This is a genomic window from Nocardioides sp., from assembly GCA_037045645.1.
GTDB lineage: Bacteria > Actinomycetota > Actinomycetes > Propionibacteriales > Nocardioidaceae > Nocardioides.
Window position 1 is genome coordinate 1,993,791 of sequence record JBAOIH010000001.1, and the last position, 115,343, is coordinate 2,109,133.

The window sequence follows — 115,343 nt, forward strand, 5'->3', positions numbered from 1 at the left end:
GTCGCCTCCCCGATGCCGTTGACCTCCAGCAACTCGTCGACGGAGGTGAAGCCGCCATTGCTGTCACGCCAGTCGAGGATGGCCTGGGCCGTCACCGGTCCTACGCCCGGTAGCGTGTCGAGCGTCGCCAGATCTGCCGAGTTGAGACTGACCAGGGCACCCGGCGCACCAGTCGCCGTCCCCGCCGCGGATGCCGCAACGCCCGGGGCGGGAGATATCCCGACCAGGATCTGTTCGCCATCGACGAGCGGCCGGGCCAGGTTGAGTCCGGCCAGGTTGACCCCACGCCGCGCGCCACCGGCCGCCTTCAGCGCGTCGACCACACGTGCTCCCCCGGGCAGCACCGCGATGCCTGGACGCCGTACCTTCCCCGCGACATCGACGATCAACTCTGTTGTCGTGGTCGGGCTCGCGCTCGGAGCCGAACCCGCCGCCTCGGCAGGCGTTGCCAGCACCGGCGCTGCGACGGGCTCGGCCGGCGCAATGGTCTCGGGCGAGGAGCGCACGATCAGCCAGCAGGCGATCGCCAGAGCTGCCGCGACGGTGAGCGCCAGCACGGTCACGTGGGCGGGTGCCAGGCTGACATCGCGCAGCGCCGGAGGCAGCCGCACTGCCACCAAACCTCCCCGTCGACGGACATGCCGGCCGGGGATCGGCACCTCGACCGCTCCCTGGGCAGCCTCCGCGTCCGCCGTCGGCCTGATCCGCGTCGGCTGATGCTCCCACGGCGCCAGTTCGGCCGGGCTCGAACGCACCGAGGCGAGTCGACGGGCCACGATCTCGGCCGGGTCAGAGGTTGGCGTACGCATGCCTCGACGCTAGGCGCGTGCGCCGACGGCCACCGTCGTACGCGACGGGCCTGTGGATAACCGGTCCGCGGCAGGGACCTGTGGAGAAGAAGTGGCTTCGTTAGCGCCGTGGTGCCACGCAGACCGCGACCATTCCCGGCCCGGCATGCGCGCCGAGCACGGCACCGAGCTCACCGAGGATCACCTCGTCACCGCGCAGGTTGTCGGCCAACCGCGCACTGAGATCCGCAGCCAACGTCGCGGCACGCTCGGGATTCGCCAGGTGGTGGACGGCCACCTGCACGGGTCGCTCACCTGCTGCCTCGACCGCCAGGTCGGCCAACTTCGCCAGCGCGCGCGACGCGGTGCGTACCTTGTCCAGGGTCGCCACCCGACCCTCGCTGATCTGGAGCAACGGTTTGACCGCGAGCGCACCCCCGAAAAGTGCGGCGGCGGCCCCGACGCGTCCGCCGCGGCGAAGGTATTCCAAGGTGTCGACATACACCAACGAGGCGCAGTCCTGTGCCACCGCCAGAGCTGACGCCACGGCGTCGTCCATGGGCCCGCCCTCGCCCACGACCCGAGACGCCGCGATCGCGGCGAACCCGGTGGCGATGCCCACCTGGCGGCTGTCCACACAGCGCACGGGGATCGAGGCGTCCGCCGCCCCCAGTTGCGCTGACTCGAAGGTCCCGCTCATCTCCGCCGACAGGTGGATCGAAAGCACCTCGTCATAGCCTTCGGCGGCCAGGGATTCGTACGTCTCCCGCATCACCGCAGGCGCTGGTCGCGACGTCGAGACAGGTAGGAACTCGCGCAGTGCCTCGGCGATCTTGTCGGGCGCGACCTCCGGGGTGCCGTCGTCGTACGACGCGCTGCCCACGATCACCTGCAACGGCACCACCGTAATGTCGTGCGCAGCGGCGAGTTCCGGGGTGAGCGACGCCGTCGAGTCGGTGACGATCGCGATCCGGCCGGGCATGAGCGAAGGCTACCGGGCTGCCGGGGCGTGGTTTCGAGACGGCCGCCATGCGGCCTCCTCAACCACCGATCACACGACGAGATTCACCAGCTTGGGCGCCCGCACGATCACCTTGCGCACGGTCGCGCCGTCGAGGGCGCGTACGACGGCCGGGTCGGCCAGCGCCGCCGCCTCCAGGTCGGTCTCGCTGATGTCGGGCGCGACCTCCAGCCGCGCGCGCACCTTGCCCTTGATCTGCACGACGCAGGTCACAGACTCGTCGACCAGCAGAGACTCGTCCACGCCCGGCCAGCCGGCACGCGACACTGTCGGCTCGTGACCCAGCCGCTCCCACATCTCCTCGGCGGTGTAGGGCGCGACCAGCGACAGCATGATCGCGATGGTCTCGGTGGCCTCTCGTACGGCCGGGTCGGCAGGTCCGCAGCCGGAGTCGATGGCCTTGCGGGTGGCGTTCACCAACTCCATGACGCGCGCGACCATGACGTTGAAACGATAGGACTCGATCAGACGCGCGCCGTCGTGCAGCGTGCGGTGGGTGATCCGACGCAGGGCGACGTCGCCGCCGGCGAAGTCCACCCCGGGCGACGAGGTGACGTCGCCACTGAGCCGCCAGGCACGCTGCAGGAAGCGCAACGAACCGCCCGGCGACACGTCGGCCCAGTCGATGTTGTCCTCCGGCGGGCTGGCGAAGACCAGCGTCAACCGGATCGCGTCGACACCGAACTCCTCCAACTGCGCACCCAGGTTGACGCCGTTGCCCAGCGACTTGCTCATCTTGCGGCCCTGGTTGATCACCTTGCCCTGGGACAGGTACGCCGAGAACGGCTCGTCCCAGGTGATCAGGCCCATGTCGCGCAGTGCCTTGGTGAAGAAACGCGAATACAGCAGGTGCAACACCGCGTGCTCGTCGCCGCCGATATACAGATCGACCGGACCCCACGCGTTGGCCAGGGTCGAGTCGAACGCCTGGGTGTTGTCGTGTGGGGACAGATAGCGCAAGAAGTACCACGACGAGTCGACGAACGTGTCCATCGTGTCGGTGTCGCGAGTCGCGGGCCCACCACAGGTCGGGCAGGAGACGTTCACCCACTCCGCGGCGCCGCCCAGCGGCGAGGTGCCCTTGGGCTTCAGATCCGCGCCCCGCAACTCGGGCAGCAGCACCGGCAGTTGGTCGTCTGGGACCGCGACCTCGCCGTCGACAGGACAGTGGATGATCGGGATCGGAGCGCCCCAATAACGCTGTCGCGACAGCAGCCAGTCGCGCAGCCGGTAGTTGACCGCGCCCTTGCCTGAGCCGGCGGCCTCCAGGAAGTCGATGGTGGCGCGCTTGGCGTCGGCCACCGACAGGCCGTTGATGTCCAGGTCGCTCGTGACCCCAGGAGCCGGCGAGTTGATCGCCGCGCCCTCGCCCGCGTACGCCTCACCGTCGAAGTCCTCGGGGACCTCGGTCGTACGAATGATCGGCAGGCCCATCTGCGTCGCGAACTCCCAGTCGCGCTGATCCCCGCCAGGAACGCCCATCACCGCGCCGGTGCCGTAGTCGGCCAGCACGTAGTCGGTCGCCCAGACCGGCATCGGTTGCCCCGTCACCGGATTGATCGCCTGCACACCCAGGTCCACGCCCGTCTTGGGGCGTTCGGTGGACAACCGGTCGATGTCGGAGGCCTTGCGGGTCTCTTCGCGGTACGCCTCGAACGCCTCGCGTCGGGCGTCGCTGACCAGCGACTCGGCCAGTGGCGAGTCCACGGCGATCACCATGAACGTCGTGCCGAAGATCGTGTCCGGGCGCGTGGTGTAGACCCGCACCGGGTCCTGACCCTCGATCGCGAAGTCGACGTGTGCACCCTCGGAGCGACCGATCCAATTGCGCTGGGCGTTGACGACCTTGCCGATCCAGGTGTCTTGCAGTTCGTCCAGATAGCGCAGGTACTCCTCGGCGTACTTAGTGGTCTTGAAGTACCACTGCGTCAGGTCGCGCTTGGTGACCATCGCGCCGCAGCGTTCGCAGGTGCCGTCGGCCAGCACCTGCTCGTTGGCCAGCACGGTCTGGTCGCTGGGGCACCAGTTCACCGGCGAGTTCTTGCGGTACGCCAGTCCCTGCTCGCGCAGTTTCAAGAACAGCCACTGGGTCCAGCGGTAGTACTCCGGGTCGGAGGTGTTGAAACGACGCGACCAGTCGAAGGAGCATGCGTAGCGGCGGAAGGATTCGTACTGCGTCTCGATGTTGCCGTAGGTGTACGTCGCCGGGTGCTCGTCGTTCTTGATCGCGGCGTTCTCCGCGGGCAGACCGAAGGAGTCCCAGCCCATCGGGTTCAGCACCTCGAAGCCCTGCTGCCACCAATACCTGGCGATCACGTCGTGCAGCGCGGTGACCTCGGCGTGGCCCATGTGCAGGTCGCCTGAGGGGTAGGGGAACATCGTCAGGGCGTACTTCTTCTCCTTGCGCCCCGACAGCACGGCCTCGTCGTCGGCACGGAACTGGTCGAGCCGCTCCCAGACGGGCAGCCACTTCTCCTCGACGGCATGGATGTCGTACGTCGCCTGCTCCGGCGTTGCCTCGGTCATCAGTCTTCTCCTGGTCGGTCCTGCAGTTCGGGCACAAAAAAACCCCTCAGAACGAGGGGCAGCCGCATCGATGTTGGTGCGTTATCGACGCGGCAGGATAAGAAGCAGGACCTGGCTCATGTCGCCCATGGTAACCCAGCCCACGCAGTGGTTCGGGGGCCGGGCTACCAGCAGACGCGGTCGGTTCAGCTGACGAACCGGATCGTCATCGGCGGGTCCCACCAATCGCCGTTGTTGGCCTTCATCAGACCGATGATGTGCAGCACGGCCGCGAACAGCGGCGCAGCCATCAGCAGCGGGATCAGCACGATCAAGGCGATGCCCAAGGTGAGGATGCCGATCACCACGGCAGCAATGGTGAGCCCGATCAACCACAGGAACATGGTGATCTGGATATTGAGCGAGTTGGCCGAGTGTGCGCGTACGAACGGGCCACGATCGCGATAGAGCAGATAGACGACCAGCGAGCCGAGGAAACCCAGGAAGCCGGCGCTGAAGAACATCGCCGCGAGGGCGGCACCGTGCGCCACCACCGACCAGGTCTTCTCGTCACCGGGTGTCATGGCTTGCGGCGGCGTCGCGTAGGTGGGCGGCTGGCCGTAGTCGGGCTGCTGGGTCATCTCTCCCCCAAGGGTGTCGGGACCGCTGCTGCGGGCTCGATATCCACATTAACCAGCGGAACCAACGGATTTGTTCCGCCCAAGGGTGGACTCAGGGGCATCTCGGGGTCCATTCGGGGCTCACCCTCCAAGAACCATTTGACAGTGCTGTTCTCGCGCGGTCATCATCAACCGTCCAACGATCCTTGGAGGGTGACCGATGGCCGCCGAACTCACCGACAACGCAGCGATCTCCGCGCTGCGCTCAGTCGCGCATCCCGTACGCCTGCGCATCCTCTCCTTGCTGACCGCCGAAGCCATGAGCGCGGCGGAGGTCGCACGCACCCTCGACCTCACCCACGCCAACGCCAGCTATCACCTGCGCGTGCTCCACGACGCCGGTGAACTCATCATCGAGGGCGAGGAGAAGATCCGCGGCGGCACGGCCAAGCGTTATCGCTATGTGGTCGGCGGCGATCCGGAGCGTCCCTCCTCTCCCCCCAGCCCCGAGGACGAGATCGCCTGGCAGCATGCGACCGGCCACGAGGTCGTCCGCCGACTGGGCCAACGCGTGACCGGCCCGGGCAGTTCGTCGGACATCGAGACCTGGGTGGAGCCGGAGACGTGGCTCGAGGCCGTTCGGCTGATCCGGTCCGCGATGAACCTGCTCCACGAGCACGCTCGCCCTTCGCACACGGGAGGAACTGTGCACGTCAGCGCCTCGTCGCAGGCATTCCTGATGGCTCCGAGCGAGTGGCCACCGGGGGTGGCGCAGTGACCTGGCGCGCGTCGCTCGCTCCGCTGCGCGATCGCAACTTCGCCTGGTATTTCGGGTCGCGGTTCGTCAACACGCTGGGCAACATGATGGCCAACATCGCGTTGGCCTTCGCGGTCCTCGATGTCACCGACTCTGCATCGGCTCTTGGACAGGTGCTCGCCGCGCACACGATCCCGATGATCGTGCTGCTGCTGTGGGGCGGCGTGATCTCCGACCGCTTCCCACGCACGCTGGTCTTGCAGTTCTCCAACATCACCTCGGCCCTCGCCCAGGGCCTGATCGCGTTGCTCGTACTCACCGGCACTGCCGAGTTGTGGTCACTGATCGTGCTGTCGGTGATCCACGGCGCGGTCTCGGCGATCGCCCTGCCTGCGATGGCGAGCATGGTGCCGCAGTTGGTCCCTCGCGATCAGTTGCAGTCGGCCAACACTCTGCTGTCGATCACCCGCAACGGCATGACGATCATCGGTCCGACCATCGGCGGCCTCCTCGTCGTGACCGTCGGCAGCGGGTGGGCGCTGGCAATCGATGCCGCAACCTGGGCGCTGTCAGCTGCGCTGTTGTTGGGCGTACGCATCCCCGCCCGCGAGCCCAGCGAGGCGACGCCGGACACGTGGCGCGAGTTGCGCGAGGGGTGGACGTACTTTCGCTCCACCACCTGGCTCTGGGTCGTCGTGCTGGGTTTCGGGGCGCTCAACCTGATCCACAACGGCGCTTGGTTCGTGCTGGGACCGGTGGTCGCGCAGGAGACGATCGGTCGCCAGGGCTGGGGCTATGTGTTGTCGGCCGAAGCCGCCGGCCTGTTCCTGATGGGCTTGATCCTGCTGCGTGTGCGACTCGAACGACCGCTGCGCTACGGGATGCTCGGCATCTCATTCATGGGCGTGCCCATGGTCATCCTCGGCGTCGAGCCCCATCTGGGAGCGCTGCTGGTCGGTGCGTTCATCGGTGGGCTGGGCATCGAAGTCTTCGCGCTTGGTTGGAACCTCGCGATGCACGAGAACGTGCCCGAGGAGATGCAGTCACGTGCGTGGTCTTATGACGCGCTCGGCTCGTTCATCGCGATGCCGATCGGACAGATGGCGTACGGCCCACTCGGCCACCTTTTCGGCTATCGCGACGTCCTCCTCGTCAGCGGGGTGGCGTACGTCTTGTTATGCGGGCTGGTGCTGTGTTCGAGGTCGGTGCGCGACCTCCCGAGGGCGGTCGAGCACGCGGCGGGCTAGGGTCCGACCATGAGCGTTCTCGACATGTTCCGCCTCGACGGCAAGGTCGCGATCGTCACGGGTGCCTCCTCGGGCCTCGGCGTCGCGTTCGCCCACGCGCTAGCCCAGGCCGGTGCCGATGTGGCGCTCGGCGCGCGCCGTGCGGACAAACTGGAGAGCGTGGCGGATGCCGTACGCACCAATGGGCGCAGCGTGCACACGGTCGTCACCGACGTCGCCAAGCCCGAAGACTGCGACCGGCTTGTCGCCGAGACGATGGAGCGTTTCGGCAGGGTCGACATCTTGGTCAACAACGCGGGAGTGGGCACCGCTGTCCCGGCCACGCGCGAGACACCCGAGCAGTTCCGCGACGTGATCGACGTCAACCTCAACGGTTCCTATTGGATGGCGCAGGCCTGTGGTCGGGTGATGCAGCCCGGTTCGTCGATCGTCAACATCTCCAGCGTGCTCGGCCTCACGACGGCTGGGCTCCCCCAGGCCGCGTACGCCGCCTCCAAGGCGGGCATCATCGGCCTCACCCGCGACCTGGCCCAGCAGTGGACCGGGCGCAAGGGCATCCGGGTCAACGCGATCGCGCCGGGCTTCTTCGCCTCGGAGATGACCGAGCAGTACCCCGACGGCTACCTGGACATGATGGGCATCCGGATCCCCGCCGGCCGCAAGGGCGACGGTCGCGAACTCGCCGCCACCTTGGTCTGGTTGGCCTCCGACGCGGGCGGCTATGTCACGGGCCAGACCGTCGCCGTCGACGGCGGCATGACGATCACGTGAGCGGTCGTACGACCCTCGCCGCCGCCCGGATGGGAGAGGTGACCTGGCCGGGCAGCGTTGGAGCCGACGCGCTTGCCCCGGCACTCGAACTGGAGGCGTTCTTCGTCCCTACCACCTCTCAGCATCGCTCGCGTTGCGTGGATGGGCGGCACAACCCGGACGTGCAGGAAGGCACCCTCGGTCCGCAGGCGGCGGGCGGCGCCCCGGGAGCGGCGATCGCCTGGCGTCTCGCCGTCGACCAGGACGCCCTGGCCGACAGTACGTTCGTCGCCGACGCGCAGCGGATGGTGCTCGCGTGCACCGATGTCGGCCTGAGTCCCGGCGGGCATCGTGACGATTCGGCATCGGGCAGCCTCGTCGGCTGCGGCGCGATCGACGGGCTGAGCAGCGTCCTCGACGCGCTCACCGACCGCACGCTGGTCGCCGATCTCAAACGACTGACCCGCCTGCTGCTCGGCGACGACTTCGACCGTGACCACTTCCTACGCGTCCTCGGCGCCGCAGTGGTGTTGCAGGGTCGTTCGGACAGCTACTTCGAGGGTCGCGGTGAGGTATTGACCTGGCTGGAGGAGCGCGATCCGGGCAGCGTGCCGGTCTTGGAGGGCAGCCATCAGGAGACATGTGTCGTGGTCAACCTGGTGCCCGACACCACGTTGGCGTCCAACCGATACGCGCAGGCGCAGGGGACGCAGGCGTTCGGCTTCGACCTCTGGAGCACTCGCAGTCTCGCCACCGCGCTGCTGCCCGGTGCCGCGCAACAGGTCGAGCAGGCCCGTTTCCTGCACGCACGCGTGATGCTGACTGTGGCGACTTTCATGGCGCTGACCGATGGTTCACTGCCCTTGCTGATCCGCGATCAGGGCTCGATCAGCCCGGCCCGGATCGCATAACGGGTCAGCTCGGTGCGATCGCGCATCCCGAGCTTGTTCAGGATGTTCTCGCGGTGCCGGTCTACGGTCTTGACCGAGATGCTGAGCAGCGTGGCGATCTCACGTGAGGTTCTCCCCTCCGCGATCTGCTTGACGACCTGGTCCTCACGTGGCGTCAGGACCGCAGTCGGCAGCCGCTCCCCGCGCCGAGCGCGCGCGAGATAGTCGCGTACGAGCGCACTCTCGACACCCGGATAAAGAAACGACCGGCCCTGCAACGCCGCCCGGCAGGCATCGACGAGGTCACGGTCGGCCACCGATTTCAGGACGTACCCCGACGCTCCCACGCGCAGCGCCTCATAGAAATACTGCTCGTTGTCGTGCATCGACAAGATCAAGATCTTGGGTGCGTCACGGCGTCTGGAGATCTCGGCTGCGGCTTGGAGGCCGGTCATGGTCGGCATGGACACATCGAGGATCGCCAGGTCGATCGCCTGGTCTCGGACCATCGCGACGGCCTCGGCGCCGTCCGCTGCCTCGGCGACGACGGTGAGATCGGGTTGCTGGTCCAAGATCAGGCGTACGCCCTGCCGTACGAGCGCGTGATCGTCGGCCAGGAGGACCCGGGCCGCCGTCACCGCACGACTCCCGGCACCAGCAGGCGTACGCGCGTGCCCCCGCCCTCCGCGCCGGACACGGTCAACTCTCCGCCGACCAACGCAGCCCGGTCACGCATCCCCGCGACACCGGTGCCCTCGACGGCCCCGGTCGACCCGATGCCGTCGTCGGTGATCACCAGTTCGACCTCTGACCCCAGGGGAGCCAACGTGACCTCGACCTTGCCCGCCCGAGCATGACGAGCCACGTTGGTCAGCGCCTCCTGCGCAACCCGGAAGAGGACCAACTCGGTCGCTTCGTCGAGATGCGGGAGCGCAGGACTGAAGCCGCGACTGATCGCCACGTCGCCGGCACCGAACAGGTCCTCGATGACTGACGCCAGGGCACTGCGTAAGCCAAGCTCGTCGAGCACGTGTGGGCGCAGACGCCGCGCCACCGCCTTCACCTGGTCGAGGCTGTCACGCGTGGCGTCGCGGGCCCGCGTCAACGCGGCCGAGCGTTCGTCATCCGACGCCTGCTCGGCCAGACCCAGCGCCAATAGCGCCACCGTCAGCGACTGGCCCACTCCGTCGTGGAGCTCCTGCGCGATCCGAGAACGCTCAGCCTCCTGAGCCGTGAGCGCCTGCAAGGCAGCCGAGCGCTGCTCCTCGGCGATCCGGTCGAGCAGGCCATTGACCGCGCGCCCGATCCGTTGCGCCGGCTCGGCGCGCGGCACCGGCACGTCGGCGAGCCCGTCGGCAAACTCGACCGATCCGGCCAGTTGATGCAACGGGCGGAAGGTGAGTCGCAGGAGCAGTGCGTTGGCCACCAGCATCACCCCGAGCCCGCCGGTCAAGATGACAGCCTCCGCGAGCACCGGGCGCGACGAGACGGTTGCCGGCGAGGCGACCAGGGCCGCTGTGCCGAGCAGGAAGACGGCTCCGTTGAGGAGCAGGACTCGCCAAAACAGCGGTAGCGCTCGCTCGGTCTGCATGGCTCAAGGGTGCCGCATCGACGCGAATGGGGGCTGGACCCCATGTTGCGAGCCGGGCCTGACCGGCAGACTCGAGGTCAGCGGGCCCCCTGGCTTCTGCCGCCGATCCAGCGCTGGGCGTCGGGGGGACCCGACCAGACACTTAAGGAAACATTGTGAGCGGCCCGCCCTGATGAGTCTCGAACTCTTCATCCTTGGCGCTGCCCTGGTCATTCTGGCCGGGGTGGCGGCCGTACGTGTGTCCGCGCGCGCGGGCCTGCCGAGCCTGCTGCTCTATCTCGCGATCGGGTTGGCAGTCGGCGAGTCCGGCCTCGGGCTTCCGTTCGAGGATGTCAACCTCACGATGATCCTCGCGACGTTGGCCCTGGCCGTGATCTTGGGTGAAGGCGGGTTCAGCACCCGGTGGGAAGACGTACGCCCAGTCGCCGGCCTGGCGGGTCTACTCGCCACCTTGGGTGTGGTGGTCAGCGTGCTGGTCACCGCCGCGATCGCCTACCTCGCGCTCGACGTCGACGTGCGGACGGCGCTCCTGCTCGGCGCGGTCGTCGGCTCTACCGACGCCGCCGCGACCTTCTCGGTGATGCGTCGACTCCCGATCCGGCCGCGGTTGCGCGCCACCTTGGAAGCCGAATCGGGATTCAACGACCCTCCCGTGATCATCTTGGTGACGGTTGTGGCCAGTGACGCCTGGCATTCGGCCAACGGCTTCGCGATCGCGGGCCTGATCGGCTATCAACTGATTGCCGGTGCCGTGCTCGGCCTGGCGATCGCACGGATCGGTCAGGAACTACTGCAGCGCAGCGCGCTGCCCAATGCGGGCCTTTACCCGTTGGCCACCGTCACGATCCTGTTCCTGGCGTTCGCAGTGGCGGGCCTGGCCGGCGCGAGTGGCTTGATGGCGATCTATGTCGCAGGTCTGTGGCTGGGCAACGCCCGACTCCCGCACCGGCAGTCGACGGCCGGTTTCGCCGAGGGTCTCGGCTGGCTGTCTCAGATCGGTCTCTTCGTGATGCTCGGGCTGCTCGCCAGCCCGTCGCGACTGCCAGACGCCCTGCTGCCCGCCGCGATCGTAGGGCTCGGCCTGACCCTGATCGCCCGCCCGCTGTCCGTGGTCCTCTGCGCCTCGTGGTGGCGGATCCCGTTGCGCCATCAGGCGTTCTTGTCGTGGGCGGGGCTACGCGGAGCTGTCCCGATCGTGCTCGCCACCATCCCGATTACTCAAGACCTGCCGTCGGCCTACCGGATCTTCGACGTGGTCTTCGTGCTGGTCGTGGTCTTCACGCTGATCCAGGCGCCGACGCTCCCGTGGGTGGCCCGGCGTACGGGCGTGACCGTGCAGGGTGTCACCCAGTCACTCGATCTCGAAGTCGCTCCTCTGGAGGCACTCGACGCCAACCTGGTCCAGTTCACGGTCCCGGACCGCTCGCGGATGGTCGGCGTCTACGCCACCGATCTGAGGCTGCCTGCCTCTGTTGCGCTGGCGCTGATTCACCGCGAGGGTCGCGTGTTCGTACCCGACGAGCACACCTCATTGCGCGCGGGCGATCATCTGCTGCTCGCAGTGCCTGAAGCCGACCGCGAGGCCACCGAGCAGCGGCTGCGTACGGTCAGCGAAGGCGGTCGCCTCGGTGCCTGGCTGGAGGAAGTCTCGTATCTCACCGCGGTCGTCAGGCGATAACCAGCACAGTCCTGGGCGAGCCAGGTCCAGGATTCACCCTCGATGCAAAGTTGCGCCGTAGCCTCCGCACCATGGAAGAGGAATGGACACCCGAGCAGCGCGTGCTGCTGATGGCGCTCGACGCGTTCAAGACGACCGGCCACGACTACAAGGTCATGATGGGCGGCGGCGAATACGGCATCAGTGTGGAGTCGATCGGGCTGGAACTCTGGCTGACGAACATGATCGCTCGCGCTGTAGCCCAGCCGGAGTCGGAATGGCAACGCCACGTCGACCGCTGGCTCACCGCGGCCAACGACATGATCGCTCAGGGGCCTGTCAGCCACCACTCCGAAGCGGAGATCTTGGGAGGCATCCGGACGCGCCTATACCCGGCTGATCTGGACCCCGAGGGTCTCTCCTACGCTCGGCCTTTCGCCGACGGGCTGGTGATCGGTCTAGCGATCGACTCGCCAACGACAGTATCGACGGTGACGACGAAGTCGTTGCCAGGGCTCGGACTGGACGTGGAAACGCTGTTTCGACTCGGGCAGGCCAACACGGATCGGGAGTCGATCGACGAGGCCTTCGAGATCGAGGAGTACGGCTGTCGCGGGTTGGGTGGCGAGTCCTACTTCGTCGCATCACGCGCAGCGAACCTGGCCACTCTCGGCGAGTACGTCGGCCCCGCGCCGTACGGCGTCGCGTTCGGGGTGCCGAACCGTCACGCGCTTGTGTTCAAGACGCTCGATCCGGACAACTGGGTCGACATCATCGCGATCGCGCAACTCGTCGACAGCATCACGATCGACGAAGACCCCGAGACCAACCCTGGCGGGGTTCTCAGTCCGCATCTCTACTACTGGGCACCGGACGGAACCGTCGAGTTGCTCGGCGGCCGCCTGACCGAGATGGACGGTGAGATGACCCTGACCGCCCGCCCGGGTCCGGCATTCGGCAGGTTCGTGCTCGGGGACCGGTGAGGTTACTGTCCGGAGTTGGCCTGGCCTCACCCCCACCCACGCGAAAACGGCGGCCAAACTGCGTTTGCAGGTAGACCGCCGTTTTCACTCGGTGGACCTAACAGGACAACTATCGAACCCCTGCGTCGCCCTGCAGCGGATGCTCGACGGCAAGAAGTCGCAGGTCAGGCGGACATCTGCTGGCAGCGTGCTGTCGCCCAGCAAGCAGCGGCAAGTCCGCCTCTCGGACACTCAGCAGGCTGAGCTGGTGCAGCGGCACCGCGAGGGAGCCTTCAAGAAGGAGCTGGCGCGGGCCTACGGGATCCACGTGGAGACGGTGCGGGCGATCCTGCGGCGGGCGACGCCTCACGAGTGAGTGCTCCGCTCCTCGTCTATGCCATCGGAGCCAGGCGCTGCTGACAAGGATCAGAGCACTGGCCGAGAACACTACGAGGAGCTTGGAGCTGGCGCGCGTGGTCACCTCGCGTTTTCGAGCGCGCCAATCCGCATCTCGTGATCATCGAGGCGGGCAGAGTGCCGATGCTCAAGGCTGTCGATGTGGCGGACGATCGTTTCAGTCTGCTGATTCATGCCGTCGATGAGTTCTGTACGGAGCGAGTCGATCTTGGCGTCCAACTTGTCGAACCGCGCGTCGATCTGATCGAACTTCGCGTCAATTTGGCCGAACTTGGCATCAATCTGCTCGAACCTAGTGCCGCGTGTCGTAAGTTCCTAGATAGTTGGGATCTGAAATCATGAGGCATGGCGAATCGTCCTGCTCCTGCATTGGTTCTGCGTCCAGGCGATCGCGAGGAGCTTGAGCGGTGGGCCCGGGCTTCGACGGTGCCGGCGTCGGCGGCGAAGCGGGCGCGGATCGTGTTGCTCGCGGCCGACGGGGTGGCGAATACGCGGATCGCGGAGTTGGTCGGTGCGACGGTGACCACGGTGCTGGGCTGGCGGGATCGCTACCAGTCCAAGGGACTGGCGGGGCTGGCAGATGCTCCGCGTTCGGGACGTCCGCGGGAGCTCGATCACCGGGCGATCGTGGCCGAGACGTTGAAGCCGCCACCGAAGAAACTCGGTGTCACGCACTGGTCCACCCGGCTGCTGGCCAACCGGCTGAAGATCTCCCACAAGTCGGTCGCCCGAGCCTGGTCGGCCTACGGCGTCAAGCCGTGGAAGGCGGAGTCGTTCCGGTTCTCCACCGACCCCGAGCTGGTCGGGAAGGTGACCGACATCTGCGGGCTGTACCTGGCGCCGCCGGAGAACGCGATCGTGCTGTGCGTGGACGAGAAGTCCCAGATCCAGGCGCTGGACAGGACGGTCCCGATCTTGCCGATGCAACCGGGCAAGGTCGAGCGCAGGTCGCACGACTACTACCGGCATGGCACCACCACGCTGTTCGCAGCGCTCGACATCGCGACCGGGCAGGTCACCGCGGCGCTCAAGCCGCGCCATCGTCATCAAGAGTTCTTGGCGTTCCTCAAGCAGATCGAGCGGGCCTACCGCGACGTCCGCGACGCCGACGGGCAGCCGGTCGAGCTGCACTTGGTGATGGACAACTACGCCGCGCACAAGCACCTGAACGTGAAGACCTGGCTGGCCGACAACCCGCGCTTCGTCGTGCACTTCACCCCGACCCATGCCTCCTGGATGAACCTGGTCGAGGTCTGGTTCGGCATCGTCGAGCGGCAGGCGATCCGCCGCGGGGTGTTCAAGTCGGTCAAGGACCTCAACGCCAAGATCCGCGCCTTCATCGACGGCTGGCACGAAAGAGCGCATCCGTTCGTGTGGACCAAGACCGCCGATCAGATCCTGGCGAAGGCCAACCGTCCAACAACTTCAAATCCGCGGCACTAGCGTCGATCTTCTCGAACCGATCTTCAACCTGGTTGAACCGGCCATCTATGTACTGCTTTAGGTCTTCGAATAGTTCTTGGTTTGTCATATATCTCTATTTTACTATGAATTGCGTATTTCGCCATGCAGAAAGCACCTGCACCGAGGTGCGCCAGGCAATTCGGAGTCCTCGTTCGTTACCACCCCGACCGCCAGACCTTGTCGATCCCGGAATTGACGTCCGCGATGCGCTCCGGCGTGAGCTCGTCGGCCAGGTCGAGCCCCTGGGACCAGTTGGCCAGGTAGAACCAGCTGACGGAGAGGCTGTCGTAGGTAACGGCGCCGACCATCGCGGTCATGGCGAAGGCGACGGTCTCGGCCATGATCTCCTGCATCGAGTCGCAATCCCGGCGGCTGGCACGCTTGAATGAGTGGCCAAGCACGAAGTGACCCAGCTCGTGGAAGAACACGACCAGCGGGAAGGGCGCGTTCGGGCGGAGGGAGACCTCCCGACCTGAGATGAGTCCGTGGCAGGTGTCGTTGCGTCCAGCAGGCCAAGCAGCCTGTACGAGGCCGAGCCGCTCCATAGCAAGCGCTGGACTCCAGCGATTCGGCTTGGCTACGGGCGAGGGCGGCATGAGGTCGGTCCAGTCGTCGCACTCGCTGAGAGGCTTGGTGAGAGTCGCCTGGGGCGCCAGGATGCGCAGCGACTTGCCGTAGTCCTGGCGCCGCTGCGGTACGGGTTCGATGGCCTGGGCAATGAGGCGCTGAAAGGTCATGCCGACGAGCGTCGGCCACGGCGCTCGCGATGTCTTGACAGGAAAGTGGCACGTGCGGCTGGAGGCTTCACGAGCCATTCAGCCTGGGGGATCCGCCGACTCCGCGCCTCGATCGAGACGAACCAAGGCGTTGCAGACACCACTCGCCATCACGAAAGCCGGTCTTGCTACGCGCTCAGTGGAACCAAGTGCCGCACGTACTCGCGCACCTCGCCGACATCAATGTCCAGCGCCGCTGCCGCGTCGCGCACGCTAACCCGCGCCTCGGCCCCGTACATCACCTTGCGCGGCAATTGCGACGTCTCCGGCACTATCCCGCCCGGCTCCGCCTTGCGGTAGCCACGGTCTGACAACGAGATGCACGTCGAGCGGTATTGCCAATCGCTGAGCAGGTGAAGCTCATGAAGTCGGTGAGTCATCGCCATCGCCGAGACCTTCCAGAAGGAGCGTGCGGTCAGAACCCGCTCCACACTCGCGCCAACCATGAGCTGCCCCAGCACGGCGCTGCGCGGCATGAGAAAGCTCGAGGCGAACGCGTTCGCCTCGGCCTCCCGAAACTTGGAGGTGCTCGGGTCCATCTCCAACTCGCTGTGCAGCACCAGGTGTGCCAACTCGTGGGCTGCGTCGAAGCGCTGACGCTCGGCCGACTTGCTGGTGTTAAGGAAGACGTACGGGACGGCGTCTCTGTAGAAGCAGAAGGCGTCGATGTCGTCGTAGTCATGGTTCAGGGATGCCAGTCGCACCCCCTTCGCCTCCAGCAGGTGCACCATGTTTGAGATCGGGCGATCCCCGAGGTTCCACTGACGACGCACGAGTTCTGCTGCCTGTTCCGGCACTAGCTTGTCGAACGTGGGGATGCTCGGATCAGGCAACCGGAAGCGCTGCTCGATCTCGGCGTAGAACTCCAAGGTGAGCGCAGCAGTCGCCAGGACAGCATCCCGGCGCGTGGCGGTTGCCTTGCTAAGCTCGCGGAAGCTCGCAGCCTCCGTCGGAATCGGCTCGATCGGGTCACGCTCGAAGAACGAACGCGGGACTGATAGCGCGGAAGCCAGCTTAAGCAGGGTTTCCTCGCTCGGCGGGCGCTTGTCGTTCTCGTAATCCGTGAGTGACCGCGGCGATACGCCACTTTCCTTCGCCAGACGCGTCAGCGTGTAGCCAAGTCGGAGACGGGCCAGCTTCAGTCGGCTCGGATTAAACATGGTGAGGAAGCAACTAGATCACCGACCCGCGTCAGCGAGGCTCGACTGGGACGTCGAACTCGTCGCCGTCATCCGGGTTGTCGAAGACCGATAGGTCTCCCTCCAGATCCAAGAACCCGACCGGGATCCGGTCCGCCCAGTTGTTCACGCTGCCGCCATCCGTCATCTCGGACGGCCGCGAGAACTCAAGGTGGAGGCCGTTGCCCTGAACCGTTCGCTCGACGAGGAGAAAGTACAGCGGTGCATTCTGGGCAGCTGCCACCAACTCCTCCATGGACTCATACTCAAGGTCGTCGAGCAGGCTCGGGTGGGGCTCCTGCGGGGCGAGCGCCAGCCGCGTCGCCTTGCCCTTCCGGCGCGTGCGCGGCATGCGCATATTCCACTGTCCAACATTGATGCCCGACGAGATCGTGAAGGCGACGACGCGATCCGGATGCAGAAGGCGCGGCTGTCCATCGACCATGACGAGGCGCCACCCAGCGGGGTACAGCAACTGTGCGAGCTGCTCCATGCCGTCGTGGTAGATGTCCGTCCCTGGCGTCGAGTCGAGCGCCAGGGCAGTGCGGTTCGCGGCCCGCGACGCGCCAGGTCGCAGTCCGTTGTGAAAGATCTCCGTCGATAGCCCGAAGGCGTCCAGACCTCCCTCCGGGTTCGGTTCGAACGGTGACTCAGTCGTCGAGCTCATCTAAATCCCCCTCAGCAGTTGCGTGAAACGCTACCACAATTGTGGTCCGGTCTGACGCAATCGTCCGCCGACACGCTGTGCATCAGAACGGGGGCTCGTCAGAGGTGGACCACGGTGACGGCGCCGGCGCAGGCAAGGCACCCTCCGGTAGCGGCAGGTTGGTGACCACGTAGAGGTTGAGGATGTCGTCGCGGTCCATGAACAGGATCTGGCTGCGCTTGGCGGCGTCGAGCGCGTTGCCGAGCCAGTTGCGCGCCTGCTTGGTGATCTCACCACCCGCCACGATGAACGCGTGATCAACGAGCACGCGGCGGTTCGTCTCGGGGTCGAAGATCTCGTGGGCGGCATCATGAGGGCCTGGTGGTGGATCTCGGCCATGTTGGCGTTGCCGGACTTGGTCACGCCAGCGGCGTCGAGCTTCCCCTTCTTCGCCTGGATGCCGAAGTACAGGATGTGCTGGGTGGGCAGGGTGTAGCGCATCCAGATGTCTTTGCCGTACTCCAGCGCCTTGTCCTTATGCCCCGCCGCGGTGATGCGGTGGAAGCCGAGTTGGCGAAAGAGCGGGAGCAGCACTTCCTCGATGAGGTCGTCCTCGCTGCAGCTGTCGAGGTAAGTCGACAGTTGCTCGCGTCGTTCCATCTCGACTTTGCTGAACGGGCGGTGCGGGTTCGCCGACAGCACCGTGACCGCCTGGGTGCCGACGTGGCGCAGGTAGCAGTGGTTGTCCTCGCCGTAGAACGCCTCGAAACCTTCGCGGCCGAGGACCTCGTTGAGCTGGGCCAGTGCGCGCGGTCGATCCGGACCTTCGTTGAGCCGATCGGCTGGGCTCATGAGCTGGTCGATGAGGCGACAGAAGATCTCCGGCGGATGCGTCGGACCGTCGTGAGACTCGGCCAGCAGCTCTTCCACGACGTCGGCAACCCAGCGGTGACGAGTCGATCCGTCGTGCTGGTACTCCGTATCCAGCTCTTGGAAGAACTCCGTGATGTACATGCTGGAGCGGTACGGAAAGTACTTAGCCTCGTCTTCGTTCTCCGCGTCGTCGCGGCCAACGTTGCCCACTATGAGGGAGCCGAGGGCTTCGACGTTGCGGCGCTTGAACTTCACGGGTGCCATTGTCGCAAGGTGTACCGACAAAGCTGGACTTCCGCTGACACCCTCGTCAGTCGCCCGGTCGGATGCGCTCCTGTGTAAGGCGGTCGACCACCTGAGTCGGAAGGCAGCCGTTCTCCGTCAACGTCTCCTGCACATGACGCTTTAGAACGTGAACCGCCTCGTGCTTGGCTGCGACTGCAAGCAGGTCCACCCAGACTGCCATTACGTCGCCCGCAATCTGTCTGACCACGTCAGTCGACGCCAGGTAGACGTTGGGATTTGCCACTGGAGCGTGTTCCGGCGAGACGGTCAAGCGATCCGAGACGATGATCGTCGGACTTCCCGCTGGCGCGTGGTCAACGCTTCGGTCCGTCGCCAGCTGGTCGAGCTGTGTGTTGGCCTGCCGGATGTCCTTGAGCGGCAGCAGGCCATCTGAGCGTTCCTCCGACTTCGCCTCAATCGTCAGCCACAACGCCGAGTCCCAGCGCCACGCCGAGTCACACCTTCCCTGCCCGCTCGGCTTGGCAGCCTCAGCCCCGAGGAAGTTCCCGAGATTGGTCAGTCCGACCTCGTACGCCACTGCCTCGTCCCGGCCGAGCGCCGCGCACATCTCGGCGAGGTTCTCCTTGATCTTGTTTGCCTTGAAGTTTCCCGTAAGCCTGGCGACAAGGTTGTTGACCGCCACGGCGTCGGCGGCTGCCAGCGGCACCTCCTCGGCGCCGGGCAGCTCCTTCATCTCCTTCAGCCACGTCCCCCGGACCGACGCCTTCGCGGCGTTGCGAATGAGTTCCCGCGAATGGGCACGGTGCGCCTCACTCTCGGCACCAAGGTGGAGCCAAGCACCGGCCAGGTAGAGCAGCAGTCCCCGGTAGCCCCGGGTTGCGTCGCCGCCCTTGCCGACCGCCCGCGCCGCGTCCTCAAGCTTCTGGCTGGCCGCGATCCAGTCATCGTTGAATGCCAGTTCCCACGCCTCGACTTCGAGCGTCGCAGACTCACCGAGTGCCGCAGTACCGGGCGCCTCGATCTTCTCGGCCTCCTCCCGGAACTCGCCGACCAGCGGCTCACCGCCCTCCATCCAGTCGGTGTCGTGGGTGAGGAAGGTCCGGACGTTGTCCAAGATGTCTGTGGGGTCTTCGCCCCTGCTGTTCTTCCAACCAAACTGGACCTCGGCTTGCAGCTCGGGGTCGAGGGCGGTCTGGTTCTCCCGGCGCGAGAAGTACCGCATGATGTCCGTGCCGACGACGAGCACCACGGCGTAGTCGTTCGGGCCACGGGTGGCGCGTCCGGCACCCTGGACGATCCGGGTGCGCAGCCGCTCCGCCAACGCAGCACTGGCCTCTGCGCGCTCGCTGAGGAACTTCTCTTGGAGACTGACGGCGTCTGGCTTGCCGCCCAGCACCACAATGCGGCAGTCGTCGCCTGGCAGGTCCATACCGTCGTACCGGTTGGCCAGACCCAGTACGCCCATCGGTGCCTTCGCGAACGTCGCGAGGCCATGCTCGACAACTTCCTTACCGAACACCGGTACGCCCTCTCCGGCGAGCGACCGCGCAACCTGCTCGGCAACCGCAGTCGTCGTCTGGCTTAGCACCAGCGCCTTGTTCGTGACGCCCACGATGCTCTTCGTGACGCCGACCGAGTCGCCGCCCTTCACCAGATCGGGGAAGACGAACAAGCGACGGCCGGAGCGTGGCGGGGTCTTGGAGGGTAGCGGCATCCGAGTGATCTCCGAGCGGCCAAACGCCCGTTCGAGCTCACCGCCAGAGCCGAGGGTCGCCGAAAGATACACGCGCTGGCCAGCACGGGAAAACACCTTGTTCTCAAACGTCGGCGGGATCATCGGGCGGATCTGGATGCCACCGTAGGAGAGGTAGACGCAGCAGGACGCGAGCCCCCCGCGAATCATCGCGAGCTGGAACTTGAAGTCACCCCCGAGACTCGACAGCGCCTCGTCCAGCTGTGCCATCGCAGTTGGGACCACTGGCGGCAGGATGAGCCGCACCTGATGATGTGCCCCGGGGTCCGGAGCGCCCTGAAGCCGCTGGATCTGGAGGCCCGAAAGGAACGGCCGTAGAGCGTCCAGGACTGCCAGGTACGCCGCTTCCGCTTCGTGACGGCGAATCGTGATGCCGTACTGCTCGCCCACGAACTGTTCGCCGGCATGGGCGTCGTCGAGCACGATGAGGCGCGGCTCGGGCAGTTTCGGGTGGCTGTTGAAGATTGAGCTGTACGTCGTGATCGCGATGGCCTCACCGCCTTCGACGTCGGCTTCGTCTGTCGGGCTCCAGGAATGGTGACTGCCAACCAATAGGCGAGCAGGTACTCCCTCGGTCTTGGCCGTCGTGAGCACCTGGTCGGCCAGTTGCCGCGTTGGTGCGGCGTACAGAATTGGCCCGTCGGCCTTGCGGCGCACCCACTCCGCGATGAGCAGCCCAGGCATCGTCTTGCCAGTGCCAGTCGGCAGCTCAAGCGCCAGGTCAGGAGTCTTCTGATGCACTTCGGCGTAGGCCCGGAGCACGTCGCCCTGGTGAATCCACAAGCCGCTCACGGCACCTGCCGTCCTCGGCAGCGATCCGCGCAGGTACATCTCCTCGGGAGTGTCGAACTGCTGCTGGACCTTCTTGGTCTTGCCCTGGAAAGCCATCGATCATCGCCCTGTCTGTCGGTCAGTCGAATGTCTGCTTTGACGCTCCAACTCGCGCCAGTTGGGGACGAGGGCGGACATCATGGCCTGGAACCGCTTGCCATGCGTCTTGTACCGGAGATGCAGTAGCTCGTGGACGATGACGTAGTCCTGGAAGGCCTCGTCAGTCTCTGCTAACTCGTCGGCAAAGGTCACTACGCCCTCGCTGGTGCACGAGCCCCACTTCTTCGGCATGTCAGCGATGTCGACCCGCTCGGGGTTGACCTTGATGCGCAGCGCCCAGGCCATGGCGCGACGCCTTAGCTGCTGATCCGGGTAGAGCGAGGACATCAGTCTCCTGCCGTCTGTTCAAGCACCTGCATGATCTGTTCCACGGCTGCCTTGCGCTGCTCGTCGGGCAACTTGATGACCGGCTTGTAGAGGTTCAGTCGGAGTCGGCGCTGCTCGTCCGTGTTCTCGATCCAGTTTGGGAACTTGCCGAGCAGGGTCTCGACTTCGCGGGCCACTGCCAGCGTGTCGAGGCCGGCGCTCGTGAGCCGCTCGTCGCGGCTGAGCTCCCAGTGGACAGCGAAGCCGACGTCGCTGAGACCACTCGCCTCAGCGGCCTTGCGTGCCGCCTCCTTCTCGACGACCAACGCCGCGATCTCGTCCATCGCGGCCATGCCCGTGATCTTGCGCTCCTCTAGGTTCTTGATCACCTGATCCGCTCGCTCCTTCAAGGCACGCAGCACCACTGCCTTCGCCGGGTCATCGTCCATCTCCTTCCGGAGCCCGCGAAGGAGGTTGTAGACCTTGCCTTCCTCGGGGCCGTCCTCGCCCTTGAGCTGCTCGAGGGTCTCGACATCGAAGGTGACAACCTTCGCGATGCGGCCAAGCCCCTCCTGCTCAGCGCTGCTCTCGATGAGGCGGCGCGTCTTGTACTCAAGGTCGCCGAGGAAGCCGCCAGTCTCGGAGAAGGCGTTGCGCACCGCGGCGTAGAGCTGGCTGAGGCGCTTGTACGTCTGGATGTGGTCGCGCAGTTCCGCCGAGGGAGAGAGAATCTCCCACAACGCCTCGACGTCCTTGTAGTCATCGAAGAATTGCTTGCGCGCATCCGGGTCGATGAAGCGGCCATAGACGACCTTCTCCAACTGCTGGTCCGGGCTGTCAGCTCGAATTCACCTGAAGGTAATTGTCTGCAGCCTCGCCGATGCGCCGGTGAAGGTCTTCCATCATGGTCTCGAGGTCTTCGATCGCCCCACCGATGTCGGCCGAGTCGAAGCGTAGTGCCTTCTGGAGCTCCCGCAGGACGCCGACGAAGTCGACCACCAGACCCACACGCTTCTGGACACCCTCAGCGTCGACGTACGGCCGGTTCACCCGAGCGATGGCCTGAAGCAGAACGTGGTCACGCATCGGCTTGTCGAGGTACATGGCGTAGAGCACAGGCGCGTCGTAGCCAGTAAGCAGCTTGTCCGTGACGATCAGGATCTTTGGCTGCTCCGCAGGCTTCTTGAAGGACTTGCGCACCTCCTGCTCGCGAGTCTCGCTGAGTTGGAGTGCCGCGACGTCGGGGCGGTCAACCACGTCCGATGGGTTGCTGCTGTAAACGACCTCGGACCACTCCGGCGGCAGGTGCTGATCGAGCGCCTTCTTGTACTTGGCACACGTGGCGCGATCAACCGCGACCAGGAACGCTTTGTAGTGCAGCGGGTCGACGTTTTCCTTGAAGTGGTTCGCCACGAACTCAGCGACCCGCTCGACGCGGTCGTCGGCGCTCAGAAACGCCCGAATGCCAACGGCGCGGTCAAGGACCTTGTTGAGCTCTTCGACATCGGTAACATCCTCGCCTTCCGCGAGCGCAAAGAACTCCTCGTCGAGCTGCTCCGTCGGGATGGTCATGTTCGACGGAGCCATCATGTAGCGGATGGGCAGCGTCGTGCCGTCGTCGATGGACTCCTTGATCGAGTACCTGTCGAGGTACCCGTCCTCGTCCTGCATACCGAAGATCTGGAAGGACCCGGACCCGCCCTTGGCACTGCCGACCGGAGTTCCGGTAAAGCCGATTATGGTGGCCTGGGGCAGTGCCGCCATGAGGTAGGTGCCCAGCTCCTTGGCGACCGACCGGTGCGCCTCATCGATGAAGACGTAGATGTTGTCGCGGGGCGAGCTGTGCTTCTTGATCTCCTCGAACTTGTGGATCATCGAGATGATCAGGCCTCGGAAGTCGGCGTCCAACAAGTCCTGAAGCTCAACCTTCGAGTTGGCGCGGCGGACCGCAATGTCGTTGGCCTGCATCTCGCCAAGGAGCCGGTCAACCCACTCGCGCAGCTGCCCTTCCAGTTCCGTCCGGTCGACGATGAGGATGACAGTGCCATTGTTGAAGCGCGCCTTGTCTTCGAGGACCAGGCGAGCTGCAGTGAGCAACGTGAAGGTCTTGCCGGATCCCTGGGTGTGCCAGATCAGACCACGATTCTTGTCGGGGTCGGCACAGCGGCCGACGATCTTGTCGATTGCCCGCCGCTGGTGTTCGCGTAGCACGGACTTCCTGGTCTCGCCGTCCTCGACATAGAAGAGGATCCAGTGCTGCAGAGTGCGCAGGAAGTCCGTTGGCTCGAAGAAGGCCTGAACTGCGAAGCGGTAGCTCCTCGTCCGGCGTCTGCTTCCACTTTGAGATGAACGCGGCGGTTGGCGTTCCACGTCACGCCGTACCAGTAGTCGAGCAGGTGGGTGACGTTGAAGAGCTGGGCGAGCCGCCAGCAGCTCCGGGGTCTCCTTCTCGTAGCGCCGGAGCTGCTTCACAGCCCGGTCGAGCGCGTCCGCCGTCCTTCGGGTTCTTGTGCTCGACGATCGCCACCGGCAGCGCCGTTGACGACAAACATGACGTCGGCACGGTTGCCCTTACGAGCGAGCGGCTCGATCTTCCACTCCCACGTGACGACGAAGTCGTTGTTACTGGGCGCGTCGAAGTCGATGACCTGGATCGGGCGGTGACGCTTCTCAGCCTCGTCGTACCACTGGCGCTCGCCCCGGATCCAGGCCAACACCTCGCGGTTGCCCTCGATCGTGGTCGGCAGCGCGTCGATGGTGTCGACGATGGCGCGCGCCTGGTCCTCGCTCAGCCAGGCGTTGAACACCAGCAACTTGGCCTCCAGGTCGTCGCGGAAGATCATGTTGGCGCGCCCCTGGCGCTTGGCCTCCGCCTCGGCCGGGTTAAGCGGCGACCAGCCGATCTCGACGGCGTGCTTCACCATCGGGAACTGCACGGTGTCGCCCTCGTTGATCTTGAGCGTGGTCACTCTGCACCCTCCTGAGCGTCGGTCGGAGCCAGTGGCAGTGCCGAGAGATCGAGCTCGTCCACCGTGGTCGTCCCGGAGAACAGGCCGTGCAGAAGCGCGTCCAGAAGTTCCTGGAACGCCTCACCCTTCCGCAGGTGGTGCCTACGCTTGAGCTCGATCGTCTCGAGGATGGCGACGATCTGCTCCGCCTCGTCGGGATCCGTCGGACACGCGACCTCGAAGGTCTCGATGTCGTGGAGGTTGAGTGTCATGGTGCCGTGGGCCGACCGTGCGATCTGGCGCAACAAGCGCTCCTTGCCGGCGTAGATCGCCGCCCGAAGGAAGCGTCCGGAGAAGGTGCTGCGTGAGACCAAGGCCTTGACGTCTTGGTTGAACGCCATGGGACGGGTGATCTGCGCGACCGGCAGATCCTTGGCCAGGCCCATTCCACGGACGAGGAGCAGGACCGCGTCGGCCGGTGCGAGACGACTCCCGGCAGCGACGCCAGCGGCCGAAGCGTGGTCAGCGGCGTCATCGAGCGACGCCGACTTCAAGTCCTTCCCAGACACCCACGGGATGTCACCCGTCCAGTACGCCTTCTCGGCCTTACGAGGCGTCCCCCCGCTCCAGATGTCACAGAGGTCCGCGATGGGCCGGGGACGCCAGCTTGCCGGCATGAGGCCGATCTCGGTCTCCTGCTGCGGTTCGCGCCGAAGACCGAGGGAGAACAGCTCGGCCAGGGCGCCGTCACCGAGTGTGGTGGCCTGAACCGCACAAGCCGACTCCGAGCGCACCGCGGCCTGGAGAAGGTCCAGAACCTGCACAATGCGAGCCTGCTCCTCGACCGGCGGAATCACGACCGGCATGGACTCCAGGACGGCGATGTTCACGCCGCCCTTGAGCCGGTCACCCTTGTGCAGATCGATGTGCGCCCAGTACTCATCGGTCTGCATGTAGAAGTACAGGTACCTCGGCAGGAGTTTGCGCCGCTTGGCTCTCAGCCGGATCAGGTACGAGGCAAAGACCGCATCGTCGGGCGTCGTGCCGATGTAGAACGACTTACCGGTCGTCGCCCCGATACGAGCGACCACCACGTCTCCGGGGAGCAGGCGCTTGCTGCGGAGCACGTCCGGCGGGCACTTGCAGTACGGCACCGTCACCCAGTCGACCTGGCCGCCCTGGATGTCGGTAATGCGGAGGAACTTGGTACCGCTCGCGTCGTCCGACGCGCTATCCGTGTAGCCGTACTCCGGGCGCTCGATGTAGTCGCCGAGAACCCCAGCGGTCCACCCAGCAGGCAAGGAGTCGAGCTCGGCCAACCCGTCATCAGCCAGCGCGGTCATCCCTCCACCCCTTCCGGATCGGCTTCTACGGCAGCGAGGGGCGCCAGCAGGGCGAACAGTCGCTCATCGATCGCTCGGCCCTCGGTGGCGAGCGCACGCGCCTGCTCGATCAGGGTCGCGATGGGGGCCGCATCCCGCAAGCTTCGCCTGGGTCACCCAGCGGCTTGGGCTCAGGTTGTAGTCAGCCGCCACCGCGTCCTCGGTGCCGATGACACGCACGACGCCTTCGACGTCGGTCCAGGCGTGGTACTGCTGCGCAAGAGAGGCGACGTCAGCCCGAGTCAGGTGGTTCTTGGGCTTCCCCTTCGTGAAGTGACGCGAGGCGTTCAGAAGGAGGATTTTGTCCTTACGGGCCGCCGGCTTGCGCTTGTTGAGGATGACAATCACGCCCTGCGGCGGGGGTGTTGTAGAAGAGGTTCTCGGGCAGCAGGATTACGCCCTCGATCAGGTCGTGGTCGACGAACCACTTCCGGATGTTGCGCTCCTTGTCCTCGTTCTTCGAGCCCGAACCACGGGTCACGGCACCGGTATCGAGGACGACAGCCGCCCGGCCGCTCGTCGTTCATTGTCGAGATGCGTGTGCTGCAGCCAGGCCCAGTCGCCCTTGCCGGAGGTCGCGCCGCCCGCCTTGAGGAACCGGTCGAAGGGATCGTCGGCGAAGAGGTCCGAGTCGAAGGGTTGGTTCCACATCGGGTTGGCGACTACAAGGTCGAAGCGCATCAGCGAGCCAGCGACATCGCGGAACTTGGGGTTGATCATGGTGTCGCCGCGCGCGCAGGTCGACGTCCATGTCGTGGATGATCGTGTTCATCCGAGCCACTGCGTAGCTCTCGGCCTGGAGCTCCTGCCCGTACAACTTGAGCGGTACCTTGCTAGTGGGATCAAGCTCGCGGGCCACGAGCTGCAGCTTGATGAGGAGCCCACCCGAGCCGCACGCGTAGTCGTGGCAGGTCTCCCCTGGCTTCGGCCGCAGGATGTTCGCCATCAGGAAGCCGACTTCGGTCGGAGTGAAGAATTCGCCGGCGCTCTGGCCCGAGCCTTCGGCGAACTTCCGAAGCAGATACTCGTACGCCCGGCCGAGGAAGTCCGGCTGCACGTCGGCGAGACCGAGCCGGTAGCGAGGGTCGGAGAAGGTTTCGACGACGCCGCGCAGCTTGGCTGGGTTGATGTCGCGCTCGCCGTTGCGCTCGGCGGCGAAGTCGACAACGTCGATCACACCAGACAGATCGGGGTTGTGGCGCACAACGGCCCGGACTGCCTTGGTCAGGTGCTCCCCGATGTCTCGCGGTGCCGTCGACCGGCCGCGATCATCTACTGGCCACTCGAAGCGCAGTCGCGGCCGCTGATGACCGCCCAACGCGCCTCGGGCGGGAGGTAGAAGCGCAGCAGGCTGTGGTCGGACTCGGCGATCTCCAATGCCACCTCCGCGGTCACCGAACTCTTCGGCAAGGCGAGCGATCTCGTCGTCGAAGACGTCAGAGAGGCGCTTCAGGAAGAGCAGCGGGAGCAGGTAGTCCTTGAACTTCGGCGCATCCTTCTCGCCTCGGATGGAGCTGGCCGCATCCCAGAGCATCTGTTCCATGGACCTGGTGCTGGTCGTCGCTGCGGCGCGTCCCCGCCGACGGGTGGGCGCAGGCGTGGCAGTCGCTTCGATGTCCCCGACGTCAATGCCAGCCTCGGCCGCCACATCCAGGATGCGCGCCATCGGGGCGCGCTGGGGCTTGTTGCCGCCGCCCTCCCAGCGGTTCACCGTCGCAAACGACACGCCCAGCTTCTCTGCCAGCTGAGCCTGGGTGAGGTCCAGACTGGCCCTGATAGCGAGCAGCGTCGCAGGCACGTCAAGAGATGTCATGTTTGCTATGTTTGCGATACAACCTCGCAAAATCAAGAGGAGCCGTGATCTTTTTTTGGGATCCGGGCCCACGAAGCCAGGTCGCTTCAGGGGCGTCGTGAGCGTGTAGTCGTCGACCTCAAGGCAGTGCTGGCCGGAGCGCGCACCCGGCAGCCCGACCTCGACGGGTACCGCCTCGTCGAGCGTCTGTGTCGCGTCGCGGAGATACCTGATCATCAGACGCCGACACCTGCCCGCGGTCTTGCGGCGAATGGCAGCTGATCCTCACGACCCGGGTTCGTCGGTAGTCACTGCTAGAACACTTGTCGTGAGCAAGAATCCTCAGGCCTCCCGCTTCAGGGAGGTGAGCACCGCAGCGAAGCGCATCCTCGCGCTCGGAGAGTCGGATCGCTACGAGTTCAAGCGCGACGTCGACGTCGTCACCCCAAGACTGCTCGCGGCTCTCGCAAACTGGGTCTCACTCGAACCGAGTCGCGACGCCGCTCACCTTCTGGTCGGCGTCGACGAGGTCGAAGACAAGGACACTGGCCTCGTACTTGGAGTGCCCTTCGGCCTCCCCAAGGGCCTCGACAAAGCCGTGGCCCGGATCCAAGACATGGCCAGCAAGACCCGTCCAATCCCCGTAGATGTCCGGATCATCGAGGAAGGAGTCGACGAGCCGACGCCGTTCCTCCGGGTCGAGATCCGTCCGACAATGGCGCCGCACTTCGACGACGAGGGCCGCCGCCAGACACGACAGGGCAGATCCACCCGAGCGCTCACGGACGACGAGCTCCTCGGCATCTACCTCGATCGCGAAGCTGGAAGCTTCGCCACTCGCTTCCGTCAGACAACGACGGAGTTGCAGTCCGCGGTCGGAGCAGTTGGCAACCAAGTCGACCAGATCGCGGAAGGCATCCAGAGGAACATCGCTGAGCCGATCGAGCGCATGACAGCGACTGCCGAGGAGGCCGCCGAGGCGGCACGATCTGCGGCATCTGCAGCCGACTCCGCCAATGCCGCCGCTGACACGACATCGTACGAGGTAGAACACGTCCAACGCTTGGTGAGAGATCTCCAGGACGCCGTCAACGATCTCGACGACGAGTCTCACGAGAACCTTGTGTTCCGGATCGTCCAGGCACGGCGCAAAGTGTGGTGGAACTTCACCCTGGACACCTTCGAGCACACGTCAGCCCGGGCTACCAAGCTCGACGAACAGCTCCGAGAACTCCTGGCTCGCGACGTCTCGTTCGAGCCTGATCGAAACAGCTGGGAGCTCGCCGTGTGGCAGGACCTTCTGCGCGACCGGCAGGAACAGCGTCGAGGGCGCGGAACGCAGAAATGGTGGATGGAAGCGATCAGGCAGGTGTTCACGTTCATGGAGCGCCCCGCCTACGCGGCCCCTGACCTCCCGGACCTGCGCTCAGCGATCCAGGCGGACATCGACCACGAGGTCGACGATCCCGAGAGCATCACGAACCAGTTCAAGGCACTACTGGACGAATAGTGGACCTCGTGGCGCGACCAGTAGAGCCTTCACGAGTATTGAAGCGCCAATTGCGTTGTGCTTAAATCAAGTAGGCACAGTTGAAATTGACATTAACTCAAACGAGGTAGACACATTGGCTTTATGATCACGTACGACACTGACGCATCGATATATTCACCTACTCTCGCGGTCAGAGAATGTATCGAGAGCGCCTTCCGGGTGGCGCGCGAACTACTTCCCGAAATCCCAGCGGACATCACCGTCGAGTTCAAGGATCGTCCCGAGCAGAGCGGCGTGGGCGTAAGCGGCTACCCGCGCACGGTTGGAGTAGTCGTACTGGCATGGGACACAGAGTTCCCAGATCCGCTCGCGCAGCTTTCAAGCCTGCGCACCGAGGTGCTGCACCAGGCATACCACTGGAGCCAGGGCTACACGTTCGAGTCGCCAACGGTGACGGCCCAGACCGCGCTTGACATCGCGGTTTACGAAGGCGCGGCGACAGCATTTGCACGTGAGCACTCCACGACTACGCCCTTGTGGAGCGACTACGACCCATTGGCCGTCTCGACGCTGCAGTCGTGGCGTAACGAGCTCGAGACCGTGCCGGTCGTTCTCTACGCTTCGACACGAGAGTTGTGGCGGCAGTGGGCGGGTCCGCAGGCTGATCCGAACGACAGTTGGCGCACGCACCGAGTCGGCACGTGGATCGTCGACCAATACATGGCGAGGTCCGGGACCTCGCCGGTAGATCTTCGCCACCTGCCTCCAAACGAGATCCTCGAAGCCACGGCGTAAACCTCGTGTGTTGTTGATTTGACACCAAGTGCCGGGCTGCCATTCGACCTCTGTTGCCACATGTGAAATAGCGTCCGATTACACTGAATTGGGCGCCAGCTTTGTTGACTTCTTCCATCAACTATTCATAATGATGGGCGAAGCCAACGGACTGCCACCTCGCACCTTGTTTTTGTCTCTCCGTTGGCTCCGCTCCTCGTCCGTGTTCTGCGGCTTCCAGATCACCATCCCGGTGACCGGCCGCACTCCATGGAGGAGGTACGCCATGAGTGGCGAATCGCCGCCCACGACGGTGGGCAACGGCAGTCAGGTCCGAACCCTGGCTGTCCGGATCTCCGACGATCTGCGGGCACAGCTGGACGTTCTCGCCCAGCTGACCAACCGCACGGTCACCGAGGAGATCCGACTGGCCATTGAGGCCTGGATCGCGAAGAGCAAGAGCGACCCGGACGTCCTCAAGCAGGCCGAAGCGGTGCGGGCCGAGATCGAGCGTGACGCTCAGACCCGCCGCAACGCCATCGCTGCCATCTTCGACGGCGCGGATGGCAAGACCAGCGGAGCGAAAGCTCCCCGCTTCCCGGTCGACTGGCGCGAGCAAGCGCTCCCAGTGACCACCCGTGGTGGGGCCCCAGAGTCGCAGCGATGCGATCCCGGGGCTCCACCGCTTCTCCTCCACTTCGTGGTCGGACTCTCCAGCCAATCCCGGCTGGAGAGCAACGCCTACGAAAGAGGTGATCGAACATGCCGAAGGGCATCTTCATCCCCTGCGACGAACGCCAGCCTTGGCCATCAAGGAGTACGACTCCTTGGAGGACTACCAAGTGGCAGTCGGCGGCTACGTCGAAGCCATCTACGCCGGCGACGAGGGCCTGTCCCTGTTCGCCAACGAGGAGGCCAAGCTCATTGGCCTCCAGCTCAACCGTCGAGCCACACTGCTCTGGCAACTGCAACTCCACCCCACGCCTCCACACGACATCCTTGGCGGCGACGTGGTCCTGGTGGGACCGTCAGATGCCGACGGCGCCACGCTCGACGTGCCCGACGCTGTGCAGCGGCTCCTGTTTACGCCCTCGACGTATCTCGTCGAGGTTCGGGTACCCGGCACCGGCGCATGGCACCCAGCGCCCCAGGTGTTCAGCGACTACTTCGAAGCGATCGCATGGGGGCTCCCGGTGGTCCAACTCGAAGACGGCACTGCCGACCTCCGCATCGTCGCCAGTTCGTAGGTAACCGCCTCGAGGGACTCACGTCCCTCCACACGGCGCCGCACTTCCTCTCGTAGGGGAAGTGCGGCGCCGATTTCAGTTTGCTGCAGTCACGAAAAGTCGTCCGCCGGTCGGGCCGTCATGGAGTTCGCAGCTGCGCGACGAACTGAGCACCCCAGTTGAAGATCTGTATCACCGGGCGGCTCGAAACCCGATGTACGTATTAAAGTTCGTCGGCGTGTAGGACAGAAAGAGCGTGAGCACACCCGTGAACACGGTGCCGTTGTAGTCGCCGCCCCGTAGAAACGCACGGACGCCCGTCTCATCGGAGTTGCTGTAGATCTGGCCAACACCGTGACCTGAGTTCCAAGTTGCGATACTACTCAGGCCCGAGCTACCCGCGAGCGCACTCGGTCGACTGGTACTTGGCAACACACCCCAGCTCGAGATTGCCGTGTACTGACGCCATGCGTAGCCCGAGGTTCCCGGCTGAGCTCCCGAGATGGTGGCGTTGGTCCACTCCCAGACGTTGCCGCTGAAATCCCAGATGACGTCGCCGCTCGTAAGGACGAGCGTCCGCTGGCTGTTGGTTCCGGAAGCCGATCCAGTCCCACCAGTGATGCCGAATAGGCCGTCAGAGTCGTCGTCCGAGGCGGCGAGAGTACTGCTGGGGTTGCCGTTGGCGTGGCCCCGGAAGATGTAGCCCGAGCCGACAGCGCCACCGGACCAGTTGTGCTTGACGGAAAGAACGTCCGCGGCGATGGTCATCCACTCGGCCTCGGTGATGAGGTGGCCACCGGTCGCATCCGCAGCCGAGATGGCGTTGGTCTGGCTGATGTTGACCCACGGCGTTCCAGCCGCCTGGCTCGTGGCGACGCCGCCGACGTTCTTGGCCTCGTACTTCATGACTCAGAAGTCGTCTGTACCGAGGTCCTGGTTGCCGTAGACGTAGACATAGCCCTCGGGACAGGTGATGTTGCGCTCGACTTTGCGTAGTTCAGACTTCTTCTTCCACGACGCTATGTCGGAGGCTTTCGCGGACGCCCTCGCACGCTCATTGATGCCGTTGTAGGCGACGATCGTGATTGCCGCCAGAATCGAGATAACGACAATGACGATGAGTAGCTCCACGATGGTGAAGCCATGGCGATGGTCCCTCGCAGAGACCGTCGAAGGGCGTGCTGTGGCTAGTTGATGATGTCGCGACAGAGTTGTGATTCCTGCTTATGTTTTACTTCTCTATTTTGCCATACTTCTCCCGCTTGAGCTGTTGTAGAATTGGCGACATATAACACCTGTGGGAGGCGGGTCAACCTGGTCCCGCCAGCGATCTTTAACAATAGCTCCGTGACCACATATACCTACTCCATGCTGATTTAGCATTGCAGATGGCCCGCCTTGAATGAGGATCACCATGCCCGTGGCACAGAAACGTAGCACACGGTATTGCCATTGCTGTTGGGATTAGAGTTTCGGAGCGTTCCGTCATAAGTCTCGTACACCTGGTTTCCGGCCACCTGTCTTAATACCCGGTCGACGCCACAACCCTGGTTAGCGCCCGGAAGTCTATAGGTGATCATAAGAGTCCCCAGTATTCCGTCTATGGTGCGGGCTGAATTATAGGTATATTCCACCGATGCATTCGCAGATGCACCACTCGGCAATGACCCGACCTTCAGCAGGTTTGTATCCAGTGTAGGATTTCTCACATAGTTGGTACATGATTCCTGCAGGCAGCCAGCTCCGGAGTGTGGGAATGAGCCTCTCCTGGACCATATAGGCATTGATTAGTTTAATCGACGCGGCCACGTGATTGATCGTAGCAGTCCTGTCGGCCCGCTCTCGAATCCCGTTATACGCCGCTATCGAGACAACCGCCAAGATAGCGACGACCACGATAACAATCAGGAGTTCGACGATGGTGAAGCCAGTCCTTACCTGACGATTGCCTGTAGCACATCCCCCTGCGAGGGGTATCAATTGTCGCATGCTTTGGTTTCCTGCTTATGGTTTGCTTCTTCTATTTTGCCATACCCCCCCCGCTCGGGATGTTGTGGAATTGGCGACATATAACCCTTGTGGGTGAGGCTCACTTAGCGACAAACCATTGACATTTCAATCAAATTGTCGCATAATCAGCGTATTCCTTTAGCTGGGATGGAGCACTGCGCTCGTGAGGTCGCGTTCGCGATTGCGGTGCCCTATCTCAACAACTAAAGGAGGCACCCGTGGTTTATCCCGGTCAGTACCGAGGTCCCGACGCTGACGAGGCGTGGCGAATGATCTCAACGGTGTTCACCGACGTCCAAGATGTGGATCCTGAGGATCGCGGCGCGTACTGGATCGATGTCCAGGTCGGCACCGCGCTTCTCCTGGCCGCGCTCCACCTTCTGGTGCGTGAGTTGAGGAACCACTCAGGCATGGAGAACCGGGACGACACTCCCCTGCTGGTCAAGCAGATCATGGAGATGGTCGAGAGTCGGCACGACTCCATCCGAGAAGTCGTCCTCAAGCATCTGTTTGAGCTGTAGCGAGGCCACGCCCAGCCACCAGGCCCCCGAGTCGCAGAGATCCCTCTGCCGGCTCGGGGGCCTTCTTCACGCCCACCCGCTGTTGGACCCGGAGACGTCGACACCGTCAATCGCGGAGTTCCCGTAGCAGCCGCCGAACGCGACACCTCCGGGTCAGCTCGACGCCCTCACGCACGGCTCCCTCAGGACGTTGCGCTCATGTCTTGCAGCAGCGGCTGGAGCCGCCGCAACTCCTGCTCAATCTCGCCGAGCGTGCTCGTCGGCGGCAGCTGGAAGCGCGCACCGAACAAGCAAGACTCGGTGCCTTGGGCGACCTTCATGCCCCAGCCCTTGCCGAGCCACCTGGGCGCTCCACTGTTGACGATCGTCTGCCAGTTCTGCTTGTCAACGGGGTGCGTCGGTCTCGCTGCGGTGAGCTGCCAGACGCGCCCATCTGTGGGAACACCACCATTGCTGAGGACGTGCTCCTGGAACATCCGGTGCAGCAGCTGCCAGTCGAAGTCCGCCGAGGTCGTCGTACCTTCTTGCCGCATGCCCAGCAGGACGACCGGTCCCGGTAGGCGGTAGGCGTAGGGCTTTGCTGGATTCGGCTTCCACTCGTAGGCCGTCAGCCCCTCCTGCATCTCGGCGGTGAGGAAGTGGTCGGCGGCCGGTGCGTCCGTCCATAGGCGGACAGCCCAGTTGCCACCACCCGAGGACGGCACGATGTCGTGCTCCAGCTCGCACCAGTCGTCAAGGCGGCTGGACAGCCAGGCGATGCGCGCCCGCAGCGCCAACTCGAAGCCCGGTGCGTCGTCGGGGACGTCGTTCCAGACCGTCGCAGCGTCAACCTTCGGGACCAGGACGTCGAGCTGCCCGATCCATGCCTCTGCGGTAGCGCTCACCCACGGGTGGGCGCTTCTTGCATATGCCACCAACACGTCTTCCCATGTCAGTGAGGCCCAGGGCGCTGATTGACGGAGGTTCACCGGAAGGCGACCGAGGTGTAGCACCCGGTAGACGTCGGCGCCGGGAAACGCAGCCAGGTAGCGGTCAAGTTGCTTCGGGCCAAGGTCGGAGAGCAGCTTGGCCTCGATGACCCCCACGTTCTGTCCGTCTCGTCGCAACAACAGATCGAGCCGGTCTGACCGACGCCCCGTGCCAGTCGGCACCACAACCTCACGAGCGACGTCATCGAAGGCAACGCCCAAGAGGCGCGCCATCGGCAGTGGGTCGGTGGCGACGAGTGTGGCCAGGAGGTCGCTCCAGCGGTTCTCGTTCGCGCCGGGGACAATGAAGCGGAGGTCGGGCACCCGTGGGGAGTGCCTGTCAGTCGCGTCAGCTCGGCTCTCGTCTAGTGCCAAAAGGGGTCGTCTCCCTTCATCGAAATGTACGCATGGTCGCCAACGACGCTGATGACGGCCTCCAGGTGCTCGGGCAGTTTGGTAGTGACGACGAGATCCACGGTTCCCGACCACCAGAGCCGCAGCGTGAAGCCTTGGGCTTCGGCCGGCGTCAGCACCCAGTCCTCCAAACAGAACTCGTCATCGTCCTGAGCCTCGAAGGACTCAACGACCACCCGGTCGGCGCCGGTTGCTTCGTACTCGAGGCGCGCCAGCGGCGCAAAGTCCTCCTGCTCGAAAGAGCGATGTGCCGTTCGCGGAATCACTTCTGGCCGTCGGAGGCGCACGAGAATGTGGTCGGCGTCGGCGAGCAACTCGACCTCGACTTCGGTGGTGCCCCAGTGCGACCTGGCCAGGTCGGCAGCGAGACCTGCGGCCGCCCGCTCAGCCCACCGTCGGACACTGCGAGCGTCCCGGTCGAACTGAATGCCGAAGTCGCTCAGGCGGTTGTCGATTGTGGTGGTCTCGGGCCTCTCCACGTACGCCAGCGCTGCGGCCAGCGCACCGAAGTTCCGATCCCGAAGACTCTGCTCCTCAATCTGCCGCCGCAAACGCTCCGGTCCCAGTTGCCAGTCCTCGTAACCCACGAGTGCCACCGTCAGGAACGGCGCCAGCTGTTGCATCTGCTCAGCCGTGAACGGCGAGCGGTTCCAGAGCGTGCGGACCTCATCCTCCAACTGCTGCTCGTACGACTTCACTCTCAGCACCTGACACTTTTCTGTCACGACGGGGACACATGCCCTGCACGAGCCTCTTCTCATGACGCGCTGGAACCCGCAGGCCAAGCAGGCCGAACTCGAAGCCTACGAGGTCGACGCCTACTTCGTGGGGCGTTCGGTCGGTAGCCAGCGCGCCGTCCGGACCCGCGTCACCCGACGCGAGGTCTACCTCGACGAGCTCGGCCGTCCGGCCAAGTTGGTCGAGGAAGTCATCGACACCATCGAAGAGATCTAGGAGCTCGTCATGGAGCGCTTCACCAACGCCGCCCTGTTCGGCATCTCGTTCGTCGCCATCTTCGGCATGGGTGCCCTGCACCCCTACCTCGGCTTCACCTACCTGGCCGTCTGGCTGTTCGGGCTGCTGCCGTTCTTCTGGCGCCGAGCAGCCCGCTTCAACCTCGACGCCCAGATCGAGCGCAAGAAGCGCAACATCGAGACCCAGATCATCCAGGGCAAGCTCGACGCCCAGTACATCGCCGAGGTCACGGCCGACATGAAGCGACAGGGGCGTCTGTGATGGAAGCCCGCATCCGGCACCTGCGATCGGCGCTCATCATCGACCGCTGGGCTAACCCCGGCAAAGCCTGGGTGTCGCCTTGTGGCGAGTACACGCTGCCGTACAACGGTCGTGGCTCAGATGAGCAGCAGGCAATAGACCGTGAATTCCACTTGATCGTGTGCGAGGGGTGTCCGTCGTGACCCTGCTCCACGGCGACGCCGGAGATCACTCGGCGATCCTCCAGTGTCGTGAATTCCACAACACATTCCGCGTGCAGACGGCACTGCACGGAGGGGTGCTCTCACCCCGAGAAGCCGGTGTCGCGTCGCTGTTCGCGCCGGTCGGCGCGACGGTCGGAACGATCATCGACAGATCGCCCCGCTTGTTGCTCAGTAGGGGACGGCGCACGACGCCGACCTACCGACATCACCCATCCCTGAAAGGAGGCAACCAATGACCAAGAAGTTCACGACCATCCTGGCTGACCCGCCGTGGAACATCCAGCAGAAGGGTGCCCGCGGCGCCGAGCAGCACTACGACCTCATGACGCTGGAGGCCATCAAGAAGATGCCGGTCGCTGACATGACGACCGACGACGCCCACCTGTGGTTGTGGGTCACCAACGCCACGCTGCGCGACGGCTACGACGTCGCCGAGGCCTGGGGCTTCACGGTGCGCTCACCGCTCACCTGGGTGAAGTTCCGACTCGGCCTGGGCAACTACCTGCGCAACTCCACCGAGCACCTGTTGTTCTGCACCCGCGGCAAGGCCCCGGTGCAGTACCGGGCGCAGCCGACCTGGATCAACGCTCCGGTGACCGACCACAGCCATAAGCCGGAGGAGCAGTACGCCCTCATCGAGCGCGTCTCCCCCGGCCCGTACCTGGAGCTGTTCGCTCGCAGGCGTCCGCTCAGTGACTCGGACTGGAGCGTCTGGGGCAACCAGATCGACGCTGACGTCGAGCTGCCCGGCTACCCGGTGCCGACGTATTCCGAGCGGGCCGCGGCGACTGACGAACCTGCCCTCGCTACGAGTGCCGAGCCCGCCACCGTCGAGCCGAGCGGTGCGTCCCAGTGACCCGCCGCCAGCTCATCGAGCGGGCCAGCAAGGACCCGCTGGAGTGGCTGCTGAGCGCCTGCCTGACGCTGCTTGGCTGCGCCGTCGCCCTCAGCATCGCGCTCTCGCTCCTGGCGCAGATCTGGCCCTGGCTCCTGGGCACCGGTCTGCTCGCCACCGGCGTCGTTGCCTGGGTGCGGATCTCGGCCGCAAAGCGCCGGAATTGGTGAGCGCGGCATAAGCGCAATCAACAGAGAAAAGCGCCGTTGTGGAATTCACAAACCATATTGACGTGATGGGCGAAATCATCAATAACAAGGCCAGTCACATTCGATGACTTCGCCCAACAACATCAACCAAGTAAGAAAGGAGGGACAGCCATGCAGCATTCCCGCAGCCGCAACCGCGGCGCAAGAGACTTCAAGATCGTGGCTCGCGGCGTGCGCCGCGACGAGCCAAATATTCAGCGTCTGGTCAAGGCCGCGCTGGATCACTACCGTCGCCAGTCGGAGCAACCGACTCCACCTGCTGCTCGGCGTCTCTCCACGTCCAACGATGAGGTGCGTTCATGAGTCGCGCCGAGATCGCCTGGACTCGCCTACACCTCCCCCGTCCCCTCGACGAGACCAAGGTGCTGAACCTGCTGCGCGCCCTCGCCAGCGACCGACGCTCCCCGGACATCGCCTTCGAGCTGCGAGCGAGCAATGACGGCGTCAGCCACCTCATCGGCACCAGCACCACCGCCGTACAAGGCGTCAAGCGACTGCTCCGCGACCAAGTTCCGGGGATTGCCTTCCAGGCGGCGCCTGAGCGCCACCTGGCGCGCGAGGTGGGCCGGGTCGAGCTTCGCCCACGTGGCATGCCGCTCGGTATCGACGACCCGAGGGCAGTCTCCCGGGCGCTGCTGTCCGCCGTGGGCACGCGCCTCCAGGAGGGCGAGTTCCTCGTCGTCCAGGTGCTGCTCGGTCGGCGGCGGCCACCGCGCACCGTCAGCCCGGACGAGCCCAGCCCGCAGCAGAGCTGGTGGAGCCTGCTGACCAGTGGAGCAAGCGCGGCCACTTCCGAGGAACGTCGGTCACTCAGGCTGCGCGCCGAGGACGCTGGCTTCGACGCCGTCATCCGGGTCGGTGCCACAGGTACGGATCCTGAGCGCACCAGGCGTCTGAGCGTCAGCCTGCACAGTGCGCTCTACACGGCGCGCGGGGTAGGTGTCCGGATGGACTTCGTCCACGACGACCCACGCCACCTCGCGGGCGCCGTCCTCCCCCGCCGTCGGACGGTCGAACTCAGCAGCCGCGAGCTGGTCGGACTCCTCGGCTGGCCCCTCGGCGACGACGAATATCCGGGGCTGCCGCGGCTGCATCCGGCGCCGCTGCGACCGACTGCGTCGGTGCACACCGGCGAGCGGGTGTTCGCGGCCTCCCTGGCACCTGGCGACGACCGTCAGGTGGGCCTGAGCGCACCGGACGGGTTGCTCCACCTGGCAGCGTTCGGGCCGACGAACTCCGGTAAGTCGACGGCCCTGCTCCACCTCATCGAGGCCGATATGCGCGCCGGACGACCGGTCGCGGTGCTCGATCCCAAGCGCCAGCTCATCGACGACGTGCTGGCTCGCGTTCCCAAGGAGCGTCTGGACGACGTCGTCGTGCTCGACGTCTCCCGTGACCGCCCGATCGGCTTCAACCCACTCGACGTCACCGGCCGCGATCCCGACGTCGTGGTCGAGGGTGTGCTGTCCGTCTTCAAGGCGCTGTTCACCGACGGGTGGGGCGCCCGGACTGAGGACATCTTCTCGGCGACCCTCCGCTCCCTGACCCGCGCCAGCGGGGCCAGCGGAAGCCCTGCGACGTTGGCCGACATCCCCCGCATCCTGACCGACGCCAACTTCCGCCGTTCGGTGGTGGGACGCGTCCGCAGCGACGAGTACCTGGCTGGCTTCTGGGCTTGGTACGACGGGCAGTCTCCGCAGGGTCAGCATGCGGCCACCAGTGCGCCGCTGAACAAGCTGCGTCAGTTCCTGCTGCGCCCCCGCCTGATGCGCATGCTTGACCAGCCTCGTAGTCCGTTCCGGCTGCGCGACATCTGGCGTGAGAACCGCGTCGTCCTGGTGCCTCTCAACGAGGCACTCATCGGGGCGGGGACGGCCGAGATGCTCGGCTCCCTCATTGTGGCCGACCTGTGGCAAGCCGTGCAGGAGCGTGCTTCGGACATGCACGCCAAGCGGCACCCCGGCTTTGTCTACATCGACGAGGCGCCGCGCTTCCTCCACCTGCCGACGTCGGTCGGCGACGCCTTGGCCTTGTCGCGCTCGATGGGCGTCGGCTGGTCACTCGCGGCGCAGTTCGTCCGGCAGTTCCCCAAGGAGCTGCGCGACGCCGTCCACACCAACGCCCGCAGCAAGATCGTGTTCGGCACCGAATACGACGACGCCACCTACTTCGCCCGTGGACTCCGTGACCTTGGCGCCGAGGACTTCATGTCCCTGGGTCGCTACCAGGCCTACGCCAACCTCGTCGCCGACGGCCTGCCATCCGGCTGGGCGCTGGTGCAGACGTTGCCGCCGACCCAGCCGAGCATCCGTCCCGAGCGCGTCGTCGCCCACTCCGAGCAGCGCTGGGCATCTCCGGTCGAGGTAGAAGCGGTCTCGCCGCCTGCGCAGTCGCCGACGGCGGATCGTCCGTCGCCCGAGCCCGCTTCGACACCTGCTGATCCTCAGCTGGCGCTGCCTGCCGGTGGGCCGCCCGGCGAGACACCACGGTTCCGGAAGCGGAGGTCGAGATGGGTGCCCGGCTAGTGCCCGCAGGCAGTCGAGCACCGGGCCGCACGGCTCCGGCAGGAGACCCGCAGATTGCGGGTCAGGCCCATCTGGCAGGAACGAATCGTGGCCGGTCAGGGGCCGAATGGAGCGGGGGAACAGGCACGCGGGACGGTCGCCGGGACGACCAGCGGAGCGACCGGCTCCTCGAGTTGCCTCGCCCACCGGACAGGGATGGAGGTGGCTCGTGAACCCGTCCGACGTACTGACGATCGCGGACGAGCTGAGCGAGCGAGACCTGGCGATCCTGCGCAGCCTGCGGGGCCACCGCCTGGTGACGACCACGCAGCTGCGCCGACTGCATCTGCCCACCGACTCACCCGACACCAGATCGGCGACCCGCCTCACACAACGAGTGCTGACGCGCTTGGAGGGCCGAAGGCTCATCGCTCGGCTCTACCAGCGCATCGGCGGGGTACGGCGCGGCGCCGACTCCATCGTGTGGCAACTGGCCGCGACCGGCGACCGCCTGCTCTCAGCAATGGACGGCGACAAGCGCCGCCGCTACTTGGAGCCGCGCAGGGCGTTCATCAAGCACACCGTGGCCGTCACCGAGCTGGCAGTACAACTGCGCGAGGCCGTCCGGGCTGGCCAGCTCGACCAGGTCGACCTCACCCCCGAACCGGACAACTGGCATCGCTTCGTCGGCCAGCACGCTCAACCCGAGACCCTCAAGCCGGACCTGGCCGCTATCGCGGTCACCGACGACTACGAGGACCACTGGCTCCTCGAACGAGACCTGGCCAGCGAGCACCCCACCGTGGTTGTCCGCAAGGCCTACGTCTACGAGCGCTTCGTGGCCTCCGGCGCTTACCAAGACCAGCACGGCGTCGTGCCCGCTGTCCTGTGGGTCGTCCCGAGCAGCGAGCGCAAGGAGACATTGCAGCGGGCACTGGGGCGGGCCAGAGATCTCACGCCAGGCATGCACCGGGTCGTCACCGACGCCGACTTCCTGCCGACCGTCCTGGCCGGCACCACCCCAGGTCTAACCGACTGAGCGGACCACCAATCGGCCCGCCCGGACACCACCCAATCCCTCACCGAAAGGAGGAACCCCATGACCACCACTCATACCCCACAGGCGCCCTACGACCGGCTCAAGCGAGCGGTCGCCAGCGCCAACTCCAGTGGCGGCGTCGTCTCGACGAACACGGCCCGCCTGCTGGCCGCCGCCATCCACGAGGGCCCGAGCACCGCGCTCGGCCGCTTCGCGGCCAGCGGCGACCTCAACCTCCCGGCTGCCACCACCGAACTCTGGGACCTCCCCATCGACGACGTCCCCGCCGATTGGTGGAGCGCCCTGAACCACTACTTCGAAGCGGAGGCCGACGATGCGTAATCCCGAACACGACACCCCAGACCGCCCGTTTACGGGAGTCAGCTACGCCCGCGTCGCTCGCGACGACGGCACCCGCAGCTACGACCAGACCGAGCGCCAACACCAGACGAACGCGGCAGCCGCGAGCCGTCTCGGCATCCAGGTCGTGGCCAGCTTCGTCGATATCGGGCAGCCGGGCACCCGCACTAACCGCCCAGGGCTGAACCACCTGTTCGCTCACGTCGAGGAGTCGCCCGTCGACTACGTGGCCGTCAGCTCGATCGACCGGCTGGCCCGCGGATCGGAGCAACTCGCCTACCTGCTCCAGCGCCTCCATAAGCTCGGCGTCAACGTCCTGATGTCCGACAGTGACACCGTGATCGAGCTGGTCCTGCCCTCCGACCTGGAGGTGCTCCAAGCGGGCCGCGTTCGAGGCCACCATGGGTGACCTCGAACGCCTGAGCCCGGAGCCGCCGGAGCGACCCGAGCACGAGCGAGTGCCCGACTACGAGATCGACCTGACCGGAGTGGTCGAGCAGCCCGCGTCTCTCATCGGCGTCATCCAAGATGCCATCGTGGAGGCCGGCCCGAACGGCGAGGTACCCGAATGGGGCGCTCGCGCCATGGCCCGCTTTCTGGCGAACATGCTCAGTATCAAGACCTCAGCGCTGCACCACTACGCGGTGACCGGTCGCATCGACCTCGACCCGATGCTCGTGGAACTCCACCTCATCTGGCGCTTCGACGGACGCAGCGACTTCGTCACCGAGGCCATCAACCGGCTCGGCACCTACCTCCTGGTGGCCCAACGGATCAGCGAACGAGTCGACCCCGACTACCCCGAGCAGATCAAGGCCGCGCTGGTCGAGCACGGCGCACCGTTCGAGGCGTTCTTGCAACTGCCCGACATCGACCCGACCAACGCCGAAGAGACGCTCGTCGCCTACGAGGGCTCGTGGGCCGGGTCCTACTGGTCGATCGAGGCAGTGCTCGAAGACGTTGCCGAGACGCTCGGTCTGCAGCAACGCCTCGAAGGCGCTGGCATCGAGCACTTCGCCAGCGTCGATCCGACCAAGGTGATGCGCCTGGCCCGCGACACCTACGACATCGTCGAGCATGACGGCCGCTATTTCTGCTTCTTCAAATAGCGGAGGGATATCAGATGACTGCTATCACAAAATCCGCGCTTTACTGTTGTAGAATTCTCCATTTTCGTTGGAATAGCCCACCATTTCCTATAAAATGGGGAGGTAAACAGGAGCGAATTAATGACCAAACCAATCAGTGCCGAGAACAACCGACTCGGCAACCTCGTCGCCCGATACCGAAAGGCATCTGGACGATCCGCGCGCGACGTCGCTCGCGAAGCCAACATCGACATTCACACCATGACCAAACTCGAGCAAGGCTGGTACGCCTCACCCAGCCCGATCACGCTCAAGGGCGTCTCGAAAGCACTCAACATCCCGCTACTCGAACTCTTCCAAGCGGCCGCCTACGTGACGCCGTACGACCTGATCGACATGGCCAAGCACGCCGCCCGGATCCCGGTCTTCAACGAGGAGCAGGCAGCAGCAAACGAGCGCTACCTCGCAGACCTCGTCGAGAAGGTGCGGATGGAATTCGACGAACCCGAGAAGCGAGAGCCCGTCGACGCCACCTAGCAACAACGCCCCGCAGCCGGGCAGAAGGAACCAACGGACCTATGGAACGACAGCACCACGAACAAGCACCACGGGATCCGCTCTCTCTCCTTCGCAGCGTGGAGTCGACCCCGCCCGGCGACCTTGACTGGGCGCTGCACTGCACCCGCCAGCAAGCCATGATCCTGAACCTTCTCCTGGGCGGTCGCGAAGCCATGAGCCTCGCTCGCCTCAGCGCGATCACCGAGATCCAGATCGGCCTCGTCGAGGACATGCCGATCCCGGGCACCGCATTCCCTGCCGCAGATGGCTGGCACATCCACATCCATGCAGCGCTCCCGAGCGAGCAGCAGCTGCGCACTGCTCTGCACGAGCTGAAGCACGTGATCGACCATCCCGTCCGAACACGGGCTGACGGCCCATGCCTCAGCCCAGTCGAGTACGAGCACCTGGCGGATGCCTTCGCCGAGCTGATGCTCGGTGACGACCGACTGCAATCCGACAACAACTTCACCGAAAGGAGGGACTACCTATGACCGGTTCCACACCAACTTCTATCCACGAGACGGCTACAGCTCCCGAGTCGCTCGCCCTCGTCCATACCGTCGAGGAGACCGCTGGCCTGCTGAAGATCAGCCCGACCTTCGTTCACAAGCTGATCCGACGCGGCCAACTCGGCAGTGTCCAGATCGGCGCTCGGCGCCTTGTGCCGGACGTCGATCTACGCCACTTCCTTGCAGAACGCCGACAAGTCAGTGGTCTTCCGGAGACTCCAGATGCCTAGGCGAGCCAACGGCGAAGGGACGATCTACAAGCGCGCCGACGGACGCTACGAAGCGGCAGCGCACGTCACACTCGTCGACGGCACCCGCAAGCGACTGCGGCTCACGGCACGAACGCGCGAGGAAGCCCAGCGGCTACTCCTCGAACGGCTCAGCCTTGAACAGAAGAACATCCCAACGCCGATGGAGAACTGGCGCCTCGGTGCCTACCTCGACTACTGGCTAGAGAGCGTGGTCGCGAAGAACGCCCGGCCGTTGACGTACACCACCTACGCCCAGATGGTCCGTCGGCACCTCAAGCCGATGCTGGGCGCGAAGCAACTCGCCAAACTGAGTGTGCGCGACGTCCAGACGGCCATCCAGCAGATGCAGGATGACGGTCAGGGCAGTCGCACGATCATGAAGTTCCGCGCCAACCTGCGGGCGGCGCTCAACAACGCCATGCGCGAGGAGCTGATCTTCCGCAACGTGGCCTCCCTGGCGAAGATCCCCACCTGGGAGCGCAAACCGATCACACCCTGGACTGTCGAGGAAGCAGCGAGGTTCCTCGACGAGGCACGCGAGCACCGCCTCCACACAGCGTTCCTACTCCTGGTGACGTATGGGCTCCGCGAAGGCGAGCTTCTCGGGCTGCGTTGGGACGACGTCGACTTCAAGAACGGCGTCCTCAACATCCGTCAGCAGATTCAACGCCTGGACGGCGCCCTACGCGCCGTACCCGTGAAGACATCTGCCAGCCAGCGGACGCTTCCCCTCGTGCCCACGGTTCGCGAGGAACTGCTCGTCGTCGCCGCGCAGCGCGGACTCACGCTCGACCTGAACCGACCGCCTGAGCCTGGTCCACTGTCCGTCGACAACCTGGTCAACATCAGCCTGACCGGCGGTCCGATCGAGGCGCAGAACTTCCTACGCAGCCTTCCGAGCCGTCACCAAGCGGGCCGGCGTCCGCAACATCACGATCCACCACGTTAGGCATACGGCCGCAACTCTGCTCGGTGCCCTGGGCGTCGACGGCAAGGACGCTCAGCTGATCCTCGGCCACTCGAACATCACCACCACGCGGCAGATCTACCAACACGGCAACGTCGAGCAGCAGCGGAGCGCGATTCTCGCCGTTGAGAGCGCCCTCGCCGAGGCGAGCGTCGCGGCTACGACAACACCGGACGACACCACGGGACACACGCGTTGCCGTCAGCCGTTGCCGTCAAACGACAGCGAGACCATCGAATCTGAGAACAAGCAAGAACCCCCGCTGCCTACGGCAACGGGGGTCAATGCGACTGATCTTGATGGTGGCTCCTCCCAGACTCGAACTGGGGACACAAGGCTCTTCAGGCCATATTTTGACCCTTTTGTCAATGTCCCGACCCCTGTTGCGGGAGCCGCGTGGGCACGTATGAAGCGCATGGTCATCGGGTGCGTTGCCGTCAATCGTTGCCGTCAGATTCCAGACTCCGCGACACGAGCGGCCGAGACCCTCCGGCTCGGTGGATACATCGACGCTAGGGATGCCTGGCAAGGCGAGCTGGTGGCGAGACGACTCCAAAGCCTGTCACTGGCGCACCAGCTGCTCCCGCCCACGCAGCCCGACGAACAGGCAGGTGGAGACCGTGCCGCATGAGCTTCCTCGATCGATTCCTACAGCGCCGCCCAGGAGGTCGCATGTCCCTGCTCGCCCATGACCCCGCACCCATCGCGGTGTCCTACCTCCGGGTGTCCACCAAAGACCAGGCCAGCCGTGGCGGACTGGCGGAGGGACTGTCCATCCCTGCCCAGCGCGACGCCATCCGCATCAAGGCCGACGCCCACGGCGCCCAGATCGTCGCTGAGTTCGTCGACGCCGGCGAGTCAGGACGCTCCGCGGACCGGCCGCAGCTCCAGGAGATGCTCCGGTACCTCGAAGAGCACCACGTCGATCTGGTCATCGTGCACAAGATCGACCGTCTGGCCCGCAGCCGAGCCGACGACGTCGCGATCAATCTGGCGATCCGGCAGGCCGGCGCCCGGCTGGTATCCGTCACCGAGAACGTCGATGAGACCCCGCAGGGCCAACTCGTCCACGGCATCTTCTCTGCCGTCGCCGACTTCTACAGCCAGAACCTGGCCCAAGAAGTCGTCAAGGGCATGGAGCAGAAGGTCCGCAACGGCGGCACCCTGAGTCGTGCCCCGATCGGCTACCAGAACGTCCGCACCATCGTGAACGGCGCCGAGGCCCGTCGGGTCGAGATCGACGAGGACCGTGCTGAGCACGTCCGCTGGGCCTTCGAGACGTACGCCGACGACCCCGACATGACGCTGCACCGCATGGTCGAGTTGCTTGTCGGGCGCGGCCTGACGATCCGCGCCACGGCCAAGCAGGCCGAGCGCAACCTCCAGCGCAGCCACGTCCATCGGATGCTGACCAACCGCTACTACCTCGGCTTCACCACCTTCCGAGGCGTTGAGTACCCCGGATCCCACACGCCGCTGATCGAGGAGGAGACGTTCCAGCGCGTCCAGGACCGCCTCGCCGCCAACCGCGGCGGCGGCAACCGAGAGCGCAAGCACCTCCACTACCTCGCGGGAATCCTGCGATGCGGCCGCTGCGGGTCCCGCCTCGTCTACAGCGCCAACAAGGGACGCCACGGCGGCACCTACGAGTACTTCGTCTGTGTCGGCCGCCAGCTCAAGAAGACACAGTGCGACGCGCCGCACTTCCCGGCCGAGCAGGCCGAGACGGCAGTCGAGCGGATCTGGCGATCCGAACATGCCCGCTGGCAGACCGACGCCCTCCCTGCGATCCGTGCGCACCTCACGGACCACCTCCGCAGCCTGCGCCAAGACTCCGACCGCAACACCAGCGCGCTCGCGAAGCGCATCGACAAGGTCCAGCGCGACCGCTACAAGTGGGCCGAGAACGCCATGGACGGCATCGTGCCCGCCGACATCGCCCGCGAGAAGCAGGCAACCCTGGCCCGTCAGCTCGCCAACCTCGAAGCGGAGCTGCGAAGCCTGGAAGCCGCGGGGATCGACACCGAGGCCACGCTCAACCGAGTTATCGACCTGGTGAGCGACCCCGGCAACTCCTATGAGGGGCTCGATCCGGGTGGCCGGCGCACCTACAACCAGGCCTGGTTCGAGCACATCTACCTCGACGCTGTGCCCGAAGACCCCCAGCCCGAGCTGACCTCCAGCGCCGAGCGCACTGTCATCGCCGACGCGCTTGAAGCCAGCCGTCAGCTCACTGTCGCGGAGCTGGAAAGCGAATCGGCGGGCCTCGAAGGACCCGCCGATGTCGTGCTGCTCAATCTTTCCCACACAAGGGGTTCGATTAAGAGCCCTTTGGTGGAGCTGAGGGTGTGTAGTTTCACGACATCGTTGATATCTGAGTCGCGTCATCGTTGATATCGGGTCTTGTTCTGACCATGAGCCATGTCAAAGGCACAGGTCATCGTGTTGTCAGTGGTCCACCAGGGCCTCACCAAGGCTGAGGCAGCGCGGCGCTACGACGTGTCTTGGCAGTGGGTCCACACCCTGGTCACCCGCTACCACCAAGGCGGCCTCGAAGCCCTCGAACCCCGCTCCAAACGACCCCGCACCAACCCACGCGCCACCAGCGAGGCCCTACGGCAACGGATCCTTCAGTTGCGAGAAGAACTCGACAACGCCGGGCTGGACGCCGGACCCATCACCATCGCCAAACATCTCGACAACGAAAACCTCCACGTCCCGTCCACCTCCACCATCCGCCGCATCCTGCACACCGCCGGACTCATCACCCCAGACCCCAAAAAGCGCCCACGATCCTCACTGCGCCGCTTCCAAGCCGCCCAACCCAACGAATGCTGGCAATCCGACTTCACCCACTGGCGCCTAGCCGACGGCACCGACATCGAAATCCTCAACTGGCTCGACGACCACTCCCGGATGCTGCTTTCCATCACCGCCCACGACCGCGTCACCGGCCCAGACGTCGTCAACACCTTCGCTGACACCCTGAACACGTACGGACCACCCACATCCACACTCACAGACAACGGGTCCGTCTACACCTCACGCTTCACCGGCGGCAAGAACGCCTTCGAATACCTCCTCGCCGTCCTCGGCATCACCCAGAAGAACGGCCACCCCGGACACCCACAAACCCAGGGAAAGATCGAGCGCTTTCACCGCACCCTCAAGAAGTGGCTCGCCCGACAACCCACAGCAGCCACACTCACCGAACTACAACAACAACTCGACCACTTCAAACAGATCTACAACCACCAACGCCCCCACCGCGCACTCAACGGCCACACACCAGCCAGCCACTACACAGACCACCCCAAGGCACTCCCCCGCGGCACCACACCAGCCGACCCCCACTACCGAATCCGACTCGACCACGTCGACACCTGGGGCAAAGCAACCCTGCGCCGCGCCGGCCGCATGCACCACCTAGGAATCGGCTACGCCCACCGAGGCACACCCATCCTCATGATCATCGACGCCAACACCGTCACCATCACCCACCGCAACACCGGCGAAATCCTCAGCGAACACCAAATCGACCCCACCAAGACCTACTGGCGCAACCAAAAAAGAGAGCCCGGCCGATGGCCGGACTCTCAACCATGACCCGACTCATCTATCAACGATGACCCGACTCACAACAATGGTGGAGCTGAGGGGACTCGAACCCCTGACCCTCTGCATGCCATTGCGACAGAGCTGCGCGCGTTTTCGCAGGTCAGAGGCGGTTTCGAGCCTCAGGCATTCCTTTCATGGTGAGCAGCCGACCGCGTCAGACTAGCGCTGACTCGACGTGGCCCGTGGTCGAAAATGGTCGCCGTTGGGTCCCCTCGGGTCAGAAATGGTCAACTTCGATCCCGGCTCATGCCAACGCCCTCAGCCGCCTTGATTTCGAGGTCCGCGCGACGCAAACTAGGGGCTACAACTTCATATCACCGCTGTCCCGATGGACATGACTGATCATGCAGGCCGGAGGGCTCACAGCGGCTACCTCATGAGGCCTGACGCGCCGCTTTTGCGGACCTCGCCTTGATGCAGCCGGTCAGCGACACATCAAAGAACCAACACGACAACAAATCGGTTGGGAGAGTGTCGCGACCGGTTTTTCTTTGCTTTCTTGCGCCCCTCTCCCAGCATCGAGAGAGGGAAAAACAATGAACTTCAACCGACCCCTGATTCGAGTTGACTCTCGGTCGGCTCCTCGCGGCGGTGACCATCCGCTGTCGCTGGCGGAGTTGCTCAACGTCAGCTCCAAGACCGCACGGCGACTCGTCCGCGACGGGAAGGTGGACAGCATCAAGGTCGGCGCTCGCCGTCTGGTGCTCCCCGAGAGCGTCGAGGCCTACCTCGCAAGGGGTGGGGACGCCTGACAGACACCCGTCGATCGTCTGGTCGTCGGTCGACTCTGCGCGCCCAAATGTGACGCGTAAACACGCCCTCGTACGGCGACGCTTCTTGAAAACTAAATAGTGATTCCTCGCGCGCTTTCTTCGCCGCTTGCTCGACCCCAGAAACTGCGTCACATTCCGTAGGCTTTTTATTGCGGACAGCAGTTTCCGCAGAAAGGGGTAATCGATGGGCAAGCGTGGACCAGATAAGCAATATGACGTTTCGATGCGTCTGACAGTCACGCACTCGCAAAACGAGTTCTTGGAGGCGATGAGCAACCTTCAAGACGTGTCGAAACAGGAGGTTGTGCGGCGAATGATTGACAGTTTCTTTCCGTACAGCCTCGCTCAGTACGGGTACGAAATGAACGAGAAGGGCTAGTGGAATGCCAGATAACAAGGAGCTCGGTCGAGAGATTCGAGTGCTGCGCGACAAGGTTCGCGAGGGTGAGGACGTCGCGTTGGCTGAGCGTCGACGCGAGGCGGAGTTGCAGGCCGCCTACGGCGAGGCTCGCGCCGCCCGACGAGTTGTGAGGGGGTTCTGAGATGACGTGGCTGGATGCAGAGTTGCAGCGGATCACCGACGATCAGACGGGCAAGTATTCCCACGACGACATTCAGGCTGCTCAGTCGTGGAAGCTCACGTGGGAGAGGCGATGGGAGTCCACCGTCAAGGCGCAAGCCGCTGAGCGTGAGGCAGGCAATCGCGAGAAGCAGGACCGTCTCTACGCCCACGTCCGGGCCTCGCAGAAGCGGGCCGACCAGAACCGAAGGGACCTGGAGAGCGGGGATCTCACGATCACGGAGTTCCTGAACCGAAGTTCGCGCTTGAAGTTGGAAGCCGACGAGTACGAGCGGCGACTCCACGGTCTTGAGAGTGCCGAGTCGTTGATCGATCAGATGCGCGGCGACCCGGTCGGCTGGCAGGACTCGTTCTTTGAGAAGTGGGTTGCCCTCCGGCGGCTCCGGCCAAAGGTTGACGACTGGATTCACGACGCGCGCGTGACACGGCGCAACAAGTCCCGCGAACCAGTCAAGAAGTAGCAGAACCGCGCAAGGTCGGTCCGAGGCTTGCTGACTGCGCGCACCTATCCATCAGAAATGGAGTGGCCCCGCGAGGCACGCGGCAAACGAATCTCGCGGGGCGCACTCGCCAACACAGCAAGGAAGTGTGCGGAATGCCACGCAAGCCTATCGGTCAGCAGCGCGCCCGAACGTCTCAGAACGTTCCGGTCACGTGGCTCGACCTCGTATCCATTCTGGACAGCCACGGCCTCGTCCTCTCTCCCCACGGCAAGGGTCAGCGAAGCGCCGAAGCCAAGACGATCCGCCGTCTCTACAAGGCGTGGGTGAAGAGGGAGAGGATTCGCAAGGGTCCGCCCTATGTGATGCCACTGCGGACGCTCAGCATGACGATCAGTGTGCTGCACCCCGAGTTGATCAGCCGTCCCGGAGGCGGGACGAGTTGGGCGGTCGTGGTCGATGCGATCAACGACCCCAACGGTGGGCTGGACCTCGTCCGACGCCCGTTCGCTCGATCATCCGCGGCCTAACAGAACCGGGCGCGTGGGTGGGCTGTCCTTGTCTCTCGGCTCACCCACGCGACCTCTCCTGGGAGGCCACTAGTGCCGCGTGTCGTAAGTTCCTAGATAGTTGGGATCTGAAATCATGAGGCATGGCGAATCGTCCTGCTCCTGCATTGGTTCTGCGTCCAGGCGATCGCGAGGAGCTTGAGCGGTGGGCCCGGGCTTCGACGGTGCCGGCGTCGGCGGCGAAGCGGGCGCGGATCGTGTTGCTCGCGGCCGACGGGGTGGCGAATACGCGGATCGCGGAGTTGGTCGGTGCGACGGTGACCACGGTGCTGGGCTGGCGGGATCGCTACCAGTCCAAGGGACTGGCGGGGCTGGCAGATGCTCCGCGTTCGGGACGTCCGCGGGAGCTCGATCACCGGGCGATCGTGGCCGAGACGTTGAAGCCGCCACCGAAGAAACTCGGTGTCACGCACTGGTCCACCCGGCTGCTGGCCAACCGGCTGAAGATCTCCCACAAGTCGGTCGCCCGAGCCTGGTCGGCCTACGGCGTCAAGCCGTGGAAGGCGGAGTCGTTCCGGTTCTCCACCGACCCCGAGCTGGTCGGGAAGGTGACCGACATCTGCGGGCTGTACCTGGCGCCGCCGGAGAACGCGATCGTGCTGTGCGTGGACGAGAAGTCCCAGATCCAGGCGCTGGACAGGACGGTCCCGATCTTGCCGATGCAACCGGGCAAGGTCGAGCGCAGGTCGCACGACTACTACCGGCATGGCACCACCACGCTGTTCGCAGCGCTCGACATCGCGACCGGGCAGGTCACCGCGGCGCTCAAGCCGCGCCATCGTCATCAAGAGTTCTTGGCGTTCCTCAAGCAGATCGAGCGGGCCTACCGCGACGTCCGCGACGCCGACGGGCAGCCGGTCGAGCTGCACTTGGTGATGGACAACTACGCCGCGCACAAGCACCTGAACGTGAAGACCTGGCTGGCCGACAACCCGCGCTTCGTCGTGCACTTCACCCCGACCCATGCCTCCTGGATGAACCTGGTCGAGGTCTGGTTCGGCATCGTCGAGCGGCAGGCGATCCGCCGCGGGGTGTTCAAGTCGGTCAAGGACCTCAACGCCAAGATCCGCGCCTTCATCGACGGCTGGCACGAAAGAGCGCATCCGTTCGTGTGGACCAAGACCGCCGATCAGATCCTGGCGAAGGCCAACCGTCCAACAACTTCAAATCCGCGGCACTAGACCCCGAAGGGGACGCACTCAGCCTAAAGAATCCGGCCCCGCTGCGAGGACAACGGGGCCGAAACTCTCGCGGTTAGTGAGACCGCAAATGGTCGAAAGGGATACAAGCAATGACCACGGTCAATTGTGTCACACAAGACCACCCATTCGCAAAGACGAATCGTCTCCCGCACTCATTCACCAAAACAGAGTGACCGTGTTTTTCCGTAGCCTTGTCAGGCGTGGGCTAGTGACCCGCCAATCACAGATAGAAAGGGAAAAGAATGATCAGTAAGGCGGAAGCCCTCGATAATATCCACGAACGCTTGCGGTCGAATGGAAGTAGACGAAGTTCCACGTCGGGTAACGACTGGCTCTGTCCGGTTCACGAGGTCGGTGACGGTCAGCATCACAGCGCCAGTCTCACCGTGAAGGTCGGAGACGACCCCGGGAAGATCGTGCTGCGGTGCGCGAAGTGCGGCACCGACCCGGTCCTCAAGGCGTTGGGACTGACGTTCAGCGATCTGCACTACGACCTGGAGTCGCAGTCGCGAACGCCCATCGGCGAACCTCTCATCTACGACTATCCCGACAAGCAGGGCCAGCCCTACCTCCGAGTGGTCCGGCAACCGATGACCGTGGGGAGGAAGGAGACTCATCAGGAGCACTGGACGGGATCGACTTGGCGCAACGGCCTCGGCGGGAGACATCGAGTCCTCTACCGCCTCCCCCACGTCCTGAAGGCCGCTCGCAAACATCGCGTGATCCATCTGGCCGAAGGCGAGTCCGACGCAGACGCCCTGAACGAGTGGTTCAAGGCCAACAAGGTCAAGGAGTTCGCGACCACACATCCCGAAGGCGCTGGCAAGTGGCGCGACGACTACGCACCGTCGCTCGCTGGGGCCGATCTGGTGGTGATCTGGGCCGACAGAGACAGTCCCGGCTACGCCTGCGCGGAGAAGCGGTTCTTGTCCCTGCAAAGCGCAGGCCACGCGGTCGAGATTCGGCTTCCGATTCCCGATCAGGACAAGGCCGACGTCCGGGATCACCTCAACGCGGGTCACACGCCAGACGACGGCAAGGTGGTCTCGCTCGAAGACCTCGTCGCGCTAACGCCGGAGGGAGAACACGACCCCGAGGTGCTGAAAGCGCTTCGCCGCCTCCAAGTACAAGAACGAGCCCGAGAACTCCATCGTGAGGCGAAGGCCGACGAAGAGTTCCGCCCGCCCGCCAGCGACCTAGATCTGGCCGCTGCTCTCATTCGTGAACGCGAGGCGCTGACCTACACCATCGACCGCCTCCACCCCACGGGCTCCAACTCTCTGATCGCGGCGCAGTTCAAGGTCGGAAAGACGACCCTCATGGCGAACCTGTTGCAGTCGTACGCGGACGGAGATGAGTTCCTCGGGGAGTTCGCCGTCCATCCCGGCCCAGGTCGAATCGCGTTGTTCAACTACGAGCTGACAGAACAGATGCTCTATGACGAGTACCTCGGACCGATGGGCATCGGGAGCCCTGAGCGAGTCGCAGTGCTGAACCTGCGCGGGTCCAACTTCGACCTACGAAGTCCGGCAGCCTTCGCGTTCGCAGTCGAGTGGCTTCGCGAACGCGGCTGCGATGCCCTCGTCCTCGACCCGTTCGGAGCCGCCGCGCGACTGGCTAACGAGAACGACAACAGCGAGGCAAGGAACTGGCTTCTCGGCGTGCTAGATCCGCTCAAGGCAGCAGCCGGAATCCGAGACCTCTGGATGCCCGCCCACACCGGCCGTGGGCAAGCGGAGGAGGGCGAGGAGCACGTCCGCGGCGCCTCGGCCGTAGATGACTGGGCCGACGTGCGGTGGAACTACACCAAGGCCAGAGTCGCTGACGAGAACGGCGGGTCGTGGAGACGCTTTCTCAGCGCCAACGGCCGCGCGGTGGACGTGTCCGAACGCGAGATAGCGCACGACAAGGACGACCACTCGCTCTACGTGAGCCAGTACCTGAGCCGGACCCAACTCCGAGCCAGCAACACAGCAACTCAGGTGGTCGAGGTCGTGACCAAACATCCTGGAATCAACGCCACGGCCCTCAAGGACGCCTTGCATGGTGGTTCTCGCGACAAGGGGCCGGCGATCAGCCAAGCGATGCGCGAGGGTCTGATTCACGTGCGCATTGGAGGCCCCGGTCAGAAGTCGAACGCGAAGCTCTACTACCCCGGTGCGGAGGGTTCTGATGCGTAACCCCATCCCAGCTCATCCCAGCCCATCCCGTCCGCCCTGGGACGGGCACAACAACCCCATCCCAACCCCCTTTAGGGGGATGGGGTGTTGCACGGCCAGCCGGAGCATCGGGTCCCCGTACCAAGTTCCGGCGGAACGGGGGGCGTCATGACGGTGCGCGACCTCGTGTGGCAGTGGCTCGCGTCGCGACGACGGACGACGTTCATGTTCAGCGATCTGACCAAGGATCTATGCGGGCACGGCCGAGTGATCAACCGCCTCTCCCTCTCCCCACGTGACGCGATCCGAGAAGCCCTGCACGAGCTGCAAGCCGAGGGGCTCGTCTCGCTCACGCCGGCGAACGTCGGAAGGTACGGGAGACCTGGACTTCGCATCGAGGTCATCGGCCTCGACTCAACCCATGAAGAGAGGAATCTATGAGCAAGCCGAGACGACGTGGCGGGGTCTATCCGCAGAAGGTCCGATGCAAGGCGACTAACCGCTGGGGCGAGCAGTGTCGCAAGTGGGCGATGAAGGGAAGTGTCGTCTGCAACAAGCACGGCGGAGCAGCACCTCAGGTTCGGAAGAAGGCGCAGGAGCGCATCCTCATGGCACAGGACGACGCGGCTGCGATGCTCATCAAGTTCATGGCCGACGAGAAGGTGCCCTTCTCCGAACGACGTAGATGCGCGGAGTTCCTGCTCAACTACGAGCACCGCAACGAAGTGAAGATCACCCTCGACAAGTGGCAGGAGAACATCGAGGGCATCCTCGTTGACACCGACCACGACGAGATCATCTACGGCGAGATCGTAGAAGAGTCTGAACTCACCTACGAGCCCACCGAATCACTTCCCGGCTTGCTTGACGATGCGCCCCGCTACGGGCGCGGCAACCGACTACAGGGCCGCTAACGCTGGCACGCATTCGGCCCTAGAACGCAGGAACAGACCCCGCACGGGCCAAGGGGCAGAGCGTTGCCCTCTCCCGCGCAAGAGCGCCAAGACCCGACTTCCAGGTTGCGCCGTGGTCGCGCCCGTTGGTCTCCCTCTCTCCCCCACGTCGTCTCCGCAGGTCAGCGCCGATATCGGGTTCGGCTACCTCAGCCGACGTGCGCCTCCCCTGCCTCGACCCGCGAAGTGGAGCACGCGGAGTCGTGTCGATCCGACCCCGAACCTCTGTACGCCTTGCAGCACCCTCGACCGCCGAGGGTCAATCACACCCCAGGAGAATCAACATGGCACCGCGAAAGCAGTACGTCGGCCCCGTGCCCGGTGAGCGAGGCATCCGCTACCGCCACAAGAAGGGCGACCCGTTCACCCTTCGCGGATACGAGGTCCGCTACCGCGATCCGAACACCCTCGCGAGCAACGGCGAATCAATGGTGCGCGGCAAGATCTTCCGCACCTTGAAGGAGGCCAAGGCGTTCCAGATGAGCACCGCGCAAGCGATCAGCAACCGCACGTACATCAGTCCAGAACGAGGCGCGGTCACGTGGGCGACAGTGAGCGCCGAATGGCTCTCCGCGTTCAAGGACACCCTTCGACCGCGGACTATCTCCGGCTACGAACATCTCCTACGGCGACACCTCAGCAGGTGGGACAAGATCGCAATCTCAGACATCACCCGCGAGGACGTTCGCCGGCTGATCGAGGACATCCGCAAGCCCCGACCTCCCCGCCTCTCCCCCACGGGCAAGGTTCTCGCGAAGGGCAAGCCGAACGGACTCAGCCAGGAGACGGAACACAAGATCTTCAGCGTCGCCCGGTCAGTGTTTTCCTACGCGGTCGAGGAGCGCTACATCAACGAGTCACCGACCGACCACTTCCGCAAGCGGCTCCGCAAGATCAGCGCCAAGGAGTTCGAAGCGCGACCTCTCACCAAGGAGCAAGCCGAGTCGATCATTTCCAACTTGCCAGAAGGGCGATACCGACAGTTCGGAACGCTGGCCCTCTGGACGGGCTTCCGACCCGGCGAACTCGCGGGCTTGCGCGTACGAAACGTGGACTCGCTGCGGTGCCGAGTGCAGGTCGAGGACACTATTCAGGAACTGAACGGCGTCCTCAGCGTAGGCATGACGAAGACCCTCAAATCCAAAGGCCGCATCGTTCCGGTGCCGAAGGCAGTCATGGCCTCGCTCTGGTCCTACATCGAGGCACGCGGCCTCGGCCCTGATGACTTCGTGTTCGCCGCTCAGGGCGAGTTCTTCGTCTACAAGATGTTCGCCCGGCGACAGTGGAGGAAGGCGGTCAAGGCTGCGGGCTTCACAGCCGAGAACGCGCCCCGCGTCTACGACCTGCGACACACCTTCGCCAGCCTGCGAGCGATGGAAGGCGTCCCACCGCACGTTTTGAAGGACTGGATGGGACACACATCGATCAAGACAACGATGGACGTCTACACGAAGGTCTATCAAGACGACCCCAACATGGACGCGATCGTGGAGCGGCTGTATGGCACAGCATCCGAGAACGCGGCAGCGTTGCCAGCGGAATCCGAGGGGTCGGGCGATCAAGACACCGCTATGTGAGGTACTTCCACAGGGCAACGGATGAGAACACAAGGGCAGTCGCGAGCGCGCCGCCGACGATCGTCACGAAGAACTGGGCGGCGATGCCCGCGCTGACAGCCACCTTCCCCCAGCCAGGATGCTGTTCCACGACGATGCTTCGCACTCGCGCCGGATAGCCCACAAAAGAGGCGAGTCGTCCTGCCAAGCGAGAGTTTGAATCGTGCCCTGCGTATCGAAGCCATGAGTCGGACCGTAGATGGGCCGACCGACAATCTCCCGCGTCGAGATAGACAGCGGTTCGGCACACCCAGCCGAGGGTCGAGCCTGCCCAATCGAGGCAGGATCGGCCCTCGACCGCGACGAGGCGACCACGGGCACGACCACGCGCGGCCCAGACTCGGCCCGATCCTCTGTGTAATGGGGTGTCCCACACGACCTGAAGGGACACCCCATGAAAGCCAAGGCTCCGACCATCTCCTACGGAGACTCCTACACAGTCGGCCAGATCGCTCAACACTGGCAGAAGTCACACCACTTCGTCCGGCGCATGATCGAGGAAGGCAAGCTCGTCGTGGACGAGCGCGGCCTCGTCTCCAACGAATCACTTCACGAGTTCTACCGCGAGCACGCGCTCGACCTGGACGCCTGATCTCTCTCTCCCCACGTTCCTCCCGTGGGGAGGCGATGGGCGGGGCCGTCGTAGCGATCCTGGCCTTCGTCGCTCCGGCCTCGCCCAGCCCGCTACGAGGTTCGGGCACGTCGGCCGACCACGCCGACGCATTCGGCCCATAGACGCAGGAACGCGGCCCCCTCGGCCCGAGGGGCCGACGCACCATTCTTCACGCGCCAGATCGGCGGTCAGTGTTACTAGACAGGCCCCTAGTGTTTTCACTCAGACTCAAGGTGACAGCAATGAGCGGCTCGACAACGGAGGATTCTGATGTCCAAATACGACGCGCTGCGCGACTTCCTGGAGAAGCGGAGCGGCACAGTCACCGTCACACTCGATGAACTCGACGCCATCGTCCCCGGAGGGTTGGCTCCTTCGGCGCGTCAGTACCCGATCTGGTGGATGAATGACGACCCGACGCACGCGCACTCCAGATCGTGGGGAGAGGCGGGATATGACGCCACACCCGATCTGGAACGCAACCGCGTCACCTTCACTCCACGGAGCGCGAATCCCAACATCTAGTGATCCGACACGGCGCGCCTCCCCATATCTAGTGCTCACTCTCCCACTCTGGAAGTGACCAGAGTGAAGGGAGGTGATGAAGATGCCGAAGGGAAAGAGCAGCGGTGGGAAGTACCGCAGCGCGAAGACGGGTCGGTACGTGACGAAGAAGCACGGCAAGGCCAACCCGTCCACGACGGTCAAGGAGTCCAGATAGGACTCAGCGCGGCGGGGAAGCCGCGCAACCGTCTGACGACCGACTAGGTCGTGCCAAGGGCAGCCCTCGGGTGACGACTCGGGGGCTGTTCCACACATCAAGAGGGGCCAGCCCGTAGGCCAGCCCCTCTCAGAGTTGCGATGTTCAGTTGTGGGTGATGGTGCCGCGCACGAGCACTCGGTCATTGACCAGGAGTGCCCAGCCCAGCAACCTCCGCCCTTCGGAGGTTCGCGCGGTTGCCCACGCGAGACGGACCCTCACGCCTTCGCAGGCTTGACGACGCGAACGATGACCTCCTTGTTGCCCTTCGTCCACGCGGCGTTGTGTTCCCCTGCCTCGACAGCGTGGGCGAGGGCGAGGTTCGTGATGAAGCGTCGGACGGTCGCCACGCTCACGTTCATGGACTCAGCGAGTGAATCGACCGTGCTGCCAGCCTCACGAAGTTCGATCACGGATTCGGCCTTCTTGCGCTCCTCACTGCCCACGGCGAGATAGGGCAACGAGCGAGTCGTCTTGTTGGCGCGCACCTTGATGAGCGACGCCTGCCCGGTCGTGAGCGCTTCGATCAAGTTCTTTGGCTCGGGCTTCGCCTTTGCCTTTGCCTTCGGATTCGTCTCGGCCTTCACGGGCGCGGCCTTCTGCTCCTTCGGAGCAGTGGGCTTCGTCGCCTCGTTGGCGGACTTGCGAGTGCTGGGCTTGCGGGTGGTCGTGGTGCTCATGTCGGGCCTCCTGGCCTCTTGTGGAAACCGCGTCTCGGCCTCCGGTGAGAGCACTACACAGAAGATCGAGCCGGAAGTTCAGACCTCGATCGAGACTGGATCAGCCATTCACCGATCTACCTGCGGAGACTCTCTTTGAGAAAGTTCGCGGTTCCTGAGCAGCCGCGCTAGAACGGCCTCGCACGCCGTAGGTTTGCCTACCCGAGCCGCACGTTCTGCCCAGCCGTACACACGCGAGGACACCGCGCACGGACCCTGATGGAGACGGGGCGGGATGCGCGCACGCGTCAGAACAGGTCGCGGACCTCGCAGCCCAACGCCTCAGCCAGTGCGGTGATCGCATCGAGGCTGACGTTGCGCTCTCCCCTCTCCACGCTCCCCACGTAAGTCCGATGGAGATCGGCCAACTCGGCCAACTGCTCCTGACTCAAACCTCTATCGAGTCGAAGCTCCCGCACCCGGTCCCCAAACGCCCGACGATGACGCCGGTCCTTGGAGGTCGGAGACTGCACGCCTCGACGTTGGCCGAATGATGACTATGCGGCTACAGACGATAAGTAGCATTCGGGCACTCGGGCCTCGAAGTGGCCCGCAATCGAAAGGCCCACGCAGTGAGCGAAACAGAGTCAGACGGTACGAACGCATCAGACGCGAACGACAAGAGCGCCGACTCAGAGGCCAAGCCCTCCATCGAACAGAGAGTGTTCGGCTGGATGAAGCAGCATCCCGTCTGGGCCGTGATCCTCGTTGCCTTCCTTGTCGTGGGCTACTTCGTACAGGAGTCCGAGAAGCCTCCCTCGTCCGAGACGCCAGCCGCGTCGTCGTCTCCGACCCCGAAGCCAACCTCCGCCTCTCCCACTCCCAGCCCCACGGCTGAGGACGGAGAGATCGAGATTCCGGAGGCGTTCAAGGACGACCCCGGTTTGATCACCCGCGACGACCTCGGAGAGTTCTGGCCGCTCACCGTTGACTACGGAGCCCTGTCCTGTCGATCAGCGGTGATCGGAGGCCAGGACATTCAGTCCGTCACCTTCCGCGTGCCGAACATGCAATACGCCGTGAACGGAGCCGCCCAAACGCATTCACCGTTCCCGCCGATCGATGACATCTGGGCAGACGACCCAGAAGTGAAGGGTCTGAAGATTCCGCTCAAGCCCCTCATCGAGCACGGTCTCGCGCTCTGTGACTGAGCGAGGACCACTCTGACCCGCCTCGACCCGTGGTCTCCGCCGTGGTCTCCGGCCTCACTCGCGACAATGCGAAACGGCGGCCCAACCGCGTTTCCGCAGGTAGACCGCCGTTTCCGTTTGGTGGAGCTGAGGGTGTGTAGTTTCACGACATCGTTGATATCTGAGTCGCGTCATCGTTGATATCGGGTCTTGTTCTGACCATGAGCCATGTCAAAGGCACAGGTCATCGTGTTGTCAGTGGTCCACCAGGGCCTCACCAAGGCTGAGGCAGCGCGGCGCTACGACGTGTCTTGGCAGTGGGTCCACACCCTGGTCACCCGCTACCACCAAGGCGGCCTCGAAGCCCTCGAACCCCGCTCCAAACGACCCCGCACCAACCCACGCGCCACCAGCGAGGCCCTACGGCAACGGATCCTTCAGTTGCGAGAAGAACTCGACAACGCCGGGCTGGACGCCGGACCCATCACCATCGCCAAACATCTCGACAACGAAAACCTCCACGTCCCGTCCACCTCCACCATCCGCCGCATCCTGCACACCGCCGGACTCATCACCCCAGACCCCAAAAAGCGCCCACGATCCTCACTGCGCCGCTTCCAAGCCGCCCAACCCAACGAATGCTGGCAATCCGACTTCACCCACTGGCGCCTAGCCGACGGCACCGACATCGAAATCCTCAACTGGCTCGACGACCACTCCCGGATGCTGCTTTCCATCACCGCCCACGACCGCGTCACCGGCCCAGACGTCGTCAACACCTTCGCTGACACCCTGAACACGTACGGACCACCCACATCCACACTCACAGACAACGGGTCCGTCTACACCTCACGCTTCACCGGCGGCAAGAACGCCTTCGAATACCTCCTCGCCGTCCTCGGCATCACCCAGAAGAACGGCCACCCCGGACACCCACAAACCCAGGGAAAGATCGAGCGCTTTCACCGCACCCTCAAGAAGTGGCTCGCCCGACAACCCACAGCAGCCACACTCACCGAACTACAACAACAACTCGACCACTTCAAACAGATCTACAACCACCAACGCCCCCACCGCGCACTCAACGGCCACACACCAGCCAGCCACTACACAGACCACCCCAAGGCACTCCCCCGCGGCACCACACCAGCCGACCCCCACTACCGAATCCGACTCGACCACGTCGACACCTGGGGCAAAGCAACCCTGCGCCGCGCCGGCCGCATGCACCACCTAGGAATCGGCTACGCCCACCGAGGCACACCCATCCTCATGATCATCGACGCCAACACCGTCACCATCACCCACCGCAACACCGGCGAAATCCTCAGCGAACACCAAATCGACCCCACCAAGACCTACTGGCGCAACCAAAAAAGAGAGCCCGGCCGATGGCCGGACTCTCAACCATGACCCGACTCATCTATCAACGATGACCCGACTCACAACATGGTGGAGCTGAGGGGACTCGAACCCCTGACCCTCTGCATGCCATGCAGATGCGCTACCAGCTGCGCCACAGCCCCGTGCTCGCTGCCCGAGGGCAACGAAGAAGAATGTTAGCGGTCTCGTGGTGGCGGACGAAATCGGGGGTTCAGCCCGCGTTGTTCTCGTCTTCGTCTGCCTCAACAGCGGCTGAGAGGTTGTACGCCACCATGCGCCAGCGCGCCGATCCGTACTCCTCCACCTCGATCCAATGGCAGTTCCCCAGTCCGGCGAGACCGGCGTGCACCGCGACTGGCCAACCCAGGAAGTCCACGATCGAGCGCCGCAACGCACTGCCATGAGTCACGACGACCGCACACTCACCGGGGTCCAGCGACGCTGCGACCGCCGAGAAGCTCCCGGTACGAACCGGGCGATCACGTCATCCTCGGTCTCGCGGCCCGGGATCTCGTGCCAGCGCCCCGCCTTGAAGAGCGCGTACTCCTCCGGGAACCGCTCACGCCACTCCGGCACCGTGGTGCCCTCACGGTTGGGGCCAATAGCAAACTCACGAAACGCCGCGTCATGCGATGGCGTCAGCCCGCAAGCCTGGCCGACCATAGCCGCCGTCGACCTCGCGCGTTGCAGATCGGACGAGACGAGACGTACGGGCCGATAGCGCGTCGCGATGATCGGTGCGACCCGGGCGGCCTGCGTACGGCCGGTCTCGTCGAGGTCGATGTCGCGGTGCCCTTGGGCGCGGCCCGAGAGGTTCCAGGCCGTCTGGCCGTGTCGCAGCAGGACCAGCCGACGCAGGGCCTCAGTCACCGGATGCGGCGGGGTTGTTGACCTCGGCAGGCAACGCGATCGTGGGACAGTCGCGCCACAACCGCTCAAGGGCGTAGAACTGGCGCTCGTCCTCGTGCTGGATGTGGATCACCACGATCCCGTAGTCCAACAGCACCCAACGGCCTTCGCGCTGACCTTCGCGGCGAATTGGCTTGGCGCCGGCCTCGCGCAGTTTGTCCTCGACCTCGTCGACGATCGCGTTGACCTGGCGGTCGTTGGCGGCCGACGCGAGCAAGAACGCATCGGTGATCGCGAGTTGGTCGCTGACGTCGAAGGCCACGACGTTGGTCGCGAGCTTGTCGGCGGCAGCGAGCGCCGCGATCGTGATCAGGTCGACGGCTTCGTCGGTGGCGGTCATGCGTCTGCTTCCTCGGCCTGGGCCGGAGACTTAGGGGCCGGAGACTTAGGGCCCGGAGATTGAGGGCCCGGATAGAGGTGGTGCTTGCCGATGTACTGCACGACACCGTCAGGCACGAGATACCACACCGGCTCGCCTCGCTGCTGCCGCTCGCGGCAGTCGGTCGAGGAGATCGCCAGAGCCGGGATCTCGATCAGCGTCACTCGATCAGACGGGATCTTGGCGAGTGTCTCCGGCGGCATCGTGTAGCCCGGCCGCGTACACCCCACGAAGTTCGCGAGCGCAAAGAGTTCGTCCGCGTCGCGCCAGGTGAAGATGTCTGCGAGGGCATCCGCGCCGGTGATGAAGTAGAGATCAGTGTCCGGCAACTCGCGCTTGAGATCGCGCAACGTGTCGATCGTGTACGTCTTGCCGTTGCGGTCGATGTCCACGCGCGACACGGTGAACCGCGGGTTGGCCGCGGTGGCGATGACCGTCATCAGATAACGGTCCTCCCCTGCCGAAACGTCCCTCTCGGACTTCTGCCAGGGGTCGCCGGTCGGGACGAAGATGACCTCGTCGAGATCGAACCACGACTGCACTTCCGAGGCCGCCACGAGGTGACCGTGGTGGATCGGGTCGAAGGTGCCACCCATCACGCCCACGCGTCGAGGGCGGGGCGTCTCCGGGTCGGCTGCGGCGCTCAGGAGTGCTCGCGACCGCCGGCGAAGGCCAGCAGCAGGATCAGCGCCAGCATCAGCAGCCCGAAGGCAGCCAGACCCACGGCGACGGGCGGGATGGCCGGCTCGTTCTCGACCGACTCGGACAACGCAATGACTGCGGTCATCATGGGGCTCAGCATGGCGACATGGTAGCCGGGCTCACCCGCGTACGTGCCCATCCCCCACGATCACGAACTTGGTCGACGTCATCTCCTGCAACGCCATCGGCCCGCGCGCGTGCAACTTCTGGGTCGAAATGCCGATCTCGGCCCCGAAGCCGAGTTCGCCGCCGTCGGTGAAACGGGTCGAGGCATTGACGAGCACGGCCGCGGAGTCGACCGCCGCAATGAACCGTCGGGCGGCCACCTGGCTGTCGGTCACGATCGCGTCGGTGTGCTGGCTGGAATGTGCCCGGATGTGGCCGATCGCGGCTTCCAGATCTGCGACGACGGCGGCCGACATGTCCATCGAGAGGTATTCGGTGGCGTAGTCCTCCTCCGTGGCAACCAGCACCCCGTCGTACGCCTGGAAGGCCTGGTCGCCATGAATCGTGACGCCCGCGGCCTGCAGCGCGCTCACCACACGCGGCACGAACACCTCGGCGATGTCGGCATGCACGAGCAGCGACTCCGCGGAGTTGCATACCGAGGTCCGGTGCGTCTTCGCATTGAGCACGATCGCCAACGCCATCTCAAGGTCCGCACCCTTGTCGACGTACACGTGACAGTTGCCGACCCCGGTCTCGATGACCGGAACCGTCGACTCCTCGACGACCGACCGGATCAGCCCCGCGCCACCGCGCGGGATCAGCACGTCGACCAGCCCACGGGCGCGCATCAGCGCTTTCACGGAGTCGTGGGTGTCTCCGGGGACGAGTTGTACGCAGTCGGCCGGCAGGCCACTGTCCCCCACCGCATCCCGCAGCACATCCACGATCGCCGCGTTGCTGGCCTTGGCCGACGAACTCCCGCGCAGCAGCACAGCATTTCCGGACTTCAGGCAGATCCCGGCCGCATCCGCGGTGACGTTGGGGCGCGCCTCATAGATCATCCCGACCACACCGAAGGGCACGCGCACCTGGCGCATCTCCAGGCCGTTGGCCAGCGTCGAGCCTCGTACGACCTCGCCCACCGGGTCGGCAAGCCCGGCCACATCGCGCAACCCCTGGGCCATCGCGGTCAAACGCTCGGGGGTCAGCCGCAGCCGATCGAGAATGTTGGCGGGGGTGCCGCCCGCCTCGGCGCGAGCGAGGTCATCTGCGTTGGCGGCCAGGATGGTCCCCTGCTCGGCGATCAGGGCATCGGCCATGGCGAGCAGTACCGCGTCTTTTTGCGCGCGCGTCGCAAGCCCTAGTTCGTACGACGCCTCGCGCGCTCGGCGCGCGGCTTCCTCGACCTGCTGGGTCACGTCCATGCGGCCCACCCTAAGCCGGGGTTGAGTGCCCGACTGCGTCGGTCCGTCAGTCGACCAGACCCTTCGCCGAGGTGTACTTCCGGTTCGCGAACGCTGTGCTCGCAGTCGTGGTCACGGTGCCGGCCATGGTGCACTTCAGTCCCGTGGGTTCGCGTACGAGTTCGTCCGGGCGGAAGCGGCGCGGCACCGACTGATAGACCGAGGCGTGGGTGAGGTCCCAGTCGCGCTTGATGTTCTTCAGGCCCTTGGGGCTGTAGAGGATGCTGCCGTCGAGGTTGATCCGGCGAGGCTCGATCTGGAGCATCACGTTGAAGCAACCGTTGTACTTCTTGACGTGCTGGACGATCTTCAAAATCGTCATCGGCACCACCAGCAGGCCGACCTGTCGGCCGATCTCCGTGATCGGATTGAAGCGACGACTCTGCCACGTGATGGCTCGGAACAGCCGACGGATCGACGGGTTGCGCATCAGCAGACGCTCGATCTCGTTGTTGGCCAGTTCCTGCGTCTCGGAGTCGATCTTCTCCCAGAACTTCGACCATGCCTTGTCGTTGGCCATCAGCAACAGCGGCTTGAGCACCTTGCCCAAAGCGACGTCGAGCTCGTCGAGTTTCATCAGCGCGGGTACGAGTTCCTTCGCCATCTTGTTGCCGATCACGATGTTGCAGGCCTCGTCCCCCTTGTCCAGCGTGGGTGCACCCGTGACGTCGCGGAACTTGAACTTCGCCTTGCCGCAGACCATCCCGAAGTCGGCGCCCGCGAACGGCACCTCGTGTGACACCGGCACCTCACCTGTCGGCGGCTTCGGCGTGGGCGTCGAGGTGGTCGGCGCGGGTGTGGTCGTGGTCGGGTTCGGGGAAGGCGTGGCGGAGGTCGTCGCTGTCGTCGTAGGAGTCGAGGTGGGCGTGGCCGTCGGGGAAGGTGTGGGCGTGGCGGTGTAGGTCGTAGACGCCGAACTCGACGTGTATCCCTCGGCATTGCTCGGAGTGAACGCCGCCTGCACGGTGTGCGTGCCGGCAGTGGGCAGTCCCGTCAACGCCGCCTCACCCAAGGTCACACTCCTGGTCACAGGTGCACCACCATCAACACGGAACGTGACAGCACCGCTCGGCTGACCGCCGTTCGACGTCACTACGGCGGTCGCCACCCCATCACTGACGCTCACCGCGGTGCTCGAGGTCGCCTGCACGACGTCGTAGGTATCCACGACATAGCTGCCCGTCCCACTCTGAACGCACAGCACATCTATCAGGTTGAGCAGCCCTCCACCCGAGGCGTTGTAGAAGTGCATGTCGAAGGTGAACAGATCGAGTGTGACGTCTCGCGTACCAAGCGTGTCGGTGCGTACGGGAGAGGAAGTGCCCGCCACGCTCATCGGCACTGCGCCGCTCGCGGGCAGAGCGACGAGAGGGATGGGGGCGTCGACCATGCCGTTGGAAGACGACGCGGTCGACGTCTGCGCCGAGACCGAGCCATCCACGCTGCGCGCACCGTAGGCGTACAGCTGCGAGCGCAGCCCGTCGTCGAGCGAGAAGTTGGACGTGAATCGGGTCGTGACGACCTTGCCGAAGGGGATCGAGGCCGGCAGGTCGGTGTCCGCGACCACAGGGTTGTTGATCGTCTTGTTCAGCGGCGCACCGGTATTGCACACGAACGGCATCACCACACTCGTCGCATCCGCCGCACCATTGAGTCCGGAGATCACCACGGTGGCGATCGCCCCGCCCACGATCCACCGCTTCGTACGTCCCCCCATAGCCGACTCCTCGTCTTCGCCCGCATCCACGGGCCGCAGATTGATCAGCGAAAATCGTACGAACGCCTCCGCGTCGCGGGTGGCGGAATAGCGAAACCATTACCGTCGACCGGGCACATGTGCGCGCGAAAATCACCTCGACCGGGCACAAGTGGGAACTTGGTACTCCCATTTGTGCCCGGTCGGCGGGTTCTAGGCGTGCATTTGTGCCCGGTCAGCGGGCTCGGATCAGCCCTTCGATCAGCCCTTCATATTGGGGCTGACGTCCTGCGGGGCTCGGCTCCAGCGGCGACTGCGTCGCCACCTACGCCTCACTCCTCGGATCAGCCCTTGCGTGCGGTGATCTGCTCGGTCGCCGCCGGCAGCACCGAGTGCAGGTCGCCGACGACACCGAAGTCGACCAGCTCGAAGATCGGGGCTTCCTCGTCCTTGTTGACGGCCACGATGGTCTTCGAGGTCTGCATACCGGCGCGGTGCTGGATCGCACCGGAGATGCCGCCCGCGATGTAGAGCTGCGGCGACACGGTCTTGCCGGTCTGGCCGATCTGGAACGAGTGACCAATCCAGCCCGAGTCCACGGCGGCACGCGAGGCACCGACAGCAGCGCCGAGCGAATCGGCGAGGCCCTCGATCGGCGCGAAGTCACCACCCGTGCCACGGCCACCCGCGACCACGATCGCGGCCTCGGTGAGCTCCCGGACGCCCCGTGGACTGACGCGGCTGGGTGGCCACGATCTGCGCCTTCTTCGCGCTGTCCGACACCGTGACGGCGAACTCCTCCACCGCACCCGCGCCGGCGGCCTCTTCAGGCGCGGCGGAGTTGGGCTTGACGGTGATGATCGGAGTGCCCTGGGTGACCTTCGCCTTGACGGTGAAGTTGCCCGCGAAGACCGACTGCGTGGTCACGCCGCCATCCTCGACGTCGACCGCGTCGGTGATCAGACCGGAACCGAGCTTGATCGCGAGACGGCCCGCGACCTCCTTGCCCTCGAAGGTCGAGGGGATCAGGATCGCAGCAGGCGAGGCCTTCTCGGCCAACTGCTGCAGCGCCTCGGCCTTGGGTGCCACCAGGTAGCCCTTGATCTGCGCGTCATCGATCACGTAGACCTTCTCGGCGCCGTAGGCCTTGACCTTCTCGGCCACCTCGGCGCCCTTCGCGCTGGAGCCGATGAACACCGCGGACGGCTCACCCAGGCGCTTGGCCAGCGTGAGCAGTTCGTACGTCGGCTTCTTGACCGCGCCGTCGGCGTGGTCCACGACAACAAGTACTTCAGCCATGGTTCTTCGGGCCCCTTCTCAGATGAACTTCTTGGCGGCGAGGAAGTCGGTCAGCGCTTGCGCGCCCGATCCGCCCTCGTCCTTGACGATCTCGCCGGCCGTACGCGGCGGACGCTCGGTGGTGTCCTCGACCTGCGACCAGGCGACGGAGAGGCCGACCTGGCCGGCGTCTACGCCGAGGTCACTCAGCGAGTAGGTCTCCAGCGGCTTCTTCTTGGCGGCCATGATGCCCTTGAAGGACGGGTAACGCGCTTCGCCGGTCTGGTCGGTCACCGAGAGGACCAGCGGCATCTGGCCGCCGATGACCTCGGTGGACGCCTCGTTGTCGCGCTTGGCGCGGACCTGGTCACCCTGCGTCTCGACCACGGAAGCCAGCGTGACCTGCGGCAGGTCGAGCCGCTCGGCGAGCATGGCGGGGACGACCGACATCGAGCCGTCGGTCGACGACATGCCGCACATGATCAGGTCGGGCGAGCCGATCTTCTTGATCGCCTCGGCCAGCACCAGCGAGGTGGCGACCGCATCGGAGCCGGCGATCGCGTCGTCGCTGACGTGGACGCCCTGGTCGGCACCCATCTGCAGCGCCTTGCGGACCGCGTCGACAGCCTTCTCGGGGCCGACGGTCAGCGCCGTGATGGTGATCTCCTCACCGTCGCGCTTCTCCTTGATCTGCAGCGCCTGCTCGACCGCGTACTCGTCCAACTCGGAGAGCAGGCCGTCGACGCCGTCACGGTCGACGGTGTTGTCTGACTCGAACTGCCGGTTGGCTGTCGCGTCCGGGACGTGCTTCACACACACAACAATGTTCATGGTGATGGCCTCTGCGGCCCCTCCTCGTGAGTTCTGGGGGTGTCAAGGGCGCCCCGTCCGTGTCAACACTCCGGGCGTGCTGTCGTGCGTACGCACCGGTCGCCGGTTGTCCAGTCGAGGTTACTAGCGAGAAACCCCACCAGGGAACCTGGATTGCGGTGGGGTCTCTCACAGTGGTCAGACCGAGAAACGGGTCAGGCTCTGGCAACCCAGGAAATTCGGTGCGCCCGCAAAGCGTACGAACGCGACGTAGTTCCCCCGCTTGCGGACCTTGGCGAACTTCGCGCGCGCCACCCCGCGAGCGTCGAGCCGGATCCGCTTGGAGCGGACCTGCACGCCGCCGCGACGCAACTCCACACGTACGGCACCCTTCGGCACCCGGCCGTGCGCGGAGACGATGCGGGAGCGGACCACGACGCGTTTCTTGGCCTTGCGGTGACGCACGCGTACGCGAGGGGCAGTCGCGTCCTTGACGACCACAAGCTCGGTCGCCTCGGATGCGGAAGAAGTGAACCGGTCGGGGTTGGCGGGGCGGAAGTTCGCGCTGATCGAGTACGGAGTGGCGGAGACGTTGAGCAACGGGAGCGCGATCCGCGCCCGGTGCCGCTTGGTGATCTCGGCGCTGACGTGTTGCCGCCCGGCGTGCACCGCGATGGTGCCGCTCGGTCTGCGCTTCTTGGTGCGCACGCGCACCGCGGCCTCGGCGACCTGTCCGTACGCGACGGTGGTCGGGGTGAGCGCCACGCGCGTACGCGTCTTCACGGGCGCAGCATTGGCGGCCATCGCAGGGCCGGGCAGCAACGCGGCCGTCACGGCGAGCGCAGTGATCAGGCAGAACTGGGCGGAACGTGGTGAAGGCATGCGATTGATCCTCTCGCGCGCCCCAACACGAGAGGATCAGCCACACGCTCAGATCGTGAACTTGACGACGTTCTTGGAGCGGATGAAGTTGGTCGAGCCGAGGTACTTGGCGATGAGCTTGTAGTTGCCCTTCTTCGCCACCTTGGTGAAGACGGCCTTGGCGTTGCCCTTGTAGGTCAGTCGACCTTGGCCTTGCCGAAGGTCTTGCCGTTGGGCTTGAGCACGAACTTGACCTTGCCCGTCGGCACCTGGCCGTGGGCCGAGGTGACGCCGTGACGGTCTTGTCTCCGATGCTGACGGCCGCGTTGCCAGCGGGCTCGGGGCCCTTCGCAGCATCGACGCTCACCGTGGCCTGCGACAGTGACGGAGCCGACACCTGGCTATGACGTGCTCTCGGGGTTGGAAATCGGGAAACCCCCACCGCGATCGAGTCGCGATGGGGGCCTCCGAGCCGAGGCGTTCGAGATCAGATCTTGAACTTGGCCTTGGCCTTGGACTTGTTGAAGTTGGACGAGCCGGTGTAGTTGGCGTTCACCTTGTACTTGCCCTTCTTCATCTTCTTGAACTTCTTGCCCTTGATGACGAGCTTGGCCACGCCCTTCTTGTTGACCGTGACGGCCTTCTTGAGGACCTTCTTCTTTCCCTTCTTGACGACGAGCTTGACCTTGCCGTCAGGCGTCTGGCCGTTGGCGGACTTCACCTTGACCTTGATGACGACCTTCTTGGCCTTCTTCTTGACGCTGGCCTTGGCCGTCGCAGTCGTGTCGTCCTTGACGACCGTGAGGTTCGCCGGTGCCGAGACGGAGTTCGTCAGACCGCCGGTGGTCGACGTGTACGACGCGGTGATGGCGTGGGTGCCCACGGCCTGGAACGGGATGTCCGCGGTGGCAACACCGTTGGCGTCAACGGTGCCCTTGACGGTGGTGTCACCGACCTTGAAGTCGACCGAACCGGCCGGCTTGAGCTCCGCGACCGCCGACTTGACGGTGGCAGTGGCCTTGACCGCAGCTCCGTACGCCGCCGAAGCAGGCTCGACTGCCAGCGTGGTGGTGGAGGCCACGGCGGCCTTCACGTCCACGGTGTCGGCGAGGTGCGGAACGCCGTCCGAGGTGCAGGTGGCAGTCTCCTGCGGGAGCACGTACGGCGTGCCGTCGGCGTTGTAGAGCTTCAGCGTGGTGTTGAAGTTGCCCGAGCCGAGCGTGTACGCACCCGTGGCGGTGGGCGTGGCAGCAGTAGCGGCGCCCTTCGCTTCGATCACCATGCTGGAGCCGACGGCGGCGGGAACGTCGGTGCGCGCGAAACTCAGCTTGGCCGTCTCCTTGACACCGTTCTTGTACGAGTCAGCGTCGGCCGTGCCGTCGATCTTGCCAATCCCGGCGTTGCGCATCGCGTCCACGAGTTCGGCGGGCAACGTCACCTTGGAGGTGATCGTGGGCGTGAACGACTGACCCAGGTAGACCGAGGCCGGCGCGTCGGTGTCGGTGTCCACGCTGAACGTCTGGGCGCCCAGCAGAGACAGAGTGCAGGTGTAGTCCTTCGGCCCGGTCGCCGCCTGGGCGGGCGCCGCGATCAGGGCACCCATACCGAGCGCGGCCGCGCTCGTCAGGGCTACGAGGCGCAAGCTGTGCTTGCTTTGCGTCATGCTTTTCCTCCATCGATTGGTGAGAGTGGCTTCCGAACAACCACCCATGGACGACCCAACCCGAAATGCGTGGGCCTCACCGCAGTGTGACGCACGACATGGGGGATCGGTTCGCGGCGACCATAACCCGAGCGAGGAAAGATGCAACAGGACGTTACGTCTAGATGCTCATAGTGTGGCAGGGCTCACACTGCTCGCGAGCGTGGTTCGTCAGGTGCGCGGGGTCGACGTACGCAACAGTCCGGCAAGCACCCGGCCGAGGAATACCCATGCGACTGCGGCCAGGCCCCAGTTGACGGTCACGTTCTTGACGATCTCACCCTTGCCGCGCTTGTTCTCGAAGCGGAAGACGCCGTTCTTGCGGTCGAAGACCCCCAGATCGAGCGAGTCAGCGGTCTGCTTGACCCAATGCACCAGGTCGTTGTGACCGTTGCCGCCCAGCGCGATGAACAGCGCCCCACCGACGAGGATCAAGGCGAACAGGGTGCACCCCAACGCCACGATGCGCGCGGCCTTGTTGCGCAGATCAGCGATCTGCGCCGGAGAGAAGGCACCGATCATCGAGGGGCCGGACCGTTCGGTCTCACGCCTTTCGGTCTCGGCAGCCTTGCTGTCCTGCGACGAGTCGGTCTTCATCTCGGGTCTCCCTCCAGTGGCTTCACCGAGCCACACGGGAGACTCAGCGACCGGTGAAGACGGCCTTCCCCGGTCCCTGCTCAACGAAGGACTGCATGCCCAGGACACGGTCTTCGGAGGCAAAAAGTCCGGCGAACTGCTGGCGCTCGATCACCAGGCCGGTCTCCAGGTCGGTCTCCAGGCCCCAGTCGATCGCCTCCTTGGCAGCCCGCAACGCCAACGTCGCGGCGCCGGCGAACTGGGCAGCCCAGGTCGTCGCGGTCGAGAGCACCTCGCTGGCCGGCACCACCCTGTCGACCAGACCAAGCGTGAGAGCCTCGTCGGCCTTGACGAAACGACCGGTGAAGATCAGGTCCTTGGCCTTGCTCGGCCCGATCAGCCGGGACAGCCGTTGGGTGCCGCCCGCGCCCGGGATGATGCCGAGCAGCACTTCGGGCTGGCCCAGCACCGCGTTGTCGGCGGCGATCCGGTAGTCGGCGGCCAACGCGAGCTCGCAGCCGCCACCCAGGGCGTACCCGTTGATCGCCGCGACCACCGGCTTGGGGATGCGTGCGACGGCACTGACCGCCGATTGGACCGACTCCCCCTTCGCGATCATCTCCTGCACGCTGAGGTCGGCCATCTCCTTGACGTCATTACCCGCGGCGAACACTCGCTCGCCGCCGGTAACGACCACCGCCTTGACGTCGTCGCGTGCGGTCGCCTCCGCAGCGGCGGCGCGCAGGCCGTCCTGCACGTCGAAACTGATCGCGTTCATCTTCGGGCGGTCGAGTCGGATCGTGCCGACACCGTCGGCGACCTCAAGGCGTACGTATTGGCTCACGGAATCCAGCCTAGTGCGAGGGGTCACTGGCGGCCCCTTGCCACCGGCCGACACAATGCCGGTCGTGGCTCCTCACACCTTGACCCCTTGGCACTGGCACACGCACGGGCAGGTCGCCCCGGTGTGGCCCGGCGCCCACCAGACGCTGGGCGCGACGTGGTCACCGGAGGCGACGAACTTCGCGGTCTGGGCACCCGAGGCCACCAGCATGTGGGTGTGCTTCTTCGACGACGAGGGCACCGAGACCCGCCACCAACTCACCGAGCGCACCCTTGGCGTCTGGCACGGCGCGATCCCCCAGGTCCCCCTCGGACAGCTGTACGGGCTGCGTGCCGAGGGCCCGTGGGATCCCAACCGTGGGCGCCGCTTCAACCCGTACAAACTGCTCCTCGACCCCTACGCGCGCGCGGTGTCGGGCGTGGTGACGCCGGGTCCGGCGACCTTCTCCTACGACGTGGACGAGCCGAGTCGCGCCAGCACCCTCGATTCCGCCCCCTCGATGCCGCGCTGTGTCGTCACCCACGACGACTTCGACTGGAACGCAGACACCCGGTTGCGCACCAAGTGGCGCGACACGGTGATCTACGAACTGCACGTCAAGGGCTACACCGAACTGCACAACGAGATCCCCGAGGAGTTGCGCGGGACGTACGCCGGACTCGGTTCACACACCGTCACCCGTTACCTGCAGGACCTCGGCGTCACCGCGGTCGAGTTGCTGCCCGTGCATCAGTTCGTCAGCGAACCGGCAGTTGCTGACCGCGGGCTGGCCAACTATTGGGGGTACAACACCATCGGCTTCTTCGCACCGCACGGCGCGTACGCTGCGGCCGGCGATCGCGGTGGACAGATCGCGGAGTTCAAACAGATGGTGAAGAACTTCCACGAGGCGGGCATCGAGGTGATCCTCGACGTGGTCTACAACCACACCGCCGAGGGCGGAATCGACGGGCCGACGTACTCCTTCCGCGGGCTCGACGACCTGGGCTACTACAAGCGAGCTCGCACGATCGGTGACGCGTACTGGGACGTCACCGGGTGCGGCAATACGGTCGACTCGGCCAATGCGGGTGCGCTGCGGTTGATCACCGACTCGCTGCGCTATTGGGTCGACGAGATGCACGTCGACGGCTTCCGTTTCGACCTCACCTCGGCGCTGGCGCGTACGGGACACGACATCGACATGCGCAGTTCGTTCCTCGCGACCATCAGCCAGGACCCGGTGCTGCGGCACGTGAAGCTGATCGCCGAACCCTGGGATGCGTCGATGGACGGCTATCAGGTCGGCTCGTTCCCGCCGCCTTGGGTGGAGTGGAACGATCACTACCGCGACGTCGTACGCGACTTCTGGCGCGGCCGGTCGACCATCCGCGACCTGGCCTCGCGCCTGGCCGGTTCCTCCGACCTCTACGCCGACGACGGGCGATCGCCCTACGCGTCGGTGAACTTCGTGACCGCGCACGACGGCTTCACCATGCGCGATCTGGTGTCGTACAACGTCAAGCACAACCTGGCCAACGGCGAGAACAACCGCGACGGCACGGACAACAACCGCTCGTGGAACCACGGGGTCGAGGGCGACACGGACGACGAGACGATCTCGGCGCTGCGGCGTCGCCAGGCCGCCAACATGCTGGCCACGCTGGCGCTGTCGTCGGGCTCGCCGATGATCACTGCGGGTGACGAGCGAGGTCGTACGCAACGCGGCAACAACAACGCCTACTGCCAGGACAACGAAGTCTCCTGGGTCGACTGGCGACCCGACGATGCCTGGTTGGACGTCTATGACATCGCCAAGTCGGCGTTGCGGCTGCGGCGCGAACACCCGGCGCTACGTCAGCGGCACCACTTCAAGGGCACTCCGACGATCGAGGGCGGCCCCAAGGACCTGGCCTGGATCCATCCGGACGGACGCGAGATGACCGAGCGGGACTGGCACGACGACGACCTCAAGGTCGTCGGCATGTTCGTCACCGGCAACCCGTTGCGCTCCCCCGGCAGGCATGGCGAGCAGCAGTACGACTCGTCGTTCCTGCTGTGGTTCAACGGCGGTGACGACGACGTGACGCTGACGCTGCCGGTCAACCACTGGGTCAATCACGGCGAGGTGGTGTTGTCGACGGCCCCCGACCACGCGGTCGGCGATCCCGTGCACGCCGGCATCACCTTGGAGCTCGAAGGTCACTCGATCCTGGTGCTGCGCGACAACTGACCTCGAGCTTGCTCGACCGGCCTCAGGCGGGCAGGGCGACCAGACCGAGTTCGGCCACGGCGACCAGGCGGTCGTTCTTGGGCACCACGCGCACGGTGTAACCGAACGCCCCGGACGCGTCGAGCGCGACGCTGCCGTCGAAGCGATAGCGGCCACCTTCGTACGACTCGGCGAGCGACAGCGCGTCGAAGTCCGACTCCTGCAGTTGGTCCTCGGCGTCGAGGCGACCGTGCACGAGTTGCACCTCCACCTCGTCGGGGTTGAGGTCACCGAGCGAGACGAACGCGCGTACGGAAAGCGCCGACCCCACCTCCGGGGTGTCGCTGACACCCGAGGACTCGACGTGCTCGACGCGGACCGACGGCCATTCCTCGCGCACCCGCTTCTTCCAAGCGGCGAACGCCTCGGCACCGGCGAAGTCGTTGTTGAGCGCCCGAGCGTTGCTGGCGGCGGGAGCGTAGAGCTCACGCACGTAGTCACGCACCTGGCGGGTCGCGAGCACCTTGGGGCCGAGCGACTTCAGGGTGTGGCGGACCATCTCCAGCCAACGCGTCGGGACGCCGTGTTCGTCGACGGCGTAGAACCGCGGGGCGACCTCGTTCTCGATCAGGTCGTAGAGCGCGCGCGCCTCGATGTCATCGCGCTGGTCCGGGTCGTCGATGCCGTCGGCGGACGGGATCGCCCAGCCGTTCTCGCCGTCGAACCACTCATCCCACCAGCCGTCGAGGATGGACAGGTTGAGTCCACCGTTGAGGGCCGCCTTCATGCCCGAGGTGCCACAGGCTTCGTACGGGCGCAAGGGGTTGTTGAGCCACACGTCGCAGCCCGGGTAGAGCGGCTGGGCCATCGCGATGTCGTAGTTGGGAAGGAACGCGATCCGGTGGCGGACCTCCGGGTCGTCGGCGAAGCGCACCATCTGTTGGATCAACTGCTTGCCGGTGTCGTCGGCCGGGTGTGCCTTGCCGGCGATCACGAGCTGGATCGGGCGCTCGGGATCGGTCAGCAGCCGCTTCAACCGCTCGGGGTCGCGCAGCATCAAGGTAAGGCGCTTGTACGTGGGCACGCGACGGGCGAAGCCGATCGTCAACACGTCGGGGTCGAGCGCCTTGTCGATCCAGGCCAGCTCGGCGGGAGCCGCTCCACGCTTCTGCCACGACTTGCCGATGCGCTTGCGCGCGTCCACCACCAAACGTTCGCGAAGCTTGCGCTTCAGTGCCCAGATCTCCTCGCCGGAGATCTGGTCGACCAGCGGCCAGAGAGCGTCGGTGTCGTCGGAGTCGACGTCCGCGCCGCGAGATGCCGCAAGCTCGAAGATCTCCCGGGCGACCCAGGTGGGGCCGTGCACACCGTTGGTGATCGAACCGATCGGCACCTCGGCCTCGTCGAAGGCAGGCCACAGGCCGTTGAACATCCCGCGCGAGACGTGTCCGTGCAGTTCGGAGACGCCGTTGGCGCGCTGTGCGAGACGAAAGCCCATCACGGCCATGTTGAAGACAGCCGGGTCGCCGCCTTCGTAGTCCTCAGCGCCCAGCGCGAGGATGCGATCCAGCGGCACGCCGGGAACGGCGCCGTTGTTGTTGAAGTACTGCTCGACGATGTCGCGCCCGAATCGGTCGATGCCGGCCGGGACGGGCGTGTGCGTGGTGAAGACGGTGCCCGCGCGCGAGACCTCGAGCGCGGTGTCGAAGTCGAGCTTGGGGCCGTCCTCGGCCACGGTGAGCTCACGGATGCGCTCCAGGCCCAGGAAGCCGGCATGGCCCTCGTTGGTGTGGAAGACCTCGGGGGCGGGGGCACCGGTGAGGCGGCAGAACACGCGCAGCGCGCGGACGCCGCCGACGCCCAGCAGGATCTCCTGGCGCAGCCGGTGCTCGGTCGTACCGCCATAGAGACGGTCGGTGACCTCGCGGTAGTACTGCGGGTTCTCCTCGTTGTCGGTGTCGAGCAGCAGCAACGACACCCGGCCGACCTGCGCGATCCAGATGTAGGCGACGAGTTCGGGACCGCCGGGCAGGGCGATAGTGACGCGCGCGCGAGAGCCGTCCTCCTCACGCAGCACGGTCAGCGGCAGCTCGTCGGGGTCGAGCACGGGGTAGGACTCCTGCTGCCAGCCGTCGCGGTTGAGCGACTGCTTGAAGTAGCCGTGCTTGTAGAGCAGCCCGACCCCGATCAGCGGGATGCCGAGGTCGCTGGAGGCCTTGAGGTGGTCGCCGGCCAGGATGCCAAGGCCCCCGGAGTATTGCGGCAGCGCGGCGGTGATGCCGTACTCCGGCGAGAAGTACGCGATCGAACGTGGGGCGTCTACGCCGCCGCGGCGTTGGAACCAGCGTTCGCCGGTCAGGTAGTGCTCCAGGTCACGGACGGCCTCGACGACGCGACCGGTGAAACTCTCGTCGGCCGCGAGCGCGTCGAGTCGGGCCTGGCTCAGGCCGCCCAGCAGACGCGTCGGGTCGTGGGTGACTGCCTCCCACAACTCGGGATCGGCGGCCTCGAACAGGTCCTGTGTGGGCGGGTGCCACGACCAGCGGAGGTTGGCCGCGAGAGTGCCCAGCCCGGCCAGGGCCTCAGGGAGGACGGGACGGACGGTGAAACGTCGAATAGCGCGCACCAGAGCACCGTAGCCCAATATCCTTGGATCGATCCAAACCCTGGTCGAATCCGTCTGGACCACTCCACGTCGGCTTGCGTGCACGAGCAGCGTTCGCAAGTCTGGGGCCATGGCTTCGGTGAGCAGGAGATCCAAGGCACCCACAACGACCACCAGCATCGGCCGGATCCCGGTGATGAACATCCACCCGGTCGTCGACGCCGGCAGCAACTCCCCCCGACGAGCCGCGAAAGCGACACTGGGCGAGCCCCAGCCGATCTCCGCCACGATCTTTCGCGAGGGCCACGACCGCCTGCGCGCCGAGGTCGTGCTGACCGACCCGTCCGGCACCAGACGACCGCCGATTCCGATGGTCAAGCACGGCGAGATCCCCGACCACTACACCGCATGGATCACCCCGGACCTGGAGGGCGCATGGTCGTTCGAGATCCAGGCATGGTCCGACCCGCTGGGCACGTGGGAGCACGACGCGGGCATCAAGATCCCCGCCGGCGTTGACGTCGACCTGATGTTCACCGAGGGTCGGCTGCTCTTCGAACGGGTGCTGAAGTCACTGCCGAAGACAGGCAAGTCCGGTGCGACCCAGTCCGGCGAGGTCGGCAGGTTGCTCAAGGACGCCATCGCGGTCACCAAGGACTCCAGCCGTCCGGTCGAGGCGCGCCTGGCCGCCCTGCAGGCACCTGAGTTGGTGGCGGCGCTGACGGCCAACCCGCTGCGTGAACTCGTCACCACCGCCGGTCCGTACCCCCTCTTCGCCGACCGGACACGGGCGCTCTACGGCAGCTGGTACGAGTTCTTCCCGCGATCCGAGGGCGCCACCAAGAACGAGGCGACCGGCAAAGTCACGTCGGGCAACTTCAAGACCGCCGCCAAGCGGCTCGACGCCGTCGCGGCGATGGGCTTCGACATCGTCTATCTGCCGCCGATCCACCCGATCGGCGAGGTCAACCGCAAGGGGCCCAACAACACGTTGACGCCGGGACCGGACGACACCGGATCGCCCTGGGCGATCGGCTCCAGGCACGGCGGGCACGACGCGATCCACCCGGACCTGGGCACGTTCAAGGACTTCGACGCCTTCGTGGCTCGCGCGCACGAGCTTGGCCTGGAGATCGCGCTCGACCTGGCGCTGCAAGCCGCACCGGACCACCCCTGGGCCAAGGAACACCCGGAGTTCTTCACCACCCGCGCAGACGGCACCATCGCGTACGCCGAGAACCCCCCGAAGAAGTACCAAGACATCTACCCGATCAACTTCGACAACGACCCCGAGGGCATCTACGCCGAGGTGCTGCGGATCGTGAAGTTGTGGATCAGTCACGGCATCAAGGTGTTCCGCGTCGACAACCCCCACACCAAGACCGTGGAGTTCTGGGAGCGGCTGCTCGGCGAGATCCGGCGTACGGATCCCGACGTGATCTTCCTGGCCGAAGCGTTCACCCGACCGGCGATGATGCGCGCGCTCGGCTCGGTGGGCTACCACCAGTCGTACACCTATTTCACCTGGCGCACCGAGAAGGGTGAGATCGAGGACTACCTGCGCGAGTTGGCCAGCGAGACCGACCACCTGATGCGGCCGAACTTCTTCGTCAACACCCCCGACATCCTGCACGAGTTCCTGCAGTACGGCGGGCCCGCCGCGTTCAAGATCCGAGCCGCGCTGGCCTCGATGAGTTCACCCTCGTGGGGCGTGTATGCCGGTTATGAGTTGTTCGAACACGTGGCGATCAAGCCGGGGTCGGAGGAGTACCTCGATTCGGAGAAGTTCCAGATCCGGATCCGCGACTGGGAGAAGGCGACCGCCGAGGGCCGCACCCTGGCGCCGTACCTGACCAGACTCAACGAGATCCGCCGCGCACATCCAGCACTCCAGCAACTGCGCAACATCACCATTCACCGCACCGACGACGACCACATCCTGGCGTTCTCGAAATCGGCAAGTGGTTTCGAGACGCCCGCTAGCGCGGGCTCCTCAACCACCGGCGGCGCGGGCTCCTCAACAACCGGCGGCGCGCCCGACACCGTCATCGTGGTGATCAACCTCGACCCGCACGGCACCCGGGAGACGACCGTCCATCTCGATATGCCGGCGCTCGGCTTGGAGTGGGACGACTCGTTCGTCGTCCACGACGAGATCACCGGCGACCAGTGGACGTGGGGCGAGCGCAACTACGTACGCCTCGACCCGCATGTCGAGCCCGCGCACATCCTCGCGGTGCGGAACCGATGACGGGGCCTGACCTGGCCGACATCGCCCGCTACCTCGGGGAGGCCCGCTGGTTCGGCGGGAAGGGGCGCCCATTCCGGCTCGTGGAGTCGCGCCCACTGGGCTCCGTCTCGCCGACCGTCTCGGTTGACCTCGTGACGGTTTCGTACGACGACGCGGCGGGCGGCGAGGAGTGCTACCAACTCCCGCTCGTCGTCCATCCCTCGGAGCAACCGCAGCTGGCGCGGGCGCTGATCGGGCGCTCTGGCGAGGCGTGGGTGTATGACGCGGTGCACGACGCGAGCGCGATGGGGGCGCTGTTGGGTGGTTTCGAGACGCCCGCTGACGCGGGCTCCTCCACCACCGGTGACGCTGACGCGGGCTCCTCAACCACCGGTGACGCTGACGCGGGCTCCTCCACCACCGGGGGGTTGGCGTTTCATGCCTTGCCCGGCGCTGCTGTCAGCGGGTTCGGGGCGCCGCGGGTCTTCGCCGGTGAGCAGTCCAACAGCAGCGTGATGTTCGGCGATCAGGCCGTGCTCAAGTTCTTCCGCAAGGTGACGCCTGGTGAGAACCCCGATGTCAGCATTCACGAGGCTCTGACGGTCGCCGGTTCGCCCAGCGTGGCAGCGCTCTACGGCTGGTACGGATCGGGCGACCTGGTGCTCGGCATGCTCCAGGAGTTCCTCACGGGAGCGACCGATGGCTGGGACCTGGCGCTGGAACGCGTCCGCACCGGGGCCGACCTCACCGACGAGGCAGCCGCGCTCGGTCGGGCCGTACGCGACGTCCATGCCGCGCTTGCCACGGCGTTCCCCACCCGTGACCGCACCCCGTCCGACCTGGCCACGCTGTCCGGCTCGATGATCGCGCGACTCGACGCGGCGGTGTCGATCGCCCCGGCGCTCGCACCCCACGTACCAGCGTTGCGCCGCACCTACGACGCCGTGCGCGACCTCCCCGGGGACCGGATCACCCGGATCCACGGCGATCTGCACCTGGGTCAGACCCTGCGTACGGACTCCGGCTGGAAGATCGTCGACTTCGAGGGCGAGCCCGCCAAGACGCTCGCCGAACGCCTTCAACCCGACTCCCCTTGGCGCGACGTCGCCGGCATGTTGCGCTCGTTCGACTACGCCCCCAAGGCCGATGCCATGCAGCACGGCTCGGCCGATCTGCAGGCCGCTACCGCGTGGTCGGCACGGCATCAAGAGGCGTTCTTGGCCGGCTATCGCGCCGGATCCCACGAGACCGACGCCGAGCAGCGCCTCCTCGCGGCGTACATCGCGGACAAGGCGGTGTATGAAGTGGTGTACGAGGCGCGCAACCGCCCCACCTGGATCTCGATCCCACTCGCGGCGATCGCGGAACTGACCTCCCCGGAGGGAGAACCTTCATGACTGATGGCACTCGCATTCCCCTCAAGCCGGCCGACGCCGCCGAGCTCGACCTCTTGATCCGTGGCGAGCACGGCAGTCCGCATTCACTGCTCGGCGGCCATGTGTACGAGGGGGCTGTCACGGTGCGGGCGTTCCGTCCCTTGGCCAAGTCGGTGACGGTCAAGGTAGGCGACGAGCGCTACCCCCTGGAGCACGAGTACGACGGCATCTGGGCCGGGGTGGTCGCGACCGGGGACGAGGCGACAGAGGTCCCCGACTACCGCATCGAGGTGACCTACGACCAGGACCTGCGCCTGGTCCAGGACGACCCGTACCGGTTCCTGCCGACCCTGGGGGAAACCGACCTGCACCTGATCAACGAGGGTCGGCACGAGAACCTCTGGGAGGTGCTCGGGGCGCACGTGCATCACTACCAAGGTCCCCTCACGACAGTCGTCGGCGCGTCGTTCGCGGTGTGGGCGCCCGGCGCCCGCGGCGTACGCGTGAAGGCGGACTTCAACGACTGGGACGGCCGCCAGCATCCGATGCGCCAACTCGGCTCCTCGGGCGTGTGGGAGTTGTTCGTACCCGACGTGGGCTCGGGCACCTGCTACAAGTACGCCGTGCTCGGCGCGGACAGCGTCTGGACAGAACGTGCCGATCCGATGGCGTCGTACGCCGAGGTGCCGCCGCTGACCGCCTCCGTGGTCTACGAGTCCCGCTACAAGTGGGGTGACGCGGACTGGATGCAGGCCCGCACGGAGAAGTCCGCGGTGGCCGAGCCGATGTCGGTCTACGAGGTCCACCTGGCGTCGTGGCGACGCCACTGGGACGGCACTCCCCTGGGCTGGGGCGAGTTGGCCGACGAACTCACCACGTACGTCACCGACCTGGGTTTCACCCACGTCGAATTGATGCCGGTGATGCAGCACCCGTTCGGCGGCTCGTGGGGATACCACGTGACGTCCTATTACGCCCCCGACTCGCGTTTGGGTGATCCCGACGGCTTCCGCTACTTCGTCGACCGGATGCACCAGGCCGGCATCGGGGTGATCCTTGACTGGGTCCCCGGGCACTTCGCGACCGATGAATGGGCGCTGCCCCGGTTCGACGGAACGCCGTTGTACGAGGACCCGAACCCCCAGCGCGGCTGGCATAAGGGCTGGGGTTCACACATCTTCAACTTCGGGCGCCATGAGGTGCGCAACTTCCTCTACGCCAATGCGATCTATTGGTTGGAGGAGTTCCACTGCGACGGCCTGCGCGTCGACGCCGTCGCCTCGATGCTGTATCTCGACTACGACCGCGAACCCGGCGAGTGGACGCCCAACAAGCACGGCGGGCGCGAGAACCTCGAGGCGGTGCAGTTCCTGCAGGAGATGAACGCGACCGTCTATCGCCGCGTGCCCGGAGCGGTCACGATCGCCGAGGAATCGACCTCATGGCCCGGTGTGACTCGCCCTACCGATTTCGACGGTCTGGGCTTCGGGTTCAAGTGGAACATGGGCTGGATGAACGACACGCTGCGCTATCTGGCGCGCGAGCCGGTCCACCGCGGCCACCACCACGGCGAGATGACCTTCTCCTTGGTCTACGCCTTCTCGGAGAACTACGTGCTGCCGATCAGCCACGACGAGGTGGTGCACGGCAAGGGCTCCTTGCTGCGCAAGATGCCCGGCGACCGCTGGCAGCAGCTAGCCAACCTGCGCGCGTTCTTGGGCTTCATGTGGGCGCACCCGGGCAAGCAGTTGCTGTTCATGGGCTCGGAGTTCGGCCAGGAGTCCGAATGGGCCGAGTCACGCCAACTCGACTGGTGGTTGTTGGAGCACGTGGAACACCAGGGCGTGCAGAGTCTCGTACGCGACCTCAACGCGCTCTACGTCTCCTCCCCCGCGTTGTTCGCCACCGACAATCAACCCGAGGGTTTCCAGTGGCTCGACGCCGATGACGCGGGCCGCAACACGTTCTCGTTCCTGCGGCGCACCGAGGACGGCGACGCTAGGGAGGGCGACGAGTTGGTCTGCGTCACCAACTTCTCGGCCATGCCGCATGGCGACTTCCGCCTCGGCTTCCCCGCAGCCGGAGAGTGGCGCGAAGTGCTCAACACCGACGCTGCGGCCTACTCCGGGTCGGGTGTCGGCAACATGGGTGCGGTCATCGCTGCCGAAGACCCGTGGCAGGGCCAGCCTGCCTCGGCCACGATCACAGTGCCGCCGCTGGCAACCGTGTGGTTCAAGCGGGCGTAGGGGCATTGCGCATAGCGCGCAGAACCCGGGTGGCTGCCGCGCACCGCGCAAACCCGGTCATCGTGTGGACATGCCCAAGATGATCGACTACGCCTCGCGATTCGAGTTCCTGCACGAAGGCGCCCTCGAGTGGGTCCTCGACCACGGAAACAGCGCGTTCAGCAGGCGCGCGTTCGCGAAATATCTTGGCATCTCAGACATCAAGATCCGTCGCCTCGTCGCGCCCGAGGCTGACCTGCGGGGCTTGGCAGCGACAGCTGTATGCAACCGTCGCCGCTTCGCCAGTCGAGGGCGAGGTGGTCGGTTCGACCCGGCAGAGTCTTCGTTGCAGGAGCGCATCGAGCAGGCAGTGGTCGTGGCTGCGGGCGCGCTGCCGGACACGCCCGACCTGATCCCGATGGAACTCGTGGGCCTTCAACTCAGCCTGTCCAGACCGCTGAGCAGCGAGGTGCCGCGTTCGCCGTACGACCATGAGGGCACCATCCGTCAGCGGATGCAGGTCGCCGAGCGAGGCTGGGCTGATCCCGAACCAGTGCCCCGGCCGGGCGCTCTCGGCGCGACTGACAAGACTGCTGAGCACGAAGAAGCGCTCGACGACCTCGAGACGCTGCTCGAAGGGATCACCGTCCGCATCGTGCTCCAGGAGATCACGGGTGAGGAGGGGCTGAGCACCGCTCGACGATGGCTCACCGAGACCGCCACGCGGATTGCGCCCCGCATGCCATGATCGCGACGTGAGCCCACCGGAGCCTGCATCCGAGCACCCCACTCTGACTGACGGGACCGTCACCCTTCGCCCGGTCAGCGACGACGGTGTCGCCGGCCGATTCGAGATCGAGGTCGGGGACGACGTCGTCGGCGAACTCGGTCTCCAGCGGCTCGACCCGCACACGGTCGAGTTGTCGTGGCGGCTCAACGAGGCAGTACGCAAGCGCGGGTATGCCACGCGCGCCCTTCGCACGCTGGTCGACTGGGCGCTCACCGACACCGACGATGGCGGTTTCGGTATCAGCCGGGTGCAGGCCAGGGTCGCCGCCGACAACACCGATGCGCTCCGGCTCGCCACCCGGGGTGGGATGAGCCGCGAGGGCACCCAACGGGTGGTCCCTGGCACCGGCGATCGCGAGGAGACGACGGAGTACGTCGTGTTCTCCCGGCTGGCCACCGACCCGCCCTTGAGCGATCCCAGCAGTTTTCGCAGCCTGCTCAACGCGATGCTGCCGCGCAAGCGCGCCATCGGGCAGATGCTGGTGAGGGACCCCGACGGGAGGGTCCTGCTGTGCCAGTTGACGTACAAACGCGACTGGGATCTGCCGGGCGGTGTCGTCGAGGTCGGCGAGAACCCCAAGGAGGCCGTCGCCCGGGAGGTCACCGAGGAACTCGGGCTCACGATCGACGCGGGCGACCTGCTGATCACCGACTGGCTGCCCCCGTGGGGAGGCTGGGACGATGCGCTGTGTCTGGTCTTCGACGGCGGCACCCATGCTCCGGCGATCCTGGCTGGCATGGTCACGCAGGTGCGCGAGATCCGTACGGCCGAATTCTGCACGTTGGAACAGATCGACGAGCGCTGCACGGACTTCACCGCGCGCCGGATTCGCGCCGCGCTGGCCAGTCCCGGGTCGGTGTTCACCGAATCCGGTCGCTGACCCCTAGACCCGCCTCCCGCCCGGGGGCCGACAATGACAAGATCAGATCATGGGTACTCAGGGTTACGTTCACGACTTCCGCGATGGTGACAAGGATCAGAAGGACCTGCTCGGCGGCAAAGGCGCCAATCTTGCCGAGATGACCCGACTGGGACTGCCTGTGCCGCCCGGTTTCACGATCGACACCGAGGCCTGCCGGGCGTACCTGCGCGAGGGCCACGAACCCGACGGACTCGCCGAGCAGGTCACCGAGCACCTGGCCCGGCTTGAGCAGGACATGGGGCGCAGACTCGGCGACGCGGACGACCCGCTGCTGGTGTCGGTGCGCTCGGGGGCAAAGTTCTCGATGCCCGGCATGATGGAGACGGTGCTCAACATCGGCCTCAACAACGAGTCGGTCCAGGGCCTGGCGAAACAGTCCGGTGAGCGGTTCGCGTTGGATTCCTACCGCCGACTGATGCAGATGTTCGGCAGCACCGTGCTCGGCATCGACGGCGACCTCTTCGAGGAAGCCCTCGACGAGATCAAGCAGGCCCGTGGCACCACCGAGGACACCGACCTGGACCCCGCAGCGCTGCGCGAACTGTTGGATCGCTACCGCTACATCTATCGCCACCAGGTCGATCGCGACTTCCCGCAGGACCCCCGCGAGCAGATGGACCTGGCGATCCGCGCCGTATTCGATTCGTGGAACACCGATCGCGCGCGGCTCTACCGACGCCAAGAACGCATCCCCGAGGACCTCGGTACGGCCGTCAATGTCCAGGCGATGGTCTTCGGCAACACCGGCGAGGACTCGGGCTCGGGCGTCTGCTTCACCCGTGACCCGGCGTCCGGCGACCAGGGTGTGTACGGCGACTACCTCCAAAACGCCCAAGGTGAGGACGTCGTCGCAGGCATTCGCAACACGGTGCCGCTGGCGGACCTGGAGCAGATCGACAAGAAGTCGTACGACTCGCTGATCGCGATCATGGACAAACTCGAGAAGCACTACAAGGACATGTGCGACATCGAGTACACCATCGAACGCGGCAAGTTGTGGATGTTGCAGACGCGGGTCGGCAAGCGTACGCCCGAAGCCGCCTTCCGGATCGCGGTGCACATGGCCGACGAGGGCCTGATCGATCTCGACGAGGCGCTTACCCGAGTGACCGGAGCGCAGTTGGCGAACCTGATGTTCCCGCGCTTCGACGACAACGCCCAACGCAAGCTCATCGCGAAGGGCATGAACGCCTCCCCCGGTGCCGCTGTCGGCAAGGCCGTCTTCGACTGGGCGACAGCCGTCGAGTGGGCCGAGCGCGGCGAGGACGTGATATTGGTGCGCAAGGAGACCACGCCCGACGACCTGGCGGGCATGATGGCTGCGCGCGGCATCCTCACCTCGCGCGGGGGCAAGACCTCGCACGCGGCGGTCGTCGCCCGCGGCATGGGGCGTACGTGCGTATGCGGGGCCGAGTCGTTGGACGTGAACGCCAAGAGCGGCCACTTCGTCGTGCGCGACGGTTTGACCGTCCGCGAAGGCGACGTCATCTCGATCGACGGATCGACCGGCGAGGTGTTCCTCGGTGCGGTGCCTGTCGTGGACTCCCACGTAGTGCGCTACTTCGAGGGCGAGGACGTCGACGACCCGCTGGTGGAGGCCGTGGCGCGATTGATGGATCACGCGGACTCCAAGCGTCGGCTCAAGATCCGCGCCAACGCCGACAGTCCGGAGGACTCCAGCCGCGCGCGCCGCTTCGGAGCTCAAGGTGTCGGCCTTTGCCGCACCGAGCACATGTTCCTGGGCGAGCGTCGCCAACTCGTGGAGAACCTGATCATCGCCGAAACTCCCGAGGAGCAGGACGCCGCGCTCGAAGAGTTGCTGCCGCTGCAGCGCCAGGACTTCATGGAGATCCTGGAGGCGATGGACGGTCTGCCCGTCACGATCCGGCTCATCGACCCACCGCTGCACGAGTTCCTGCCCGACTTCACCGAATTGTCGGTGACGATGGCGGTCGCGGAGATGCACGGCCAGCGCAAGAAGCACCAGCGCAGACTGCTGGATGCGGTCCGACGCCTGCACGAGGCCAACCCCATGCTCGGCATGCGCGGCGTCCGGCTGGGGATCACGATCCCGCACCTGTTCACGATGCAGGCCCGCGCGATCCTGGAGGCCGCGGCGGCCCGGATCAAGGCCGGCGGTGACCCCCGGCCCGAGATCATGGTGCCGCTGGTGGGCACGCACCGCGAGTTGGAGGTCGTACGCTCCGAGATCCTGCGGATCGCCGAGGACGTGCAGGCCAGCTTCGGCGCGGAACTACCCGTGCACATCGGCACCATGATCGAACTCCCGCGCGCGGCTGTGACGGCCGATCAGATCGCGCCGTCGGCAGAGTTCTTCTCCTTCGGCACCAACGACCTGACCCAGATGACGTGGGGTTTCTCCCGAGACGACGTGGAGGCGTCGTTCTTCTCGACCTATCTCGAGCACGGCATCTTCGCGGTCTCACCGTTCGAGAGCATCGACGTCGAGGGGGTCGGCTCCCTGGTCAAGCGTGCTGTCGAACTCGGACGAGGTGCTCGCCCCGACATCCACCTGGGTGTCTGCGGCGAGCACGGCGGAGACCCGACCTCGATCCACTTCTTCGACGAGGTCGGGCTGGACTACGTCTCGTGCTCGCCCTTCCGGGTCCCCGTGGCCCGTCTGGAGGCAGGCCGCGCCGCCCTCACCGCTGGTTGAGGAGAGCCCTCACCACTGGTTGAGGAGAGCCCTCACCGCTGGTTGAGGAGCGGCCGCAGGCCGCGTCTCGAAACCACCTCGAAACCAACCTCAGAACAACGCGGACGCCAACGACTGACGCCCCTTCAGCACCCGGGCGTCGTCGCTGCCGACCGCGGCGAAGAGGCCGAGCAGGTGATCGCGAGCGGCCGTGCGTTCGTCACCGGACGTACGCCGCACCAGGTCGATCAGTCGCAAGAACGCATCCTCCACGTGACCTCCGAGCAGGTCGAGGTCGGCGACCAGAGTCTGCGCGGCCACGTCATCGGGCGCGGCAGCCGCGGCGGCGCGGGCCTGATTGAGATCGGCATTCATCGCCCGCTGCAGCACCTTGGCCATCGCCAGGCCCGCGACTGCTTCCTGGTCGGCGGGATTGGCGTCGACGAGTTTTTGGTACTCCACCACAGCGGCGTCGATGTCGTTGCGCTCCAGCGCATCCTGGGCTGCCGCGTAACGCGGGTCGGGCGCAGGCTCCGCGTCCTCGTCCACGGGCACGGCGTCGGCCCGAGGCTGATGACGTCCGGTGATGCCGGACGCGGTCAACTGCTGTCCCAGTTGCTGCAGCAACATCCGCAGATCCTCGGCAGGCAGCACACCCGGGATCGGCTGGGTCGCCGGGCGGCCCTCCAAGATCACCAGCAGCAGGGGCACCTGCTGGATCTGCATCGCCTGCGCGATGGCCGGCTGGGCGTCGATGTCGGCCAGCGCGGCCAGGAAGCGGCCGTCGTACTCGCCCACGACAGCCGCGACCTCGCCCGCATAGTCGGCGGTCTCGGGCGCGCGAGAAGGCGAATAGAAGACCAGCAGCACCGGTGCGGTCATCGACGACTCGAGGACCGACTGGAAGTTCTGCTCGGTCACCTCGATGTCGTACGCACCGCCTGCCGCGCGACTGGGCGCTGGCGCACCACTCGCGCCGGAAGGAGGCGGGGTCCGCTTGAGCGCGGACAGGTCGACGGCACCGGGACGGCTGAAGGGAACCTGCGTCATAGGCGCAATCCTAGGGATCGACTCACGCGAGTCCGAGTGCGGCGGCCTCTTCCCACAACTCGTCGCGTACGGACGGGTGCGCTGCCTGGTCGATCAGTTCGCGCGCTTGCGCCTTCTGGTCACGTCCGAAAACCTCTGCCGTGCCCTGCTCGGTGACCACGGCACTCATCTGGAACGACGTCACCGGCTCGTCGACCAGCGGCACGATCGTGGAGCAGTCGGCCTTGGGGTGCCACGACTTCAACGCGATCACGGCCTGCCCACCCTGGGAGTGCAGCGCACCCACGATGAAGTCGGTCTGGCCACCGAAGCCCGAGTGGATCCTTGCCTTGATTCGCGACGCGTTGGCCTGACCGAACAGGTCGACCTGGAGCGCGGTGTTGACGGAGACCATCTGCGGGTTGCGCGCGATCCGCGCAGGGTCGTTCGTACGCTCCGTGCGGACCATCTTGATGCGCTCGTTGCCGTCGACCCAGTCGAGCAACTCCGGGGACCCGAACAGGAAGGAGGAGCAGATCGGCACCGCCAGGTCGAGAGCACCGGCCTCCTCCAGCGCCAAGACACTGTCGCTGAACATCTCGGTCCAGATCCGCAGCCCGCGGCGTCGTGTCAACCCGTGCAGGGTCGCGTCCGGGACGGCACCGATGCCGGCCTGGAGGGTTGAGCCATCCTTGACCCGGGAGGCCACCAGCGCACCGATGGCCGCGGAGGACTCGTCGATCGCGCCCGCCGGAGCGGTCGGCAGCGGGGCGCTGGCCTCGACCAGCAGATCGAACTTGTCGACCTTGATCTCGGCGTCACCGAAGGTCCACGGCATGTGCTCGTTGACCTGGGCGACCACCTTGCCGCCGTTGCGTCGGCACGCCTCGATCGCCGCCGGCAACACGTTGACCTCGACTCCGAGCGATACCCGGCCGTTGCGCGGTTTGGTGGTGTGGACGACCACCAGATCCGGCACCTGCGGGCCGTGGAAGAGCTCGGGCACCAGGCTGAGTCGGCAGGGCACGTACGCCAGGCGGGAACTGCGGCGCTGGCCGGGGCCGACGAAGGAGGTCTCGAGGGTGACGCCCTCGCGGTCCGGCAGGCCGTGCTGACCGTTGAGTGCCCAGAGGCGATAGGACGCGAGTCGCTGGTCGATCTGGGCGAGTACGGCCGACGGGGTCGCATGGTTGCCGGAGATCACTATCCGGGGGTTGTCAGGCAGCGAGTCGAGCACGGAAGCGAGCGCGGTCATGTGGATATTCGATCACCTGAACGGCGCTGGTGCCGCATCGGGGGCGATTCGTCACCGAAGCCGACTTCAATGCACACGCGTCGAGCAGACGCGAGTCCGTGGGGCGGAAAGTTTCCGCCAGATTATCCCGCAACTCACTGGCAATAGTTGCCGTTCTCTGGATTCTGACAGTGGAGGGTTTTGGAATAGTTGCCAACTGTTGTTTAGGGTTCAACAGCCAGTCCGGGTCGCCGGGCGGGCGCACTGCATGTCATGCCGGCACCCCCAGCGTCGGTCGGCTGGACCCGAAATCCCCCCACTCCACCCCCCTAGGGTCCCAGCCGAGATCATGAGCAGCAGTGCAGCGAGAGGCAGCAACTGCCACTCACGGCGGCGCCGCACGATCCCCCATTTCGTGCGTCGCCGCCGTTCGGCATTTGCCGGTTGACGACCAGCTTGGGGTGTGAGCGGCCAGATCGTGTGCCCGCATCAGCTGCGCGCGTCCAGCAGTCGGTCGGCGGCCGCGTAGGGGTCGAGCACCCCGTCGGCGACCTCGGTGGCGAGGTCGGCTGCCACCCCTGCGCCCGCCGGCGACCAGGCAGCTCTGAGTCTGGCGATCGCAATCGCCTCGATCTCCTGGGCAGCGCGCACCGCGCGTCGCCTGCTGCGCTCCCCTGTCTCCTCGAGCCACCTCAGGTGCGTCGCGAGCGCATCCGCGACCGCGTCAATACCCTGCCCCTGCGAGGCCACGGTCGCGAGGATCGGTGGCTGCCAGTCGTCGCGAGCCGCGCCCATCCCCAGCATGCGGCGCAGGTCGCGGCGTACCTGAGTCGCGCCGTCACGGTCGGCCTTGTTGACGACGTAGACGTCACCGATCTCCAAGATTCCGGCCTTGGCCGCCTGGATGCCGTCCCCGCCACCCGGCGCCAACAAGATGACGGTGGTGTCGGCCTGGCCGGCGATCTCGACCTCGCTCTGACCCACGCCCACGGTCTCGACGAGGATCACGTCGCAGCCCGCCGCATCGAGCACCCGGATCGCCTGCGGCGTCGACCACGCGAGTCCCCCGAGGTGTCCGCGCGAGGCCATCGAGCGGATGAACACACCCCGATCGAGGGCGTGGTCGGCCATCCGGATGCGATCACCCAGCAGTGCGCCGCCCGTGAAAGGTGACGACGGGTCGACGGCGAGCACACCGACGGTGTGACCGCGGGCACGCAGTTGGCCGACCAGCGCGTTGGTCGAGGTGGACTTGCCCACACCCGGCGGCCCGGTCAGGCCCACGACGTGGGCTCGCCCAGCCAGCGGTGCGAGTGCAGCCATCAACTCTCGCAGCAGCGGGGACTCGTCCTCCACGAGCGAGATCGCCCGTGCGACCGAACGAGGGTCGCCGGTGCGCAGTCGTGCAACAAGATCGGGGACCGACGCCGCGGTGCGGCGCCGATCCCCGGATCCAGAAGCAGTCACGAAGCGGTCAACCCTCAGGCAGACGGCACGCGGATGATCAGCGCGTCGCCTTGGCCACCGCCACCACACAGGGCCGCAGCACCGGTGCCACCGCCTCGGCGCTTGAGTTCGTGGGCCAGGTGCAGCACGATCCGCGCACCCGACATCCCGACCGGGTGGCCCAGTGCGATCGCGCCACCGTTGACGTTGACGACGTCGTCGCCGACGCCGAGGGCCCGAGCCGACTCGATGCCTACGGCAGCGAAGGCCTCGTTGAGTTCGAAGAGGTCGATGTCGCTGACCGCGATGCCTTCCTTGTCGGCCGCGGCCTTGATCGCGTTGGCGGGCTGCATCTGCAGCGTCGAGTCAGGGCCTGCGACCTGGCCGGACGCTCCGATCTCGGCGAGCCACTCCAGACCGAGTTCTTCGGCCTTGGCCTTGCTCATCACCACGACCGCGCACGCGCCGTCGGAGATCTGCGAGGCGGAGCCGGCCGTGATGGTGCCTTCCTTGGAGACCGGGCGCAGCCCGGCGAGCGTCTCGGCGGTGGTGTCGCCGCGCACGCCCTCGTCCTGGGTCACCTCGATGTCTCCCTTGCGGGTCGAGATCACGACCGGGACGACCTCGTCGTCGAACACACCGTTCTTCCAGGCCAACGCGGCGCGCTGGTGCGATTGGGCCGAGAACTCGTCCTGCTCCTGGCGCGTCAACGCAGCACCCGAGGCGTTGTGCCCGTCGGTGAGGTTGATCATGGCCTGCTTGGTGAACTGGTCGTAGAGCGCGTCGTAGGCCATCGAGTCCACCAGAGCCGTGTCGCCGTACTTGAAGCCTTCGCGCGACTTGGGCAGCAGGTGCGGCGCCTGGGTCATGGACTCCATGCCACCGGCCACCACCACTTCGTGCTCACCGGCGCGGATCAGCTGATCGGCCATCGCGATCGCGTTGATGCCCGGAGAGGCAGACCTTGTTGATGGTGATCGCCGGGACGTTCATCGGCACGCCACCCTTGACCGCAGCCTGGCGGGCGGCGATCTGGCCGGCGCCGGCCTGGATGACCTGGCCCATGATCACGTAGTCGACCTGGTCACCGGTGATGCCGGCCTTCTCCAGGGCGCCCTTGATGGCGACGCCACCGAGGTCGGCGGCCGACTGGTCCTTCAAACCGCCGAGCAGGCGGCCGATCGGGGTGCGAGCACCGGCGACGATGACGGATCCGGACATGAGTCCTCCAAGAGTTCGTACGAATTCAGACGTTGTCGCGACGACTACCCACCGCTCTGCGCGCCCGGGAGGCTCGTTGCGAGATCGTCTGCGAGGAATAAGTCACACGACCGCAGGTGGCCTCCTCGCGCGACGGCGTACGACCATGGTTCCTATGACGACTCCACTGGACATCCCCGAGCACTTGTTCACCGCATATCGACCACGTTGGGATCGCGGTTCCCGACCTGGACGTGGCGATGGCCTTCTACCGCGACACCTATCGGCATGACGGTGCTGCACGAGGAGGTCAACGAGGAGCAGGGCGTACGCGAGGCGATGGTCGGTGTCGGCGACTCCGGCTCGCTGCATCCAGCTGCTCGCGCCCCTGTCGCCGGAGTCCACGATCGCGAAGTTCCTGGACCGTTCCGGCCCCGGGCATCCAGCAGTTGGCGTTCCGGGTGACCGACGTCGAGCAGGTCGCGGCGATCCTGCGCGCGCGGGGCGTACGACTGCTCTACGACGCTCCGAAGCGTGGGACCTCCGACAGTCGCGGTCAACTTCATCCACCCCAAGGATGCGGGCGGCGTGCTGGTCGAACTCGTGGAACCGGCGGCGAGCGGACACTGAGCCGATGACGCGCGTTGACCCTCGCGATATGACCTTCTCCACAGACGCGGTGCGGCACAGTTACTAGCCGGTAGCCTCGCGCCCAAGCATGATCTGAACCATCGACGTACATCACTAGCCAGGAGCAGCACGTGCAGCACATCCTCGAAGCCATCCAGTCGGGCACCGCGACCAGCGAAGACTTCGCCAGCCTGGAGGTCCCCGACCACTACCGCGCGGCCTTCGTCAAGAAGGACGAGGTCGGCATGTTCGAAGGCGTGGCCTCGCAGGAGAAGGACCCGCGCAAGTCACTGCACGTCGACGACGTCGCCGCTGCCCGAACTCGGCCCGGGCGAGGCTCTGGTGGCCGTGATGGCCAGCGCGATCAACTACAACACCGTGTGGACCTCGATCTTCGAGCCGGTGTCGACCTTCGGCTTCCTGGAGCGGTACGGCCGCAGCTCTCGCCGCTGAGCCAAGCGGCACGACCTGCCCTACCACGTGGTCGGCTCGGACCTGGCCGGCGTCGTGCTGCAAGCACCGGCGCGGGCGTGCAACGCCTGGCAAGCCCGGCGACGAGGTCGTGGCGCACTGCCTCTCGGTCGAGCTCGGAGGCCCCGACGGCCACAACGACACGATGCTCGACCCGCGAGCAGCGGATCTGGGGCTTCGAGACCAACTTCGGTGGCCTGGCCGAGATCGCGCTGGTGAAGTCCAACCAGTTGATGCCCAAGCCCGCGCACCTGACCTGGGAGGAGGCCGCCTCCCCCGGCCTGGTCAACTCCACGGCGTACCGCCAGCTCGTCTCTGCCAACGGCGGCAACATGAAGCAGGGCGACAACGTGCTGATCTGGGGCGCCAGCGGCGGCCTGGGCGGCTTCGCCACGCAGTACGCACTCAACGGTGGCGCGCAGCCCGATCTGCGTGGTGTCCAACGAGGAGAAGGCCGACGATCTGCCGCTCGATGGGCGCTGAGCTGATCATCAACCGCTCCGAGGAGAACTACCAGCTTCTGGAACGACGAAGGCACCAAGCAGGACCCGCGCGAATGGAAGCGTCTCGGCGCCAGGATCCGCGAGCTCACCGGCGGCGAGGACATCGACATCGTCTTCGAGCACCCGGGTCGCGAGACCTTCGGTGCGTCGGTGTTCGTGACCCGCAAGGGCGGCACGATCACCACCTGCGCGTCGACGACGCGGCTACATGCACGAGTACGACAACCGCTACCTGTGGATGAACCTCAAGCGGATCATCTCCTCGCACTTCGCCAACTACCGCGAGTCGTGGGAGGCCAACCGCCTGATCTCCAAGGGCATGATCCACCCGACCCTGTCGCAGACCTACCCGCTCGACCGAGGTCGGCCAGGCCGCGCTCGACGTGCACCAGCAACGCCCACCAGGGCAAGGTCGGCGTGCTCTGCCTGGCCCCTGAGGAGGGCCTGGGCGTCCGCGACCACGAGATGCGCGACAAGCACTTGGAGTCGATCAACCGGTTCCGGGGCGTCTGAGGTCGGAGAGCGCGCAGCGCGGGTCCGGCCGAAGCGCCAATCCCAAACCGCGTCTGAGGTCGGAGAGCGCGCAGCGCGGGTCCGGCCGAAGCGCCAGTCCACCAGCGCGTCTGACCACGCAACCGCTGGCCCGGTTTGGGATGCTTGAGGTCGAGCACTCGAATCCAGCCATGGGGAGGCACGCATGAGCGGCGACGTAGGACTGTCCATCTTCGACGAGGACGACAACAACTCACCGAAGAAGTCCGAGGCGAGTCCGTCGGCGACGCCCCAGTCTCGCGACACCGAACCCACCAAGCAGGTCCCGGTCGTCGCGCCCAAGGCTGCGCCGAACCCTCCCGGCGTACCTCCCGCTCCCGTGTCGCCACAGCCGGTGTGGAGCGGCGGGTGGGGCAGCAAGCCGCCCCAGGGCAAGGGGTTGTTCCCGGTCGTGCGCAAGGGTGGCTACGACCCGATCGAGGTGGACAAGCAGGTCGACGGCCTGCGATCCGAACGCGAGGGGTTCCTCGCCGAGCTCACCGAGTTGCGTGAGGCCAACGCCGGACTGAGCAAACAACTGCACGCGATGGAGGCCGACCTGGCCGAGCGCGAGGCGCCGTCGTACGCCGGGCTGGGCGACCACGCGGCCGGCATGCTGCGGATGGCCGAGGAAGCGGCGGCCAAGGTGCGTGGGACCGCGCAGCGAGACGCCGACGAACTGCGTTCGGCCGCGCAACGTGACGCCCAGGCGACGCGCAGTGCGGGCCAGAAGGAGGTCGAGGACCTCCGCCTGGTCCAGACCCGAGAGATCGAGGAGGCCCGAGCGCGCCTGAAGGCCGATGTCGAGCAGGAGCGTACGCTGGCCGCAGGCGAGGCAGCCGACACGATCGCGGCGGCCAAGCGCGAATCCGATCAGCTCCGGATGGCCGCGCAGCAGACCAACAACGAGGCGATCACCAACGCCAAGCGTGAGGCCGAGAAGATCCTGGCCGCAGCCGATCGCGAGACCCAGGAGGCCCGCCGGGTGCTGGCCGTGGAGCGTGAGCGTCTGGCCAAGGAGGCCGCGGACCACCACGCGGCAGCATCCGCAGAGACCCAGCGGCTGGTCGACGAGGCCGAGTCACGCGCCGCGGCAGCCGAGGACCGTGCCCGAGTCGCGACTCAGCAGGCCACCCGTCACCGCGAGCAGTCCCAGGTCGAGGCCGAGGCGATCGTGAGCCGCGCCCGCCGCGAGGCCGAGCAACTCCTCGAGTCGGCCCGGTCCCAGGCCGAGTCGATCACCAGCGAAGGCCATGCAGAGCACCAGCGCCAGGTGGCCAGCCTGTCCGACGAGGTCAGCCGCCTGACGGGCCGTCGCGACGAGATCGCTGCCCAGCTCGGCTCGTTGCGCGACGTGATCGGCGGATTCCCGGACCAGGCACGCACGAGCGAGCCGACACAGGACGGGGAGTGAGGTTGCCGAGGCGCCGTACGGCGGAGCACGCGAGCATGGCCGAACAGGCGGCCGAGTCCGCCGAAAGCGCCGCTCTCGACGCCAAGGTCGCCGCCGAGAGCGCCAAGCGGGCGGCACCCGATCTGGGCGAGCCCGGCCCGCCGTTCGAGCGGCGCTCGCCCTTCTTGATGGGCTTCCTCGGCGGGCTGGGGTTGCTGCTGGCGTACTTCTTGGGCACCCAGGTGCTCAAGGTCGGCTCCTATCTGATCCTGATCGTGGTCGCGCTCTTCCTCGCTGCCGGACTCAATCCAGCGGTGCAGTGGTTCGAGCGTCGCGGACTCAAGAGGTCGTGGTCGGTCCTCGCGGTGATCAGCATCGTGCTGGTGCTGCTGACCGGCTTCGTGGTCACGCTCGTGCCCGTGATCAGCGACCAGGTCGCCGCGATCACCAAACAGGCGCCGGGCTGGCTGGACGAACTGCAGACCAACCGCATGATCGAGCGGCTGGACGACAAGTTCGACATCATCGACAAGATCCGCAGTTATATCGAGGACGGCGACTTCCTCTCCGGCCTGTTCGGCGGGGTGCTCGGCTTCGGCCTCAAGGTCGTGTCCACCCTGCTCAACGCCTTCCTGGTCGTCGTCTTGACCCTCTATTTCCTGGCGGGCCTCGACGCGACGAAGAACGCGCTCTACGGCCTGGCCCCCGCCTCGCGGCGCGATCGGGTGACCAAGCTCGGCGATCGCATCGTGCAGAGCGTGGGCGGCTATGTCTCCGGCGCCTTCATGGTGGCGCTGTGCGCGGGTATCACCTCGCTGGTCTTCTTGTTCCTGATCGGTTTGGGTGAGTACGCCGTGGCGCTGGCCTTCGTGGTCGCGCTGCTTGATGTGATCCCGATGATTGGCGCGACGATCGGCGCGGTGCTGGTGAGCGCGATCGCGTTCGCGACCGACGTCAAGATGGGGATCGCCTGCGTGATCTTCTACTTCCTCTATCAGCAGATCGAGAACTATGTGATCTATCCCCGGGTGATGAGTCGCTCGGTGGAGATCCCCGGCTCGGTCACGGTGATCGCGGCGCTGATCGGTGCGGGGCTGTTGGGTGTGGTGGGCGCGCTGCTCGCGATCCCGACGGCGGCAGCGATCCTGCTGCTGACCCGCGAGGTGTTCATACGACGGCAGGACGCTCGCTGAGCGTGGGCTCGGCACGGGGCGCCGGCTCCCCCAGTTTGACGATCACGATGCCGAGCAGGATCAGCGCACCGCCGAACAGTTGCAGGGCGCTGGGCATCTCCGCGACCAGGATCCAGGCGAAGAGCACGGAGAAGACGACCTCCAACAACGCCAGGAACGACGCGAGTCGAGACCCCAGACGGCGCCCGGCCGCGATCCCGGTCGTGTAGGCCATCGCCGCCGAGACCACACCCAGGCCGAGCAGCGGCCACCACCACGCCACGGTGCCGAGTTCGTAGGTGACCGGCGTACGCGCGAAGTCGAGGCGCACGAGCCCCGCCAGGGAGGCAAGGCTCAAGGTCACGGCACCGGCGAGCAACCCGAACGCCCCCAACGCCATCGGCGGGAGTTGGGTGTCGGTACGCGCCGACAGCACGAAGTACGACGTCGCGCCGAGCATCGCCAAGAACGCCCAGCCGACTCCCACCCAACTCACCGAGCCGACGTTGAGGACGTCGAGCATCAACAGCAGCCCTGCCGCACACCACAGCGTGCCGAACGCCGTGCGTCGAGTCGGGCGTACGCCATGGCGCAGCCACAGCCACGCGATCACACCCACTGGTGCGGTGTATTCGATCAGCAGCGCGAGCCCGACCTCCATATGCGCGATCGCGTTGAAGTAGAACAGTTGCGTCGCCGCGATCGGCGCCGCGCCGTAGAGCGCGATGATCTTCCACTCGGCACGCAACAGCCCGAGCCGGCCGTTGATCGCGTAGAGCCCGAGCGGCAAGAGCGCCACCGAGGCGATCCAGACTCGGCCCAGCACCACGGCGCCCGGGCTCCACCCCGCGTCGAGAAGTCCGCGGCCGAAGGCTCCGGCCGTGCCGAAGGTGAGAGCTGAAGCCAGCGCGAAGGCGAGTCCACTCACCTGGGTATCCCGCTGCTTCATGATGCGAAACTAGGGTGGCCTGAAGTAATCTGTCAAAATGCTTTTTGCCCATGACACCGAGCTCAATCTGCTCTGTGCTGTCGCCTTGGCAAACTCGGGCCAGGGAGATGCGTACGGCTCGGGGGACTCGCTGACCTCCCTCGAAGAACTCGACGCCTTCTTCCGCAGATGGGGATTCTCTCGATGGAGCCACCGCAGGCGCGCCGACCTGGATGCGATCCGAGCCCTTCGGCCGGAGTTGCGTGAACTCCTCCTCTCCTCACGCGACGACGCGGTGGGGATCGTGAACAGGTGGCTGGCCCAGACCTCCGCGCTCCCCCGTCTGGTGCGCCACGACGACCTCGACTGGCACATCCACGCCATCGCCGACGACGCCCTCCTGGCCGACCGGATCCGATCCGAGACGGCGATGGCGATGGTCGACATGATCCGAGCCGACGAGATGGGGCGCCTCTCGGTCTGCACGGACGAGCGCTGCTCGGGCATCGTGCTCGACCTCTCGCGCAACCGCTCGAAGCTCTTCTGCTCGACCGCGTGCAGCAATCGGCACGCGGTGGCCGCCTACCGCGCTCGTCAGCGCGGAACCGACGCCTAGTCCAGGAACCGGCGCAAGACCTCGGTGAAGATGGCGGGCTGCTCCGAATGCACCCAGTGACCGGCGCCCTTGACGGTGACCCGGCGTACGCGTGGGAAGAGCGCTGACATCGCCTCGGCGTGCACGGGGCGTACGTAACCCGACTCGGCGCCGCCGATCCACAGAGTCGGCCCGTCGTACGGCGGGAGCGAGGAGATCGCCGCACCCGGCCAGTCCCGCAATGCCTCCAGGCCCTCGCTGAGAACCACCAGGTTGGGCTGCCAGCGCCACCCGGACCCGTCGCGACGCAGATCCTGCAGCAGGAAGGCTCGTACGGTGTCGTCCGGCACAGCCTCGCGTAGGCGCTCGTCGGCCTCCTCGCGACGCTCCAGAGTGTCGAAGTCGAGCGCGAGCATCCCGTCGATGAAGCGGCCGAATTCCTCCAGCGAGCGATAGGACACCGGAGCTGACGTCGACCACAGCCAACCGCTCCACGCGTTCGGGATAGGCCAAGGCGACCAGCATGGCGATCTTGCCGCCCATCGAATGTCCGACCAGTCTCACCGGATCGTCGGAGGCGAGTTCGCCCGCCACCAGGTCGGCCGCTCGCAGGTAGTCGAACTCGTCAGTCCAAGGCGACCTGCCGTGATCGGGCATGTCGAGCATCGTCACCCGGTGGGTAGCGGCGAACTGCTTGGCGATCTGGGTCCAGTTCTTGCCCTGGCCGAAGAGTCCGTGACAGAAGACCAAGCGGGGGCCCTGGTCCCCCAGATGCGTGGCGTGCAGGCGCCCGGCGGCCATGGTCAGAAGTCAAAACCGTCGAACATGTCGCCGATGCCCCCGAAGACATCGCCGATCCCGTCGCCGATCCCCTCGAACACGCCACCGACCCCTTCGCCGATGCCCTCGGCCATCGCACCGATCCCCTCGCCGAGACCGTCGAAGGCGCCGAACATCAGCCCCATGAACATCCAGTCCATCGGCGAGAACGCGCCGAAGTAGCCGTACGCGTACGGCCGGTAGGCGGGTCCGCCCTGCCAGTAGGGCACTCGCCGCGACCCGACGAGCACCTTGCGTACGTCCGGCTCGGCGCCCGCACGCACCCGCTCGGCGTCCAGCGCGCACGCGGGGACGTCGCGGGGAGTGCCGCCGGCCGGGGCCCACTGCACGTCCATCACGGACAGGCCGTGGCGAGGGTCGAAGAAGCAGGGCGGCCGACGAGTCGGCAACGGCCTGCCCGCGACCCGCGCACGTACGCACTCCATCGCATAGCGGCCGTCGTCGAGGATCTCGGTGACGTGCTTGATGTCGTCGGGCTTGTTCATGGAGTCGCCCGCGGTCTTGGCAGCCTCGTAGGAGTCCAGCGCGCGCTGGTAGTCGGCGTTGGCGCCCTGATCCAGTTGCCGACCCGCCAACTCGAGGTCGAGGTCTTGCAGCTCGACGCCGAGCGCGGTGATGTCCTCGTACGCCAGCTTCTTCACCGGCTCCAGCTCGGCGGCCTTCTTGTCCGCTTCGCGGCGCTGGCTGACGCGCAGCGCGGCGACGATGGCACCCAAGCCGCCCAGGATCACGGCGCCGTACAGGGCAATCTCCCACATGGGGAAACCCTAACGCCCGCGCCTAGACCGCGGCGGCGGTCAGCGAGCGGTGTAGTCGCGGAACCCGCGCCCGGTCTTGCGACCGAGGTAACCGGCCGTGACCAGGTGCTCCAGCAGCGGTGCCGGCGAGAAGCCCGGCTCGCGGAACTCCAGGTAGAGCTCCTTCTGGATCGCCAGCGAGACGTCGTTGCCGACCACGTCGAGCAGCTCGAACGGGCCCATCGGCAGCGCACAGCCCTGCTTCATGGCCGTGTCGATGTCGTCGGCGGTGGCGTAGTGCGCCTCCAGCATCTTCACCGCGTCGTTGAGGTAGGGGAAGAGCAGTGCGTTGACGATGAAGCCGGCGCGGTCACCGCACTTGACCGCGACCTTGCCGACCTTGTCGCACAGCGCCAGCACCGTCTCGGTCACGTCCTCGTCGGTCGCGACCGTGGAGACCACCTCGACCAGTTTCATGATCGTCGCCGGGTTGAAGAAGTGCATGCCGATGACGTCCTGGGGACGTTTGGTCACCTTGGCCATCGAGATGATCGGCAGGCTGGACGTCGTGGTCGCGAGGATCGCGCCGTCCTTGCAGATCTCGTCGAGGTTTTCGAACAGCGTCGTCTTGATCGCGAGGTCCTCGGCGATCGCCTCGACCACGATGTCGACATCCTTGAGGTCGTCGAGGCTGGTGGTGCCACTGACGCGGGCCAGGGTCTCGGCCTTGGCCTCCTCGGTGGCCCGACCGCGCTGGATCTGCTTGTCGAAGTTCTTGGTGATCGTGGCCAGCACGCCGTCGACCTTGTCCTGACCACGACCGACGAACAGCACGTTGAAGCCGGACTTGGCGAACACCTCGACGATGCCACTGGCCATCGTCCCGGTGCCGACGACGCCGACCAGTTTGATGTCGTGCTTGAGTTGCGGCGCGTCGTCCGCGCTCGGGGTCTGGGCATCGGCGACGACCTGGTTGCTGTCGGGCTCGGCGTAGGTGTAGAAGCCACGGCCGGACTTGCGACCGAGCAGGCCCGCGGTGACGTACTGCTTGAGCAACGGCGCGGGAGCGTGCAGGCGGTCGCGGCCCTGCTTGTACATCGTGTCGAGGATCTCGTACGCCGTGTCGAGACCGATCAGGTCCAGCAGCGCGAGCGGGCCCATCGGGTAGCCGCAGCCGAAGCGCATAGCGGCGTCGATGTCCTCGCGGGTGGCGTACTTGCCCTCGTACATCGACACCGCGTGGTTGAGGTAGCCGAAGAGCAGGGTGTTGGCGATGAAGCCCGCCTTGTCGCCGCACACGACCGGGTTCTTGCCCAGGCGACCCACGAGAGCCTGGACGTCGGCCAGCACCCCGGGCTCGGTGACGACCGTACGGATGATCTCGACGAGGTTCTGCACCGGAGCGGGGTTGAAGAAGTGCACGCCGATGACACGACCGGGCTTGGAGTTGGCGGTCGAGATCTCGGTAACCGACAGCGACGAGGTGTTGGTCGCCAAGATCGCCTCGGGCGAGACGATCTGGTCGAGGCGCCGGAAGATGTCCTTCTTCACGTCCAGCGACTCCACGACGGCCTCGACCACGAAGTCGGCGTCCTTGAGTGCGTCCAGATCGGTGGCGAAGCTGATCCGGCCCAGGATCTCGGCCTGCTCGGCTGCGGTGATCTTCTCGCGCTTGACAGCGCGGCCCGTGGACGCGTCGAGGTGCTGGCGGCCCCGCTCCACGCCCGACTCGTTGAGCTCGACCCCGATGACGGAGAAGCCGTGGCGTGCGAACACCTCCGCGATGCCGGCACCCATGGTGCCCAGTCCGATGACGCCGATGGTCGTGAATTCGCGCGAGGTCTCACTCATGGGCGCATTTTCGCATGACCGGCGGGTAACTTGGCCGTGGGAAATTTCACGCGTGCGCAGTTTGCTCAGGGGCGCTGGACGACCACTCGGTCGCCTACGCGGATCGCACCCTCCTCGACCACCTTGGCGCACAACCCGCGCAGCCGTCTCGGCTTGCCTTCGGGTCCGTTCACGAAGGCCATCGCGTCCTTGCCGAAGCGGGCGATGAACTTCGCGCAGCCCGTGTGGGGCTGCGCGGTCACCTCGATCACGGCGTCGGCTCCGATCTCCAGCCGGGTGCCCGCCGGCAGGTTGTCGTGCGAGAGGTCGAGGTCGAGATAGAGCTGGTCGCCGGCCAACGGTTCGCGTTCGCGGTCTTGGGCCAGGAACTGGACCATCGGGTGGCTCATCACGTTGAGTTGCATGTCGGGGTGCGCGGTGTTGTCAGGCGTACGACTGCTCGGGCGGTCGATCCAGTTGTCGCCGACGACGCCCACCCTCACGTCGAGTTGCGCGACGTCGAGCACCTCACGCTCACCCTCCGCCGGGCGCCGCAGCACCAAGCGCAACGTGCCCGCGTCCTTGGGCGTCGCGTCAAGGGTGCTCAGGAAGTCGGTGAGCTCGGCCGTGGTGCGATGCTGGCGCAGCGGCCTCCGCATCAGGATCCGTCTCCCGAACCGGCCCAGTCCGAGCTCCTGCTCGCGCTGAACCGCCCGCAGTTGCAGGGCCGTACGCGGGTCTTCGGGTGGCACCTCGACGAAGCCGTGTTTGGCGTAGAAGGGACCGTTCCAGGCCAGGTCGGCGTACGTCATCAACGTCACCGCGCCGAAGCCCTTGGCGGCAAGGCGTTCGCAGACTGCCTCGATCAGCGCGCCACCGATGCCTTGACGCCCGTGCTCGGGGTGTACGGACAACTGCTCCAGGTGCGCCTGCCCGTCGATGAGCAGCACGTGAGCGAAGCCGATCGGCGGGTCCCCGGCGACCAGGATGAAGCCCGGCTTCTCGGCACGCTCCTGTCCGCAGTCCGCCTTGGCTGCCAGCGCCGTGCCCGTGAGATCACCGAGCGCAGACTCGAAGAGGGGCAGGCCGGAGTCCTCGATCGCACCGAGGTGCGCAAGGTCGCGGGTCCGGGCCGGGCGGATATTGAGGTCGAGCACGACCGGAACGGTAACCTCCCCGTTCGTGAGACTCGTGGTGGCGACCTGTCAGGTGGACTACGCCGGACGGCTGACTGCCCATCTGCCGATGGCGACGCGGGTGCTGATGATCAAGGCCGACGGCTCCGTTCTGGTGCACAGCGACGGCGGGTCGTACAAGCCGCTGAACTGGATGTCGCCGCCGTGCCAGTTGCGCGAGAGCGTCAGCACCGACCCGGCCGACGACTCGCGCGAGATGATCGAGTGGACGGTCACCAACCCCAAGACCGACGACACGCTGCGGATCCTGATCGAGGAGATCCATCACGACTCGGCCCACGATCTGGGGATCGACCCCGGTCTCGTCAAGGACGGCGTCGAGAAACACCTGCAGGAGCTGCTGGCCGCCCATCCGGCCACGCTGTCGGACGGGCTCACGCTCGTACGCCGGGAGTTCATGACCGCGATCGGGCCCGTCGACCTGATGTGTCGCGACGCGGCCGGACTCTCCGTGGCCGTGGAGATCAAGCGCCGCGGGGAGATCGACGGCGTGGAGCAACTCACCCGCTACCTAGAGCTGCTCAACCGCGACCCCCTGCTGTCGGCCAAGGGGCCTGTACGCGGGATCTTCGCTGCGCAGGAGATCAAGCCGCAGGCGCGCGTGCTCGCCACCGATCGCGGCATCGCCTGCGCGGTGGTCGACTACGACGCCCTGCGCGGACTCGACGACCCGACAGACAGGCTCTTCTGATGCACATCTTCCACATCGCCAAGCAGTCTGATTGGCAGCAGGCGCGAGCCAGCAAGTCGTACGAGATCTCCACACTCGGCCGGACCCTGGCCGAGGAGGGCTTCATCCACGCGTCGCGGCGCGAGCAGGTCGAGCCGACGTTCAAGAGGTTCTATCGCACGGTCCACGAGCCGCTGGTGCTGCTCACGATCGACCCTGCGCGGTTGAAGTCCGAACTGCGTGAGGACCAGGTTGACGACGACACGTACCCCCACATCTATGGCCCGCTCAACACCGACGCCGTCATCCGCGTCTCACCGCTCAACCGCAAGGGCGGCACGGAGAGCTTCACCTCACTCTTCGTCAAGGAGATGTTCGTCCGCGTAGCCGTGGCGATGGTCGCGATGCTGGCCGGCTTCGCCGGGGGCGCGCTGGGTCGCCGGACCGATTGGGAGTGGGGGCCGTTCGTCGGGGCCGTGCTCGGAGTGCTGCTGGTGGCTTTGGTGACGTACGCCTGGACCAAGCGCCCGAGGTCGGCCTAGAGATCCAGCCCCGGCCACTCCAGCGCGAGCCAACCGTCGCCGTCGCGCTCGAAGCGGGCGTACGCAGTGTTGGCCAGATGCTGGCCCTCGATGTCGCGGATGCGCATATTGCGCGCCAAGGCGGGCAGCGCCGCGCACATCACGCCGCCGTGGCTGATCACGAGGACGGCTTCGCCGCGGTGCAGGTCCGCGATCTCGTCCAGGGTGTCCCCCAGCCGCGAGATCACTTCGTGGCCGTTCTCGGCGCCGGGGATGCGAGCGTCGAGATCCCCGTCGGCCCACTGAGCGAAGATCGGTCGAATGGGGTCGGGCTCACTCGGGAGCCCGGCGTAGTCACCGACCGAGACCTCGAGCAAGCCCTCACGGACCGTGACGCCCACGCCCAATGCGGCGGCTGCGATCTCGCCGGTCTGCACGGCCCGGGAGTACGAACTGGCGTACACGTGCGCGATCCGTTCGCCGCGCAACGAGTCCCCCAAGGCGCGAGACTGCTCGCGCCCGGTCGGCGTCAGGCTGCCACCCTGGTCGACGAGGTCGTGGGACTCGTACGCCGCCTCCGCGTGCCGCGCCACGATCAGCCGGGCGGGGCACTGGAGGTCGCTCATGGCGGTGCGTGATCAGGGCTCAGGCGCCGGCGATCGGCGGCGCGGTCGGGTCGGCGCCCTCGGCTCCCTGCTCGCGCGCGACGTACTCCTCCAGGCGCTCGAGGTTGTCGAGGTTGCGGCTCACGACAGTGACCAGGTCGCTCATCGTGGCGACTTCTTCGACCTGCTCCTTGACGAACCACTGCATGAACTGTTCGGAGGCGAAGTCACCCTCCTCGCGGGCGGTCTTGAGCAGGGCGTTGATCTGCTCGGTAACCCGCTTTTCCTGCTCCAGCGCGAGTTCGACCGGAGCGAGCACGGAGTCGAAGTCGTTGATCGCGGCCTCGATCGCCGGGATCTTCGCCTCGGCGTCGGTGTCGAGGAGGTAGCGCACCATCATCATCGCGTGGTCGCGCTCCTCCATCGCCTGGCGATAGAAGAAGTCGGCTGTCTGGGGCAACGTCTGGGCGTCGAAGTAGATCGCGCAGGCGACGTACTGATTGTGCGCGGCGAGCTCGTTGCCGATCTGCTCGTTGAGTTGAGTGACGAAACGTTCGGCAGGCACCTGCGTACTCCTCAGTTGATCTGGTGTTCCCGGGTCTACGATCCCACAACCCCACGTCCGCGATTACGCGGCCTTCTTGAGGCGCTTCTTCGAGACCTTCTTGCCGTCGACGCGCACGAGTGCACGCTTCTTGACGGTGTAGCCGGACGGGAGCGTGCCCTCCTTGAGCATCTGGATGGGGCAGCGGTCGCAGCGCTTCTTCGACACGCAGCACTTCACCTTCGGAAGCTTCGCGACCTTCTTGGACTTGCCCACGAGCCGAAACCCTAGCAGGAGGGTTTTAGGCTTGCCTAACCTAAACCGTCAGCTGAGATCGTGGGCCTTGCGGATCACGTCGACGATGCCGCCCATGATCTCGGTGAGGCCGAAGTCCTTGGGGGTGTAGACCGCGGCGACGCCGAGTTCCTTGAGCCTGCGCGCATCGGAATCGGGGATGATCCCGCCCACGATGACCGGCACGTCATCGACGCCCGCGTCGCGCAGGCCGTCGAGCACTGACGGAACCAACTCCATGTGGGAGCCCGACAGGATCGACAATCCGACGCAGTGCACGTCCTCGGCGATGGCCGCCGCCACGATCTGCTCGGGCGTCAACCGGATGCCCTGGTAGATGACCTCGAAGCCCGCGTCACGCGCGCGTACGGCCACCTGCTCGGCGCCGTTGGAGTGTCCGTCGAGGCCCGGCTTGCCCACCAGCAGCCGCAGCCGCCCGCCGAGTTCGTCGCCGGTCTGCTGCACCCGTTCGCGTACGGTGCTCAACTCGGCGCCAGCCTCGGCCACGCCGACCGCGTCAGAGACACCCGTCGGGGCGCGATATTCACCGAACACCTCGCGCAGCGTACCGGCCCACTCCCCCGTCGTCGCGCCCGCGCGAGCGGCGGCCAGGGTCGCCTCCATCAGGTTGGCATCGGTCTTCGCGGCAGCGGCGAGATCGGCCAGCGCCGTGGCGACCTCCCCCTCGTCGCGCTGGGCCTTCCACGCGTCCACGGACTCACGAGCCGCCTTGTCGGCCTCCGGGTCCGCAGTCTGGATCGCGGCGTCCAGGTCGGCGGTCAGCGGCGACTGCTCCGTGGTCTCGAACTTGTTGACGCCGACGATGATCTCGTCACCGGCCTCGATGCGACCGCGGCGAGCAGCGTGGGCCGACACGAGCTCGGACTTCATGTAGCCGGATTCGACGGCCGCGATCGCGCCGCCCATCGCCTGGACCCGGTCCATCTCGGCGCGAGCGCCGGCCACCAGGTCGGCAACCTTGGCCTCGATCACGACCGAGCCCTCGAAGATGTCGTCGTACTCCAGCAGGTCCGATTCGTACGCCAGCACCTGCTGCAGCCGCAGCGACCACTGCTGGTCCCACGGCCTCGGGAGGCCGAGCGCCTCGTTCCACGCAGGAAGCTGGACAGCGCGAGCACGTGCGTTCTTGCTCAGCGTGACACCGAGCATCTCCAACACGATGCGCTGCACGTTGTTCTCCGGCTGAGCTTCGGTGAGGCCGAGCGAGTTGACCTGCACGCCGTAGCGGAAGCGACGCATCTTTTCGTCTTGCACGCCATATCGCTCTCGGGTGATCTCGTCCCACAATTGGACGAAGGCGCGCATCTTGCAGGTCTCCTCGATGAAGCGCACGCCCGCGTTGACGAAGAACGAGATGCGGCCGACGACCTTCTCGAAGTCCTCAGCGGCGACCTGCCCGGAGTTCTTGACCTGGTCGAGCACGGCGATCGCGGTGCACAGGGCGTACGCGAGCTCCTGCTGCGGCGTCGCGCCCGCCTCCTGCAGGTGGTAGGAGCAGATGTTGATCGGGTTCCACTTGGGGATCTCGTTGACCGTGTAGGCGATGGTGTCGGCCGTCAGGCGCAGCGAGTGCTCGGGCGGGAAGACGTACGTCCCGCGGGAGAGGTATTCCTTGATGATGTCGTTCTGCGTCGTGCCGGCGAGTTGGTGCGCGACGTCGCTGGGGCCCTGCTCGGGGTTCTGCTCCTCGGCGACCACCTGATAGAGCGCCAACAGCCACATCGCGGTGGCGTTGATCGTCATCGAGGTGTTCATCTCCACCAGCGGGATGTCCTCGAACAGGCGGCGCATCTCGCCCAGGTGCGGGATCGGGACGCCGACCTTGCCGACCTCGCCGCGACTCAGCGGCGAGTCGGGGTCATAGCCGGTCTGGGTGGGCAGATCGAACGCCACACTCAGCCCGGTCTGCCCCTTGGCCAGGTTGGTGCGATAGAGCGCATTGGAGGCCGCAGCGGTCGAGTGACCGGCGTACGTCCGCATCACCCAGGGGCGATCTTTGACGGGTCGGGTGGCACTGCGCTCGGGGCTCTGCTCCATGGAGCGAGCGTAGGCGCTCGGTTACCGGTCGGTCATCGGCTCGGCATGTGGGGTTCTCCACAAGGTCAGGCGGTGGCGATGCGCCGCTCCATGTCGACCGAGCGCGCGAGATGGGCGATGTGCATCAGACGGCGTACGGACGGGCAGCACCCGCGCAAGGTCAGGCGGCGACCCGCGCGTACGGCCTGGCGCGTGGCCACGGCCAGCACCCGGATCGCGGTGATGTCGATGTTGGTCACGTCGGTCATGTCGATCACGACGTCGCGGTCCGAGCCTTCGAGCAGGTCGTAGATCGCGGTGCGCACCTCAAGGGTGCTGCGCACGTCGAAGTCGCCCGAGAGGACCAAAGTGGATCCGTCGGTCAGGATTTCCATACGTCGCCTCGCTCCTGCCGACCCGAATCGGCGGAATGAATGTGGGGGAAGATCACATTTGCTTGCGCTGTCACTCACTATGACGCGTGTCACGTCCATTCGGTTGCCTCCCTAGCGGTGTGTCCTGGCAACTTTGTTGTCACGTGTGCGTTCGGTGGGCAGGGCCGTACGGTGGCCCCATGGTCAATCTGACGCGGATCTATACCCGCACTGGCGACGATGGCAGCACTCGGCTCGGCGACATGAGCCAGACCCGCAAGACCGATCCGCGGTTGGCTGCGTACGCCGACGTGGACGAGGCGAATGCGTCGATCGGAGTGGCTTTGGCGGTGGGCTCGTTGGAGGACGACGTCGCGGCGATCCTCCAGCGGATCCAGAACGAACTCTTCGACGTCGGTGCTGACCTGTCCACGCCGGTCGTGGCGGAACCCGAGTTCCCCCCGCTGCGCGTCGAGCAGGATTACATCGACCGGCTTGAGGGTTGGTGCGACCACTACAACGAGCATCTGCCGAAGTTGCGCTCGTTCATTCTCAACGGTGGCACCGTCGGCGCCGCGCACCTGCACGTGAGTCGTACGGTCGTACGCCGCGCGGAGCGCTCCGCGTGGGCAGCCGTCGAGGAGCACGGCGAGACCGTGAACCCGCTGGCGGTGAAGTATCTGAACCGGCTCTCCGACCTGCTGTTCATCCTGGCGCGGTATGCGAACCGGGCGGTCGGGGACGTCCTGTGGGTGCCCGGCGGGGAGCGCTCGCAGCGGTAGCGGAGAGCGTGAGCCGCCAATTCAGGACAGCGGGGAACGCTCGCAGCGGTAGCGGAGCGCTCGCAGCGGTAGCGGAGAGCGTGAGCCGCGCCCGGGGAGAGTCAGCCGCGCTTGGCCTTCTTCTTGAACTTGGCGAACGGGAACTTCTTGCCCCAGTCGCCGAGTTTGACCTGCTCGTCGATCGAGAAGCTCGCGACGCCTGCCTTGATCTCGACACGCGCCGGCAGACTCGTCTCCGGGTCAACCACGGCCGCGAACTTGTCGACCGTGAGCTGCATGCCCATCACCGGGATCGTCAGCGCGGTCGGGCAGGAGAGCGCCACTCCGCCCTTGACCGCACCGGCGCTCGTCATCGAGGCGCACGGCTGGAGAGCGGCGAGCACGGCGGGGTTGGACAGGCCGCCCTTGATCTGCTCGATCGCCGCTTTCACCTGCTCGACGATCTGGTTGCGCTGCTCGTCGCTGATCTTGTCCCAGCCCTTCGTCTTGCCGGGCACCTTGTAGTAGGCCGCGTTGGGCAGGACCAGGACACGGACGCCCTTGGGCAACTTGGCGAAGGCCTTGAGGCCATCGGCGTACGACACCCAGGCCGTGGCCTTGAGCGTGCCGGTCAATGTGGCCCGCACCGACTTCGCGTCCTTGACCGCCTGGGCGACACACATCGCCAGCGCGACCGTGTCGACCTGGGCGCCGCTGGTCTCGGCACCATTCAGGGCGGTGCAGGTGGCGGCGGATCGCTCGCGTACGGGCAGCGCCTGCGCGGCGGGGGCGATCAGCGCGCCGCCGAGGGCGACGGTGCAAAGGAGAGCAGCAAGACGGGTACGCATGGCGAAATGTTAACCCTCCTCGAAGCCGGACTGGTCAAACTTCAAGGTGTTGGCGTTCTCCGAGATCGTACGGATCTTGGCGTCGTCGAAGCCGCTCGGATGATCGGCCTCGATCTCGACGCGTACGGACACGTGGGCACCCGACGCCACCAGGTGCGAGATCACTTCGTCGGCGATGTTCTTGAAGTCGACTGCGTAGCGCTCGGCATTGAGTTCCTTGGAGCCGAAGAAGCGATCCTTGGTCTTGCGGTGATGGACCCCGGGGTGCTCCGGATCCTCCACGAACCGCTCACCGGCGGGTGACAACGACTGCGTGGGCGCCTCGGCAACCTGGGCTGTCTCGGACTCCAGTTGGCGCTGTGCCGCATCGGGGCGTACGAGCAGCAGTGCGTCGGTGATCGCAGGTGCGGACGTTCCGGTCGAGGGCGTCCACAGCCCGACGTAGCGTCCAGCAGAGGCGTCATACGAGTTCGCCAGCGCGAACGCGTCGGTCTGCCAGAGCAGCGGCATGTCCAGCACTCCGTCGTCGAGCACCTTCCGGTCCCGCAGCCGGGGCATGTAGGGATAGGTGCCGAAGAGCGTCCACAGCGCGCCCAACGACACGTGCCCGTCGGCCCAGATCTGGGGCACACGCTGAATCGCCAGCCGAATGTTGTTGGCGGCCTGACGAGTCGCGAGCACACCGTCATTGCCGAGTTTGCGCGACACCCGCTCGGCCACGGCCGGGCTCTGGCCCTCCACCTTGACCTCGCGGATGGTGAACGGCGAAGTCGGGTCGGGCTGTTCGGGCACCAGCGCCCAGATGAAGGTCTGCAACAGGCGCGACGCAATCGTCTCGTCCGCCTGGGCGCGGCGCTGGGTCGCCTGATTCTTCTGGTTCACGCTGAGGTCGAGTTCGGCCTCGTTCTCCAACACGTGGGTCCACCCGAGGTAGTCGCGCACCGCGTTATCCAGCTCCCCCAACCGGTCTTCGTCCGCAGCCAGGAAGACCAGCATGTTGCGGTTGACGCGATTGGCCGAACCCTTGTGCTCAGTGGCCGCGCGCGCGAACTTCATGGCTTCGGAGTCGGGCGTACGACGCTTGTGCGAGACCTTGGGATGCAAGATCACCAACCGCGCTTCGTCCGTGTCCGGGATGTCGCCGCTGTCGTCGGGGCACACGTGCACGCCGACGAAGTCACCGCGAGTCTTGCTCTGGCCCGAGAGCCGGCTCGCGATCTCAGCCCAGACGTCCTCGCGGTGCAACCGCTCGGCTTGGTCCTTGGCAGTGCGCGTGATGTTGGCCTGGAGGTCGTACCAATACTTGCCCTGACCGGAATAGAAGTACGTCGCCCGATCCGCCAGCGCATTGAGGGCCGAGTGGAAGTTGCCCGGGATGTCGCCGGGGACGGCCGTGCCCAGGAAGACCCGCTGGGTCTCGATGCCCTTGTGCGATGACCCGATGGTCGGCGCGGCCCCGAAGAATACCGTGCGCGCCAGCCGCTTGGTCAAGGCCCGCTGACCGAACGTCGGGCGGCTCTGGTCGATCTGCGCGGGCTGGGAGTTGGGGCCGTCGACGTCGGCGTCGATGACGCTCTTCCATTGGTCTGGCAGGTATTGCACCAACTCGGGATTGACCTTGCCGTGCGCCAGCGGGATGGATGCGGGCATGATCAACGGCGAGGAGTCCTCCCCAAGCCAGAGCGCGTGGATGACCGTGCTCATGAGCCGCAGCACGCCTCTCGTACGTTGGAACCGCTCCAGTGACGACCACTCCTCATAGAGCGTGTCGAAAAGCTCGGGGTGGATCGGATAACTGCGCTTGATGCGGTCTTCGTACGCCGCGTCACGGCTGGTGCTGGGGAAGTCGCCGGTGTGCTTGCGATACATCTCCACGAACGCGCGGGCCGTCTGGTTGATGCTGGCGATCTGAGCGGCGTCGGGCTGCACGAAGAGTCGCTGCTTGACGATGTCGTACGCCTCCGCACTCGACGCTGGTCGCCACTGGTCCGCGACTCGTCTGACCACGTTCTGGAGACGCTTGAGTGCTTCGAGACCGTGAGCGCCACCGACCTCCTCGGCATTGCCGGCCGCGTCTTCGTTGCCGGTCCGGCCCGCCTCACTGGCCGGGATAGAGATAGCCAGCAACACTCCCGGGGTGCCCTTGGCGACCTCGGTCAGTTGTTGGGCGAAGGTGAACTGGTCGTCGAACGTGCCCCCGGCCAGATCGTCGCGCCCAACCAGAGAGCGGGCGTACGCCACCCACTCGTCGATCAGGATCACGGCAGGGGCAAATTGCGCGAGCAGGTCGTGCAGTGCCTTGCCCGGCGGCGTGCGGTCGCGGTCGGCGTTGGCGACGATCTCGTACGCCTCCGCTCCCCCGAGCTGCCATGCCAGCTCGCCCCAGATCGTGTTGACGTGCGTGCCGTCGTCCTTGGTGTCTCCGGCCGGAGAGAAGTGGTTGCCCACGATCGCGACGCGCTTGGCCGGTGTGCCGGGGTAGCCACTCTCCCCCAGCAGCTCCTGCGTCTCCTGCGGGAAATCGCCGAGCGGCAGCCCAGCCGCGACATGCCACAACGCGAGCATCGAGTGGGTCTTGCCGCCACCGAAGTTGGTTTGAAGGTTGATGACCGGAGCCGCATTGGCGTCGCCGCTAAGTCTGCGTACGGCACGACCGATCAAGTCGCGCAAGCCTTCGGTGAGATACGTACGTCGGAAGAACTCGACGGGGTCGGCATAGTCGGCGTCGCCCTCGGTGCCGGTCGCCACCTTGTAGAGGTCGGCCGCGAACTCACTGGCGTGGAAGTTGCCGGTCGCGACGTCGTCGTGGGGCCGCAGCACTTCGCGCCAGGGTCGCAGCCCCGACGACTCGGTCTTGACGACTGCTTCTTGCAACGTCTTCTTGTCGGCCTTGTCGGAGGTGACCCGACGCAGGTTGAGGCGGATGGCGCGCACCTTCTCCGCGGCCGCCGCCTGCTTGACGCCTGCCAGCAGCCGCTCGGCCGTATCTAGGGCGCGATAAGCATCGTCATCGCTGAACGTCCCGCCGTGCGCCCAGTCGTTGCGTACGTCGCGCAACTCGCTGGCGTACGACTGGTGCACCTTGCTCAACTGCCCGTCGAAGGGGAACCAACCGGGCTTGAGTTGATGCGGGATGTTCTCGGTGAGCATGCGCAACTGCAGTGACGGGTCGAGGCGCTCATAACTCTTGCCGGAGATGCCGTTGCGCGCGTCCTTGGCTGCGACCAGGAAGGTCCAGTCCTTGCCCTCCGGGATCTCGGATCCGAGCACCTCAGTGATGAACGAATCCAGTGGCTCGGCAAGTGCGTCGATCATCTGGCCGATGCGGTCTCGGTTGGAGAGTGCCATGTCAGTCGTCCTCGAAGTCGAAGGCATCTTGGGTGCTGCTGGGGCCGCCGTCGGCGCGGCGCATGGCGTCGGTGATGTCGGGCCAACTGGTGGCCAGGCCGTTGAAACTGATCGCGTCCTTGGCCCAGCCGTTCTTCTCCGCGAGTGAGAACAGCAGGAACGCGAGCTCCTTGACGAGGTCGAGTTCGACCGCGCCGTCGGGTCGGCTGGTGGCGTCGTTGAGGAAGTCGCCCGCGGGCGCGATGCCGTCGCGCTCCAGCACCTTGACGGTGTGGTGCAGCGCCTCCCACGTGGAGGTGTGGTCGTCCTCCAGCACGTCGTAGTCCCAGTCGAGATCGGACGGCTTGATCAACTTCACCTTGCCCGCGCGGCTGGTCAGGATCTCATCGCGGTCCATCGTCGCCACGCTCGTGTTGCGTGCCCGCGCCAGGTTGTCGGCCTCACCGAAGGCACCGACGCCATAGCCGTGCTGGCGATACCACGCCACCGCGAACCGGGTGGTCGCGTCGAAGTCGCCCTCCTGCTCGTTGAGCACCTGGTCGAGGATCTCGTTGATTCGGGCCAGCGCCGATCGGACGGTCATCTTGGTGCCGTCGGGTTCGAGCACGGCGCCGTACCTGCTGAACACCGTCATCCCCGGCCCGATTGCCGCCTGCGGCAGGTCGACGGGGGCGATGTGGCCTTGTTGGAGGTCTCGCAGGGCCTCGGGGAGTTCTTGTTGCAGTGCGTCGATGAAACCGCGCCGATCCGTCGTGGGTGCGTCCTCGCGGCGGGGGCGGAGGGATAGGACGATCGAGGAGGCGAGGGCGTTACTGCCAAGACTTCTCATTCGATTGCCGAGTTCGCTCCTGCTGGGCCAGGTTGCCGTGATCACCCAGCCTGCACGAACCATTCCCTCAAGCAGGGTCTCCCAGCCTGACGATGCAGTCCCTGAAGCATCAGAATCGGACTGCTTGAACGCATACCAGACCGTGATCGGGTAGTCCGGATTCGCAGTACCTCTCGCCCTGGCGAAGACCCTGCGGAAGCCGTCCTCGAAGAACTCCTTGGCTCCGTCCTTGCCGTCGTGGCGATAGGGGTTGGCGACAAGCTCTTCCGCTTTCGGTACGAGCAGCGTGCTGAGCAGTTCGGGGTGGATGGGTCGCAGCGAGCGGCGCAACCAGACGTAGAAGAAGTCGGAGAGGTCGGAGTAGCCGATGTTGTCGTAGTACGGCGGGTCGGTGGAGATGACCACCCCTGCATAACTCCTGCTCGAAGCATCCGCTTGAACAGGTCGGGCTAGGGGGCCGCCAGAGTCCTTGATCGCCTTGACGATGCTACCGAGGCTGACCTCGTAGGACCCGGCCGCCTTGCCGAATGGCGGCGCCTCGGCGAAGTCCCACACCATCGGGATTGCTTGGCGCGAGAACAGGTTACGAACCTGCGTCTTCGTGTTCTCCCACCGCGCGAGTCCGTTTGCGATGTCGGCCAGTCGGCTGACGCCCATGCCCAAGTACGTCGCCACCGCGTCGGCGTACGCCTCTGCACCGGAGCCACCGACCTCCAGCCGCTCCCCGGGCTCCGCCCTGGTTTCGAGACGGGCTCGTTCCTCGCCCTCCTCAACCACCGATACACCGGTGGTTGAGGTGCGAGCGCAGCGAGCCTCGAAACCACTCGCCAGCGCATCGGCGAGCACCCGCTCCCGGGCCTCGCTCACCAGGTCGCTGAACGTCGTGAGTGCCGTCAACTGCCGCGGCGTGAACAGGTCGGCCCATTGGCGCAATCCGTACGCCTGGATTCGCAACCCAAGTGCCTGATCAGGGATTTCGCCGGGGGGAATCGACACAGGTCGCGCGACCTCTGCGGCTGATCGTTGCTCGTCATCAGGGGCCAGGTAGACCCGCGAGCGATTGCCTTCAGCAACCGTCGCCATCAGAGAAGCACCCATGCGCCCGGCCTTTGCCTCGGCTCGCACATACTTCAGGTCCACGGCAGCGTCGCAGTTCACGCACACGGCACCAGTGCGCCCCACCGTCCCGTCGGTGTCCGCGCTAGGCGCTGCCGCCACGTCATGCCCGATCTCGAACTTCACCCGCAGCCCACTGGGGTGACTCGAGTCGCCCACCACGCTCGGGACGACGTACGCCTCCTTGCCCTTCTTCTTGCCCAACCACCACGAGCGCACCAGCGGCATCTCGATCCGGCAGGCCGGGTTTGGGCAGGTCACCGTTCGCGCCCAGATCCACGCGATGACGGTTTTC

110 protein-coding genes, 1 tRNA gene and 5 pseudogenes (2 of these 116 cut by a window edge) are annotated in these 115,343 nt (G+C 65.8%); 56 read left to right on the plus strand and 60 right to left on the minus strand.

Annotation, left to right across the window (positions count from 1 at the left end):
- The 4 genes from V9G04_09880 to V9G04_09895 form a co-directional block, all read right to left on the minus strand.
- Nucleotides 1-809, minus strand: the 5' portion of a protein-coding gene (locus tag V9G04_09880) for a ComEA family DNA-binding protein (GenBank protein MEI2713578.1). Its footprint begins 34 nt before the window's first position; only the first 809 of its 843 coding nucleotides appear in the window; its start codon is at nt 807-809; its stop codon lies off the left edge, out of view.
- A 100-nt stretch (nt 810-909) separates the two neighbouring features.
- Complete coding sequence (locus tag V9G04_09885) at nt 910-1,770, minus strand: DegV family protein (GenBank protein MEI2713579.1); 861 nt, start codon at nt 1,768-1,770, stop codon at nt 910-912.
- 69 nt (nt 1,771-1,839) lie between these two features.
- Nucleotides 1,840-4,335 (minus strand): leucine--tRNA ligase, encoded by a 2,496-nt coding sequence (gene leuS, locus V9G04_09890; protein ID MEI2713580.1) that lies wholly within the window; start codon nt 4,333-4,335, stop codon nt 1,840-1,842.
- A gap of 185 nt (nt 4,336-4,520) precedes the next feature.
- A complete protein-coding gene (locus V9G04_09895; GenBank protein MEI2713581.1) occupies nt 4,521-4,955 on the minus strand; it encodes a DUF4870 domain-containing protein in 435 nt (144 codons plus the stop codon).
- A 199-nt stretch (nt 4,956-5,154) separates the two neighbouring features.
- On the opposite strand from V9G04_09895, the gene V9G04_09900 reads away from it, so the two are divergent.
- From V9G04_09900 to V9G04_09915, 4 genes are read left to right on the plus strand one after another with little or no spacing between them, the layout of a single operon-like run.
- Nucleotides 5,155-5,712, plus strand: a complete 558-nt coding sequence (locus tag V9G04_09900; protein ID MEI2713582.1) for a helix-turn-helix domain-containing protein — start codon at nt 5,155-5,157, stop codon at nt 5,710-5,712.
- A complete protein-coding gene (locus V9G04_09905) occupies nt 5,709-6,938 on the plus strand; it encodes an MFS transporter (protein MEI2713583.1) in 1,230 nt (409 codons plus the stop codon). The genes V9G04_09900 and V9G04_09905 overlap by 4 nt, the downstream gene beginning before the upstream one ends.
- Before the next feature lie 9 nt (nt 6,939-6,947).
- Nucleotides 6,948-7,709, plus strand: coding sequence for a 3-oxoacyl-ACP reductase family protein (locus V9G04_09910; GenBank protein ID MEI2713584.1), 762 nt, complete (start codon nt 6,948-6,950; stop codon nt 7,707-7,709).
- Nucleotides 7,706-8,599 (plus strand): cadmium-containing carbonic anhydrase, encoded by an 894-nt coding sequence (locus tag V9G04_09915; GenBank protein MEI2713585.1) that lies wholly within the window; start codon nt 7,706-7,708, stop codon nt 8,597-8,599. Before V9G04_09910 ends, V9G04_09915 begins: the two co-directional genes overlap by 4 nt.
- Here the strand turns inward: V9G04_09915 and V9G04_09920 are convergent.
- A complete protein-coding gene (locus tag V9G04_09920) occupies nt 8,566-9,216 on the minus strand; it encodes a response regulator transcription factor (protein ID MEI2713586.1) in 651 nt (216 codons plus the stop codon). The two genes, V9G04_09915 and V9G04_09920, sit on opposite strands and share 34 nt — an antisense overlap.
- Entirely contained in the window at nt 9,213-10,169 is a 957-nt protein-coding gene (locus V9G04_09925; GenBank protein MEI2713587.1) for a sensor histidine kinase, read from the minus strand. The genes V9G04_09920 and V9G04_09925 overlap by 4 nt, the downstream gene beginning before the upstream one ends.
- 172 nt (nt 10,170-10,341) lie before the next feature.
- Between V9G04_09925 and V9G04_09930 the strand changes: the two genes are divergently transcribed.
- From V9G04_09930 to V9G04_09950, 5 genes are all read left to right on the plus strand, one after another.
- Nucleotides 10,342-11,847: a potassium/proton antiporter gene (locus V9G04_09930; GenBank protein ID MEI2713588.1), complete on the plus strand. Its 1,506-nt coding sequence runs from the start codon at nt 10,342-10,344 to the stop codon at nt 11,845-11,847.
- Between the two features lie 71 nt (nt 11,848-11,918).
- Nucleotides 11,919-12,809, plus strand: coding sequence for a hypothetical protein (locus tag V9G04_09935; protein ID MEI2713589.1), 891 nt, complete (start codon nt 11,919-11,921; stop codon nt 12,807-12,809).
- A gap of 139 nt (nt 12,810-12,948) precedes the next feature.
- On the plus strand, nt 12,949-13,164 hold the full coding sequence (locus V9G04_09940) for a hypothetical protein (GenBank protein MEI2713590.1): 216 nt from the start codon (nt 12,949-12,951) through the stop codon (nt 13,162-13,164).
- Nucleotides 13,165-13,301: 137 nt separating this feature from the next.
- Nucleotides 13,302-13,547: a hypothetical protein gene (locus V9G04_09945; protein MEI2713591.1), complete on the plus strand. Its 246-nt coding sequence runs from the start codon at nt 13,302-13,304 to the stop codon at nt 13,545-13,547.
- 3 nt (nt 13,548-13,550) lie between these two features.
- Nucleotides 13,551-14,648, plus strand: a complete 1,098-nt coding sequence (locus V9G04_09950; protein MEI2713592.1) for an IS630 family transposase — start codon at nt 13,551-13,553, stop codon at nt 14,646-14,648.
- Between the two features lie 176 nt (nt 14,649-14,824).
- Here the strand turns inward: V9G04_09950 and V9G04_09955 are convergent, their stop codons facing one another.
- The 13 genes and pseudogenes from V9G04_09955 to V9G04_10015 form a co-directional block, all read right to left on the minus strand.
- Complete coding sequence (locus tag V9G04_09955) at nt 14,825-15,406, minus strand: hypothetical protein (GenBank protein MEI2713593.1); 582 nt, start codon at nt 15,404-15,406, stop codon at nt 14,825-14,827.
- Nucleotides 15,407-15,573: 167 nt separating this feature from the next.
- Nucleotides 15,574-16,605 carry an ImmA/IrrE family metallo-endopeptidase gene (locus tag V9G04_09960; GenBank protein MEI2713594.1) on the minus strand — a complete coding sequence of 344 codons (1,032 nt, stop codon included), beginning with the start codon at nt 16,603-16,605 and terminating at the stop codon, nt 15,574-15,576.
- 31 nt (nt 16,606-16,636) lie between these two features.
- Nucleotides 16,637-17,116 (minus strand): hypothetical protein, encoded by a 480-nt coding sequence (locus tag V9G04_09965; GenBank protein ID MEI2713595.1) that lies wholly within the window; start codon nt 17,114-17,116, stop codon nt 16,637-16,639.
- Nucleotides 17,117-17,320: 204 nt separating this feature from the next.
- Nucleotides 17,321-18,397 carry a hypothetical protein gene (locus tag V9G04_09970; protein MEI2713596.1) on the minus strand — a complete coding sequence of 359 codons (1,077 nt, stop codon included), beginning with the start codon at nt 18,395-18,397 and terminating at the stop codon, nt 17,321-17,323.
- A 55-nt stretch (nt 18,398-18,452) separates the two neighbouring features.
- Nucleotides 18,453-21,029: a DEAD/DEAH box helicase gene (locus V9G04_09975; GenBank protein ID MEI2713597.1), complete on the minus strand. Its 2,577-nt coding sequence runs from the start codon at nt 21,027-21,029 to the stop codon at nt 18,453-18,455.
- A gap of 3 nt (nt 21,030-21,032) precedes the next feature.
- On the minus strand, nt 21,033-21,359 hold the full coding sequence (locus tag V9G04_09980) for a M48 family metallopeptidase (protein MEI2713598.1): 327 nt from the start codon (nt 21,357-21,359) through the stop codon (nt 21,033-21,035).
- Nucleotides 21,359-22,159, minus strand: a complete 801-nt coding sequence (locus V9G04_09985; protein ID MEI2713599.1) for a type I restriction enzyme endonuclease domain-containing protein — start codon at nt 22,157-22,159, stop codon at nt 21,359-21,361. The genes V9G04_09980 and V9G04_09985 overlap by 1 nt, the downstream gene beginning before the upstream one ends.
- Before the next feature lie 16 nt (nt 22,160-22,175).
- Nucleotides 22,176-23,810, minus strand: a complete 1,635-nt coding sequence (locus V9G04_09990; protein ID MEI2713600.1) for an HsdR family type I site-specific deoxyribonuclease — start codon at nt 23,808-23,810, stop codon at nt 22,176-22,178.
- Nucleotides 23,807-24,307, minus strand: coding sequence for a type I restriction endonuclease (locus V9G04_09995; GenBank protein MEI2713601.1), 501 nt, complete (start codon nt 24,305-24,307; stop codon nt 23,807-23,809). The genes V9G04_09990 and V9G04_09995 overlap by 4 nt, the downstream gene beginning before the upstream one ends.
- Entirely contained in the window at nt 24,304-25,629 is a 1,326-nt protein-coding gene (locus V9G04_10000) for a restriction endonuclease subunit S (GenBank protein ID MEI2713602.1), read from the minus strand. The genes V9G04_09995 and V9G04_10000 overlap by 4 nt, the downstream gene beginning before the upstream one ends.
- Nucleotides 25,626-25,769 carry a hypothetical protein gene (locus V9G04_10005; GenBank protein ID MEI2713603.1) on the minus strand — a complete coding sequence of 48 codons (144 nt, stop codon included), beginning with the start codon at nt 25,767-25,769 and terminating at the stop codon, nt 25,626-25,628. Before V9G04_10005 ends, V9G04_10000 begins: the two co-directional genes overlap by 4 nt.
- 206 nt (nt 25,770-25,975) lie before the next feature.
- Nucleotides 25,976-26,176 (minus strand): annotated as a pseudogene (locus V9G04_10010) (N-6 DNA methylase).
- A 15-nt stretch (nt 26,177-26,191) separates the two neighbouring features.
- A complete protein-coding gene (locus V9G04_10015) occupies nt 26,192-27,481 on the minus strand; it encodes an N-6 DNA methylase (protein ID MEI2713604.1) in 1,290 nt (429 codons plus the stop codon).
- Nucleotides 27,482-27,788: 307 nt separating this feature from the next.
- Between V9G04_10015 and V9G04_10020 the strand changes: the two genes are divergently transcribed.
- From V9G04_10020 to V9G04_10030, 3 genes are all read left to right on the plus strand, one after another.
- Nucleotides 27,789-28,970 (plus strand): ATP-binding protein, encoded by a 1,182-nt coding sequence (locus V9G04_10020; GenBank protein ID MEI2713605.1) that lies wholly within the window; start codon nt 27,789-27,791, stop codon nt 28,968-28,970.
- Nucleotides 28,971-29,093: 123 nt separating this feature from the next.
- Nucleotides 29,094-29,747, plus strand: coding sequence for a hypothetical protein (locus V9G04_10025; GenBank protein MEI2713606.1), 654 nt, complete (start codon nt 29,094-29,096; stop codon nt 29,745-29,747).
- 782 nt (nt 29,748-30,529) lie between these two features.
- Nucleotides 30,530-30,973: a DUF3846 domain-containing protein gene (locus V9G04_10030; GenBank protein MEI2713607.1), complete on the plus strand. Its 444-nt coding sequence runs from the start codon at nt 30,530-30,532 to the stop codon at nt 30,971-30,973.
- A gap of 171 nt (nt 30,974-31,144) precedes the next feature.
- Here V9G04_10030 and V9G04_10035 read toward each other — a convergent pair whose 3' ends face one another.
- Together V9G04_10035 and V9G04_10040 are read right to left on the minus strand one after the other, a co-directional pair.
- On the minus strand, nt 31,145-31,858 hold the full coding sequence (locus V9G04_10035) for a hypothetical protein (GenBank protein MEI2713608.1): 714 nt from the start codon (nt 31,856-31,858) through the stop codon (nt 31,145-31,147).
- A 3-nt stretch (nt 31,859-31,861) separates the two neighbouring features.
- A complete protein-coding gene (locus V9G04_10040; protein MEI2713609.1) occupies nt 31,862-32,170 on the minus strand; it encodes a prepilin-type N-terminal cleavage/methylation domain-containing protein in 309 nt (102 codons plus the stop codon).
- A gap of 1,061 nt (nt 32,171-33,231) precedes the next feature.
- On the opposite strand from V9G04_10040, the gene V9G04_10045 reads away from it, so the two are divergent.
- Complete coding sequence (locus V9G04_10045) at nt 33,232-33,483, plus strand: hypothetical protein (GenBank protein MEI2713610.1); 252 nt, start codon at nt 33,232-33,234, stop codon at nt 33,481-33,483.
- Nucleotides 33,484-33,665: 182 nt separating this feature from the next.
- Here the strand turns inward: V9G04_10045 and V9G04_10050 are convergent, their stop codons facing one another.
- Both V9G04_10050 and V9G04_10055 read right to left on the minus strand, forming a co-directional pair.
- A complete protein-coding gene (locus V9G04_10050; protein MEI2713611.1) occupies nt 33,666-34,775 on the minus strand; it encodes a hypothetical protein in 1,110 nt (369 codons plus the stop codon).
- Nucleotides 34,776-34,816: 41 nt separating this feature from the next.
- Nucleotides 34,817-35,563, minus strand: a complete 747-nt coding sequence (locus tag V9G04_10055; protein ID MEI2713612.1) for a hypothetical protein — start codon at nt 35,561-35,563, stop codon at nt 34,817-34,819.
- A gap of 61 nt (nt 35,564-35,624) precedes the next feature.
- On the opposite strand from V9G04_10055, the gene V9G04_10060 reads away from it, so the two are divergent.
- The 24 genes from V9G04_10060 (at nt 35,625) to V9G04_10175 (ending at nt 56,558) form a co-directional block, all read left to right on the plus strand.
- Nucleotides 35,625-35,819 carry a hypothetical protein gene (locus V9G04_10060; GenBank protein ID MEI2713613.1) on the plus strand — a complete coding sequence of 65 codons (195 nt, stop codon included), beginning with the start codon at nt 35,625-35,627 and terminating at the stop codon, nt 35,817-35,819.
- Nucleotides 35,820-35,828: 9 nt separating this feature from the next.
- Nucleotides 35,829-36,101: a hypothetical protein gene (locus tag V9G04_10065; GenBank protein MEI2713614.1), complete on the plus strand. Its 273-nt coding sequence runs from the start codon at nt 35,829-35,831 to the stop codon at nt 36,099-36,101.
- 435 nt (nt 36,102-36,536) lie between these two features.
- Nucleotides 36,537-37,160: an MT-A70 family methyltransferase gene (locus V9G04_10070; GenBank protein ID MEI2713615.1), complete on the plus strand. Its 624-nt coding sequence runs from the start codon at nt 36,537-36,539 to the stop codon at nt 37,158-37,160.
- On the plus strand, nt 37,157-37,369 hold the full coding sequence (locus V9G04_10075) for a hypothetical protein (GenBank protein ID MEI2713616.1): 213 nt from the start codon (nt 37,157-37,159) through the stop codon (nt 37,367-37,369). The genes V9G04_10070 and V9G04_10075 overlap by 4 nt, the downstream gene beginning before the upstream one ends.
- Nucleotides 37,370-37,707: 338 nt before the next feature.
- A complete protein-coding gene (locus V9G04_10080; protein ID MEI2713617.1) occupies nt 37,708-39,933 on the plus strand; it encodes a type IV secretory system conjugative DNA transfer family protein in 2,226 nt (741 codons plus the stop codon).
- 208 nt (nt 39,934-40,141) lie between these two features.
- Nucleotides 40,142-40,951 (plus strand): replication-relaxation family protein, encoded by an 810-nt coding sequence (locus tag V9G04_10085; GenBank protein ID MEI2713618.1) that lies wholly within the window; start codon nt 40,142-40,144, stop codon nt 40,949-40,951.
- A gap of 60 nt (nt 40,952-41,011) precedes the next feature.
- Entirely contained in the window at nt 41,012-41,293 is a 282-nt protein-coding gene (locus V9G04_10090) for a hypothetical protein (protein ID MEI2713619.1), read from the plus strand.
- Entirely contained in the window at nt 41,286-41,720 is a 435-nt protein-coding gene (locus tag V9G04_10095; GenBank protein MEI2713620.1) for a recombinase family protein, read from the plus strand. Before V9G04_10090 ends, V9G04_10095 begins: the two co-directional genes overlap by 8 nt.
- Complete coding sequence (locus V9G04_10100) at nt 41,713-42,420, plus strand: hypothetical protein (protein ID MEI2713621.1); 708 nt, start codon at nt 41,713-41,715, stop codon at nt 42,418-42,420. Before V9G04_10095 ends, V9G04_10100 begins: the two co-directional genes overlap by 8 nt.
- 120 nt (nt 42,421-42,540) lie before the next feature.
- Nucleotides 42,541-42,936, plus strand: coding sequence for a helix-turn-helix transcriptional regulator (locus V9G04_10105; protein MEI2713622.1), 396 nt, complete (start codon nt 42,541-42,543; stop codon nt 42,934-42,936).
- 98 nt (nt 42,937-43,034) lie between these two features.
- Nucleotides 43,035-43,451, plus strand: a complete 417-nt coding sequence (locus V9G04_10110) for an ImmA/IrrE family metallo-endopeptidase (GenBank protein ID MEI2713623.1) — start codon at nt 43,035-43,037, stop codon at nt 43,449-43,451.
- A complete protein-coding gene (locus V9G04_10115) occupies nt 43,448-43,699 on the plus strand; it encodes a helix-turn-helix domain-containing protein (protein ID MEI2713624.1) in 252 nt (83 codons plus the stop codon). Before V9G04_10110 ends, V9G04_10115 begins: the two co-directional genes overlap by 4 nt.
- Nucleotides 43,692-44,669 carry a tyrosine-type recombinase/integrase gene (locus V9G04_10120; protein ID MEI2713625.1) on the plus strand — a complete coding sequence of 326 codons (978 nt, stop codon included), beginning with the start codon at nt 43,692-43,694 and terminating at the stop codon, nt 44,667-44,669. Before V9G04_10115 ends, V9G04_10120 begins: the two co-directional genes overlap by 8 nt.
- Nucleotides 44,670-45,359: 690 nt before the next feature.
- Complete coding sequence (locus tag V9G04_10125; protein ID MEI2713626.1) at nt 45,360-47,081, plus strand: recombinase family protein; 1,722 nt, start codon at nt 45,360-45,362, stop codon at nt 47,079-47,081.
- Nucleotides 47,082-47,108: 27 nt separating this feature from the next.
- Nucleotides 47,109-48,293, plus strand: coding sequence for an IS481 family transposase (locus tag V9G04_10130; protein ID MEI2713627.1), 1,185 nt, complete (start codon nt 47,109-47,111; stop codon nt 48,291-48,293).
- Nucleotides 48,294-48,841: 548 nt separating this feature from the next.
- Nucleotides 48,842-49,057 carry a helix-turn-helix domain-containing protein gene (locus V9G04_10135; GenBank protein MEI2713628.1) on the plus strand — a complete coding sequence of 72 codons (216 nt, stop codon included), beginning with the start codon at nt 48,842-48,844 and terminating at the stop codon, nt 49,055-49,057.
- Between the two features lie 404 nt (nt 49,058-49,461).
- A complete protein-coding gene (locus tag V9G04_10140; protein ID MEI2713629.1) occupies nt 49,462-49,620 on the plus strand; it encodes a hypothetical protein in 159 nt (52 codons plus the stop codon).
- Between the two features lies 1 nt (nt 49,621).
- Nucleotides 49,622-50,119: a hypothetical protein gene (locus tag V9G04_10145; protein ID MEI2713630.1), complete on the plus strand. Its 498-nt coding sequence runs from the start codon at nt 49,622-49,624 to the stop codon at nt 50,117-50,119.
- Nucleotides 50,120-50,253: 134 nt separating this feature from the next.
- Nucleotides 50,254-50,628 carry a hypothetical protein gene (locus V9G04_10150; GenBank protein ID MEI2713631.1) on the plus strand — a complete coding sequence of 125 codons (375 nt, stop codon included), beginning with the start codon at nt 50,254-50,256 and terminating at the stop codon, nt 50,626-50,628.
- A gap of 122 nt (nt 50,629-50,750) precedes the next feature.
- On the plus strand, nt 50,751-51,848 hold the full coding sequence (locus V9G04_10155) for an IS630 family transposase (GenBank protein MEI2713632.1): 1,098 nt from the start codon (nt 50,751-50,753) through the stop codon (nt 51,846-51,848).
- A 407-nt stretch (nt 51,849-52,255) separates the two neighbouring features.
- On the plus strand, nt 52,256-54,049 hold the full coding sequence (locus tag V9G04_10160; protein ID MEI2713633.1) for an AAA family ATPase: 1,794 nt from the start codon (nt 52,256-52,258) through the stop codon (nt 54,047-54,049).
- Nucleotides 54,050-54,196: 147 nt separating this feature from the next.
- Nucleotides 54,197-54,469, plus strand: a complete 273-nt coding sequence (locus tag V9G04_10165) for a hypothetical protein (GenBank protein MEI2713634.1) — start codon at nt 54,197-54,199, stop codon at nt 54,467-54,469.
- 167 nt (nt 54,470-54,636) lie between these two features.
- Nucleotides 54,637-54,942 (plus strand): hypothetical protein, encoded by a 306-nt coding sequence (locus tag V9G04_10170; GenBank protein MEI2713635.1) that lies wholly within the window; start codon nt 54,637-54,639, stop codon nt 54,940-54,942.
- Between the two features lie 323 nt (nt 54,943-55,265).
- Nucleotides 55,266-56,558, plus strand: coding sequence for a tyrosine-type recombinase/integrase (locus tag V9G04_10175; GenBank protein MEI2713636.1), 1,293 nt, complete (start codon nt 55,266-55,268; stop codon nt 56,556-56,558).
- Here the strand turns inward: V9G04_10175 and V9G04_10180 are convergent.
- Complete coding sequence (locus tag V9G04_10180) at nt 56,551-56,688, minus strand: hypothetical protein (protein MEI2713637.1); 138 nt, start codon at nt 56,686-56,688, stop codon at nt 56,551-56,553. The two genes, V9G04_10175 and V9G04_10180, sit on opposite strands and share 8 nt — an antisense overlap.
- A gap of 303 nt (nt 56,689-56,991) precedes the next feature.
- On the opposite strand from V9G04_10180, the gene V9G04_10185 reads away from it, so the two are divergent.
- Complete coding sequence (locus V9G04_10185; protein ID MEI2713638.1) at nt 56,992-57,189, plus strand: hypothetical protein; 198 nt, start codon at nt 56,992-56,994, stop codon at nt 57,187-57,189.
- 291 nt (nt 57,190-57,480) lie between these two features.
- Nucleotides 57,481-57,735 (plus strand): hypothetical protein, encoded by a 255-nt coding sequence (locus V9G04_10190; protein MEI2713639.1) that lies wholly within the window; start codon nt 57,481-57,483, stop codon nt 57,733-57,735.
- A gap of 453 nt (nt 57,736-58,188) precedes the next feature.
- Here V9G04_10190 and V9G04_10195 read toward each other — a convergent pair whose 3' ends face one another.
- Entirely contained in the window at nt 58,189-58,650 is a 462-nt protein-coding gene (locus V9G04_10195) for a hypothetical protein (protein ID MEI2713640.1), read from the minus strand.
- 287 nt (nt 58,651-58,937) lie between these two features.
- Nucleotides 58,938-59,162 (minus strand): helix-turn-helix transcriptional regulator, encoded by a 225-nt coding sequence (locus V9G04_10200; protein MEI2713641.1) that lies wholly within the window; start codon nt 59,160-59,162, stop codon nt 58,938-58,940.
- 201 nt (nt 59,163-59,363) lie between these two features.
- Between V9G04_10200 and V9G04_10205 the strand changes: the two genes are divergently transcribed.
- Nucleotides 59,364-59,840, plus strand: a complete 477-nt coding sequence (locus tag V9G04_10205; GenBank protein ID MEI2713642.1) for a DUF2511 domain-containing protein — start codon at nt 59,364-59,366, stop codon at nt 59,838-59,840.
- 207 nt (nt 59,841-60,047) lie between these two features.
- Nucleotides 60,048-61,232, plus strand: a complete 1,185-nt coding sequence (locus V9G04_10210) for an IS481 family transposase (GenBank protein MEI2713643.1) — start codon at nt 60,048-60,050, stop codon at nt 61,230-61,232.
- 37 nt (nt 61,233-61,269) lie between these two features.
- Here V9G04_10210 and V9G04_10215 read toward each other — a convergent pair.
- From V9G04_10215 to V9G04_10285, 15 genes and pseudogenes are all read right to left on the minus strand, one after another.
- Nucleotides 61,270-61,345 (minus strand) — tRNA-Ala (locus V9G04_10215).
- 68 nt (nt 61,346-61,413) lie between these two features.
- Complete coding sequence (locus tag V9G04_10220; GenBank protein ID MEI2713644.1) at nt 61,414-61,611, minus strand: hypothetical protein; 198 nt, start codon at nt 61,609-61,611, stop codon at nt 61,414-61,416.
- Nucleotides 61,608-62,072, minus strand: a complete 465-nt coding sequence (locus V9G04_10225) for a histidine phosphatase family protein (GenBank protein ID MEI2713645.1) — start codon at nt 62,070-62,072, stop codon at nt 61,608-61,610. Before V9G04_10225 ends, V9G04_10220 begins: the two co-directional genes overlap by 4 nt.
- On the minus strand, nt 62,065-62,451 hold the full coding sequence (gene rsfS / locus V9G04_10230) for a ribosome silencing factor (GenBank protein MEI2713646.1): 387 nt from the start codon (nt 62,449-62,451) through the stop codon (nt 62,065-62,067). Before rsfS ends, V9G04_10225 begins: the two co-directional genes overlap by 8 nt.
- On the minus strand, nt 62,448-63,095 hold the full coding sequence (nadD, locus tag V9G04_10235; GenBank protein ID MEI2713647.1) for a nicotinate-nucleotide adenylyltransferase: 648 nt from the start codon (nt 63,093-63,095) through the stop codon (nt 62,448-62,450). Before nadD ends, rsfS begins: the two co-directional genes overlap by 4 nt.
- A gap of 38 nt (nt 63,096-63,133) precedes the next feature.
- Complete coding sequence (locus V9G04_10240) at nt 63,134-63,292, minus strand: hypothetical protein (protein MEI2713648.1); 159 nt, start codon at nt 63,290-63,292, stop codon at nt 63,134-63,136.
- A 19-nt stretch (nt 63,293-63,311) separates the two neighbouring features.
- Complete coding sequence (locus V9G04_10245; GenBank protein ID MEI2713649.1) at nt 63,312-64,565, minus strand: glutamate-5-semialdehyde dehydrogenase; 1,254 nt, start codon at nt 64,563-64,565, stop codon at nt 63,312-63,314.
- A 46-nt stretch (nt 64,566-64,611) separates the two neighbouring features.
- Nucleotides 64,612-66,351 carry an Ig-like domain-containing protein gene (locus V9G04_10250; GenBank protein MEI2713650.1) on the minus strand — a complete coding sequence of 580 codons (1,740 nt, stop codon included), beginning with the start codon at nt 66,349-66,351 and terminating at the stop codon, nt 64,612-64,614.
- A 293-nt stretch (nt 66,352-66,644) separates the two neighbouring features.
- Nucleotides 66,645-67,599: pseudogene (locus tag V9G04_10255) on the minus strand (electron transfer flavoprotein subunit alpha/FixB family protein).
- 18 nt (nt 67,600-67,617) lie between these two features.
- On the minus strand, nt 67,618-68,409 hold the full coding sequence (locus V9G04_10260) for an electron transfer flavoprotein subunit beta/FixA family protein (protein MEI2713651.1): 792 nt from the start codon (nt 68,407-68,409) through the stop codon (nt 67,618-67,620).
- Nucleotides 68,410-68,586: 177 nt separating this feature from the next.
- Nucleotides 68,587-69,270, minus strand: a complete 684-nt coding sequence (locus V9G04_10265) for a hypothetical protein (GenBank protein MEI2713652.1) — start codon at nt 69,268-69,270, stop codon at nt 68,587-68,589.
- Between the two features lie 48 nt (nt 69,271-69,318).
- Complete coding sequence (locus tag V9G04_10270; protein MEI2713653.1) at nt 69,319-69,606, minus strand: hypothetical protein; 288 nt, start codon at nt 69,604-69,606, stop codon at nt 69,319-69,321.
- A 130-nt stretch (nt 69,607-69,736) separates the two neighbouring features.
- Nucleotides 69,737-70,912, minus strand: coding sequence for an Ig-like domain-containing protein (locus tag V9G04_10275; protein MEI2713654.1), 1,176 nt, complete (start codon nt 70,910-70,912; stop codon nt 69,737-69,739).
- 210 nt (nt 70,913-71,122) lie between these two features.
- The gene (locus V9G04_10280) at nt 71,123-71,548 is read right to left on the minus strand and encodes a hypothetical protein (GenBank protein MEI2713655.1); all 426 of its coding nucleotides are present in this window, start codon (nt 71,546-71,548) and stop codon (nt 71,123-71,125) included.
- Between the two features lie 43 nt (nt 71,549-71,591).
- Nucleotides 71,592-72,371 (minus strand): enoyl-CoA hydratase-related protein, encoded by a 780-nt coding sequence (locus tag V9G04_10285; protein ID MEI2713656.1) that lies wholly within the window; start codon nt 72,369-72,371, stop codon nt 71,592-71,594.
- Between the two features lie 64 nt (nt 72,372-72,435).
- Here V9G04_10285 and glgX point away from each other — a divergent pair, with 64 nt between their 5' ends.
- Nucleotides 72,436-74,583, plus strand: coding sequence for a glycogen debranching protein GlgX (glgX, locus tag V9G04_10290; protein MEI2713657.1), 2,148 nt, complete (start codon nt 72,436-72,438; stop codon nt 74,581-74,583).
- 22 nt (nt 74,584-74,605) lie between these two features.
- On the opposite strand, the gene glgP is transcribed toward glgX, so the two are convergent.
- Nucleotides 74,606-77,188 (minus strand): alpha-glucan family phosphorylase, encoded by a 2,583-nt coding sequence (glgP, locus tag V9G04_10295; protein MEI2713658.1) that lies wholly within the window; start codon nt 77,186-77,188, stop codon nt 74,606-74,608.
- 109 nt (nt 77,189-77,297) lie between these two features.
- On the opposite strand from glgP, the gene V9G04_10300 reads away from it, so the two are divergent.
- The 6 genes from V9G04_10300 (at nt 77,298) to ppdK (ending at nt 87,387) form a co-directional block, all read left to right on the plus strand.
- Nucleotides 77,298-79,418: an alpha-1,4-glucan--maltose-1-phosphate maltosyltransferase gene (locus V9G04_10300; protein MEI2713659.1), complete on the plus strand. Its 2,121-nt coding sequence runs from the start codon at nt 77,298-77,300 to the stop codon at nt 79,416-79,418.
- On the plus strand, nt 79,415-80,794 hold the full coding sequence (locus tag V9G04_10305; protein MEI2713660.1) for a phosphotransferase: 1,380 nt from the start codon (nt 79,415-79,417) through the stop codon (nt 80,792-80,794). The genes V9G04_10300 and V9G04_10305 overlap by 4 nt, the downstream gene beginning before the upstream one ends.
- On the plus strand, nt 80,791-83,019 hold the full coding sequence (gene glgB, locus V9G04_10310; GenBank protein MEI2713661.1) for a 1,4-alpha-glucan branching protein GlgB: 2,229 nt from the start codon (nt 80,791-80,793) through the stop codon (nt 83,017-83,019). The genes V9G04_10305 and glgB overlap by 4 nt, the downstream gene beginning before the upstream one ends.
- 70 nt (nt 83,020-83,089) lie before the next feature.
- On the plus strand, nt 83,090-83,746 hold the full coding sequence (locus V9G04_10315; GenBank protein MEI2713662.1) for a hypothetical protein: 657 nt from the start codon (nt 83,090-83,092) through the stop codon (nt 83,744-83,746).
- A gap of 7 nt (nt 83,747-83,753) precedes the next feature.
- Nucleotides 83,754-84,668 (plus strand): GNAT family N-acetyltransferase, encoded by a 915-nt coding sequence (locus V9G04_10320; protein ID MEI2713663.1) that lies wholly within the window; start codon nt 83,754-83,756, stop codon nt 84,666-84,668.
- A 49-nt stretch (nt 84,669-84,717) separates the two neighbouring features.
- A complete protein-coding gene (ppdK, locus tag V9G04_10325; GenBank protein ID MEI2713664.1) occupies nt 84,718-87,387 on the plus strand; it encodes a pyruvate, phosphate dikinase in 2,670 nt (889 codons plus the stop codon).
- A gap of 90 nt (nt 87,388-87,477) precedes the next feature.
- On the opposite strand, the gene V9G04_10330 is transcribed toward ppdK, so the two are convergent.
- The 4 genes and pseudogenes from V9G04_10330 to V9G04_10345 all read right to left on the minus strand — a co-directional run bounded on the left by V9G04_10330 (nt 87,478) and on the right by V9G04_10345 (nt 92,296).
- On the minus strand, nt 87,478-88,416 hold the full coding sequence (locus V9G04_10330) for a tetratricopeptide repeat protein (GenBank protein ID MEI2713665.1): 939 nt from the start codon (nt 88,414-88,416) through the stop codon (nt 87,478-87,480).
- Nucleotides 88,417-88,438: 22 nt separating this feature from the next.
- Nucleotides 88,439-89,650: an acetyl-CoA hydrolase/transferase C-terminal domain-containing protein gene (locus V9G04_10335; GenBank protein ID MEI2713666.1), complete on the minus strand. Its 1,212-nt coding sequence runs from the start codon at nt 89,648-89,650 to the stop codon at nt 88,439-88,441.
- Between the two features lie 468 nt (nt 89,651-90,118).
- Entirely contained in the window at nt 90,119-91,096 is a 978-nt protein-coding gene (meaB, locus tag V9G04_10340; protein ID MEI2713667.1) for a methylmalonyl Co-A mutase-associated GTPase MeaB, read from the minus strand.
- 14 nt (nt 91,097-91,110) lie between these two features.
- Nucleotides 91,111-92,296 (minus strand): annotated as a pseudogene (locus V9G04_10345) (acetyl-CoA C-acetyltransferase).
- 154 nt (nt 92,297-92,450) lie between these two features.
- Between V9G04_10345 and mce the strand changes: the two are divergent.
- The 4 genes and pseudogenes from mce to V9G04_10365 all read left to right on the plus strand — a co-directional run bounded on the left by mce (nt 92,451) and on the right by V9G04_10365 (nt 96,996).
- A pseudogene (gene mce, locus V9G04_10350) lies at nt 92,451-92,905 on the plus strand (methylmalonyl-CoA epimerase).
- Between the two features lie 131 nt (nt 92,906-93,036).
- Nucleotides 93,037-93,864, plus strand: coding sequence for a hypothetical protein (locus tag V9G04_10355; protein ID MEI2713668.1), 828 nt, complete (start codon nt 93,037-93,039; stop codon nt 93,862-93,864).
- 712 nt (nt 93,865-94,576) lie between these two features.
- Nucleotides 94,577-95,824: a hypothetical protein gene (locus V9G04_10360; protein MEI2713669.1), complete on the plus strand. Its 1,248-nt coding sequence runs from the start codon at nt 94,577-94,579 to the stop codon at nt 95,822-95,824.
- A gap of 35 nt (nt 95,825-95,859) precedes the next feature.
- On the plus strand, nt 95,860-96,996 hold the full coding sequence (locus V9G04_10365) for an AI-2E family transporter (GenBank protein ID MEI2713670.1): 1,137 nt from the start codon (nt 95,860-95,862) through the stop codon (nt 96,994-96,996).
- On the opposite strand, the gene V9G04_10370 is transcribed toward V9G04_10365, so the two are convergent.
- Nucleotides 96,971-97,924: a DMT family transporter gene (locus V9G04_10370; protein ID MEI2713671.1), complete on the minus strand. Its 954-nt coding sequence runs from the start codon at nt 97,922-97,924 to the stop codon at nt 96,971-96,973. The genes V9G04_10365 and V9G04_10370 overlap by 26 nt on opposite strands.
- A 37-nt stretch (nt 97,925-97,961) precedes the next feature.
- Here V9G04_10370 and V9G04_10375 point away from each other — a divergent pair, with 37 nt between their 5' ends.
- A complete protein-coding gene (locus V9G04_10375) occupies nt 97,962-98,519 on the plus strand; it encodes a CGNR zinc finger domain-containing protein (GenBank protein ID MEI2713672.1) in 558 nt (185 codons plus the stop codon).
- Here V9G04_10375 and V9G04_10380 read toward each other — a convergent pair.
- The 5 genes and pseudogenes from V9G04_10380 to V9G04_10400 all read right to left on the minus strand — a co-directional run bounded on the left by V9G04_10380 (nt 98,516) and on the right by V9G04_10400 (nt 103,062).
- The gene (locus V9G04_10380; protein MEI2713673.1) at nt 98,516-98,959 is read right to left on the minus strand and encodes an alpha/beta fold hydrolase; all 444 of its coding nucleotides are present in this window, start codon (nt 98,957-98,959) and stop codon (nt 98,516-98,518) included. The genes V9G04_10375 and V9G04_10380 overlap by 4 nt on opposite strands.
- A gap of 67 nt (nt 98,960-99,026) precedes the next feature.
- A pseudogene (locus V9G04_10385) lies at nt 99,027-99,299 on the minus strand (alpha/beta fold hydrolase).
- Nucleotides 99,300-99,301: 2 nt separating this feature from the next.
- The gene (locus tag V9G04_10390) at nt 99,302-100,096 is read right to left on the minus strand and encodes a hypothetical protein (protein ID MEI2713674.1); all 795 of its coding nucleotides are present in this window, start codon (nt 100,094-100,096) and stop codon (nt 99,302-99,304) included.
- A gap of 39 nt (nt 100,097-100,135) precedes the next feature.
- The gene (locus V9G04_10395; protein MEI2713675.1) at nt 100,136-101,926 is read right to left on the minus strand and encodes a 3-hydroxybutyryl-CoA dehydrogenase; all 1,791 of its coding nucleotides are present in this window, start codon (nt 101,924-101,926) and stop codon (nt 100,136-100,138) included.
- A gap of 65 nt (nt 101,927-101,991) precedes the next feature.
- On the minus strand, nt 101,992-103,062 hold the full coding sequence (locus V9G04_10400) for a GNAT family N-acetyltransferase (protein ID MEI2713676.1): 1,071 nt from the start codon (nt 103,060-103,062) through the stop codon (nt 101,992-101,994).
- Nucleotides 103,063-103,087: 25 nt separating this feature from the next.
- Between V9G04_10400 and nucS the strand changes: the two genes are divergently transcribed.
- Together nucS and V9G04_10410 are read left to right on the plus strand one after the other, a co-directional pair.
- A complete protein-coding gene (nucS, locus tag V9G04_10405) occupies nt 103,088-103,792 on the plus strand; it encodes an endonuclease NucS (GenBank protein MEI2713677.1) in 705 nt (234 codons plus the stop codon).
- A complete protein-coding gene (locus V9G04_10410) occupies nt 103,792-104,313 on the plus strand; it encodes a DUF952 domain-containing protein (protein ID MEI2713678.1) in 522 nt (173 codons plus the stop codon). Before nucS ends, V9G04_10410 begins: the two co-directional genes overlap by 1 nt.
- Here V9G04_10410 and V9G04_10415 read toward each other — a convergent pair.
- The 5 genes from V9G04_10415 to V9G04_10435 all read right to left on the minus strand — a co-directional run bounded on the left by V9G04_10415 (nt 104,310) and on the right by V9G04_10435 (nt 108,167).
- Nucleotides 104,310-104,918, minus strand: a complete 609-nt coding sequence (locus tag V9G04_10415) for a histidine phosphatase family protein (GenBank protein MEI2713679.1) — start codon at nt 104,916-104,918, stop codon at nt 104,310-104,312. The genes V9G04_10410 and V9G04_10415 overlap by 4 nt on opposite strands.
- A gap of 19 nt (nt 104,919-104,937) precedes the next feature.
- Complete coding sequence (locus V9G04_10420) at nt 104,938-105,462, minus strand: ferritin (GenBank protein ID MEI2713680.1); 525 nt, start codon at nt 105,460-105,462, stop codon at nt 104,938-104,940.
- 63 nt (nt 105,463-105,525) lie between these two features.
- Nucleotides 105,526-105,717: a hypothetical protein gene (locus V9G04_10425; GenBank protein ID MEI2713681.1), complete on the minus strand. Its 192-nt coding sequence runs from the start codon at nt 105,715-105,717 to the stop codon at nt 105,526-105,528.
- A 48-nt stretch (nt 105,718-105,765) separates the two neighbouring features.
- Nucleotides 105,766-107,793: a protein meaA gene (locus V9G04_10430; GenBank protein MEI2713682.1), complete on the minus strand. Its 2,028-nt coding sequence runs from the start codon at nt 107,791-107,793 to the stop codon at nt 105,766-105,768.
- Between the two features lie 65 nt (nt 107,794-107,858).
- Nucleotides 107,859-108,167 carry an STAS domain-containing protein gene (locus tag V9G04_10435; GenBank protein MEI2713683.1) on the minus strand — a complete coding sequence of 103 codons (309 nt, stop codon included), beginning with the start codon at nt 108,165-108,167 and terminating at the stop codon, nt 107,859-107,861.
- 179 nt (nt 108,168-108,346) lie between these two features.
- On the opposite strand from V9G04_10435, the gene V9G04_10440 reads away from it, so the two are divergent.
- A complete protein-coding gene (locus V9G04_10440; protein ID MEI2713684.1) occupies nt 108,347-108,928 on the plus strand; it encodes a cob(I)yrinic acid a,c-diamide adenosyltransferase in 582 nt (193 codons plus the stop codon).
- Nucleotides 108,929-109,029: 101 nt separating this feature from the next.
- Here V9G04_10440 and V9G04_10445 read toward each other — a convergent pair whose 3' ends face one another.
- The 3 genes in view from V9G04_10445 to V9G04_10455 are tightly spaced (at most 9 nt apart) and all read right to left on the minus strand, a layout consistent with a single transcriptional unit that may run on beyond the window.
- Complete coding sequence (locus V9G04_10445) at nt 109,030-109,755, minus strand: hypothetical protein (GenBank protein MEI2713685.1); 726 nt, start codon at nt 109,753-109,755, stop codon at nt 109,030-109,032.
- 9 nt (nt 109,756-109,764) lie between these two features.
- Complete coding sequence (locus V9G04_10450; protein ID MEI2713686.1) at nt 109,765-113,103, minus strand: Swt1 family HEPN domain-containing protein; 3,339 nt, start codon at nt 113,101-113,103, stop codon at nt 109,765-109,767.
- Between the two features lies 1 nt (nt 113,104).
- Nucleotides 113,105-115,343: the 3' portion of a DUF1156 domain-containing protein gene (locus V9G04_10455; protein ID MEI2713687.1), read on the minus strand. Its footprint extends 632 nt past the window's final position; 2,239 of the gene's 2,871 nt are visible here — the last part of the coding sequence; its start codon lies beyond the right edge, outside the window — the gene reads right to left on this strand; the stop codon is at nt 113,105-113,107.

What these genes read in the sequence shown, in the direction of transcription:
- V9G04_09885 (MEI2713579.1), bottom strand. Translation starts at nt 1,770, where the DNA reads ATGCCCGGCCGGATCGCGATCGTCACCGACTCGACGGCGTCGCTCACC.
- leuS (MEI2713580.1), bottom strand. Translation starts at nt 4,335, where the DNA reads ATGACCGAGGCAACGCCGGAGCAGGCGACGTACGACATCCATGCCGTC.
- V9G04_09895 (MEI2713581.1), bottom strand. Translation starts at nt 4,955, where the DNA reads ATGACCCAGCAGCCCGACTACGGCCAGCCGCCCACCTACGCGACGCCG.
- V9G04_09900 (MEI2713582.1), top strand. Translation starts at nt 5,155, where the DNA reads ATGGCCGCCGAACTCACCGACAACGCAGCGATCTCCGCGCTGCGCTCA.
- V9G04_09910 (MEI2713584.1), top strand. Translation starts at nt 6,948, where the DNA reads ATGAGCGTTCTCGACATGTTCCGCCTCGACGGCAAGGTCGCGATCGTC.
- V9G04_09925 (MEI2713587.1), bottom strand. Translation starts at nt 10,169, where the DNA reads ATGCAGACCGAGCGAGCGCTACCGCTGTTTTGGCGAGTCCTGCTCCTC.
- V9G04_09930 (MEI2713588.1), top strand. Translation starts at nt 10,342, where the DNA reads ATGAGTCTCGAACTCTTCATCCTTGGCGCTGCCCTGGTCATTCTGGCC.
- V9G04_09935 (MEI2713589.1), top strand. Translation starts at nt 11,919, where the DNA reads ATGGAAGAGGAATGGACACCCGAGCAGCGCGTGCTGCTGATGGCGCTC.
- V9G04_09940 (MEI2713590.1), top strand. Translation starts at nt 12,949, where the DNA reads ATGCTCGACGGCAAGAAGTCGCAGGTCAGGCGGACATCTGCTGGCAGC.
- V9G04_09950 (MEI2713592.1), top strand. Translation starts at nt 13,551, where the DNA reads ATGGCGAATCGTCCTGCTCCTGCATTGGTTCTGCGTCCAGGCGATCGC.
- V9G04_09955 (MEI2713593.1), bottom strand. Translation starts at nt 15,406, where the DNA reads ATGACCTTTCAGCGCCTCATTGCCCAGGCCATCGAACCCGTACCGCAG.
- V9G04_09960 (MEI2713594.1), bottom strand. Translation starts at nt 16,605, where the DNA reads ATGTTTAATCCGAGCCGACTGAAGCTGGCCCGTCTCCGACTTGGCTAC.
- V9G04_09965 (MEI2713595.1), bottom strand. Translation starts at nt 17,116, where the DNA reads ATGGAGCAGCTCGCACAGTTGCTGTACCCCGCTGGGTGGCGCCTCGTC.
- V9G04_09975 (MEI2713597.1), bottom strand. Translation starts at nt 21,029, where the DNA reads ATGGCTTTCCAGGGCAAGACCAAGAAGGTCCAGCAGCAGTTCGACACT.
- V9G04_09980 (MEI2713598.1), bottom strand. Translation starts at nt 21,359, where the DNA reads ATGTCCTCGCTCTACCCGGATCAGCAGCTAAGGCGTCGCGCCATGGCC.
- V9G04_10000 (MEI2713602.1), bottom strand. Translation starts at nt 25,629, where the DNA reads ATGACCGCGCTGGCTGATGACGGGTTGGCCGAGCTCGACTCCTTGCCT.
- V9G04_10015 (MEI2713604.1), bottom strand. Translation starts at nt 27,481, where the DNA reads ATGACATCTCTTGACGTGCCTGCGACGCTGCTCGCTATCAGGGCCAGT.
- V9G04_10025 (MEI2713606.1), top strand. Translation starts at nt 29,094, where the DNA reads ATGATCACGTACGACACTGACGCATCGATATATTCACCTACTCTCGCG.
- V9G04_10035 (MEI2713608.1), bottom strand. Translation starts at nt 31,858, where the DNA reads ATGAAGTACGAGGCCAAGAACGTCGGCGGCGTCGCCACGAGCCAGGCG.
- V9G04_10045 (MEI2713610.1), top strand. Translation starts at nt 33,232, where the DNA reads ATGATCTCAACGGTGTTCACCGACGTCCAAGATGTGGATCCTGAGGAT.
- V9G04_10060 (MEI2713613.1), top strand. Translation starts at nt 35,625, where the DNA reads ATGACGCGCTGGAACCCGCAGGCCAAGCAGGCCGAACTCGAAGCCTAC.
- V9G04_10065 (MEI2713614.1), top strand. Translation starts at nt 35,829, where the DNA reads ATGGAGCGCTTCACCAACGCCGCCCTGTTCGGCATCTCGTTCGTCGCC.
- V9G04_10070 (MEI2713615.1), top strand. Translation starts at nt 36,537, where the DNA reads ATGACCAAGAAGTTCACGACCATCCTGGCTGACCCGCCGTGGAACATC.
- V9G04_10080 (MEI2713617.1), top strand. Translation starts at nt 37,708, where the DNA reads ATGAGTCGCGCCGAGATCGCCTGGACTCGCCTACACCTCCCCCGTCCC.
- V9G04_10090 (MEI2713619.1), top strand. Translation starts at nt 41,012, where the DNA reads ATGACCACCACTCATACCCCACAGGCGCCCTACGACCGGCTCAAGCGA.
- V9G04_10095 (MEI2713620.1), top strand. Translation starts at nt 41,286, where the DNA reads ATGCGTAATCCCGAACACGACACCCCAGACCGCCCGTTTACGGGAGTC.
- V9G04_10100 (MEI2713621.1), top strand. Translation starts at nt 41,713, where the DNA reads ATGGGTGACCTCGAACGCCTGAGCCCGGAGCCGCCGGAGCGACCCGAG.
- V9G04_10105 (MEI2713622.1), top strand. Translation starts at nt 42,541, where the DNA reads ATGACCAAACCAATCAGTGCCGAGAACAACCGACTCGGCAACCTCGTC.
- V9G04_10115 (MEI2713624.1), top strand. Translation starts at nt 43,448, where the DNA reads ATGACCGGTTCCACACCAACTTCTATCCACGAGACGGCTACAGCTCCC.
- V9G04_10120 (MEI2713625.1), top strand. Translation starts at nt 43,692, where the DNA reads ATGCCTAGGCGAGCCAACGGCGAAGGGACGATCTACAAGCGCGCCGAC.
- V9G04_10125 (MEI2713626.1), top strand. Translation starts at nt 45,360, where the DNA reads ATGTCCCTGCTCGCCCATGACCCCGCACCCATCGCGGTGTCCTACCTC.
- V9G04_10130 (MEI2713627.1), top strand. Translation starts at nt 47,109, where the DNA reads ATGTCAAAGGCACAGGTCATCGTGTTGTCAGTGGTCCACCAGGGCCTC.
- V9G04_10135 (MEI2713628.1), top strand. Translation starts at nt 48,842, where the DNA reads ATGAACTTCAACCGACCCCTGATTCGAGTTGACTCTCGGTCGGCTCCT.
- V9G04_10140 (MEI2713629.1), top strand. Translation starts at nt 49,462, where the DNA reads ATGCCAGATAACAAGGAGCTCGGTCGAGAGATTCGAGTGCTGCGCGAC.
- V9G04_10145 (MEI2713630.1), top strand. Translation starts at nt 49,622, where the DNA reads ATGACGTGGCTGGATGCAGAGTTGCAGCGGATCACCGACGATCAGACG.
- V9G04_10150 (MEI2713631.1), top strand. Translation starts at nt 50,254, where the DNA reads ATGCCACGCAAGCCTATCGGTCAGCAGCGCGCCCGAACGTCTCAGAAC.
- V9G04_10155 (MEI2713632.1), top strand. Translation starts at nt 50,751, where the DNA reads ATGGCGAATCGTCCTGCTCCTGCATTGGTTCTGCGTCCAGGCGATCGC.
- V9G04_10165 (MEI2713634.1), top strand. Translation starts at nt 54,197, where the DNA reads ATGACGGTGCGCGACCTCGTGTGGCAGTGGCTCGCGTCGCGACGACGG.
- V9G04_10170 (MEI2713635.1), top strand. Translation starts at nt 54,637, where the DNA reads ATGGCACAGGACGACGCGGCTGCGATGCTCATCAAGTTCATGGCCGAC.
- V9G04_10175 (MEI2713636.1), top strand. Translation starts at nt 55,266, where the DNA reads ATGGCACCGCGAAAGCAGTACGTCGGCCCCGTGCCCGGTGAGCGAGGC.
- V9G04_10185 (MEI2713638.1), top strand. Translation starts at nt 56,992, where the DNA reads ATGAAAGCCAAGGCTCCGACCATCTCCTACGGAGACTCCTACACAGTC.
- V9G04_10190 (MEI2713639.1), top strand. Translation starts at nt 57,481, where the DNA reads ATGTCCAAATACGACGCGCTGCGCGACTTCCTGGAGAAGCGGAGCGGC.
- V9G04_10195 (MEI2713640.1), bottom strand. Translation starts at nt 58,650, where the DNA reads ATGAGCACCACGACCACCCGCAAGCCCAGCACTCGCAAGTCCGCCAAC.
- V9G04_10205 (MEI2713642.1), top strand. Translation starts at nt 59,364, where the DNA reads ATGAAGCAGCATCCCGTCTGGGCCGTGATCCTCGTTGCCTTCCTTGTC.
- V9G04_10210 (MEI2713643.1), top strand. Translation starts at nt 60,048, where the DNA reads ATGTCAAAGGCACAGGTCATCGTGTTGTCAGTGGTCCACCAGGGCCTC.
- rsfS (MEI2713646.1), bottom strand. Translation starts at nt 62,451, where the DNA reads ATGACCGCCACCGACGAAGCCGTCGACCTGATCACGATCGCGGCGCTC.
- V9G04_10240 (MEI2713648.1), bottom strand. Translation starts at nt 63,292, where the DNA reads ATGCTGAGCCCCATGATGACCGCAGTCATTGCGTTGTCCGAGTCGGTC.
- V9G04_10245 (MEI2713649.1), bottom strand. Translation starts at nt 64,565, where the DNA reads ATGGACGTGACCCAGCAGGTCGAGGAAGCCGCGCGCCGAGCGCGCGAG.
- V9G04_10260 (MEI2713651.1), bottom strand. Translation starts at nt 68,409, where the DNA reads ATGAACATTGTTGTGTGTGTGAAGCACGTCCCGGACGCGACAGCCAAC.
- V9G04_10265 (MEI2713652.1), bottom strand. Translation starts at nt 69,270, where the DNA reads ATGCCTTCACCACGTTCCGCCCAGTTCTGCCTGATCACTGCGCTCGCC.
- V9G04_10270 (MEI2713653.1), bottom strand. Translation starts at nt 69,606, where the DNA reads ATGCTGCGAAGGGCCCCGAGCCCGCTGGCAACGCGGCCGTCAGCATCG.
- V9G04_10275 (MEI2713654.1), bottom strand. Translation starts at nt 70,912, where the DNA reads ATGACGCAAAGCAAGCACAGCTTGCGCCTCGTAGCCCTGACGAGCGCG.
- V9G04_10280 (MEI2713655.1), bottom strand. Translation starts at nt 71,548, where the DNA reads ATGAAGACCGACTCGTCGCAGGACAGCAAGGCTGCCGAGACCGAAAGG.
- V9G04_10300 (MEI2713659.1), top strand. Translation starts at nt 77,298, where the DNA reads ATGGCTTCGGTGAGCAGGAGATCCAAGGCACCCACAACGACCACCAGC.
- V9G04_10305 (MEI2713660.1), top strand. Translation starts at nt 79,415, where the DNA reads ATGACGGGGCCTGACCTGGCCGACATCGCCCGCTACCTCGGGGAGGCC.
- glgB (MEI2713661.1), top strand. Translation starts at nt 80,791, where the DNA reads ATGACTGATGGCACTCGCATTCCCCTCAAGCCGGCCGACGCCGCCGAG.
- V9G04_10315 (MEI2713662.1), top strand. Translation starts at nt 83,090, where the DNA reads ATGCCCAAGATGATCGACTACGCCTCGCGATTCGAGTTCCTGCACGAA.
- ppdK (MEI2713664.1), top strand. Translation starts at nt 84,718, where the DNA reads ATGGGTACTCAGGGTTACGTTCACGACTTCCGCGATGGTGACAAGGAT.
- V9G04_10330 (MEI2713665.1), bottom strand. Translation starts at nt 88,416, where the DNA reads ATGACGCAGGTTCCCTTCAGCCGTCCCGGTGCCGTCGACCTGTCCGCG.
- V9G04_10335 (MEI2713666.1), bottom strand. Translation starts at nt 89,650, where the DNA reads ATGACCGCGCTCGCTTCCGTGCTCGACTCGCTGCCTGACAACCCCCGG.
- V9G04_10360 (MEI2713669.1), top strand. Translation starts at nt 94,577, where the DNA reads ATGAGCGGCGACGTAGGACTGTCCATCTTCGACGAGGACGACAACAAC.
- V9G04_10365 (MEI2713670.1), top strand. Translation starts at nt 95,860, where the DNA reads ATGGCCGAACAGGCGGCCGAGTCCGCCGAAAGCGCCGCTCTCGACGCC.
- V9G04_10370 (MEI2713671.1), bottom strand. Translation starts at nt 97,924, where the DNA reads ATGAAGCAGCGGGATACCCAGGTGAGTGGACTCGCCTTCGCGCTGGCT.
- V9G04_10375 (MEI2713672.1), top strand. Translation starts at nt 97,962, where the DNA reads ATGCTTTTTGCCCATGACACCGAGCTCAATCTGCTCTGTGCTGTCGCC.
- V9G04_10390 (MEI2713674.1), bottom strand. Translation starts at nt 100,096, where the DNA reads ATGTGGGAGATTGCCCTGTACGGCGCCGTGATCCTGGGCGGCTTGGGT.
- V9G04_10395 (MEI2713675.1), bottom strand. Translation starts at nt 101,926, where the DNA reads ATGAGTGAGACCTCGCGCGAATTCACGACCATCGGCGTCATCGGACTG.
- V9G04_10410 (MEI2713678.1), top strand. Translation starts at nt 103,792, where the DNA reads ATGCACATCTTCCACATCGCCAAGCAGTCTGATTGGCAGCAGGCGCGA.
- V9G04_10415 (MEI2713679.1), bottom strand. Translation starts at nt 104,918, where the DNA reads ATGAGCGACCTCCAGTGCCCCGCCCGGCTGATCGTGGCGCGGCACGCG.
- V9G04_10430 (MEI2713682.1), bottom strand. Translation starts at nt 107,793, where the DNA reads ATGGAGCAGAGCCCCGAGCGCAGTGCCACCCGACCCGTCAAAGATCGC.
- V9G04_10435 (MEI2713683.1), bottom strand. Translation starts at nt 108,167, where the DNA reads ATGGAAATCCTGACCGACGGATCCACTTTGGTCCTCTCGGGCGACTTC.
- V9G04_10440 (MEI2713684.1), top strand. Translation starts at nt 108,347, where the DNA reads ATGGTCAATCTGACGCGGATCTATACCCGCACTGGCGACGATGGCAGC.
- V9G04_10445 (MEI2713685.1), bottom strand. Translation starts at nt 109,755, where the DNA reads ATGCGTACCCGTCTTGCTGCTCTCCTTTGCACCGTCGCCCTCGGCGGC.
- V9G04_10450 (MEI2713686.1), bottom strand. Translation starts at nt 113,103, where the DNA reads ATGGCACTCTCCAACCGAGACCGCATCGGCCAGATGATCGACGCACTT.